The organism is Pseudomonas sp. zfem003 (assembly GCF_032621675.1).
In the GTDB taxonomy this organism is placed as follows: domain Bacteria; phylum Pseudomonadota; class Gammaproteobacteria; order Pseudomonadales; family Pseudomonadaceae; genus Metapseudomonas; species Metapseudomonas otitidis.
In genome coordinates, this window is the sequence record NZ_JAVYJG010000007.1 from 111,545 (window position 1) to 219,273 (window position 107,729).

At 66.9% G+C, this 107,729-nt stretch carries 119 protein-coding genes, 3 tRNA genes and 3 pseudogenes (2 of these 125 running past the window's edge); 71 read left to right on the forward strand and 54 right to left on the reverse strand.

Features of this window, described 5'->3' with window-relative positions:
* Positions 1-206, reverse strand: partial view of an amidohydrolase gene (locus tag RTK35_RS17350; protein ID WP_316908590.1) — the 5' portion only. 1,537 nt of this gene lie to the left of the window's left edge; only the first 206 of its 1,743 coding nucleotides appear in the window; its start codon is at positions 204-206; its stop codon lies off the left edge, out of view.
* Between the two features lie 106 nt (positions 207-312).
* Here RTK35_RS17350 and RTK35_RS17355 point away from each other — a divergent pair, with 106 nt between their 5' ends.
* On the forward strand, positions 313-1,227 hold the full coding sequence (locus RTK35_RS17355; RefSeq protein ID WP_142007902.1) for a LysR family transcriptional regulator: 915 nt from the start codon (positions 313-315) through the stop codon (positions 1,225-1,227).
* 113 nt (positions 1,228-1,340) lie between these two features.
* Positions 1,341-3,071: a bifunctional isocitrate dehydrogenase kinase/phosphatase gene (gene aceK / locus RTK35_RS17360; protein ID WP_044408484.1), complete on the forward strand. Its 1,731-nt coding sequence runs from the start codon at positions 1,341-1,343 to the stop codon at positions 3,069-3,071.
* Between the two features lie 98 nt (positions 3,072-3,169).
* Here aceK and sohB read toward each other — a convergent pair whose 3' ends face one another.
* Positions 3,170-4,195, reverse strand: coding sequence for a protease SohB (gene sohB / locus RTK35_RS17365; protein ID WP_282886091.1), 1,026 nt, complete (start codon positions 4,193-4,195; stop codon positions 3,170-3,172).
* Positions 4,196-4,405: 210 nt separating this feature from the next.
* Here sohB and RTK35_RS17370 point away from each other — a divergent pair, with 210 nt between their 5' ends.
* The 9 genes from RTK35_RS17370 to map all read left to right on the forward strand — a co-directional run bounded on the left by RTK35_RS17370 (position 4,406) and on the right by map (position 12,540).
* On the forward strand, positions 4,406-5,116 hold the full coding sequence (locus RTK35_RS17370) for a histidine phosphatase family protein (RefSeq protein ID WP_316908591.1): 711 nt from the start codon (positions 4,406-4,408) through the stop codon (positions 5,114-5,116).
* A 56-nt stretch (positions 5,117-5,172) separates the two neighbouring features.
* Positions 5,173-5,487, forward strand: a complete 315-nt coding sequence (locus RTK35_RS17375) for an SCP2 sterol-binding domain-containing protein (RefSeq protein ID WP_021221784.1) — start codon at positions 5,173-5,175, stop codon at positions 5,485-5,487.
* 209 nt (positions 5,488-5,696) lie between these two features.
* Positions 5,697-6,767 carry a phosphotransferase family protein gene (locus RTK35_RS17380; RefSeq protein WP_044408457.1) on the forward strand — a complete coding sequence of 357 codons (1,071 nt, stop codon included), beginning with the start codon at positions 5,697-5,699 and terminating at the stop codon, positions 6,765-6,767.
* 24 nt (positions 6,768-6,791) lie between these two features.
* Complete coding sequence (locus RTK35_RS17385) at positions 6,792-7,559, forward strand: SDR family oxidoreductase (protein WP_044408455.1); 768 nt, start codon at positions 6,792-6,794, stop codon at positions 7,557-7,559.
* Between the two features lie 153 nt (positions 7,560-7,712).
* Positions 7,713-8,732, forward strand: a complete 1,020-nt coding sequence (locus RTK35_RS17390; RefSeq protein WP_044408452.1) for an AraC family transcriptional regulator — start codon at positions 7,713-7,715, stop codon at positions 8,730-8,732.
* 436 nt (positions 8,733-9,168) lie between these two features.
* Positions 9,169-10,209 carry a histone deacetylase family protein gene (locus RTK35_RS17395; protein WP_279861991.1) on the forward strand — a complete coding sequence of 347 codons (1,041 nt, stop codon included), beginning with the start codon at positions 9,169-9,171 and terminating at the stop codon, positions 10,207-10,209.
* On the forward strand, positions 10,206-11,294 hold the full coding sequence (locus tag RTK35_RS17400) for an extracellular solute-binding protein (protein WP_316908592.1): 1,089 nt from the start codon (positions 10,206-10,208) through the stop codon (positions 11,292-11,294). The genes RTK35_RS17395 and RTK35_RS17400 overlap by 4 nt, the downstream gene beginning before the upstream one ends.
* Positions 11,295-11,521: 227 nt before the next feature.
* On the forward strand, positions 11,522-11,740 hold the full coding sequence (locus RTK35_RS17405) for a ParD-like family protein (RefSeq protein WP_284546814.1): 219 nt from the start codon (positions 11,522-11,524) through the stop codon (positions 11,738-11,740).
* Positions 11,737-12,540, forward strand: coding sequence for a type I methionyl aminopeptidase (gene map / locus RTK35_RS17410; protein ID WP_044408439.1), 804 nt, complete (start codon positions 11,737-11,739; stop codon positions 12,538-12,540). The genes RTK35_RS17405 and map overlap by 4 nt, the downstream gene beginning before the upstream one ends.
* Before the next feature lie 49 nt (positions 12,541-12,589).
* Here the strand turns inward: map and RTK35_RS17415 are convergent, their stop codons facing one another.
* On the reverse strand, positions 12,590-13,759 hold the full coding sequence (locus RTK35_RS17415) for a YbfB/YjiJ family MFS transporter (RefSeq protein WP_316908593.1): 1,170 nt from the start codon (positions 13,757-13,759) through the stop codon (positions 12,590-12,592).
* Positions 13,760-13,864: 105 nt separating this feature from the next.
* Here RTK35_RS17415 and ptrR point away from each other — a divergent pair, with 105 nt between their 5' ends.
* Positions 13,865-14,743 carry a putrescine utilization regulator PtrR gene (ptrR, locus tag RTK35_RS17420; protein ID WP_074968365.1) on the forward strand — a complete coding sequence of 293 codons (879 nt, stop codon included), beginning with the start codon at positions 13,865-13,867 and terminating at the stop codon, positions 14,741-14,743.
* A gap of 33 nt (positions 14,744-14,776) precedes the next feature.
* Here the strand turns inward: ptrR and RTK35_RS17425 are convergent, their stop codons facing one another.
* The gene (locus RTK35_RS17425; protein WP_074968363.1) at positions 14,777-15,733 is read right to left on the reverse strand and encodes a GlxA family transcriptional regulator; all 957 of its coding nucleotides are present in this window, start codon (positions 15,731-15,733) and stop codon (positions 14,777-14,779) included.
* A gap of 122 nt (positions 15,734-15,855) precedes the next feature.
* Here RTK35_RS17425 and RTK35_RS17430 point away from each other — a divergent pair, with 122 nt between their 5' ends.
* The 3 genes from RTK35_RS17430 to RTK35_RS17440 all read left to right on the forward strand — a co-directional run bounded on the left by RTK35_RS17430 (position 15,856) and on the right by RTK35_RS17440 (position 17,050).
* On the forward strand, positions 15,856-16,488 hold the full coding sequence (locus RTK35_RS17430; protein ID WP_316908771.1) for a cysteine hydrolase family protein: 633 nt from the start codon (positions 15,856-15,858) through the stop codon (positions 16,486-16,488).
* A gap of 120 nt (positions 16,489-16,608) precedes the next feature.
* Positions 16,609-16,767, forward strand: a complete 159-nt coding sequence (locus RTK35_RS17435; protein WP_160298844.1) for a hypothetical protein — start codon at positions 16,609-16,611, stop codon at positions 16,765-16,767.
* A 142-nt stretch (positions 16,768-16,909) separates the two neighbouring features.
* Complete coding sequence (locus RTK35_RS17440; RefSeq protein WP_164707369.1) at positions 16,910-17,050, forward strand: PA1414 family protein; 141 nt, start codon at positions 16,910-16,912, stop codon at positions 17,048-17,050.
* Between the two features lie 29 nt (positions 17,051-17,079).
* On the opposite strand, the gene RTK35_RS17445 is transcribed toward RTK35_RS17440, so the two are convergent.
* On the reverse strand, positions 17,080-17,334 hold the full coding sequence (locus tag RTK35_RS17445; RefSeq protein ID WP_139233570.1) for a hypothetical protein: 255 nt from the start codon (positions 17,332-17,334) through the stop codon (positions 17,080-17,082).
* On the opposite strand from RTK35_RS17445, the gene sfnG reads away from it, so the two are divergent.
* Positions 17,333-18,436, forward strand: coding sequence for a dimethylsulfone monooxygenase SfnG (gene sfnG / locus RTK35_RS17450; RefSeq protein WP_316908594.1), 1,104 nt, complete (start codon positions 17,333-17,335; stop codon positions 18,434-18,436). The two genes, RTK35_RS17445 and sfnG, sit on opposite strands and share 2 nt — an antisense overlap.
* A gap of 103 nt (positions 18,437-18,539) precedes the next feature.
* Complete coding sequence (locus RTK35_RS17455) at positions 18,540-19,070, forward strand: chalcone isomerase family protein (RefSeq protein WP_142007912.1); 531 nt, start codon at positions 18,540-18,542, stop codon at positions 19,068-19,070.
* Positions 19,071-19,100: 30 nt separating this feature from the next.
* Here RTK35_RS17455 and RTK35_RS17460 read toward each other — a convergent pair.
* From RTK35_RS17460 to speB, 11 genes and pseudogenes are all read right to left on the reverse strand, one after another.
* Positions 19,101-19,948: pseudogene (locus RTK35_RS17460) on the reverse strand (amidohydrolase family protein).
* A complete protein-coding gene (gene ssuD / locus RTK35_RS17465; RefSeq protein ID WP_044408412.1) occupies positions 19,945-21,075 on the reverse strand; it encodes an FMNH2-dependent alkanesulfonate monooxygenase in 1,131 nt (376 codons plus the stop codon). Before ssuD ends, RTK35_RS17460 begins: the two are co-directional and overlap by 4 nt.
* Before the next feature lie 74 nt (positions 21,076-21,149).
* Complete coding sequence (locus RTK35_RS17470) at positions 21,150-22,250, reverse strand: sigma-54 dependent transcriptional regulator (protein WP_316908595.1); 1,101 nt, start codon at positions 22,248-22,250, stop codon at positions 21,150-21,152.
* Between the two features lie 9 nt (positions 22,251-22,259).
* Positions 22,260-23,447, reverse strand: a complete 1,188-nt coding sequence (locus RTK35_RS17475) for an acyl-CoA dehydrogenase family protein (RefSeq protein WP_044408406.1) — start codon at positions 23,445-23,447, stop codon at positions 22,260-22,262.
* A gap of 17 nt (positions 23,448-23,464) precedes the next feature.
* On the reverse strand, positions 23,465-24,037 hold the full coding sequence (gene msuE, locus RTK35_RS17480) for an FMN reductase (RefSeq protein WP_142007915.1): 573 nt from the start codon (positions 24,035-24,037) through the stop codon (positions 23,465-23,467).
* 327 nt (positions 24,038-24,364) lie between these two features.
* Entirely contained in the window at positions 24,365-25,090 is a 726-nt protein-coding gene (locus tag RTK35_RS17485; RefSeq protein ID WP_044408401.1) for an MBL fold metallo-hydrolase, read from the reverse strand.
* A 179-nt stretch (positions 25,091-25,269) separates the two neighbouring features.
* Entirely contained in the window at positions 25,270-26,871 is a 1,602-nt protein-coding gene (locus RTK35_RS17490; protein ID WP_316908596.1) for a 5-guanidino-2-oxopentanoate decarboxylase, read from the reverse strand.
* Positions 26,872-26,969: 98 nt separating this feature from the next.
* Positions 26,970-28,358, reverse strand: coding sequence for a sodium:solute symporter (locus tag RTK35_RS17495; RefSeq protein ID WP_074968344.1), 1,389 nt, complete (start codon positions 28,356-28,358; stop codon positions 26,970-26,972).
* A gap of 134 nt (positions 28,359-28,492) precedes the next feature.
* Positions 28,493-30,004 (reverse strand): purine-cytosine permease family protein, encoded by a 1,512-nt coding sequence (locus tag RTK35_RS17500; protein ID WP_044408393.1) that lies wholly within the window; start codon positions 30,002-30,004, stop codon positions 28,493-28,495.
* A gap of 21 nt (positions 30,005-30,025) precedes the next feature.
* A complete protein-coding gene (locus RTK35_RS17505; RefSeq protein WP_044408390.1) occupies positions 30,026-30,433 on the reverse strand; it encodes a nuclear transport factor 2 family protein in 408 nt (135 codons plus the stop codon).
* A 1-nt stretch (position 30,434) separates the two neighbouring features.
* Positions 30,435-31,394: an agmatinase gene (gene speB, locus RTK35_RS17510; RefSeq protein ID WP_044408387.1), complete on the reverse strand. Its 960-nt coding sequence runs from the start codon at positions 31,392-31,394 to the stop codon at positions 30,435-30,437.
* A gap of 288 nt (positions 31,395-31,682) precedes the next feature.
* On the opposite strand from speB, the gene RTK35_RS17515 reads away from it, so the two are divergent.
* From RTK35_RS17515 to RTK35_RS17525, 4 genes and pseudogenes are all read left to right on the forward strand, one after another.
* The gene (locus RTK35_RS17515; protein WP_044408384.1) at positions 31,683-32,576 is read left to right on the forward strand and encodes a LysR family transcriptional regulator; all 894 of its coding nucleotides are present in this window, start codon (positions 31,683-31,685) and stop codon (positions 32,574-32,576) included.
* Positions 32,577-32,724: 148 nt separating this feature from the next.
* Positions 32,725-33,006 (forward strand): annotated as a pseudogene (locus RTK35_RS30610) (PAS domain-containing protein); the annotation flags it as partial.
* 252 nt (positions 33,007-33,258) lie between these two features.
* On the forward strand, positions 33,259-34,290 hold the full coding sequence (locus RTK35_RS17520) for a methyl-accepting chemotaxis protein (RefSeq protein WP_371320900.1): 1,032 nt from the start codon (positions 33,259-33,261) through the stop codon (positions 34,288-34,290).
* A gap of 76 nt (positions 34,291-34,366) precedes the next feature.
* A complete protein-coding gene (locus tag RTK35_RS17525) occupies positions 34,367-34,987 on the forward strand; it encodes a tRNA-uridine aminocarboxypropyltransferase (protein WP_316908597.1) in 621 nt (206 codons plus the stop codon).
* Here the strand turns inward: RTK35_RS17525 and RTK35_RS17530 are convergent.
* On the reverse strand, positions 34,951-35,307 hold the full coding sequence (locus RTK35_RS17530) for an antibiotic biosynthesis monooxygenase (protein WP_316908598.1): 357 nt from the start codon (positions 35,305-35,307) through the stop codon (positions 34,951-34,953). The genes RTK35_RS17525 and RTK35_RS17530 overlap by 37 nt on opposite strands.
* Entirely contained in the window at positions 35,304-36,002 is a 699-nt protein-coding gene (locus RTK35_RS17535; RefSeq protein ID WP_316908599.1) for a glutamine amidotransferase-related protein, read from the reverse strand. The genes RTK35_RS17530 and RTK35_RS17535 overlap by 4 nt, the downstream gene beginning before the upstream one ends.
* A gap of 45 nt (positions 36,003-36,047) precedes the next feature.
* On the opposite strand from RTK35_RS17535, the pseudogene RTK35_RS17540 reads away from it, so the two are divergent.
* A pseudogene (locus RTK35_RS17540) lies at positions 36,048-36,989 on the forward strand (LysR family transcriptional regulator).
* On the opposite strand, the gene RTK35_RS17545 reads toward RTK35_RS17540, so the two are convergent.
* The gene (locus tag RTK35_RS17545) at positions 36,922-37,104 is read right to left on the reverse strand and encodes a PSPA7_2676 family Cys-rich small protein (RefSeq protein WP_082078258.1); all 183 of its coding nucleotides are present in this window, start codon (positions 37,102-37,104) and stop codon (positions 36,922-36,924) included. The pseudogene RTK35_RS17540 and the gene RTK35_RS17545 overlap by 68 nt on opposite strands.
* A 107-nt stretch (positions 37,105-37,211) precedes the next feature.
* The gene (locus RTK35_RS17550) at positions 37,212-38,132 is read right to left on the reverse strand and encodes a LysR family transcriptional regulator (protein WP_316908600.1); all 921 of its coding nucleotides are present in this window, start codon (positions 38,130-38,132) and stop codon (positions 37,212-37,214) included.
* A 112-nt stretch (positions 38,133-38,244) separates the two neighbouring features.
* Between RTK35_RS17550 and RTK35_RS17555 the strand changes: the two genes are divergently transcribed.
* A complete protein-coding gene (locus RTK35_RS17555; RefSeq protein WP_107331443.1) occupies positions 38,245-39,003 on the forward strand; it encodes an SDR family NAD(P)-dependent oxidoreductase in 759 nt (252 codons plus the stop codon).
* A 55-nt stretch (positions 39,004-39,058) separates the two neighbouring features.
* On the opposite strand, the gene RTK35_RS17560 is transcribed toward RTK35_RS17555, so the two are convergent.
* Entirely contained in the window at positions 39,059-39,874 is an 816-nt protein-coding gene (locus tag RTK35_RS17560) for a DUF4344 domain-containing metallopeptidase (RefSeq protein ID WP_305832586.1), read from the reverse strand.
* Positions 39,875-40,126: 252 nt separating this feature from the next.
* On the opposite strand from RTK35_RS17560, the gene RTK35_RS17565 reads away from it, so the two are divergent.
* Together RTK35_RS17565 and bchE are read left to right on the forward strand one after the other, a co-directional pair.
* Positions 40,127-40,471, forward strand: a complete 345-nt coding sequence (locus tag RTK35_RS17565; protein WP_044408357.1) for a cupin domain-containing protein — start codon at positions 40,127-40,129, stop codon at positions 40,469-40,471.
* 130 nt (positions 40,472-40,601) lie between these two features.
* Positions 40,602-42,128: a magnesium-protoporphyrin IX monomethyl ester anaerobic oxidative cyclase gene (gene bchE, locus RTK35_RS17570; protein ID WP_316908601.1), complete on the forward strand. Its 1,527-nt coding sequence runs from the start codon at positions 40,602-40,604 to the stop codon at positions 42,126-42,128.
* Positions 42,129-42,218: 90 nt separating this feature from the next.
* Here the strand turns inward: bchE and RTK35_RS17575 are convergent, their stop codons facing one another.
* From RTK35_RS17575 to folD, 4 genes are all read right to left on the reverse strand, one after another.
* Positions 42,219-42,767 carry a molybdopterin-dependent oxidoreductase gene (locus RTK35_RS17575; protein ID WP_316908602.1) on the reverse strand — a complete coding sequence of 183 codons (549 nt, stop codon included), beginning with the start codon at positions 42,765-42,767 and terminating at the stop codon, positions 42,219-42,221.
* A gap of 2 nt (positions 42,768-42,769) precedes the next feature.
* Positions 42,770-44,746 carry a TonB-dependent receptor gene (locus RTK35_RS17580; protein WP_316908603.1) on the reverse strand — a complete coding sequence of 659 codons (1,977 nt, stop codon included), beginning with the start codon at positions 44,744-44,746 and terminating at the stop codon, positions 42,770-42,772.
* 151 nt (positions 44,747-44,897) lie between these two features.
* Complete coding sequence (locus RTK35_RS17585; protein WP_044408349.1) at positions 44,898-45,554, reverse strand: gamma-glutamylcyclotransferase; 657 nt, start codon at positions 45,552-45,554, stop codon at positions 44,898-44,900.
* Positions 45,555-45,703: 149 nt separating this feature from the next.
* On the reverse strand, positions 45,704-46,558 hold the full coding sequence (gene folD / locus RTK35_RS17590; RefSeq protein ID WP_316908604.1) for a bifunctional methylenetetrahydrofolate dehydrogenase/methenyltetrahydrofolate cyclohydrolase FolD: 855 nt from the start codon (positions 46,556-46,558) through the stop codon (positions 45,704-45,706).
* A 273-nt stretch (positions 46,559-46,831) separates the two neighbouring features.
* On the opposite strand from folD, the gene RTK35_RS17595 reads away from it, so the two are divergent.
* From RTK35_RS17595 to RTK35_RS17610, 4 genes are all read left to right on the forward strand, one after another.
* Positions 46,832-46,908: transfer RNA gene (locus tag RTK35_RS17595), tRNA-Arg, on the forward strand.
* 34 nt (positions 46,909-46,942) lie between these two features.
* Positions 46,943-47,018 (forward strand) — tRNA-His (locus RTK35_RS17600).
* Between the two features lie 55 nt (positions 47,019-47,073).
* A tRNA-Leu gene (locus RTK35_RS17605) sits at positions 47,074-47,158 on the forward strand.
* A 163-nt stretch (positions 47,159-47,321) separates the two neighbouring features.
* On the forward strand, positions 47,322-48,587 hold the full coding sequence (locus tag RTK35_RS17610) for a tyrosine-type recombinase/integrase (RefSeq protein ID WP_316908605.1): 1,266 nt from the start codon (positions 47,322-47,324) through the stop codon (positions 48,585-48,587).
* Here the strand turns inward: RTK35_RS17610 and RTK35_RS17615 are convergent.
* The 18 genes from RTK35_RS17615 to RTK35_RS17700 all read right to left on the reverse strand — a co-directional run bounded on the left by RTK35_RS17615 (position 48,481) and on the right by RTK35_RS17700 (position 58,408).
* A complete protein-coding gene (locus RTK35_RS17615) occupies positions 48,481-48,744 on the reverse strand; it encodes a helix-turn-helix transcriptional regulator (RefSeq protein WP_316908606.1) in 264 nt (87 codons plus the stop codon). The two genes, RTK35_RS17610 and RTK35_RS17615, sit on opposite strands and share 107 nt — an antisense overlap.
* A gap of 53 nt (positions 48,745-48,797) precedes the next feature.
* Positions 48,798-49,256: a hypothetical protein gene (locus RTK35_RS17620; protein WP_316908607.1), complete on the reverse strand. Its 459-nt coding sequence runs from the start codon at positions 49,254-49,256 to the stop codon at positions 48,798-48,800.
* 1 nt (position 49,257) lies between these two features.
* The gene (locus RTK35_RS17625; protein ID WP_316908608.1) at positions 49,258-49,785 is read right to left on the reverse strand and encodes a hypothetical protein; all 528 of its coding nucleotides are present in this window, start codon (positions 49,783-49,785) and stop codon (positions 49,258-49,260) included.
* On the reverse strand, positions 49,778-50,209 hold the full coding sequence (locus tag RTK35_RS17630; protein WP_316908609.1) for a hypothetical protein: 432 nt from the start codon (positions 50,207-50,209) through the stop codon (positions 49,778-49,780). Before RTK35_RS17630 ends, RTK35_RS17625 begins: the two co-directional genes overlap by 8 nt.
* Entirely contained in the window at positions 50,206-52,047 is a 1,842-nt protein-coding gene (locus RTK35_RS17635) for a DNA cytosine methyltransferase (RefSeq protein WP_316908610.1), read from the reverse strand. The genes RTK35_RS17630 and RTK35_RS17635 overlap by 4 nt, the downstream gene beginning before the upstream one ends.
* 175 nt (positions 52,048-52,222) lie before the next feature.
* Complete coding sequence (locus RTK35_RS17640; RefSeq protein WP_316908611.1) at positions 52,223-52,957, reverse strand: hypothetical protein; 735 nt, start codon at positions 52,955-52,957, stop codon at positions 52,223-52,225.
* Positions 52,954-53,652, reverse strand: coding sequence for a phosphohydrolase (locus RTK35_RS17645; RefSeq protein WP_316908612.1), 699 nt, complete (start codon positions 53,650-53,652; stop codon positions 52,954-52,956). Before RTK35_RS17645 ends, RTK35_RS17640 begins: the two co-directional genes overlap by 4 nt.
* Positions 53,652-53,963 (reverse strand): hypothetical protein, encoded by a 312-nt coding sequence (locus tag RTK35_RS17650; protein WP_236215318.1) that lies wholly within the window; start codon positions 53,961-53,963, stop codon positions 53,652-53,654. Before RTK35_RS17650 ends, RTK35_RS17645 begins: the two co-directional genes overlap by 1 nt.
* Positions 53,960-54,502 (reverse strand): hypothetical protein, encoded by a 543-nt coding sequence (locus RTK35_RS17655; protein ID WP_316908613.1) that lies wholly within the window; start codon positions 54,500-54,502, stop codon positions 53,960-53,962. The genes RTK35_RS17650 and RTK35_RS17655 overlap by 4 nt, the downstream gene beginning before the upstream one ends.
* Before the next feature lie 72 nt (positions 54,503-54,574).
* Positions 54,575-55,405, reverse strand: a complete 831-nt coding sequence (locus tag RTK35_RS17660) for a DUF2303 family protein (protein ID WP_282886058.1) — start codon at positions 55,403-55,405, stop codon at positions 54,575-54,577.
* Between the two features lie 39 nt (positions 55,406-55,444).
* A complete protein-coding gene (locus tag RTK35_RS17665) occupies positions 55,445-55,789 on the reverse strand; it encodes a hypothetical protein (RefSeq protein ID WP_236215315.1) in 345 nt (114 codons plus the stop codon).
* 56 nt (positions 55,790-55,845) lie between these two features.
* Positions 55,846-56,085, reverse strand: coding sequence for a pyocin activator PrtN family protein (locus tag RTK35_RS17670; protein WP_074968296.1), 240 nt, complete (start codon positions 56,083-56,085; stop codon positions 55,846-55,848).
* Positions 56,085-56,336 carry a hypothetical protein gene (locus RTK35_RS17675; protein ID WP_282886055.1) on the reverse strand — a complete coding sequence of 84 codons (252 nt, stop codon included), beginning with the start codon at positions 56,334-56,336 and terminating at the stop codon, positions 56,085-56,087. Before RTK35_RS17675 ends, RTK35_RS17670 begins: the two co-directional genes overlap by 1 nt.
* Positions 56,333-56,551 carry a hypothetical protein gene (locus RTK35_RS17680; RefSeq protein ID WP_316908614.1) on the reverse strand — a complete coding sequence of 73 codons (219 nt, stop codon included), beginning with the start codon at positions 56,549-56,551 and terminating at the stop codon, positions 56,333-56,335. The genes RTK35_RS17675 and RTK35_RS17680 overlap by 4 nt, the downstream gene beginning before the upstream one ends.
* Positions 56,548-56,826 carry a hypothetical protein gene (locus RTK35_RS17685; protein ID WP_074968290.1) on the reverse strand — a complete coding sequence of 93 codons (279 nt, stop codon included), beginning with the start codon at positions 56,824-56,826 and terminating at the stop codon, positions 56,548-56,550. Before RTK35_RS17685 ends, RTK35_RS17680 begins: the two co-directional genes overlap by 4 nt.
* Positions 56,827-56,837: 11 nt before the next feature.
* Entirely contained in the window at positions 56,838-57,404 is a 567-nt protein-coding gene (locus tag RTK35_RS17690) for a deoxynucleotide monophosphate kinase (RefSeq protein ID WP_316908615.1), read from the reverse strand.
* The gene (locus tag RTK35_RS17695) at positions 57,401-57,661 is read right to left on the reverse strand and encodes a hypothetical protein (protein WP_165669735.1); all 261 of its coding nucleotides are present in this window, start codon (positions 57,659-57,661) and stop codon (positions 57,401-57,403) included. Before RTK35_RS17695 ends, RTK35_RS17690 begins: the two co-directional genes overlap by 4 nt.
* Positions 57,662-57,727: 66 nt before the next feature.
* Positions 57,728-58,408, reverse strand: coding sequence for a LexA family protein (locus RTK35_RS17700; protein WP_316908616.1), 681 nt, complete (start codon positions 58,406-58,408; stop codon positions 57,728-57,730).
* 109 nt (positions 58,409-58,517) lie between these two features.
* Here RTK35_RS17700 and RTK35_RS17705 point away from each other — a divergent pair, with 109 nt between their 5' ends.
* From RTK35_RS17705 to RTK35_RS17810, 22 genes are all read left to right on the forward strand, one after another.
* Positions 58,518-58,739 (forward strand): hypothetical protein, encoded by a 222-nt coding sequence (locus RTK35_RS17705; protein WP_316908617.1) that lies wholly within the window; start codon positions 58,518-58,520, stop codon positions 58,737-58,739.
* 165 nt (positions 58,740-58,904) lie between these two features.
* On the forward strand, positions 58,905-59,396 hold the full coding sequence (locus RTK35_RS17710) for a phage regulatory CII family protein (protein WP_165669766.1): 492 nt from the start codon (positions 58,905-58,907) through the stop codon (positions 59,394-59,396).
* Positions 59,380-59,598, forward strand: coding sequence for a TraR/DksA C4-type zinc finger protein (locus tag RTK35_RS17715; protein WP_410478686.1), 219 nt, complete (start codon positions 59,380-59,382; stop codon positions 59,596-59,598). The genes RTK35_RS17710 and RTK35_RS17715 overlap by 17 nt, the downstream gene beginning before the upstream one ends.
* Positions 59,589-62,342 (forward strand): bifunctional DNA primase/polymerase, encoded by a 2,754-nt coding sequence (locus tag RTK35_RS17720; RefSeq protein ID WP_316908618.1) that lies wholly within the window; start codon positions 59,589-59,591, stop codon positions 62,340-62,342. The genes RTK35_RS17715 and RTK35_RS17720 overlap by 10 nt, the downstream gene beginning before the upstream one ends.
* Positions 62,343-62,682: 340 nt before the next feature.
* Positions 62,683-63,210 (forward strand): hypothetical protein, encoded by a 528-nt coding sequence (locus tag RTK35_RS17725; RefSeq protein WP_279801266.1) that lies wholly within the window; start codon positions 62,683-62,685, stop codon positions 63,208-63,210.
* A gap of 254 nt (positions 63,211-63,464) precedes the next feature.
* Positions 63,465-63,833 carry a putative holin gene (locus RTK35_RS17730; RefSeq protein ID WP_165669770.1) on the forward strand — a complete coding sequence of 123 codons (369 nt, stop codon included), beginning with the start codon at positions 63,465-63,467 and terminating at the stop codon, positions 63,831-63,833.
* The gene (locus tag RTK35_RS17735; RefSeq protein ID WP_279801265.1) at positions 63,826-64,173 is read left to right on the forward strand and encodes a phage holin family protein; all 348 of its coding nucleotides are present in this window, start codon (positions 63,826-63,828) and stop codon (positions 64,171-64,173) included. The genes RTK35_RS17730 and RTK35_RS17735 overlap by 8 nt, the downstream gene beginning before the upstream one ends.
* Positions 64,174-64,298: 125 nt before the next feature.
* Entirely contained in the window at positions 64,299-64,808 is a 510-nt protein-coding gene (locus tag RTK35_RS17740; protein WP_182850377.1) for a hypothetical protein, read from the forward strand.
* Positions 64,732-66,771: a terminase gpA endonuclease subunit gene (locus tag RTK35_RS17745; protein ID WP_316908619.1), complete on the forward strand. Its 2,040-nt coding sequence runs from the start codon at positions 64,732-64,734 to the stop codon at positions 66,769-66,771. Before RTK35_RS17740 ends, RTK35_RS17745 begins: the two co-directional genes overlap by 77 nt.
* Entirely contained in the window at positions 66,771-66,980 is a 210-nt protein-coding gene (gene gpW / locus RTK35_RS17750; RefSeq protein ID WP_165668864.1) for a gpW family head-tail joining protein, read from the forward strand. Before RTK35_RS17745 ends, gpW begins: the two co-directional genes overlap by 1 nt.
* Complete coding sequence (locus RTK35_RS17755; RefSeq protein WP_316908620.1) at positions 66,977-68,560, forward strand: phage portal protein; 1,584 nt, start codon at positions 66,977-66,979, stop codon at positions 68,558-68,560. The genes gpW and RTK35_RS17755 overlap by 4 nt, the downstream gene beginning before the upstream one ends.
* Before the next feature lie 38 nt (positions 68,561-68,598).
* Complete coding sequence (locus tag RTK35_RS17760) at positions 68,599-69,903, forward strand: S49 family peptidase (protein ID WP_316908621.1); 1,305 nt, start codon at positions 68,599-68,601, stop codon at positions 69,901-69,903.
* Positions 69,900-70,250 carry a head decoration protein gene (locus RTK35_RS17765; RefSeq protein ID WP_279862775.1) on the forward strand — a complete coding sequence of 117 codons (351 nt, stop codon included), beginning with the start codon at positions 69,900-69,902 and terminating at the stop codon, positions 70,248-70,250. The genes RTK35_RS17760 and RTK35_RS17765 overlap by 4 nt, the downstream gene beginning before the upstream one ends.
* A gap of 58 nt (positions 70,251-70,308) precedes the next feature.
* Positions 70,309-71,334 carry a major capsid protein gene (locus RTK35_RS17770; RefSeq protein WP_316908622.1) on the forward strand — a complete coding sequence of 342 codons (1,026 nt, stop codon included), beginning with the start codon at positions 70,309-70,311 and terminating at the stop codon, positions 71,332-71,334.
* A 37-nt stretch (positions 71,335-71,371) separates the two neighbouring features.
* A complete protein-coding gene (locus RTK35_RS17775; protein ID WP_316908623.1) occupies positions 71,372-71,563 on the forward strand; it encodes a hypothetical protein in 192 nt (63 codons plus the stop codon).
* Between the two features lie 2 nt (positions 71,564-71,565).
* Entirely contained in the window at positions 71,566-71,904 is a 339-nt protein-coding gene (locus tag RTK35_RS17780; protein ID WP_165669779.1) for a hypothetical protein, read from the forward strand.
* A gap of 3 nt (positions 71,905-71,907) precedes the next feature.
* Positions 71,908-72,477: a phage tail protein gene (locus RTK35_RS17785; RefSeq protein WP_316908624.1), complete on the forward strand. Its 570-nt coding sequence runs from the start codon at positions 71,908-71,910 to the stop codon at positions 72,475-72,477.
* A complete protein-coding gene (locus RTK35_RS17790; protein ID WP_279801257.1) occupies positions 72,474-72,935 on the forward strand; it encodes a hypothetical protein in 462 nt (153 codons plus the stop codon). The genes RTK35_RS17785 and RTK35_RS17790 overlap by 4 nt, the downstream gene beginning before the upstream one ends.
* Before the next feature lies 1 nt (position 72,936).
* The gene (locus tag RTK35_RS17795) at positions 72,937-73,116 is read left to right on the forward strand and encodes a hypothetical protein (RefSeq protein ID WP_165669782.1); all 180 of its coding nucleotides are present in this window, start codon (positions 72,937-72,939) and stop codon (positions 73,114-73,116) included.
* Positions 73,109-73,849, forward strand: coding sequence for a hypothetical protein (locus RTK35_RS17800; protein WP_316908625.1), 741 nt, complete (start codon positions 73,109-73,111; stop codon positions 73,847-73,849). Before RTK35_RS17795 ends, RTK35_RS17800 begins: the two co-directional genes overlap by 8 nt.
* 40 nt (positions 73,850-73,889) lie before the next feature.
* On the forward strand, positions 73,890-74,207 hold the full coding sequence (locus tag RTK35_RS17805) for a hypothetical protein (protein WP_279801254.1): 318 nt from the start codon (positions 73,890-73,892) through the stop codon (positions 74,205-74,207).
* A 52-nt stretch (positions 74,208-74,259) separates the two neighbouring features.
* Positions 74,260-74,577 carry a hypothetical protein gene (locus tag RTK35_RS17810; protein ID WP_279801253.1) on the forward strand — a complete coding sequence of 106 codons (318 nt, stop codon included), beginning with the start codon at positions 74,260-74,262 and terminating at the stop codon, positions 74,575-74,577.
* 122 nt (positions 74,578-74,699) lie between these two features.
* On the opposite strand, the gene RTK35_RS17815 is transcribed toward RTK35_RS17810, so the two are convergent.
* Positions 74,700-74,861, reverse strand: coding sequence for a hypothetical protein (locus RTK35_RS17815; protein ID WP_279801252.1), 162 nt, complete (start codon positions 74,859-74,861; stop codon positions 74,700-74,702).
* Between RTK35_RS17815 and RTK35_RS17820 the strand changes: the two genes are divergently transcribed.
* Genes RTK35_RS17820 through RTK35_RS17875 form a run of 12 tightly spaced genes read left to right on the forward strand, consistent with a single transcriptional unit; the run spans position 74,860 to position 87,404 of the window.
* The gene (locus RTK35_RS17820) at positions 74,860-78,417 is read left to right on the forward strand and encodes a phage tail tape measure protein (RefSeq protein WP_316908626.1); all 3,558 of its coding nucleotides are present in this window, start codon (positions 74,860-74,862) and stop codon (positions 78,415-78,417) included. The two genes, RTK35_RS17815 and RTK35_RS17820, sit on opposite strands and share 2 nt — an antisense overlap.
* Before the next feature lie 12 nt (positions 78,418-78,429).
* On the forward strand, positions 78,430-78,951 hold the full coding sequence (locus RTK35_RS17825; protein WP_316908627.1) for a hypothetical protein: 522 nt from the start codon (positions 78,430-78,432) through the stop codon (positions 78,949-78,951).
* Position 78,952: 1 nt separating this feature from the next.
* The gene (locus RTK35_RS17830; protein ID WP_316908628.1) at positions 78,953-80,710 is read left to right on the forward strand and encodes a hypothetical protein; all 1,758 of its coding nucleotides are present in this window, start codon (positions 78,953-78,955) and stop codon (positions 80,708-80,710) included.
* Position 80,711: 1 nt separating this feature from the next.
* Positions 80,712-81,089, forward strand: coding sequence for a hypothetical protein (locus RTK35_RS17835; RefSeq protein WP_316908629.1), 378 nt, complete (start codon positions 80,712-80,714; stop codon positions 81,087-81,089).
* Positions 81,086-82,807 (forward strand): hypothetical protein, encoded by a 1,722-nt coding sequence (locus RTK35_RS17840; RefSeq protein WP_316908630.1) that lies wholly within the window; start codon positions 81,086-81,088, stop codon positions 82,805-82,807. Before RTK35_RS17835 ends, RTK35_RS17840 begins: the two co-directional genes overlap by 4 nt.
* 11 nt (positions 82,808-82,818) lie before the next feature.
* Positions 82,819-84,327, forward strand: a complete 1,509-nt coding sequence (locus tag RTK35_RS17845) for a hypothetical protein (RefSeq protein ID WP_279817016.1) — start codon at positions 82,819-82,821, stop codon at positions 84,325-84,327.
* Positions 84,328-84,366: 39 nt separating this feature from the next.
* Complete coding sequence (locus RTK35_RS17850) at positions 84,367-84,957, forward strand: hypothetical protein (RefSeq protein ID WP_279817014.1); 591 nt, start codon at positions 84,367-84,369, stop codon at positions 84,955-84,957.
* Positions 84,947-85,192, forward strand: a complete 246-nt coding sequence (locus tag RTK35_RS17855; protein ID WP_316908631.1) for a hypothetical protein — start codon at positions 84,947-84,949, stop codon at positions 85,190-85,192. Before RTK35_RS17850 ends, RTK35_RS17855 begins: the two co-directional genes overlap by 11 nt.
* Positions 85,193-85,198: 6 nt before the next feature.
* Entirely contained in the window at positions 85,199-85,693 is a 495-nt protein-coding gene (locus tag RTK35_RS17860) for a hypothetical protein (protein WP_279817010.1), read from the forward strand.
* A gap of 2 nt (positions 85,694-85,695) precedes the next feature.
* The gene (locus RTK35_RS17865; RefSeq protein ID WP_279817008.1) at positions 85,696-86,301 is read left to right on the forward strand and encodes a phage tail protein; all 606 of its coding nucleotides are present in this window, start codon (positions 85,696-85,698) and stop codon (positions 86,299-86,301) included.
* A 2-nt stretch (positions 86,302-86,303) separates the two neighbouring features.
* Complete coding sequence (locus RTK35_RS17870; protein WP_279817007.1) at positions 86,304-86,855, forward strand: glycoside hydrolase family 19 protein; 552 nt, start codon at positions 86,304-86,306, stop codon at positions 86,853-86,855.
* A gap of 9 nt (positions 86,856-86,864) precedes the next feature.
* On the forward strand, positions 86,865-87,404 hold the full coding sequence (locus tag RTK35_RS17875) for a lysis system i-spanin subunit Rz (protein ID WP_316908632.1): 540 nt from the start codon (positions 86,865-86,867) through the stop codon (positions 87,402-87,404).
* A 1-nt stretch (position 87,405) separates the two neighbouring features.
* Here RTK35_RS17875 and RTK35_RS17880 read toward each other — a convergent pair whose 3' ends face one another.
* Both RTK35_RS17880 and RTK35_RS17885 read right to left on the reverse strand, forming a co-directional pair.
* A complete protein-coding gene (locus tag RTK35_RS17880) occupies positions 87,406-87,624 on the reverse strand; it encodes a hypothetical protein (protein WP_282886027.1) in 219 nt (72 codons plus the stop codon).
* Positions 87,611-87,769, reverse strand: coding sequence for a hypothetical protein (locus RTK35_RS17885; protein ID WP_165676582.1), 159 nt, complete (start codon positions 87,767-87,769; stop codon positions 87,611-87,613). Before RTK35_RS17885 ends, RTK35_RS17880 begins: the two co-directional genes overlap by 14 nt.
* Before the next feature lie 275 nt (positions 87,770-88,044).
* On the opposite strand from RTK35_RS17885, the gene RTK35_RS17890 reads away from it, so the two are divergent.
* Positions 88,045-88,848, forward strand: a complete 804-nt coding sequence (locus RTK35_RS17890) for a DNA adenine methylase (protein WP_316908633.1) — start codon at positions 88,045-88,047, stop codon at positions 88,846-88,848.
* Positions 88,849-88,941: 93 nt separating this feature from the next.
* On the forward strand, positions 88,942-89,151 hold the full coding sequence (locus RTK35_RS17895; RefSeq protein ID WP_279801234.1) for a hypothetical protein: 210 nt from the start codon (positions 88,942-88,944) through the stop codon (positions 89,149-89,151).
* On the opposite strand, the gene RTK35_RS17900 is transcribed toward RTK35_RS17895, so the two are convergent.
* Together RTK35_RS17900 and RTK35_RS17905 are read right to left on the reverse strand one after the other, a co-directional pair.
* Entirely contained in the window at positions 89,142-89,837 is a 696-nt protein-coding gene (locus tag RTK35_RS17900) for a hypothetical protein (protein ID WP_316908634.1), read from the reverse strand. The two genes, RTK35_RS17895 and RTK35_RS17900, sit on opposite strands and share 10 nt — an antisense overlap.
* A gap of 66 nt (positions 89,838-89,903) precedes the next feature.
* The gene (locus tag RTK35_RS17905) at positions 89,904-90,572 is read right to left on the reverse strand and encodes an SOS response-associated peptidase (RefSeq protein WP_316908635.1); all 669 of its coding nucleotides are present in this window, start codon (positions 90,570-90,572) and stop codon (positions 89,904-89,906) included.
* A 586-nt stretch (positions 90,573-91,158) separates the two neighbouring features.
* Between RTK35_RS17905 and tig the strand changes: the two genes are divergently transcribed.
* From tig to RTK35_RS17935, 6 genes are all read left to right on the forward strand, one after another.
* Complete coding sequence (gene tig / locus RTK35_RS17910) at positions 91,159-92,469, forward strand: trigger factor (protein ID WP_316908636.1); 1,311 nt, start codon at positions 91,159-91,161, stop codon at positions 92,467-92,469.
* Positions 92,470-92,563: 94 nt separating this feature from the next.
* On the forward strand, positions 92,564-93,208 hold the full coding sequence (gene clpP / locus RTK35_RS17915; protein ID WP_182852244.1) for an ATP-dependent Clp endopeptidase proteolytic subunit ClpP: 645 nt from the start codon (positions 92,564-92,566) through the stop codon (positions 93,206-93,208).
* A 109-nt stretch (positions 93,209-93,317) separates the two neighbouring features.
* On the forward strand, positions 93,318-94,598 hold the full coding sequence (gene clpX / locus RTK35_RS17920; RefSeq protein WP_044408338.1) for an ATP-dependent Clp protease ATP-binding subunit ClpX: 1,281 nt from the start codon (positions 93,318-93,320) through the stop codon (positions 94,596-94,598).
* A gap of 132 nt (positions 94,599-94,730) precedes the next feature.
* Positions 94,731-97,127 carry an endopeptidase La gene (gene lon / locus RTK35_RS17925; RefSeq protein ID WP_316908637.1) on the forward strand — a complete coding sequence of 799 codons (2,397 nt, stop codon included), beginning with the start codon at positions 94,731-94,733 and terminating at the stop codon, positions 97,125-97,127.
* 136 nt (positions 97,128-97,263) lie between these two features.
* A complete protein-coding gene (locus RTK35_RS17930) occupies positions 97,264-97,536 on the forward strand; it encodes an HU family DNA-binding protein (RefSeq protein WP_004422505.1) in 273 nt (90 codons plus the stop codon).
* A gap of 210 nt (positions 97,537-97,746) precedes the next feature.
* On the forward strand, positions 97,747-99,621 hold the full coding sequence (locus RTK35_RS17935) for a SurA N-terminal domain-containing protein (RefSeq protein WP_074968211.1): 1,875 nt from the start codon (positions 97,747-97,749) through the stop codon (positions 99,619-99,621).
* Positions 99,622-99,720: 99 nt separating this feature from the next.
* Here RTK35_RS17935 and fabI read toward each other — a convergent pair whose 3' ends face one another.
* The 6 genes in view from fabI to RTK35_RS17965 are tightly spaced (at most 18 nt apart) and all read right to left on the reverse strand, a layout consistent with a single transcriptional unit that may run on beyond the window.
* Positions 99,721-100,515, reverse strand: a complete 795-nt coding sequence (gene fabI, locus RTK35_RS17940) for an enoyl-ACP reductase FabI (RefSeq protein WP_236211715.1) — start codon at positions 100,513-100,515, stop codon at positions 99,721-99,723.
* A gap of 18 nt (positions 100,516-100,533) precedes the next feature.
* A complete protein-coding gene (locus RTK35_RS17945; protein WP_316908638.1) occupies positions 100,534-102,141 on the reverse strand; it encodes an ABC transporter ATP-binding protein in 1,608 nt (535 codons plus the stop codon).
* A gap of 1 nt (position 102,142) precedes the next feature.
* Positions 102,143-103,162, reverse strand: coding sequence for an ABC transporter permease (locus RTK35_RS17950; protein WP_044408315.1), 1,020 nt, complete (start codon positions 103,160-103,162; stop codon positions 102,143-102,145).
* A 1-nt stretch (position 103,163) separates the two neighbouring features.
* Complete coding sequence (locus RTK35_RS17955; RefSeq protein ID WP_044408312.1) at positions 103,164-104,249, reverse strand: microcin C ABC transporter permease YejB; 1,086 nt, start codon at positions 104,247-104,249, stop codon at positions 103,164-103,166.
* Positions 104,249-106,117 (reverse strand): extracellular solute-binding protein, encoded by a 1,869-nt coding sequence (locus RTK35_RS17960; RefSeq protein WP_316908639.1) that lies wholly within the window; start codon positions 106,115-106,117, stop codon positions 104,249-104,251. The genes RTK35_RS17955 and RTK35_RS17960 overlap by 1 nt, the downstream gene beginning before the upstream one ends.
* Positions 106,114-107,729: the 3' portion of an extracellular solute-binding protein gene (locus tag RTK35_RS17965; RefSeq protein ID WP_316908640.1), read on the reverse strand. 214 nt of this gene lie beyond the right edge of the window; 1,616 of the gene's 1,830 nt are visible here — the last part of the coding sequence; its start codon lies off the right edge, out of view; its stop codon occupies positions 106,114-106,116. The genes RTK35_RS17960 and RTK35_RS17965 overlap by 4 nt, the downstream gene beginning before the upstream one ends.

Sequence of the window (107,729 nt, forward strand, 5' to 3'; positions counted from 1 at the left end):
CCGGCGTCCGCCAGGGCGCTGATTTCCGCATCGCTGCCCACCGCCAGCACCTTGCCGTTCTCCACGGCGATGGCCTGCACCATCGGTCGGGCCTTGTCGGCGGTGAAGACCTTGCCGTTGAGCAGCACCATGTCGGCGCCGGCCATGGCTTCCCACGAGGCAAAAGCCAGTGCCGTGGCCAGGAGTCGAGGAACGAAGATTTTCACGGGAGCCCCCTTGTTTTTGTAGGTGTGGCGGCGAGACTAGCGGCTCGTTCCGCCGTGGATAACGGCGAGGTCACGCAAAACGCTTTTGCCCCGTTGGAAAAGTCCCATGGATAAGCTCGGTGCCATCACGATGTTCGTCGCCACCGCCGACCACGGCAGTTTCAGCCGGGCGGCCGAGCACCTGGGCAAGACCCCCTCGGCCCTGACCAAGGCCGTCAGCCACCTGGAAGCGGAACTGAGCGCGCGCCTGTTCGAGCGCAGCACCCGGCGCATCGTGCTCACCGAGGCCGGGCGGCTCTACCTGGAAACGGCGCGGCAGCTGCTGCAGCGCCTGCACGATGTCGGCGAAGAGATCGGCCAGCTGCAACACGGGCTCAAGGGCAGCCTGCGGATGACCGCGCCGCTGGCCTTCAGCCGCGCCTTCCTCGACGAAGTGTGCGCCGGCTTCCTCGCCAGCTACCCGCAGATCACCCTGCGGGTGGACCTGACCGACACCTTCGTCGACCTGGTAGAGGCCGGTTACGATCTGGCCCTGCGCGAAGGCCCCTGCGACCTGCCGGGGCTCATCGCCCGCCCGGTCGGGCGCAACCGCATCGCCCTCTGCGCCAGCCCCGACTACGTGGCGCGGCGCGGCCCCTTCAGCCTGGACGCCATCGACGCCCACGACTGGCTCAGCTACCGCCACCCGGCCCTTAGCCGGCAGTTCTGGTGGGTCGAGCGTGATGGCCAGCGCACCCGCCTGCTGCACCCGAGCGTGTCGCGGCTGGAGAGCGACAACTACGACCTGCTGCTGGCCAACGCCCTGGCAGGCATGGGGGTGATCCACGCGCCGCTGTGGAGCGCCGCTCCCTACCTGGCCGACGGGCGCCTGGTGAACCTGCTGCCGGATCATGAGATCGACCCGGATGCCTTCGGCGACCGCATCCTCGCCGTCTACCCCAGTCACCGCCGGGCCACCGGCAAGGTGCTGGCCTTCATCGACTACCTGGCGGCCTACCTGCGCGACCGCGGGCTGGCCTGAGCCCCCTTCGCCGGGCTGCAACGCGACCCGCGAGTCAGTCCGGGGCGGCGCTTTTTTTCGGCCCGGCCTGTGGCTAAGCTCGCTGTTCCGACACCACAGCCGAGTGTGAGTCCATGACGCAGCAATGGCCGGCCGCCGACATCGCGCGCCTGATCCTCGAAGGGTTCGACGACTACCGGGAGCATTTCCGCCAGATCACCGACGGCGCGCGCAGCCGCTTCGAGCAGGCCCAGTGGCAGGAGATCCAGGGCGCCGCCGCGGCACGCATCGCCCTCTACGAAGACAAGGTCAGCGAAGTCAGCGAACGCCTGCGCGGCACCTTCGACGACGAGGTGCTGCTGGACGTGCAGCTCTGGCCGCTGGTCAAGAGCGCCTACATCAAGCAGATCGACCTGCGCCTGGACGACGAACTGGCCGAGACCTGGTTCAACTCCATCTTCTGCAGCCTCTTCAGCCACGACCTGATCAGCGACGGCTGCATGTTCATCCACACCACGCGGCCCTCCCTGCGCAGCCAGGAGCGTGCCCCGCAGACCCGCAGCTATCACCCGCGCGGTGATCTGCGCGAAGTGCTGCGCGAGGTCTTTGCCGACTACTGCTTCGACGTGCCCTTCGAGGACATGGAGCGCGACCTCGACCGCCTGGTGGAGCAGTTGCGCGAGAGTCTGCCCGACTGGGTCATCAAGGACCCGGAGCTGTGCATCGAGCTGTTCTCCTCCACCCTCTACCGCAACAAGGGCGCCTACCTGGTGGGCCGCATCTACAACCGTGACGAGCAGTGGCCGCTGGTGGTGGCGCTGCTGCACCGCGAGGGCAGGGGCATCCAGGCCGACGCGCTGATCACCGACGAGGCGGAGGTGTCGATCATCTTCTCCTTCACCCGCTCCTACTTCATGGTGGACGTGGCCGTGCCGGCGGAGTTCGTCGGCTTCCTCAAGCGCATCCTGCCGGGCAAGCACATCGCCGAGCTGTACACCTCCATCGGCTTCTACAAGCACGGCAAGTCGGAGTTCTACCGGGCGCTGATCAACCACCTGGCCAACACCGACGACCGCTTCGTGATGGCGCCGGGTGTGCGCGGCATGGTCATGAGCGTGTTCACGCTGCCGGGCTTCAACACGGTGTTCAAGATCATCAAGGACCGTTTCGCCCACGCCAAGACGGTGGACCGCAACACCGTGATCGAGAAGTACCGGCTGGTGAAGAACGTCGACCGCGTCGGGCGCATGGCCGACACCCAGGAGTTCGCCGACTTCCGCTTCCCCCGCGCCAAGTTCGACCCGGACTGCCTTGCTGAGCTGCTGGAGGTGGCGCCCTCCACCGTGGCGCTGGAAGGTGACACCGTGCTCATCCGCCACTGCTGGACCGAGCGCCGCATGACCCCGCTGAACATCTACCTGGAGAACGCCAGCGAACCCCAGGTGCTGGAAGCGCTGGACGACTACGGGCTGGCCATCAAGCAACTGGCTGCGGCCAACATCTTCCCCGGCGACATGCTGCTGAAGAACTTCGGCGTCACCCGCCACGGGCGGGTGGTGTTCTACGACTACGACGAGATCGGCTACCTGACGGAGATGAACTTCCGCGTCATCCCGCCGCCGCGCTACCCCGAGGACGAGATGGCCGCCGAGCCCTGGTACTCGGTGGCGCCGAACGACGTCTTCCCCGAGGAGTTCCCGCGCTTCCTGTTCGCCGACATCGGCCAGCGGCGGCTGTTCAACAAGCTGCATGGTGAGCTGTACGACGCGGCGTACTGGAAGTCCCTGCAGGAGGCCATCCGGGCGGGCAAGGTGATCGACGTGTTCCCGTACCGGCGCAAGGGGCGGGATGACACGATCCAGTGAGCGAGCCCGCAGGCAGCTGGCAGCACGCTACCCAGTTAATGCCATAAAAAACGCCGCGATCAACGCGGCGTTCTTCATTCAGGCGGGGAGGGTAGGGCTCACTGCCAGAAGCGCTGCTGCTGCAGGCGGCCCCACCAGTTCATCAGCAGGCGATCCACGCTGGCGCTGGCGGCGATGCCGAAACGCTCCGGCAGGCTCTTCTTCTCCACGTAGCTGAGCAGGAACAGCTCCGACTCGCGGGCGCGCTCGGCCAGGTACTCGTCGCTGGTGCGCAGGTCGTCCACCAGCGCCTTCTCGCGGGCGGCGGTGCCCAGCCAGACCTCGCCGGTCGCCACGTCCTCGATGGCCAGCTGCGGGCGGTACTGGGCCACGTAGTCCTTGAAGCGGTCGTGGATGTTTTCCAGGTCTTCCTGGAACTTCTCCCGGCCCTTCTCGGTGTTCTCGCCGAACACGGTGAGGGTGCGCTTGTACTCGCCGGCGGTGAGCACTTCGTAGTCCACGTCGTGCTTCTTCAGCAGGCGGTGCACGTTGGGCAGCTGGGCCACCACGCCGATGGAGCCGATCATCGCGAAGGGCGCCGCCAGGATGCGGTCCCCCACGCAGGCCATCATGTAGCCGCCGCTGGCCGCCACCTTGTCCACGCACACCGTCAGCGGCACGCCGGCCTGGCGGATGCGCGCCAGTTGCGAGGCGGCCAGGCCGTAGCTGTGCACCATGCCGCCGCCGCTTTCCAGGCGCAGCACCACCTCATCCTTGGGCGTGGCCAGGGTCAGCAGGGCGGTGATCTCGTGGCGCAGCTGGTCGGCGGCGGAGGCCTTGATGTCGCCGTCGAAGTCCAGCACGAACACCCGGGGCTTGGCCTGGGGATTCTTGCGCGCGGCCTTCTCCGCCTTGGCTTCGGCCTTGCGTTGGGCCTTGAGCGCGTCCTTGTCCAGCAGGCTCTGCTCCAGGCGCTCGCGCAGGCCTTTATAGAAGTCGTTGAGCTTGGTCACTTCCAGGTGGCCACCGCCACCACGACGGCCCCGGCCACGCAGTGCGGCAAGCATCACCAGAACGATCAGGATGGCCACCACCACGGTGACCGTCTTGGCGAGAAAGCCCGCGTAATCGGCTAGGAACTCCACATAACCCCCTTCAGGAATCGACACGCGCCCCGTCTGCGGGCGCGAAAACCGGCCAAGCATACCCGCCCCGCGCAGGGCTCCACCAGCAACTGAAAAACGGCGTCATAAACAGCGGGAATGCATTCAAACAAGCGTATGTTTTTTCGTTGACAGCCCCTGTGCTTCCCCATAACCTCGCGAAACTTTCAACGTCCCGGGACGGCAGCGTACGTGGGCAGCATCTACCTGATCCGACATGGCCAGGCCTCTTTCGGCGCCGATAACTACGACGTGCTTTCCAGCGTCGGAGTTCGCCAGGCCGAAGTCCTCGGCGAGCACTTCGCCCGCCTCGGCGTGCGCCTGGATCGATGCGTCGCCGGCAGCCTCCAGCGCCAGCGCCACACCGCCGAATCCGCCCTGGAGCGCCTGCGGGCCGCCGGCCTGGCCGCACCCGAGGTGGACGTCGACCCCGCCTTCAATGAATTCGATGCCGATGCGTTGATCCGCGCCCTGCTGCCCAGCGTGCTGGAGCAGGAGCCCGAGGCGCTGCACATCATGCGCAACGCCGCGCAGAACCGCGCCGAGTTCCAGCGGCTATTCTCCAGCCTGGTATTGCGCTGGGTGGCCGGCGACTACGACGCCCCGCAGCTGCAGAGCTGGGTCGATTTCGTCGACCAGGTGCGCGGCGGTCTGGAGCGGGTGCTGGAGCGGGCGGACAGCAAGCAGAACATCGCCGTGTTCACCTCCGGCGGCACCATCACCGCGTTGCTCCACCTGGTGGCCGGCGTGCCGGCCGACCGGGCGTTCGAGCTCAACTGGCAGATCGTCAATACTTCCCTCTCGCGCCTGAAGTTCCGGGGGCGGGATGTGGCGCTGGCTTCCTTCAACAGTCATGTGCATCTGGAGCTGTTGAGGGCGCCGGAACTCATCACCTACCGATGAGCCCGGCCCACCGGCCGCAAGGCCGTTATAAAACCTGAAAAACAAAGGATCGAACCATGACCACCGTTGCTGACATCGTCAAAAACATGCAGTCCAAGTTCAACGCCGGTGCTGCCGCTGGCCTGGACCTGGTATTCCAGTTCAACATCGAAGACGGCGACAACCACTACCTGGTCGTCAAGGACGGCACCTGCGACGTACAGCAGGGCGATGCCCCGAACCCCAACGTCACCCTGATCATGAGCACCGAGACCCTGGTCGGCATCATGACCGGTGAAACCGACGGCATGCAGGCCTTCATGGGCGGCAAGCTGCGCGCCGAAGGCGACATGATGCTCGCCATGAAGCTCGGCGAGCTGTTCCCGGTCTGATCGGCGAGGCCGAACCGGAAACACCCGAAACCGGAGTCCCTGGGCTCCGGTTTTTTTTCGCCCGGAAGGCTCTGCACCGGGCCAATCAGGCAGCCTGATCGAGTGGCAACACGCCTGCCTATAACGGTTGTTCGTGCTTGAGGCGCCCCTTCGGCGGCATTAGGCTTGCGAATAATCATGGGTCCTAATCATAAGTAGAAGGGATAAGCATGACGCTTACAGATCAGTCCACCCGCATCCGCGACGGCGAAGAGCTCGATGCCGCGGCTATCGACCCGTATCTCAAGGCGCACATCCCCGGGCTCAGCGGCACCCCGCGCATCAGCCAGTTCCCCGGCGGCGCCTCGAACCTGACCTACCTGCTGGAATACCCCGAACAGGAGTTCGTCCTGCGTCGCCCGCCGTTCGGGCACAAGGCCAAGTCCGCCCATGACATGGGCCGCGAGTTCCGCATCCTCAACCAGCTCAATGCCGGCTTCCCGTACTGCCCGAAGGCCTACGTGCACTGCACCGACGATTCGGTGATCGGCGCTGAGTTCTACGTCATGGAGCGGGTCAAGGGCGTGATCCTGCGGGCTGATGCGCCGGCCGAGCTGGGCCTGGACGAAACCCGTGCCCGCGCCCTGTGCAAGACCTTCATCGACCGCTTCGTCGAACTGCACAACGTCGACTACAACGCCTGCGGCCTGGGTGACCTCGGCAAGCCCGACGGTTACGTGCGCCGCCAGATCGAAGGCTGGAGCGACCGTTACGAGAAGGCCATGACGCCCGACGCCCCGACCTGGGAAGCGGTTCGCGCCTGGCTCAAGGACAAGATGCCCGCCGACCATGGCAAGCCCGGCATCGTCCACAACGACTACCGCTTCGACAACGTCATCCTCGACCCCAGCGACCCGCTGAAGATCATCGGCGTGCTGGACTGGGAGCTGACCACCATCGGCGACCCGCTGATGGACCTGGGCAACACCCTGGCCTACTGGATCGAAGCCAAGGACCCGGCCCCGGTGCAACTCATGCGCCGCCAGCCCAGCCACCTGCCGGGCATGCTCACTCGCCGCGAATTCGCCGACTACTACGCCGAGCGCGCCGGCCTGCCGCCCATCGACAACCTGGACTTCTACTACACCTACGGCCTGTTCCGCCTGGCCGGCATCGTCCAGCAGATCTACTACCGCTTCTTCCACGGCCAGACCCAGGACAAGCGCTTCGCCCAGTTCATCCACATGAACAAGCTGCTGGAGCAGATGAGCCTCCAGGTGATCGGCCAATCCCGGCTGTAACCGGACCACTACAAGGGGAACCCCATGTCCAAGACCCAACTGTTCGACCTCGACGGCAAGATCGCCTTCGTTTCCGGCGCCAGCCGCGGCATCGGCGAAGCCATCGCCAAGCTGCTGGCCCAGCAGGGCGCCCACGTGATCGTCTCCAGCCGCAAGATCGACGGCTGCCAGGCCGTGGCCGATGCCATCGTCGCCGAAGGTGGCAAGGCCACCGCCATCGCCTGCCACATCGGCGAAATGGAGCAGATCCAGAACGTCTTCGCGCAGATCCGCGAGCAGTTCGGTCGCCTGGACATCCTCGTCAACAACGCCGCCACCAACCCGCAGTTCTGCAACGTCCTGGACACCGACCTCTCGGCCTTCCAGAAGACCGTCGACGTCAACATCCGCGGCTACTACTTCATGTCCATCGAAGGCGGCAAGCTGATGAAGCAGAACGGCGGCGGCAGCATCATCAACGTCGCCTCCATCAACGGCGTGTCCCCCGGCGAGTTCCAGGGCATCTACTCCGTCACCAAGGCCGCTGTCATCAGCATGACCAAGGTGTTCGCCAAGGAATGCGCCCAGTACGGCATCCGCTGCAACGCCCTGCTGCCGGGCCTGACCGACACCAAGTTCGCCTCGGCGCTGACCAAGAACGACGCCATCCTCAACGTCGCCCTGCAGCGCATCCCGCTCAAGCGCGTGGCCGACCCGAGCGAAATGGCCGGCGCCGTGCTCTACCTCGCCAGCGCAGCCTCCAGCTACACCACCGGCGTGGCCCTGAACGTGGACGGCGGCTTCCTGTCCTGATCCCCGCCCGGTCCGCCAGAAGAGGGAGCCGCCAGGCTCCCTTTTTCGTGGCCGGCCCTTTGACTTGCCCGGCGAAAACGCATACAGAACAGCGCCAGCCCACCTGGAATGCCTGCATGCCGTACGCCCACCCGCCCCGCGAAACCTGATGCCATGGCCGAGACCCTCTTCTCCCGCGCCAGCTGGCTCAACTCCCTGCACATGTCCACCCTCACCGTCGCCTGCATGGCCGAGCGCGGCGTGGCGGCCGATGCCGTGCTGGAGGGCAGCGGCATCACCGTCGACGACCTGCGCGACCTGCGTCGGCTGATCAATCCCGGGCAGGAGCAGCAGGTGTTCGCCAATGCCGTGCGCCTGGCCGGCTCGCCCGCCCTCGGACTGGAGCTGGGGCAGCGCACCCGCATCTCCGCCTATGGCCTGCTGGGCTACGCACTGCTCTCCGCCCCGACCCTCGGCGACGCGCTGCGCATCGGCCTCGGCTACCCCGTGCTGCTCGGCACCTACTTCCACCTGCGCCTGGAGCGCGAAGGCGAGCTGGCCTGGCTGTTGGCCAGCGGCTACGGCGAGGACGAAGCCCTGCGCCCGTTCAACACCGAGCTGTGCCTGGGCTCGTTGCGGGTCATCTGCGCCGACCTGCTCGGTCAGCCGCTGCCCGTGTCCGCCCTGGAGCTGGACTACCCCGAACCGGCTGGAGCCGCGCCCTATTACCGCCGCGTATTCGAGCGCGCCCCGCGCTTTGCCCGTGGCCGCAGCGGGTTTGGCTTCCCCGCCGCCTGGCTCGACCGGCCGCTGCCCCTGGCCGACCCGGTCACCCACAGCGAAATGCTCGAACAGTGCCGCCGGCAGAACGCCGAATTCGCCGCCCGCCGCGCTTGGCTGGAGCGGGTGCGCGACCTCCTGGCCCAGCGCCTCGCCACCCCGCCCGGGCTCGACGAACTCGCCCGCGCCATGAACACCTCCACCCGCAGCCTGCGCCGCCACCTCGCCCAGCAGCAGACCAGCTACCAGCAACTGCTCGACGAGTTGCGCTTCGAACGGGCCAAGGCCCTGTTGCGCGAAGGCGACCTGCCCATCTACCGCATCGCCGAAATCCTCGGCTTCAGCGAAACCGCCAGCCTCCGCCATGCCTTCCAGCGCTGGAGCGGCCAGCCCCCCAGCCACTTCCGAGGCTGACGACTCACGACCCGGCCGGCGGTGGAGGCTAAGGCGACAACCGTAGGATGGGCTGAGCTGTACGAAGCCCATCATTGGCCGGGCGACTTGGGTTCGATGCGGTTCGCCGAGCTCACCGCATCCTACGGACGGAACCCTTGGGCGCTGTGGTGATGGCGGCTTACAGCCTCCTAGCCCCGATATGGGTATTACGGCGGCAACCGTAGGATGGGCTGAGCTGTGCGAAGCCCATCATTGGCCGGGCGACGCAGGCTTGATGCGGTTCGCCGAGCTCACCGCATCCTACGGGCGGTAGCCGCGGGGTATAAGACCTGACGTGGCCAGCCATGTTGGCCATTTCGATCCCCTATTGGCCGTTACCCCCACTGCTCAAAGCGGGGGCGGCGGCCGAGAATCGGGCTCACCAACAACAAGAACCCCGATGAGGTACGCCCCCATGCTGACCGTGTACAGCGACGATCATCGCCTTCACTTCGGCCAGTCCGAACTGGTCGACGGCAAGCTCCAGCCCTGTTTCGAAATGCCCAGCCGCGCCGACACCGTGCTCGCCCGCGTGCGCCAGCAGACGCTGGGCGAGGTGATCGAGCCGCGCGACTTCGGCCTCGAGCCCATCCTCCGTGTGCATGACGCCGGCTACGTGAAGTTCCTCCAGGGCGCCTGGGCCCGCTGGGAGGCCGAAGGCCACAGCGGCGACCTGGTCTCCACCACCTTCCCGGCCCGTCGCCTGCGTCGCGACGGCCCCATCCCCACCGCGTTGATGGGCGAACTGGGCCACTACAGCTTCGACACCGAAGCGCCCATCACCCCCGGCACCTGGCAGGCCGTGTACAGCTCCGCCCAGGTGGCGCTGACCGCCCAGGACCACATGCGCCAGGGCGCCCGCACCGCCTTCGCCCTGTGCCGTCCGCCTGGCCACCACGCCGGCAGCGACTTCATGGGGGGCTACTGCTTCTTCAACAACGCCGCCATCGTCACCCAGGCCTTCCTCGACCAGGGCGCCAAGCGGGTCGCCATCCTCGACGTGGACTACCACCACGGCAACGGCACCCAGGAGCTGTTCTACACCCGCAACGACGTGCTGTTCGCCTCCATCCACGGCGACCCGCTGGTGGAGTATCCCTACTTCCTCGGCCATGCCGACGAGCGCGGCGAGGGCGCGGGGGAGGGCTTCAACGTCAACTACCCGCTGCCCCATGGCACCGCCTGGGACGGGTGGTCCGCCGCGCTGGAGGATGCCTGCCAGCGCATCGCCGCCTACGCCCCGGACGCACTGGTGATCTCCCTCGGCGTGGACACCTACAAGGACGACCCCATCTCCCAGTTCAAGCTGGATTCGCCGGACTACCTGCGCATGGGCCAGCGCATCGCAGCCCTCGGCCTGCCGACGCTGTTCATCATGGAAGGCGGCTACGCCGTCGAGGCCATCGGCGTCAACGCGGTGAACGTGCTGCAGGGCTACGAAGGGGCTGCCCGATGAGTGCCCGCCTGCTGCTCGCCGGCGCCCTCCTGGGCGCCTCGCTGAATGCCGTGGCTGCCGAGCCGGTGGTGCGCATCTACAACTGGTTCGACTACATCGCCCCCGACACCCTGGAGAACTTCCACAAGGCCAGTGGCATCCAGCCCAAGTACGACGTCTACGACAGCAACGAGGTGCTGGAGGCCAAGCTGTTGTCCGGCCACTCCGGCTATGACCTGGTGGTACCCAGCGACGGCTTCCTGCCCAACTACATGAAGGCCGGCGTGTTCCAGCCGCTGGACAAGAGCAAGCTACCCAACTGGAAGAACCTCAACCCGGCGCTGCTCAAGGTGCTGGCCGCCAAGGACCCGGGCAACCAGTACGTGATGCCCTACATGTGGGGCACCAACGGCATCGCCTACAACGTCGACAAGGTGAAGGCGGTGCTCGGCGACAACGCCCCGGTGGACTCCTGGGACCTGATCTTCAACCCCGACAAACTGGCCAAGCTCAAGCAGTGCGGCGTGGCCTTCCTCGACTCGCCCACCGAGGTGATTCCCGAGGTGCTGCACTACCTGGGCCTGCCGCCCAACAGCCGCAACCCGGAGGACTACAAGAAGGCCGAAGCGCTGCTGGAGAAGCTGCGCCCGAGCGTGCGCTACTTCAGCTCCTCCAAGTTCGTCAGCGACCTGGCCAACGGCGAGGTGTGTGTGGCCCTGGCCTGGTCCGGCGGCGCCATGCAGGCCGCCGCCCGCGCCCGCGAGGCCGGCAACGGGGTGAAGGTGGAGTACCGCATTCCCAAGGAAGGCACTGCCGCCTGGTTCGACGTGCTGGCCATCCCCAAGGACGCGCAGAACGTCGAGCAGGCCCACGCCTTCCTCAACTACCTGCTGCAGCCGGAGGTGGTGGCGCCGATCTCCGACCACGTGGCCTACGCCAACCCCAACCAGGCCGCCGACGCGCTCACATCGGCCGAGCTGCGGGACAACCCCAACGTGTACCCGCCGGCCGAGGTGCAGGCCAAGCTGTTCTCCGTGGAGATGCTGCCGCCGAAGATGGAGCGCATCCGCACGCGGACTTGGACCAAGATCAAGACCGGGACCTGAGCAGGGCAGTGCTGTGCAAAAGGGCCGCTATGCGGCCCTTTCATTCCGTGAGTGGTTGATTCGCGGGTTCAGCCGAGGCTGCCTGGTTCGCTTGGCCGGGCGAGTTTCGGAGCCAGAAGGCGGCGGGTCTGGCTGCGCCAGACTGCCCTCGCTTCATCGTTGCATGTACCCCATGAGCCAATCCGAAATGCTATGTTATGTAGCATTTCGTATATGGAGTGTTTGCCATGGGCATCGTCAAGATCTCGGATTCCCTGCACGAGGAGGCCCGCGTCGCCTGCCGGGCCATGTCCCGTTCCATCAACGCCCAGGCCGAGCACTGGATGCGCATCGGCATGCTCGCCGAGGCGCATCCCGAGTTGACCTACGCCGACATCATCCGCCGGCTGATGAGCGAGGCCCGCGAGATGGAAAGCGCCGGTGCAGCGGAAGAGGCGGTGCAATGAGCAAGGTGACGATCAAGACCGCCGACGAGATCGCGCGCATGGCCGTGGCCGGGCGGCTCGCCGCGCGGGTGCTGGAGGCGCTGGAGGCGTTCATCGTGCCCGGCATCACCACGATGGACATCGACGCCTTCTGCGAGCGCTACATCGTCGAGACCCTCGACGCCATCCCCGGCAGCAAGGGCCAGTACGGCTACCCGTACACGGTCAACACCTCGGTGAACCATGTGGTCTGCCACGGCTGGCCGTCGGCCAGCGAGGTGCTGAAGGAGGGCGACATCGTCAACGTGGACGTCACCGTCATCAAGAACGGCTACTACGGCGACACCAGCCGGATGTACGCCGTCGGCCGCATCAGCGAGGACGCCAAGCGGCTGGTGCGGGTGACCCGCGAATGCCTGTACGACGCCATCCGCGTGGTGCGCCCGGGCGCGACCCTGGGGGACGTCGGCCATGCCATCCAGACCCACGCCGAGCGCATGGGCTACTCGGTGGTGCTGGAGTTCTGCGGCCATGGCATCGGCCGGCAGATGCACGAAAGCCCCCAGGTGCTGCATGTTGGCCGGCCCGGCCAGGGACTGCGCCTGGAACCGGGCATGACCTTCACCATCGAACCGATGATCAACCAGGGCCGCCGCCAGGTGCGCACCCTGGCCGACGGCTGGACGGTGATCACCCGCGACGGCAGCCTCTCCGCCCAGTTCGAGCACACCGTGCTGGTCACCGAGACCGGCTTCCGCGTGCTGACCCTGCGTGAGGAAGAGCGCGAGGCCTTCCCGGCTGATCCTGTACTACCCGCGTAGCCTGGGCTTCAGCCCCCGGGACCGTCAGGCGGCACCCGGGCCCTGCGGCTCAACCCCGGCACGTCACAACGCTGTTCACCTTCACGGCTTCCCGCGCCTTCAGCATCAACCCGCCCGCCAGCAGCAGGGCGCCGGCGGCCAGCAGCAGGGCGGGGCGCAGGCCGCCGCTGAAGTGGCTGCTCAGGGCCGCCAGCAGCGGGCCACTGAGCTGGCCGAGGGCGAAGCCGGCAGTCAGCAGGCCGACGTTGCGGGCGTGGCCCTGGGGGTCGATTTCCCGCGCTCGCTGCATCACCAGCAACATGCTGGCGAGGAAGGGCGCACCGCACAGCACCACGCCCAGGGCCAGCCCGGTCATGCCCGGGAACAGGCAGGCCAGCACGCCAAGCGCCTGCAGCCACAGCGCCCCCACCAGCCAGCGACCGGTGCTGCCCATGCCGGGGCGGCGCAGGCTCACCAGCAGCACCCCCAGGGTCGCCACCAGGCCGAAGGCCGGCCAGAACAGGTCCGCCTGCCAGTGCCCGTGGAACTGGCTGGCGGCCATCTGCGAAAGGAAGGTGGCCGGCAGGATGTAGCCCATCCCCACCAGGCTGTAGGCCACCAGCAGCGGGTAGAAGGCCGCCGGACGCGGCCCGGCCTGCATCGCGCCGGTCGCCGAGGCGGTACGCGGACGCGGCAGCAACGGGTGGGCGATGGCCGCCAGCACCAGGGCCACGCTGCCGAAGGCCAGCCAGGCCTGGGCCGAACCCGCTCCTTGCAGGTTCAGGCCGAGGGCGATGAGGCCGGTGAGGATCACCCCCAGGCTGGGCCCGGTGAAGATCAGCCCGCCCAGGCGCGGCCGGCCGGCGTCTGCCGCCACCTGGGCGGCCAGGCCGGTCACCACCACCAGCACCCAGGCGCTGGTTACGCCGGCGGCGAAGCGCAACAGGGCGTGGGCCCAGAAGCCTTCGGCCCAGGCCGAGGCCAGGGTGATCGCCACGCCCACCCAGAGCCCGCCGAACAGGCGCCGGCGGGCACGCTGGGCGGTGGTGGCGCGCAGGGCGTCCAGCGCACCCACCAGGTAGCCGAGGTAGTTGGCGGCGGCTATCAGGCCGGCGGCGGTGAGGTCCACCTGGCCTTCGGCGATCAGGTGCGGCAGCTGCGGGGTCAGGGCGAAGCGGCCGATCCCCATGGCGGCGATGAGGGCCAGGAGGCTGGCGAGGATGCGGATCGAGGGGGCCATGGCAGGGCTCCATGCAGGACATCGGAAGACCATGCTAGGGCGTTGCAGTGTTCATAAAAAACGAATAATAAAGAACAACTCATTCAGCAAAAGAGAATGCATGCCATGGAATTCAGCCAGTTGCGCATCTTCCAGGCGGTGGCCGAGTCCGGCTCCATCGCCCGCGCGGCGGAGCGCCTCAACCGGGTGCCGTCGAACCTGTCCACGCGGCTGCGCCAACTGGAGGAGCAGTTGGGCGTGGACCTGTTCCTGCGGGAGCGCCAGCGCCTGCAGCTGTCGGCCTCGGGCAAGGTGCTGCTGGGCTATGCCGAGCGGCTGTTCGCCCTGCAGGCCGAGGCGGAGGCGGCGATCAAGGTCGGCGAGCCGGCGGGGGACTTCCTCATCGGCTCGATGTACAGCACGGCGGCCATCCACCTGCCGCCGATGCTGGCGCGCTACCACCGGGCTTGGCCGGCAGTGAACCTGCAGGTGCAGACGCAGCCCAGCGGCGAGCTGGTGGAGGGGCTGGTGGCCGGGCGACTGGACGCGGCGCTAGTGGACGGCCCGTTGGAATACGCCGACCTGGATGGCATCCCGCTGTTCGACGAGGCGCTGGTGCTGATCACCGCCCTCGGCCATGGGCCGGTGGCCAGCGCGGCGGACGTGGCAGGGGCGGCGGTCTACACCTTTCGCTCGCGCTGCTCCTACCGCAAGCGCCTGGAGCGCTGGTTCGCCGAGTCGCGGGTGGCCATGGGCCGGGTGATGGAGATCGAGTCCTACCACAGCATGCTGGCCTGTGTGGTGGCTGGCGGCGGGGTGGCGCTGATGCCGCGCTCCATGCTGCAGAGCATGCCGGGGCGCGAGGCGGTGACGATTCACCCGCTGGCCGAACCCTTCGCTACCGCCACCACCTGGCTGATGTGGCGCAAGGGCATGCTGGGGGCGAACCTGAAGGCCTGGATCGAGCTGATGGACCTGCAGCCCAAACCCCAGGCGCGACCGTAGCCCGGGTTTCAGCCCTGGATGCCGGCCGCGCTGCTACGAAGCGCTCCCCTGGAAGCTCTGTCGCCAGGCCGACGGCGAGACGCCGAAGTGACGACCGAAGTGGTGCCGCAGGGAGGCGGGCGAGCCGAAACCGGCGAGGGTGGCGATCTGCTCCACGCTCTGGTCGGTGTTCTCCAGCAGGCGCTGGGTCAGGGCCAGGCGCTCGGCCTGCAGCCAGTCACCCAGGGTGGTGCCGGTGAGCTGGCGGAAGTGCCGGGTGAAGCTGCGCCGGCTCATCAGCGCGCGCTCGGCCAGGCTGTCCAGGCTGTGGGGTTCGCGCAGGTTGGTGCGCACCCAGTCGAGCAGCCCGGCGAGGCGGTCATCGCGGGCGCTGGCGGGCAGCGGCTGTTCGATGAACTGCGCCTGGCCACCCTGGCGGTGGGGCGCCACCACCAGCAACCGGGCCACGCGGTTGGCCCGTTCGGCGCCGCAGTGCTGACGCAGCAGGTGCAGGCAGCAGTCGAGCCCGGCGGCGGTGCCGGCGGAGGTGAGCAGGTTGCCTGCTTCCAGGTAGAGCACGTCCGGGTCCACGTCGACGGCCGGGTAGCGGGCGCTGAAGTCCCGCGCCCAGGCCCAGTGGGTGGTGGCGCGCTGGCCGTCGAGCAGCCCGGTTTCGGCCAGCACGTAGGCCCCCAGGCACAGCCCCACCAGGCGGGCGCCGCGCTGGTGGGCGGCGAGCAGCGCGTCCAGCAGGGGCTGCGGCGGGCGTTCGTCGGGGTCGCGCCAACTGGGGACGATCACCGTGTGGGCGTCCTCCAGGGCCTCCAGGCCGTGGCTGACGCTGATCTGGAAACCGGCGCTGGTGCGCAGCGGGCCGTCTTCCGCCGCGCAGACGCGCAGCTCGAAGGGCGGCGCATCGGGCTGCATCTCGCCGAATACCAGGCAGGGCACGGACAGGTGGAAGGGGCTGATGTGGTCGAAGGCGACCACGGCGATCACGGGGGCTGGCATGGAGGGGCTCCGGTTGGCTTGGCCCGATCTTAGCGGAACTTGGCAACTGGGCCACTCGTGCGTCGCAGGGGGGCTGGCCAACAATCCTCGCCACCTTCACTGCCTGAGCTTGCGAGGAGCCCCTGATGTCCCAGTCCCCGAAACGCGCCCTGATCGTCATCGACGTGCAGAACGAGTACTTCAACGGCAACCTGCTGATCGAGTACCCGCCGGTGAGCCAGTCGCTGCCCAACATCACCCGCGCCATGGATGCGGCCCACGCTGCCGGCATCCCGGTGGTGGTGGTGCGGCACCTGACCCCGGAAGGCACGCCGATCTTCGCCCGTGGCAGCGCCACCGCCGAACTGCACCCGGAGATCGCCCGTCGCCCCCATGACCTGCTGGTGGACAAGGAGGAGGCCAGCGCCCTGTACGGCACCGGCCTGGGTGACTGGCTGCGTGCCCGTGGCGTGGACACCCTCACGGTGGTCGGCTACATGACCCACCACTGCGACGACTCCACGGTGCGCCAGGCTGCCCACGAGGGCTGGACGGTGGAGCTGCTGAACGACGCCACCGGCTCGCTGCCCTACGCCAACGCCGCCGGTTCGGTCACCGCCGAGGAGATCCATCGGGTGGTCACCGTGGTGCTGCATGCCGGCTTCGGCGCCGTGGCCAGCACTCAGGACTGGCTGGCGGCGGTGGAGGCGGGCCGGGCGCTGGAGCCGGACAACATCCTGGCGTCCAACCAGCGCGCGGTGGCGGCGCGCGGCTGACCCTGCGGTGGCGACCGTCCGTCAGGTCGGTGGCCGTTCAGCGTCGGTGAAAAATGCTTGAACCCTTGCCCGTGGTGCCGGTCGATCCTGTGTTGCTCCCTGACCTCGAAGGACTGACCCATGGGCGAGCCCAACCCCCTCAATGTGCTGTTCAGCGCGGTGGCCGTGCTGTTCCTGGCCATCATCATGGCCGGCTATGCGCGCGGCGAACCGTTCCCTGGCCCGTTTCCCGCCGCGTGCTGTGGCGCCGAGGCGGTTCCGTCCGGCGGGCTCCGTTAGTCGGCTTCCTACGCTGGCCGCTCCTGGCGTCTGACCGGCTCCTGTAAATTTTGATTCAGCGCAGTTCGCCCTTTCCGGGGCAGGTCTACGCTGTAATTGGCAGCGGAATCCTTCCGCCGCCTGTCCTGATGAGGAGGGGACCATGAAAGCTTGGCTGAGCCGTTTCGCCTGGCAGTTGTCCGTGACCCTTGGGCTGATCGAGCGCCCGCGCCTGCAACCCATCCCTGTCCGCAGTGACGAGCAGCGTCGCCTGGCCGAGGCCCGGCGCCAGCGCCGTCCGTGAACCTGGCGCGGGGCGTTCTGCCCGCGCCGTCATGACCTGACCCAGCCACCCCCGGCGCCTTCGCGCCGGGCGGCTGCCTGCGCGTGGCTGATGGTCGAAAGGCTGTTGGTCGGGCAACAGTGCATCAGCAGGTTGTCCTCGTCCGGGCAGCCGCCCGTTGTCTGCTGATTGATGCAAATCATTGTTCGTAAAGGCTTTTTTATCCTGGCATGGTTGCTGCTGAAGACCTTGTGCAACTGGCCGCCGGTGCGGCCATCCGTCCGTTCGCACAGGAGAGAAGCCATGAGCCAGCAACCGATCAAGTTCGCCTACTGGGTCCCCAACGTCAGCGGCGGCCTCGTCGTCAGCACCATCGAGCAGCGCACCCGCTGGGACATCGACTACAACCGCACCCTGGCCCGCACGGCCGAGGCGGCCGGCTTCGAATACGCGCTGTCGCAGATCCGCTTCACCGCCGGCTACGGCGCCGAGTACCAGCACGAGTCGGTGGCCATCAGCCATGCGCTGCTGGCGGCGACCGACAAGCTCAAGGTGATCGCGGCCATCCTGCCGGGGCCCTGGAACCCGACCCTGGCGGCCAAGCAGTTGGCGACCATCGACCAGCTCACCGGCGGGCGCATCGCCATCAACGTGGTGTCCGGCTGGTTCCGGGGCGAATTCCACGCCATCGGCGAGCCCTGGCTGGACCACGACGAACGCTACCGCCGCTCCGAGGAGTTCATCCGCGCGCTGAAGGGAATCTGGACCGAGGACAGCTTCACCTTCAACGGTGATTTCTATCGCTTCCGTGACTACAGCCTGAAGCCCAAGCCGCTGCAGCAACCGCACCCGGAGATCTTTCAGGGCGGCAGTTCGCGAGCCGCGCGGGACATGGCGGCGCGGGTGTCGGACTGGTACTTCACCAACGGCAACACGGTGGAGGGGATCAAGGCCCAGGTGGACGACATCCGCGCCAAGGCCGCCGCCAACGGGCACAGCGTGAAGATCGGGGTGAACGCCTTCATCATCGCCCGCGACACCGAGGAGGAGGCCCGAGCGGTGCTGCAGGAGATCATCGACAAGGCCAACCCCGAGGCAGTCAACGCCTTCGGTGCCGAGGTGAAGCACGCCGGCGCGGCCAGCCCGGAGCGCGAAGGCAACTGGGCGAAGTCCACCTTCGAGGACCTGGTGCAGTACAACGACGGCTTCAAGACCAACCTGATCGGGACGCCCCGGCAGATCGCCGAGCGCATCCTCGCCCTCAAGGCCGTGGGGGTGGACCTGATCCTCTCCGGCTTCCTGCACTTCCAGGAGGAGGTGGAGTACTTCGGCCAGCATGTGCTGCCGCTGGTTCGCGAGTTGGAGGCCGAGGCCGCCGCCGAGCGCGAGTCCAAGGCAGTGGCCTGATCACGGGGCGGGGGSGSCGGGAGGCGCCGCCGCGTCGATCGGTTGTTCTTGTACAAATAGTCAGTTTGTACAATATTGGCCGTCACCTAACCGGAGTGACGCCATGCATCCTTTCTTTCGCCGGGCCGTGCTGGCCTGCTGCCTGTTGACTGCCACCGGCCTGGCCCAGGCCGACTGGCGCCAAGCCCTGCCCGAAGCGCGCCTGGTGGGCAGTGCGGATTACAGCTTCTTCGGCTTCCGCCTCTACAGCGCCCGCCTGTGGTCGCCAACGGCGCCGCTGGCGGCGGACGCGCCGTTCGCCCTGGAGCTCACCTACCACCGCACTATCGAGCGCGATGACCTGGTGGCCGCCAGCCTCAAGGAAATCCGCCGGACGGCGGGGGATCGGGTCAGCGAGGCACAGTTGCAGGCCTGGGCCGAGCAGATGCGCCAGGCCTTCGTCGACGTGGAGCCGGGGCAGCGCATCACCGGGGTGTTCCTGCCGGGGCAGGGCGCGCGCTTCTACTTCGGCGACCGGCTCACCCACGCCGTCGACGACCGCGCCTTCGCCCGGGCATTCTTCGACATCTGGCTCTCGCCCCGCACCCGCGAGCCGGAGCGCCGCGAAGAACTGCTGGGGCTGGCCAGCAACTAGGTATGGGCCGCCAACGGCGGCCCGGGGTCATCAGAGCTTGAACAGGCGCGCGGCGTTGCCGTGGAAGAACTTCTCCAGCACCTCGTCCCGCAGGCCCAGGCGCTGGGCATCCTCGATGCTCTGGCGGATCGGCCGGAAGGTGTAGGAGGAGCCGAACAGCAGCTGGTCGGCGAGGAAGCCGTTGGCCGCCTGCACGTAGCCTTCGCTGCCGGGCAGGAACAGGTACATGTCCGGCACCAGGTGGATGTTCGGGTAGCGGAAGGCCACGCCCAGGGCCTGCTGCACGTTGGGCCAGTAGCCGTGGTAGACCACGATGGGCAACTGCGGGAAGGCCCGGGCCACGGCCGCCAGCCGGCCGGGGTCGTTGTAGGCCGGGTCCGGCGTGGTCGGCCCGCTCATCAGGAACAGCGGGATGCCGCGCGCCTGCAGGTGCTCGTAGAGCGGCCAGTACAGCGGATCGTCCGGGTGCCGGGCGGGGTCGCCGAACCCCGGCTCCAGGTCGATGCCCGCCAGGCCCAGCTGGTCCACCGCGCGGTCCACCTCCGCCAGCGCCGCGTCGATGCCCTGCAGGGCCGGCTCCACCGAACCGATGCCGATCAGTGCCTCGTGCCCCTGGACGATGGCCTGGATGCGTTCGTTGGGCAGATGCTGGGAGAGGGGGTATGCCGGCCCACCACCACGGCGCGGTACAGCCCGGCGTCGTGCACCTCGGCGAGGAAGCCCTCGGGCGTGAGCGAGCGCTCGAAGTGGTTGTCCGCGCCCCGCGTGCCCACGCGGCGGTTCAGCCAGCGGGCCGTGTCATGTTCCGGCGTGCCCGGCGCCCCGCCGAAGAAGGGGTGCAGGTAGGCCGGGCGGCAGCGCATGTCGATGATCTTCACGCGACTTTCTCCTTGCCGGCGCGAATGTCGAAGGCGCCGCCGGTGAAGGCACCGTCCACCGTGACCTTGCCCTTGCCGGGCAGCAGCGGGAACACCAGCTCGGCGAAGCGGTAGGCCTCTTCCAGGTGCGGGTAGCCGGACAGCACGAAGCTGTCCACGCCCAGCTGCGCATACTCCAGCAGGCGCGCGGCCACTGTCTCGGGGTCGCCCACCAGAGCGGTGCCGGCGCCGCCGCGTACCAGGCCGACGCCGGCCCAGAGGTTGGGCGCCACTTCCAGCTTGTTGCGGTCGCCGCCGTGCAGCGCGGCCATACGTCGCTGGCCTTCGGAGTCCATCCGCGCGTAGTTGGCCTGGGCGGCCGCGATGGTGGCGTCGTCCAGGTGGCTGATCAGCTCGTCGGCGGCGGCCCAGGCGGCGGCGTTGGTCTCCCGCACGATCACGTGCAGGCGCACGCCGAAGCGCACGCTGCGGCCATGGCGAGCGGCGCGGGCGCGCACGTCGGCGATCTTCTCGGCGACGGCCGCCGGCGGCTCGCCCCAGGTCAGGTAGGCGTCCACATGCTTGGCCGCCAGCTCGTGGGCGGCGGGGGAGGAGCCGCCGAAGTACAGCGGCGGGTAGGGCTGCTGCACCGGCGGGAAGAAGTTCTGGGCGCCCTTGACCTTGAGGTGCTGGCCGTCGAAGTCCACCGTTTCGCCCTGCAGCAGGCGTCGCCAGATGCTGAGGAACTCGTCGGAGGCGGCGTAGCGCTCGTCGTGGGCGAGGAACACGCCGTCGGCTTCCAGCTCGGTGGCGTCGCCGCCGGGCACCACGTTGAGCAGCAGGCGCCCGCCGCTGGCCTGGTCCAGGGTGGCGGCCTGGCGGGCCGAGGCGGTGGGGTTGCCGAGGGAGGTGCGCAGGGCCACCAGCAGCTTGATGCGCTGGGTCACCGGCACCAGGCTGGCGGCGGTCACCCAGGGGTCCAGGCAGCTGGCGCCTGTGGGGATCAGCAGGCCGTCGTAGCCCAGCTGGTCCGCCGCCACGGCGATCTGCCGCATGTAGGCGTTGGTGGCCGGGCGGCCGCTGGCGGAGTGGCCCAGGTAGCGGGTGTCGCCGGAAGTCGGCAGGAACCAGAAGATATCCAGACTCATGGTGTTGTCCTCGTTGCCATCGTCGTTGCCCGTCAGGGCGTTGGGTGCACGCGTGGCGTCGTTGTCGTTGGAATTCAGATCGACAGGTTGATGACCCGTCCGCCCTGGGCGCTCTGGGCCGGTCGGCGCTTGTTCACCACCAGCTCGCCGATGCGGATGAGGTGCGCGCGGGTGATGTTGCGCGACAGCCCCAGCAGGCTGGCGGTGTGCACCTGGTTGTGGTGGCAGAAGCGGTAGGCGGCGCGCAGCAGGGCGTCCTCGACCTTCTCGTGGAGGGCGCCGCTCTGCTCCTCGAACAGGCGCTCGAAGGCCCGCAGCAGCAGGTCGTCGGCGCTCTCCTCGCGGGGCCGGCTGTCGTCCTGGCGCTCGATGCGCAGGTTGGACAGGTGCAGGTCCTCGGCGCGGATCAGCTTGTCGCGGCAGATCAGCAGGGTGTGGTGGATGACGTTTTCCAGCTCGCGGATGTTGCCCGGCCAGTCGTAGCTGGCCAGCCGGCGGGCGGCGTCCTCGCTGAGGGTGACGTCGCTGTAGCCCAGGCGCCGGCTGTACTCGGCGACGAAGTGACGGGCCAGCGGCAGGATGTCGCCGGGCCGCTCGCGCAGCGGGTGCAGCTGCAGGCTGACCACGTTCAGCCGGTAGTAGAGGTCCTCGCGGAAGTGCCCGGCGTTGATGGCCTTCTCCAGGTGCACGTTGGTGGCCGCCAGCACCCGCACGTTGATGGGGATGCTCTTGCGCGAGCCGAGGCGGACCACTTCGCGCTCCTGCAGCACGCGCAGCAGTTTGACCTGGATGGGCATCGGCAGGTCGCCGATCTCGTCGAGGAACAGGGTGCCGCCGTTGGCCTCCTCGAACCACCCGGCCTTGGCGGCCAGGGCGCCGGTGAAGGCACCTTTCTCGTGGCCGAACAGCTCGGCCTCCACCAGGGATTCGGAGAAGGCGCCGCAGTTCACCGCGACGAAGGGGCCGTTGCGCCGGCTGCTGAGGTTGTGCACGTGGCGCGCGACCAGCTCCTTGCCCGTTCCGGTCTCGCCGATGATCAGCACGCTCGCCTCGCTGGGGGCGACCTGTTGCAGGTGGGCGAGCAGGGCCTGGGAGCGCGGGTCTTCGAAGACCTGTGCGGTCGCCCGGATCGAGGTGGCCAGTGTCGGGGACGGGGGGAGGGTCAGCAGGTGCATGGGCTTGCCTTACGAGTAGAAGGACGGAGTGGGGCGCGTGCCGTTGAGCGCCCAGTCGCCCAGCTCGTGGATGCGGTAGTCCACGGGGTCATGCAGCGTCTGGGTGCGCAGGTTGCGCCAGTGCCGGTCGAAGCGCAGGGAGGCGTGGGTGGCCCGGGCGCCGGTGACTTCGAACAGGCGGTTGCAGATGTCGAGGCCGTTGCGGGTCGCCGCGACCTTGGCGGTGCCGATGGCCAGGGCCAGGCGCGCGCGCTCCTCGGCGCTCAGGGCGTGTTCCTTGGCCCAGGCCGCGTCCAGCTGCTCGGCGGCGCGCTCCACCAGCAGGCGGGTGCTCTCCAGGCCGACCCAGAATTCGCCGTAGTGGCGCAGGACGTACGGGTCCTCGCCGCTGTGGCGGGCGCTGGAACGGAACCAGGGGCGGCTCTCGTGCAGGGTGTACTGGCGGGCCTCGTCGAAGGCGCCTTCGGCAATGCCAAGGAACAGGTTGGCGAAGTGCAGCTGGGCGATCAGCGGGCGCAGGCAGGCGAACGGCGTGCTCAGCGGGCCCGGGTCGAGCAGCAGTTCGTGCTGCTCCACGCGCACCCGCTCGAAGGTGGCGCTGCCGCTGTCGGTCTGGCGCTGGCCGATGTTGTCCCAGTCGCCGTGCAGGGTGATGCCGGTGCGCCCGCTGGGGATGGCGGCGATCAGCAGCTTGCCGCCGTTGCCTTCGTCGACAGCGGAGGCGATCAGCATCTCGGAGTCGCTGGCGCCGGAGCAGAAGCTCTTCTTGCCGGAGAACTCGCACCAGCCGTCGAAGCGCTTGACCAGGGTGCGGGTGTCCAGGGGGTTGAGGGCATTGCCCCAGAACCAGTTCTTGCGGGCGGTCTGTTCGAACCAGGGTTGCCATTGCTCGGGCCGCGAGAACAGCCGCACGGTGGCGAGCATCAGGTGCTGGAAGCCGAACACGTGGGCGATGGAGCTGTCGACCCGGGCGAATTCGCGGGTGACGGCCAGGGTTTCGCTCCAGCTGGCGCCGAGGCCGCCGTACTGGCGGGGAATGGCCAGGCCCAGCAGGCCGCTGGCACGCAGCGCGTCGCGCTCGGCCTTGGGCGTGCCGCCTTGGGCGTCGCGCTCGACGGCGCTTTCGGCGAACTGCGCGGCGAGCTGGCGGGCGCTCAGCAGCGGGTCGAGGACGGTGGTTTGCGGATGGGCGCTCATGGTGTCGTCCCGCCGACTCAGGCGATCTTGCGCAGCGGGCGGCTGCCGGCGGCGGTGCTGTGCAGCAGGTCGGCGGCACGTTCGGCGGCCAGCTCGATGCGGGCCTGCAGCGGGGCGCTGGTGATGCGGTAGTCCTGGAAGTCGGCCTCGCTGGCGTAGACGCCGATGGGCAGGGTCAGGGCCTGGAAGAAGCTGAACAGCGGGCGCAGCTGGTGATCCAGCACCAGGGCGTGGCGTTCGCTGCCGCCGGTGGCGGCCAGCAGCACCGGGGTGTCGATCAGGGCGTTCAGGTCGATGAGGTCGAACAGGTGCTTGAACTGGCCGGGGTAGGAGCCGCGGTACACCGGTGCGGCCACCACCAGCAGGTCGGCCTGCTCGATGGCGCGCAGTTGCGCTTCCACGTCGTCCGGCAGTTCCTTGCGGGACAGGGCGCCGCCGACGGGGCGGGCGATGTCGCCCAGTTCGATGATGCGGGCGTTGAACTCCAGGCGTTCGCCCAGGGCGGCGACCAGGGCTTCGGTGAGCACCAGGGTGCGGGACGGGCGGTAGGCTCCACCGGAGACGGCGACGACGTTGAGGGCAGTGCTCATGGTTGGTGTTCCTTTGGCGTGCTGTGGGAGCCAGGGGTTCAGCAAGTCCCGTTCCAGTTCGGTAAAGCGTTGTTTATCAATGAGTTGGCAGGCCATGGCGCTGGGCGGTGCTGCTGCCAGGCCAGCGAACTGTTGATGCGCTGTTGCCTGGCGGGCAGTGGAACGGCTGTTGCCCGGCGGACAGTGGCGGCCTGCTGGAGCCGTTTTAGGTGCTGCGTCTTATTCTGTGAAGGAATTTGAATAAATATTCTTATTCAAATAAGGGATAAGTCAGGCGTGGCGGGCCGCCGAGGGCGGGTCGGGCGCCAGGACGGCGCCCGGGCAGGATCAATCGTGTTGCGCGAACCAGTCGTCGATCAGCGTATTCAGGCGCTCGCCCGAGAAGCTGGGGAAGTGGCCACCGTGCACGGTACGCACCGGCAGCTCGCGCAGACGCGCCAGGCTGCGGGCGTAGTCGTCGAGGTTGGAGTGGTAGGCGTCCTCGATCAGCGGGCCGTCGTAGATGATGTCGCCGCTGAACAGGGTGCCGGTGCGGGCCTCCCAGAGGCTGATGCCGCCGGGGGAATGACCGGGGGTGTGCAGCACCTCCAGCACGCGGTCGCCCAGGTCGAGGACGTCGCCTTCCTCGATCAGCCGGGTGGCCGGGGCGGCCTTGACCCGGTACTCGGCGTAGCACAGCGGGCAGTCGGGGTGGGCCTCGAACATGGCGTCGTCGACGAAGGCGCGGGCCAGGGTGTTGTCGCCGTCGGGGCGGGCGAGGATGTCGGCCTCGGCGGGGTGCACCAGGCGTTCGTCGAACTCGTGGTGGCCGGCGATGTGGTCGAAATGGGTGTGGCTGGCCACGGCCAGCAGCGGGCGCTGGGTGAGCCAGGGCAGCTGTTCGCGCAGGCTGACCAGGCCGGAGCCGGAGTCCACCAGCACGTCGCGGTCGCGCCCCTGGATGTGCCAGAGGTTGCAGCGGTAGAAGGGCCGCACGTAGGGCTCGCTGATGAGGCTGACGCCGTCGTAGAGGTGCTCCACCTCGAACCAGCGGTCTCGGCTGACGATTTTCATCGGAGGCTCCTTTGTTGTGGTTGTGGGCGCAGCATACCTGGCGGCGCCCCGCCGCACCTGCAGGGGCGACTTCAGACCAGTAGCCCGGGCTTCAGCCCGGGGGTTGCGGGTTGAAGCGCCCCGGACTGAAGTCCGGGCTACGGTCTGGCAGGGTGCTGGCCCGGGCTATGGGGCTGGGTTCACGGGGCGAAGGGCGGGGCTTCGGCCACTTCGATGATCAGCGGGCGGTCCCCCGGGGCGTTGCGCAGCAGCTCCTGCAGGTGGGCGTGGTCGCGGGCCTTCTCGGCCTGGCAGCCGAAGCCGCGGGCGATGGCGATGAAGTCCGGGGTGTGGATGTCCACGCCGAGCGGGGTGATGTCGCGGCGCTCCATGTAGCGCTTGATCTCGCCGTAGCCCTGGTTGTTCCACAGCAGGACGATGACCCCGACCCGCGCTTCGACGGCGCTGGCCAGTTCCGGCAGGGTGAACTGGATGCCGCCGTCGCCCATCAGGCTGATCACCGGGCGCCCCGGTTCGGCCAGCTTGGCGCCGATGGCCGCCGGCAGGCCGTAGCCGAGGGTGCCGTAGCCGGTGGAGGCGTTGAACCAGCGGCGGGCGCCGTCCAGCTCCACCAGGTGGTTGCCGCTGTAGACGGTCTGGGTCGAGTCACCGACGAAGCGCGCGTCGGGCAGCACCTCGAGGATGCAGTCGAACAACCGACGGTAGTGCTCCCAGCCGGCGAAGCCTTCGGCCAGTTGTGCGCGGGCTTCGGCGGCGCGACGGGCGCCGGGGCTGTTGGCGTCGGCCTGGCGTGGCGGCAGCTCGGCCAGCAGCACGCGCATGGCCTGGCGGGCATCGCAGTGGATGGCCATGGCCGGGGCGTGGTTGCGCACCAGTTGCTGGGCGTCGATGTCGATGCGGATCAGCTCGCCGCCGATGCGGAAGCCGCCGTCGAACACCACGTCGTAGTCGGTCTCGCCCAGCTCGGTGCCGATGGCCAGCACCAGGTCGGCGTCGGCGGCCAGCTGACGCACCGGCACCAGGGACTGGTTGCTGCCCAGCAGCAGCGGATGGTCGCCGGGGAGCAGGCCCTTGGCGTTGATGGTCTGCGCGGTGGGGGCGTCGAGGGCGGTGGCCAGGGCGCGGGCCTCCACTTGGGCTTCGACGCAACCGCCGCCCAGCAGCAGGAGCGGGCGTTGGGCGGCGCGCAGGCGCTGGGCGGCCTCGCGCAGCTGCGCCAGGGGCGCGGCGGGACGCGGCAGGCGCACGCGGGTGCGCAGCTCCAGGTGGTCGGCGGGGGCGGTGATGATGTCCAGCGGCAGCTCGATGTGCACCGGGCGCGGACGCTGGCCGTCGAACACGGCGAAGGCGCGGGCCAGCACGGCGGGCAGTTCGTCGACGCTCATGAGGGTGTGGCTGAAGGCGGCGACGCCGGCCACCAGGCCGCGCTGGTCCGGCAGTTCGTGCAGGTAGCCGTTGCCGAGGCCGAGGCGATGGCGCTCGTTGACGCTGGAGATCACCAGCATGGGGATGGAGTCGGCGTAGGCCTGGCCCATGGCGGTGAGGATGTTGGTCATGCCCGGGCCGGTGATGATGAAGCACACGCCGGGCTTGCCGGTGACGCGGGCATAGCCGTCGGCCATGAAGCCGGCGCCCTGTTCGTGGCGCGGGGTGACGTGGCGGATGCGACTGCCGGGCAGGCCACGGTAGAGCTCGACGGTGTGCACGCCGGGGATGCCGAACACGGTGTCGACGCCCCAGGCTTCCAGTTGCTTGACGAGGAATTCACCGCAGGTGGTCATGGCAGGTTCCTTGTTGGGCTGGGTGTAAAACGAGCCCGGCAGGGTTGCCTGCCGGGCTCAGAAGGGTCACGGGAGTGGGCCGCGACCAGTCGGGAAGATCAGGCCAGGCTGGCGTGGCTGGCCGGGCGACGGGTCACCAGGCTGATGACCACGAAGCTCACGAGGCCGACCGCCAGGCTGTAGTAGATCGGGGTGTTGGCGTCCAGGCCGTCCTTGAACATGAAGCCCAGCACGGTGAGGAAGCCCAGGGTCATGCTGGCGATGGCGCCGGCGGTGGTGGCGCGCTTCCAGTAGATGGCGCCGATCAGCGGAACCAGCATGCCGCCCACCAGCAGGTTGTAGGCGACGGTCAGGGCACTGATCACGTCGCTCACCACCAGGGCGATGCCGAGCATGACCACGCCCAGCAGCAGGGTGGCGATGCGGTTTTCATGCACGTCGCCGTTGCCGCTGGTGCGGCCACCGCGCAGCAGCGGCAGCAGGTCCTGGGTGATGGTGGTGGAGGCGGCCAGCAGGCCGGCGCTGGCGGTGGACATCAGCGCGGCCAGGGCAGCGGCGATCACCAGGCCACGGATGCCGTTGGGCAGGCTGTGCTCGACGACGCTGGCGAAGGCGTTGTTGACGTTCTCCAGGTCCGGCAGCAGCACCTTGGCGGCCATGCCGATGAGGGCACCGGCCAGGCCGTAGAGCACGCAGTAGAGGCCGGCGGCGGTGCCGGCCACCTTGGCCACGCCTTCGCTGCGGGCAGTGAACACGCGCTGCCAGATGTCCTGGCCGATGAAGATGCCGAAGAAGTAGATCAGGAAGTAGGTGACGATGGTGTCCCAGCCGATGGCGGTGAAATCGAAGTAGCGCGCCGGCAGCTTCTCCACCAGGGCGTTCCAGCCGCCGGCGTCGGCGATGGACATGGGCATCAGCAGGAACACCAGGCCGACGGTCATGATCAGGAACTGCACGATGTCGGTGAGGGTCAGCGACCACATGCCGCCAATGGTGGAGTAGAGCACCACCACACCGCCGCCGACGAGGATGGCGACCCAGAACGGCAGGCCGAACAGCACCTGCATGACGGTGCCGATGGCGATGGTGGAGGTGGCGCCGATCATCAGCGCGTACACCAGCATGATCACCGCGCTGGACTGGCGGGCGGCCGGGTTGTAGCGGCGCTCCAGTACCTGGGTGACGGTGTAGATCTTCAGCTTCAGCAGCGGTTTGGCGAGGAACAGGCTGAGCCCGACGATGCCCAGGCCGATGGCGCCGCAGAGCCAGAAGCCGGAGATGCCGTGGACATAGCCCAGGCGCACGGTGCCGATGGTGGAGGCGCCACCGAGCACGGTGGCAGCCATGGTGCCGAGGTAGAAACCCGGGCCGAGGTTGCGCCCGGCGACCAGGTAGTCGTCACGGGTCTTGGCGCGACGCATGCCATACCAGCCGAGGGCCAGCATGCCGGCGGCGTAGAGCAGTACGACGAAGATATCCAGGGCCATAAGATCAGCTCTCTCTTTCTCATTGTTGTAGTCCGGATGGGCATCCGGGGACGTGCGTAGCCGCGCGGCGCTGCCGCGTTGCCGGTCCATTCATCGCAAGGATCGGGGCCGTCCGGGCCCCGGTGGGTTCAGGGTCAGGCGGCCTCGGCCCGCAGGGGCGCAACGCTACGTTTCAGGCGCACCCAGCGCGGGCCGCGCGGACCGTACACCTCGGCCGGCTCGGGGAACAGGTTGAGCAGCGCCAGGTAGAGCAGGGCGGCCATGCCGAGGGTGACCGGCAGGCTGACGTCGATGCCGCCGGCCAGTTCGCCCAGCGGGCCGACGAACTGCCCCGGCAGGTTGACGAAGCACAGGCCCACCAGCGCGCTGGGGATCCAGGCGCCCATGCCGCGCCAGTTCCAGCCGTTGTGGAACCAGTAGCGGCCGCCGGTCTCGCCACGGGTGAAGACCTGCAGGTCGTCCGGGCAGTAGAAGCCGCGGCGGATCACCAGGCCGAGGATCATGATCACCATCCAGGGGCTGGTGCAGGTGATGATCAGCACGGCGAAGGTGGACACGCTCTGCACCAGGTTGAAGGCGAAGCGGCCGATGAAGATGAAGGCGATGGACATCAGCCCGATCATCACCGTGGCCTGCACGCGGTTGAGCAGGCGCGGGAACACCGAGGACATGTCCAGGCCGGTGCCGTACAGCGAGGTGGTGCCGGTGGACATGCCGCCGATCACCGCGATCAGGCACACCGGCAGGAAGAACCAGGTCGGCGAGACGGCCAGCAGGCCGCCGACGTAGTTGTTCTGGGCGATGTAGTCCGGCGCCTGGACGGCGACGATGGTGGCGGTGACCAGGCCGAAGAAGAACGGGATCAGCGTGGCCAGCTGGGCACCGATCACCGCCGCCATGATGCGGCCCTTGCTCGCCTCGCGGGGGATGTAGCGCGCCCAGTCGCCGAGGAAGGCGCCGAAGGACACCGGGTTGCTCATGGCCAGCAGGGCGGCGCCGATGAAGGCGGCCCAGAAGCCCGGGCTGCCCAGTTGCACGGAGCCGGCGTAGCTGGCGTCGAAGGGCCCGGCGAAGGCGAAGATGCCCAGCAGGAACAGCGCGCTGGCGCTCCACACCGCGACCTTGTTGACCCACAGCAGGAAGCGGAAGCCGTAGATGCACACCGTCAGCACCAGCACGGCGAACAGGCCGTAGGCCAGGCCCAGGGTCAGGTCGGTTTCCGGCAGGCCCATCAGGCGCTTGGCGCCGCCGATGAGGGCATCGCCGGAACTCCACACCGAAAGGGAGAAGAAGGCGATGGCGGTGAGCAGCGACAGGAACGAGCCGACTATCCGCCCGTGGACGCCGAAGTGGGCGCCGGAGGAGACCGCGTTGTTGGTGCCGTTGAGCGGGCCGAACAGGCCCATCGGCGCGAGGATCAGCGAGCCGACCACGACGCCCAGCAGGATGGCCCACACGCCGGCCTGGAAGGACAGGCCGAAGAGTACGGGGAAGCTGCCGAGCACGGCGGTGGCGAAGGTGTTGGCGCCGCCGAAGATCATGCGGAACAGATCGATCGGTCCGGCGTTGCGCTCGTGGTCCGGGATCTGTTCGACCCCGAATGTCTCGATGCGCGTCAGGCTGTGTTCATTGTTGTTGTTATGCATGTTCATCTCCCGGGGAACGCGTCAGGTTGGGGGCAGATGGTCCGGCATGGCCGACAGGTGTTCATGGCAGGCGAGCCATGGGGCGTTTTCTTGTTCTTGGCGGAAGACGATGGTCTCCCGTTCCAGGCTGTCCACGGTCTCGCCGCCCAGCAGCAGGCGGGTGGCGACGTCGTGGGTGAAGATGGCCACCGGGCCCAGCAGGCTCAGGTGGCGGTTGCTGGAGCGGCATTCGAGCACCCGCAGCCCGTCGCGCTGCCAGCCGTCCCAGACCGCGCGGTAGGCCGCGCGGCTCTCCAGCACACCGGGGGTGGTGTGGAAGATGAATGTGGCGTCTTCGCTGAAGGCGGCGAAGTAGGCCTCGGTGTCGTTGCGGGCGAAGGCCGCCACCAGGGCATCGGCGGCCTCCAGGACCTGGCGGCGGGCGTCCATGTCAGCGACGCTCCACGCCGGGCAGGATGCAGAGCATCTCGTACAGCAGGTTGGCCGCCAGCAGCGAGGTGTTGCCGGTGGTGTCGTAGGGCGGGGAGACCTCCACCAGGTCGCAGCCGATGATGTCCAGGCCCTGGCAGCCACGGATGATCTCCATCGCCTGGATGGTGGTCAGGCCGCCGATCTCCGGGGTGCCGGTGCCGGGCGCCCAGGCCGGGTCGATGCCGTCGATGTCGAAGGACAGGTACACCGGGCCGCCGCCGACCTTCTCGCGCACCTCGGCCATCAGCGGTTCGAGGGACTTGTGCCAGCACTCTTCGGCCTGCACCACGCGGAAGCCCTGCTTGCGGCTCCAGTTGAAGTCCTCGGCGGTGTAGCCCTGGGCGCGCAGGCCGATCTGCACCACGCGGTCGCAATCGAGCAGGTCCTCTTCCACCGCGCGGCGGAAGGTGGTGCCGTGGGCGATCTTCTCGCCGAACATGTGGTCGTTGACGTCGGCGTGGGCGTCGATGTGCACCAGGCCCACCTTGCCGTGCTTCTTCTTGATGGCCCGCAGGATCGGCAGGGTGATGGTGTGGTCGCCGCCCAGGGTCAGCGGCAGGATGCCGTGGCCGAGGATGCGGTCGTATTCCTGCTCGATGATGCGCACGGCGTCCAGCAGGTTGAAGGTGTTGATGGCGACGTCGCCGATGTCGGCCACGTTCAGCGAGTCGAACGGGGCGGCGCCGGTGGCCATGTTGTAGGGGCGGATCATCACCGACTCGGCGCGGATCTCGCGGGGGCCGAAGCGGGTGCCGGAGCGCAGCGAGGTGCCGATGTCCAGGGGCACGCCGACGAAGGCGGCGTCGAGGGCGTCGAGCTCGGCGGGGGTCTGGATGTGGGGAAGGCGAAGCATGGTGGCGATGCCGCCGAAACGGGGCATTTCATTGCCGCCCAGGGGCTGGTGGAGTTTTTTGTCCACGGGGTGGCCTCACGGTTGTTGTGGTTGTCGTGGGGCGATTCTGGTGAGTGGGCAGCGGGGGAAGAATCCCCACGGGCAAATAATCACTTCAAGGATTTCTAAACTATCCGCAACGGGTAGACTGCGCCGATCTGTCGCATCTGGCGGGCTCCTGTAGGGGCGAATTCATTCGCTAAGGGGCGCGAAGCGCCCCCAACCGGGGCTTGCAGAGGGCAGGCCGTTGGCCTGCATGGCGAATGAATTCGCCCCTACAGATTTGTGCAGCCTTTCGAAACCCATGGAGTTTCCATGTCCAACACCCTTCCCGACCTCAAGCTGCTGCGCGTGTTCGCTGCCGTGGTGCGCCACCAGGGCTTCGCCGCCGCGCAGCAGGAGCTGAACCTGTCCACTTCGGCCATCAGCACCTACATGAGCCAGTTGGAAGCGCACCTGGGCATCACCCTGTGCCACCGGGGGCGGGGCGGTTTCAGCCTGACCAGCAAGGGCGAGCTGTTCCACCAGGAGGCGTTGCGCCTGCTGGGCGAGCTGGAGAGCTTCGAGCGCTACTCGGCCTCGCTGAAGGGGGAGCTGCGGGGGACGCTCAACCTGGGGGTGCTGGACTCCACCGTCAGCGACCCGGCGTTGCCCCTGGCGGAGGTGATCGGCGCCTACAGCCGCGAACACCCCGGCGTGCACCTGCACCTGTCGGTGATGAGCCCCTACGACCTGCAGCTGGGGGTGCTGGACAACCGCCTGGACCTGGCCATCGGCGCGTTTTCCACGCGCATGAACGGCCTGGCCTACCAGCCGCTTTACCGCGAGCAGCACTGGCTCTACTGCAGCGACCGGCATTCGCTGTTCAGCGACCGGCGCATCCCGGCGGAGGTCATCACCCAGCAGCGCATGGTCGGCCGTGGCTACTGGAGCCAGGCGGAGCTGGCGCGGCATGGCTTCAAGCACAGCGCGGCGACGGTGGAGTCGATGGAGGCGCAGCTGATCCTGGTGCTCTCCGGCGCCTACATCGGCTACCTGCCGGAGCACTACGCCCAGCCCTGGGTGGACCAGCAGCGTCTGCGTGCGCTTTCGCCGGCGACCTTCGGCTACCAGGCGCCGTTCTCGATGATCCTGCGCCGGGGGCGGGCGCGGGAGCCCCTGATCGTCACCTTCCGCGACCTGCTGCGGGCCCAGCTGAACCTGCGCTGACCGTTCGTTCGTCTTTCGCCTGGAGGGTGTTGAGCCACGTCAAAAGATTCGTACGTTGGTTCTGGCGGCACGCCATCACTGTGCTAGACCGTTATTCATGGGTGGCTCGATCTGCCCGCCGCGTTCCAACCACCAGAGACGTCAACCGATGCGCCAGAACCTCCCCGTGACGCAACGAGAACGCACTTTTTCTCCTAGCGAGCGCCTGATTTCCACCACTGATCTCAGCAGCAAGATCACCTATTGCAACGACGCCTTCGTGGAAATCAGTGGATTTTCCCGCGAGGAGCTGGTCGGCCAACCCCACAACCTTGTGCGCCATCCGGACATGCCGCCGGCGGTGTTCGCGCACATGTGGGACACCCTCAAGCAGGGCAAGCCGTGGATGGGGCTGGTGAAGAACCGCTCCAAGAACGGCGATTTCTACTGGGTCAGCGCCTACGTCACCCCGGTCTACGAGGCGGGCAAGGTGGTGGGCTACGAGTCGGTGCGCTCGGTGCCCACCCGTGACCAGGTTCGCCGCGCCGATGCTCTCTATGCGCGGCTGCGGGCGGGCAAGTCGCCGGTGCCCTGGTACGACTACTGGGCTTACGACACGCTGCATTCCTGGCCGCTGATCCTGGCCACGGCCATCGTCCTGGGTGGGCACTACATCGTCACCGGCCCGTGGCTGCTGGTGTTGATGGCCGTGACCATGTTTGCCCTTGCCGCTTACCAGCGCTACGACAAGCGCCAGACCATCCGCCGCACCCTGGCGGAACACCCGAGGGCCTTCACCAGTGGCCTGGTGGCGTTGACCTACTCCACCAACAAGGGTGAGCAGGCGCTGCTGGACATGGCGATGATCAGCGAGGAGGCGCGCCTGCAGACGGCGCTCACCCGGCTGGAGGATGCCGCCAGCGGCGTGCGCACGCGGGCGATGGATTCGTCGCGCCTGGCCAGCTCCAGTGCCGACCTGCTGGAGCAGCAGCGCAGCGAGACGGACCAGTCCGCCACGGCCATCAACGAGATGGCGGCCACCATCCAGGAGGTCTCCACCAACGTGCAGAACACCGCCCACGCCGCCGAAGAGGCCGACCGTCTGGCTCAGCAGGGCCGCAGCCTGGCCGGCGAGAGTTTGGAGGCGATGGAGCACATGGCCAACGCGGTCAGCGAGATCGGCAAGGCGGTGAACGAGCTGGCGGAGTCGACCCAGTCCATCGGCAGCGTGGCCGACGTGATCACCTCCATCGCCGAGCAGACCAACCTGCTGGCGCTGAACGCCGCCATCGAGGCGGCCCGGGCCGGCGAGCAGGGCCGGGGCTTCGCGGTGGTGGCGGACGAGGTGCGTTCGCTGGCCTCGCGCACCCGCCAGTCCACCGAGCAGATCCACCAGATCATCGCCTCCCTGCGTTCCGGTGCGGACCGTGCGGTGGTCACCGCCAGCCGTGGCCAGGAAATCTCCCGGGACAGCGTCGGCAGCGTCGAGGCCGTGCGCGAGGCGCTGGAGGGGATCAGCAGTGCGGTGACGCGTATCACCGGCATGAGCCAGCAGATGGCCGCCGCTGCCGAGGAGCAGACCCAGGTGGCGGACGACATCAGCCGGCAGATCACCCGCATCGCCCAGCTCTCCGACAACAGCACCAACCAGGCCCTGGAAGGGGCCCAGATCAGCCAGGACCTGGAGCACATGGCCGAGTACCTGCACAGCCTGGCCGAACGCTTCAACCGCTGATTCCACACGCAGGGTGCCAGCGGACGGCACTCACCGGGCTCGGAGCCCGCCTGCGGCTGTGGCAGAATCCGCGCCCATGTCACGCCCCCAATGCCCCCGTTGCCAACGCCCCGAACGCCTGTGCCTGTGCCCGCTGATCCCCCGGCTGGACAGCCGCACCCGTGTGCTCGTGTTGCAGCACCCGAGCGAGGCCGGGCATGCCCTGAATACCGCGCGCTTCGCTGCCCTCGGGCTGCAGCAGGCGGAGCTGTGGGTGGGCGAGGTGTTCGCGGAGCTGCCGGCGCGGCTGGCCGACCCCGAGGTGGACGCGCGGCTGCTGTTTCCCGGCGAGGAAGCCCAGGTGCTGCCGGCCGGGCTGGTGGACGCGCCCCGCACGCTGCTGCTGGTGGTGCCTGACGGCACCTGGCGCAAGGCGCGCAAGCTGCTGCACCTCAACCCGGCGCTGGCCACGTTGCCCCGGGTGACGCTGCCCGAGGGCGAGCCCTCCCGCTATCGCCTGCGCAAGGCGCCGGGCCCCGGTGCGTTGTCCACCCTGGAGGCCATCACCCGCGCGCTGGAGCTGCTGGAGCCCGCCACCTGCTTCGAGGCGCTGCTGCGCCCGTTCGAGGCGCTGATCGAGGGGCAGATCTCCGCCATGGGGGCAGAGACCTACCAGCGCAATCACGCCGGGGCCGGGCCTTCCGCCGCGAAGCCGTAGCTGCGCTCCACCCGCGCGACGCGCACCTCGAACCGGCTGTACCACTGCGTGCGCCCCTTGGCCTGGGCGTCGCGGTGAGGCGCGTCCTGCTTCCAGGCGAGGATGTCCGCCTCGCTGCGCCAATAGGACAGGGTGATGCCCAGGCCCTGGGCATCCCGCACCGACTCCACCCCGAGGAAACCCGGCTGCCGACGCGCGCGTTCCACCATGTGATCGGCCATGGCCGCGTAGCCGTCGTCGCCCTCGGTGCGTTGCGAGATGAACATCACCACGTAGTAGGGCGGTTCCGGCAGCTGTGCCCGTGGCGTGGCGGCGCTCATGCCGCGCAGCTCCGCAGGAAGGCCTGCACCAGGGGCGCCGGCCGCTCGGCCAGGGCGGCGCGCTCGGGCTGGAAGAGGGTGGCGACGAAGAACGGGTGGTCGTCCCGTTCCACCGCGCGCAGGGCGCCGTCACTGCCGTGTGCGGAGGCGCTGAGCCCGGCGTTCAGCAAGGCCGGTTGAAGGTCCGGGTTGACGCCATAGCGGCAGTGGTAGCCCTCGAAGGCCATGGCGCTGCCGTAGGCACGGGCGAGCCGCGAGCCGGGTGTCAGGTGGATGGCCTCGATGCATTCCAACAGGGCGCAACTGAGCGGCGAGACTACCGCGAGGCCGGCCTCTGGGTCGGTCTCGGCATGGGCCGCTTCCACCCAGCCGAGCACGTTGCGGGCGTGTTCCAGCACCGCGTGCTGGAAGCCGCCGCAGGTGCCGAGGAATGGCAGCCCGCTGATCCGCGCATGGCGGATGCCGCGCAGGGCGCCCTCGGTGTCAGCGTAGGGGCTGCCGGGCACGCACCAGAGCCCGTGATGGCCGGCGAGGTGGCGGGGCTCCAGGCCCTGGGTGCCGATCCACTCGGCGCGCACGCGGATGCCGAGGCGCTCCGCGGCGTCCTCCAGGGCCAGGGGGATGGCACGGTGGGCGGTGATGGCGGGGTCGTGTTCGCCCAGCAGGGCGATGTGCAGGGGGGCGGTGCCGATCATGTCCGATCCTTGTCGAGAGGCCTTGTGTCAGGCAGGACGGACTATATGCTTGCGTTTCAGCACGCAGAATGGGCGTTCGTACCGATGAAGATTGCACCGATGCAATACAAGCTGGCCCAGGACGACCTTGCACTGGTGCTGGCGCTGGTGCGCGGCGGCAGCCTGGCGCGGGCCGCCGAACTGCTGCGGGTGGACGTCTCCACGGTGTTCCGCTCCATCCGCCGGCTGGAGCAGGCCCTGGGCAGCGAACTGTTCCAGAAGGGGCGTGGCGGCTACGTGCCCGGCGCGGCGGCGCGGCTGCTGGCGGAATAGGCCGAGCAGGCGGAACAGGCCCTGGAGGCGGCACAGCTGGCCCTGGAGCAGGGACGCGAGGTGCTCAGCGGGACGGTGCGGCTGACCTGCACGGACACGGTGCTGCAGGGCCTGGTGCTGCCGGTGCTGGCGCGCTTCATGCCGGCCTACCCGGCGCTGCGCCTGGAGCTGGCTACCTCCAACGACTTCGCCAACCTCAGCCGGCGCGACGCCGACATCGCCGTGCGCCTGACCCGCTCGCCGCCGCAGCACCTGGTGGGCCGCTGCCTGGGTGAGGTGCCCTACGTGGTCTGTGCCAGCCCGGCCTACCTGGCGAGCCAGACCGGCAGCGACCCGGCGCAGATGGCCTGGATCGCCCCGGACGATTTCCTGCCCGACCACGCCAGCGTGGCCTGGCGCCGCCAGCGCTTCCCGGCGCTGGTGCCGGCCTACCGCTGCAACAGCATGCTCTCTGTGGCGGAGCTGGCTCGCGCCGGGCTGGGGGTGGCGGTGCTGCCGCGCTTCCTGCTGGATGCGCGCCTGCAACCGCTGGACTTGCCGGCCGAGGGCTGCGGCAGTGCCCTGTGGCTGCTGACACGGCCCGACTGCCGCGGGCTGCGGGCGGTGGTTACGTTGTTCGACGAGCTGGCTCGGCACCTGCGGCTGTCGCCAGATGAGGCGGATCGGCCCGTTTGACGTAGCGGTGGCTGCCGCAGCGTTGGCAACGCTGGCAGAGCATTGGCTCGGCGCCGACTTCGGTTTCGTAGCCGTCCGTCCAGACGCAGCCGAGCAGGAAACAGTGCAGTCGCATGGAACCTCCCGGGGCAGGGCCCCCGTCGATGATCAGGCGTGACGCGGCGTTGTTGGGGTTGTGTGCCGTGCCCAGGAGACTCACGGAGGCGCTCTAGAATCGACAACCTAAACCGGTGAACGGTGCGCGCGGCCGTCGATGTGGGGAGCCAGCAGGTCGTCCAGCCAGTCCATGAAGGCGCGCACCCGCCGGGGTTGCAGGCGGTGGGCGTAGAGCAGGTTCAGGGGCAGTGGCGGGGCGCTCAGCTGGGGCAGCACCTCCACCAGTTCGCCGCTGGCCAGCAGCTCGGCCAGGCCCAGGCGCGGGGCCTGGATGATGCCGAGGCCGCCCAGGCAGGCGCCTTCGTAGGCGTCGGTGCTGTTCACCGTGAGACAGCCGCCCATGGGCAGGCGCACCAGGCGTCCATCCTGCTGGTATTCGAAGCCGACCGGCCGCGCGCCCAGTACCGGCTGGTAGTGCACCAGGTGGTGCCGGGCCAGGTCTTCCGCTGTCTGCGGTGTGCCGTGGCGGGCGAGGTAGGCGGGGCTGGCGCAGTTCACCAGGGGCAACTGGCCGAGGGTGCGGGCGATCAGGCTCGGGTCCATCAGCTCGCCGACCCGCAGCACGCAGTCGAAGCCTTCCCGCACCAGGTCGACGCGGCGATCGGTGCAGCTCAGCTCCAGTTCGAGGGCCGGGTGGCCGTGGAGGAACTCGGCCAGGCGCGGCATCACCCACTGGCGGGCGATGCGGTTGGGCAGGTCCACCCGCAGGCGGCCGGCCAGGGCGCCGTGGCCTTCACGGAACATGCCTTCGAGGTCGTCCACCTGGGCCAGCAGGGTCTGGCTGCGTTCATAGAGGGCGAGGCCGTCCTGGGTGGCGCGGACCTGGCGGGTGGTGCGCTGCAGCAGGCGCACGCCCAGTCGCTGCTCCAGTGCTTGTACCTGTTCGGAGACGCTGGAGCGGGGCAGGCCGAGGCTGGCGCTGGCCTGGGTGAAGCTCGACAGTTCGGTGACGCGCATGAAGGTGCGCAGCAGGTCGAGGGTGTCCATGGCGGTGCTCTCTGTTCGTAGATGGCGATCAGTATGTGCGGTTTTCCGGTGTTTATCGGATCAATCACGAACAATAGCCTGGAGTCCTTTCCATCCAACCGAGGACTTCGCCATGACCCGCAAGATCGTACTCATCACCGGTGCCAGCCGCGGCCTGGGCCGCAACGCCGCCCTGCAGCTGGCCGCCCGGGGCTTCGACCTGATCGGCACCTACCATTCGCGCCAGGACGAGGCCCGGGCCGTGGCGGATGAAGTGGCGCGCCTGGGCGGGCGGGCCGAGATGCTGCAGCTGGATGTGGGGGCCGTGTCCGGCTTCCCCGCCTTCGCCCGCCAGGTGGCCGAATGCCTGGAACAGCGCTTCGGCGGGGCGCGCCTCTATGCCCTGGTGAACAACGCCGGCATCGGTATCCATGCCCCCTGTGCGGAGACCACCGAGGCGCAGTTCGATCAGTTGCTGGGCATCCAGCTGAAGGGGCCGTTCTTCCTCACCCAGCACCTGCTGCCGCTGCTTGCCGACGGTGGGCGCATCCTCAACCTGTCCACCGGCCTGGCCCGCTTCAGCCTGCCCGGGTATGGCGCCTACGCGGCGATGAAGGGTGGGGTGGAGGTCTGGACCCGCTACCTGGCCCGGGAGCTGGGGCCGCGCGGCATCCGGGTGAACGTGCTGGCGCCGGGCGCCATCGAGACGGATTTCGGCGGCGGAGTGGTGCGGGACAACGCCGAGGTGAATGCCTTCGTGGCTGCCAACACCGCACTGGGGCGGGTCGGCCTGCCGGACGACATCGGCCAGGCGGTCGCCTTGCTGCTGGCGGAAGAGGCGGGCTGGATCACCGGCCAGCGGATCGAGGCCTCGGGCGGCATGTTCCTCTGACGGCGGAGCCAGGGCCGGTTGCGGTGACCGGCCCCTGTGCCACGCGGTGTGGGCGCTATTTCACCTTGCCTTCGAGCAGGGCATCCCAGGCGTCCACCATCTGGTGGTACTCGCCCTCGCAGCCGGCGGCGCGGTCTTCGTGCAGCAGTTCGTCGTCGACGAAGTACTGGAACTTGGCCGGATTGGAACCGTAGATGTAGCAGAGGAAGTTGACGGCTCGCTGGGCGTCCAGCGAGTGGGCGTCGTAGAAGGGCAGGTCGTCCAGGGAGCTGGCCTGCTCGGCGGACAGGCTGTAGGCGTAGGAGACGGTCATCAGGTAGTCCTCGCCCACCTCGTCGTTGGTCAGCATGTAGGCCACGAGCTGGTCGGCGACGTCTTCTTCCTTGCCGGTGATCTTCAGCTCCAGGACGTCGATGAAGGCATGGCCGGCTTCGTGGAACAGGGTGCCCATGAGGCTCTTGTAGAGCTCGTCGTTGACTTCGTCGGCGTCGTTGTCGGCCTGGGTGAACATCTCGCGTTCGCTGACGCCAAGTTCGTAGCACAGGGAAATGACGTTGGCTTGGTAGAAGGCGTTCGGCTCGTCGCACTCTTCGGCGACCACCTGGATGTCGTCGGGAATCCGGATGTAGTCGTTCATGGCCTCGCTGAAGTCTTCGAGGATCTTCCATTCGCGCCACTGCCGCGCTTCCGCCTTGTTGTCGTCCTGCTTGGCGGCCTTGTAGACCGGGATGAAGCGGCCGGCGGAGGCGCTGTCCGGCTGGGCGGCGCGAGCCGGTTCCCGGGTGCTTGCAGCCGAATGGCCATCGGGGCCCGGGAGCCCCGCGAGACTGAGCATGAGGACGGCGAGGGCGTTTCTACACAGGGCGCGCATTGCGTGGTGGCTCCGCAGGCGATGAGGTTCGGAAGGGGCGCCAGCCGGGGGCTCCCGGGGGCGTGGCGAATTCTAGTGGGAGGAGGTGGTGGGCTGTCTATCGCAGGCTGCGCCTGGCCGGAAGGCCGTCACGGTTGATGTGAGGGGGGGCGGCGGCTGCGCTTCTGGGCAGGCGGGGGGCGGTATCAGACAAGCCGGCAGGGAGCGGGGGCTCTAGGGTGGGCGTTCGATTCCCTACTGCCTGGAGTGCTCATGTCCGATTTCATCACTGTCCTGCGTGAAACCTGCCCGACGCCCGTGCTCGACGCCACCAAGTGGAAGCGCATCGGCGGCGACCCGCACACCGTGAACCTGAACGCCTACACCTCGGCCGATGGCAGCAAGATCATGGGCACCTGGATCTGCACCCCCGGCAAGTTCGAGGTGAACTACGAGAAGTGGGAGTACTGCCACTTCCTCGATGGCTACTGCATCATCACGCCGGAAGGCGAGGCGCCGGTGCACCTGCGGGCCGGTGATGTGTTCGTCATCGAGCCCGGCCTGAAGGGCACCTGGGAGGTGGTGGAGACAGTGCGCAAGTACTTCGTCTTCGCCTGATCCACCGGGCCGGACGCGTCCTGCGTCCGGCCTGCCACACAATCGCCACGCAATGCCCACACCCTCTCCCTGCGCCGTTCACAGGCGCGCGCGATAACACCCGCATCTTCTTCCGACGCTGGGTGTTCCCATGGATGTACTGCTGCTCAACCCGCCCCATACCGCCATCGGCAGCCGCATGCCCCGCGAGCACCTGCCGCCCCTCGGCCTGCTCAGCGTGGGCGGCCCGTTGCTGGACGCGGGCTTTGCCGTGCGCTTGCTGGATGCCGACCGGGAGGGTTTGGCGCTGCCGGCCATCGTGGCGCGGGTGGTGGACCTGGCGCCGGCGGTGGTGATGCTGGGGCACTCCGGTTCCAGTTCGGCCCATGTGACGGTGGTGGAAATCTGCCAAGCGCTGAAGGCGCTGCTGCCGGGGCTGCGCATCGTCTATGGCGGGGTGCACCCGACCTATCACTGGGACGAGATCCTCCGGGAGGTGGAGGCGATCGACCTGATCGTGCGCGGCGAGGGCGAGCAGACGGCGCTGTCGCTGATGCAGGCCCTGGCGGCTGGGCTGCCTCTGGAGGCGGTGCCGGGCATCGCCCTGCGGGTGGCCGGGGTGCCACAGGCCACGGCGGATGCGCCGATGCTGCGCAACCTGGACGACTACCGGGTGGGCTGGGAGCTGATCGACCACGCGGACTACAGCTACTGGGGTGGCAAGCGGGCGGTGGTGGTGCAGTTCTCCCGTGGGTGTCCGCACCTGTGCAATTACTGCGGGCAGCGGGGCTTCTGGACGCGCTGGCGCCATCGCGATCCGGTGCGGCTGGCACGCGAGCTGGCCTGGCTGCACCGGGAGAAGGGGGTGGAGTTGGTGAACTTCGCCGACGAGCTGCCCACCGGTTCACGCAAGGCCTGGCGGGCCTTTCTCGAAGCGCTGATCGCCGAGCAAGTGCCGCTGCTGCTGGTGGGGTCCACCCGTGCCGGGGACATCGTGCGCGATGCGGACATCCTCCACCTGTATCGCCAGGCGGGGGTGATCCGCTTTCTGCTGGGGATCGAGAGCTACGACGAGGCGACCCTGAAGGCCATCCGCAAGGGGGCGACGCCCAGGGAGGACCAGCAGGCGATCCGCCTGTTGCGCCAGCACGGCATCGTGTCGATGGCCACCTATGTGGTGGGGTTCCAGGAGGAGCGGGATGGCGACTACTGGCGCTCGTTCCGCCATCTGCTGCGCTACGACCCGGACCAGATCCAGCTGCTGTACGTCACGCCGCACCGCTGGACGCCGTTCTATGCGCTGGCCGAATCGCGGGAGGTGATCCAGACCGACACCCGCCGCTGGGACTACAAGCACCAGGTGCTGGCGGTGCGGCAGGTGCCGGCGTGGCGGGTGTTCCTCTGGTTCAAGCTGATCGAGCTGGGGATGCAGGCGCGGCCCAAGGCGCTGTGGCGGGTGCTGTTCCACCGGGATGCCGAGGTGCGCCACGCGATGCGCTGGTACACGCGCATCGGCCGGCGGGTGTGGTTCCACGAGGTGGTGGAATTCTTACTGGGGCCGCGCGTGCTGCGGCGCGGGCCGACGCTCAAGGCGTTTCTCGGGGCGTCGTTGGCCGAGCGGGAGTACGTGCTGGATGTGCGCAAGCGTGCGCGGGCGGAGCCGGTGGAGGTGCGCTGACGGGGGAGGCAAAAAGAGGCCGTCACGAGGACGGCCTGAAAAGGGATGGAGGCGTGGCTGTGGGGCGGCCTCCACCGAGCCCTTCGGGGATCAGAGCGGGACGGTCCTCAGTTCGATGGCCTTGAGCCATTTGACGTGGCGTGGGCCGGGGTGGCGGTCACAGCCGGAGACCAGGGCGATGTGGCCGACCTCGGGTGGCAGGGGCTGGCCGTGCTGGGCGTACACCACCAGGACGCCGTCGCCGACTGAGGTGTTGAGCAGCTCGTTCCAGCTGAACAGGGCGATGTAGGCGTCGCTGGCGTGGGCGACGAGGTAGGCGCGTTTCCAGGCCTTGGGGTCATCGCCGGCGAGGGCGGCCCGTTGCACCACGTCGCGCAGCAGGGCGCCTCGGTAGCCTTTGTATTCGGCGTTGGCGACATCACCGCCACAGGCCTTGGCGACGTCGACGTCGACGTAGTCGTGGGCGGGGAGCGTGCGCAGGGCGTCGACGTCGAGGGTGAGGGCGTGCTGCACCTCGCCGATGACCTGCAGGGTGTCAGTGACGTAGGTGGATGGGTCGTCCGGGACGAACGCGGCAGCGTGCAGGGCTGGGCTGAGCAGCAGGCCGAGGGCGAGGGGCAGGAGCGGTCGGTGGGTCATGGTCAGAACTCGTAGCGCAGGTTGGTGAAGTACTGCCGGCCGGGCTCGGGGTAGCCGTCGGACACTTCGTAGTCCTCGTCGCTGAGGTTGTTGACGCCCGCTTCGACGCTGACGCCGTGGGTGAGGTCGAAGCTGGCCTTGAGGTCGATGCGGGTGAAGGGCGAGACCTGGGCGGTGTCGGAGGACCAGCGCTGGTCGGCGTGCTCGATGAAGGCGATGAGGTGCAGGCGTTCGATGGGGGCGTAGTCGACCCAGGTGTTGAGCTTGTTGCGCGGGGTGTCGGTGAGGCGGGTGCGGGAGCTGAGGTTGCGCCGTTCGAGGTAGGTGTAGGCGAAGCCGGTCTCCAGGCTTTCGCCGATGCGCTGCTTGAGGCTCAGTTCGGCGCCGCGGTGGCGGGCTTCGTTGATGTTCTGCATCTGGTCGCGGCCGGGCTGGACGTTGCGGACGCGCTGGATGAGGTCGTCGATGTCGCTGCGGAAGACGGCGGCCTCCAGGTGCGCGCCGGACCAGGGCTGGCCCTGGTAGCCGAGCTCGTAGTGGGTGGCGTGCTCGGGGGCGAGGCCGGGATTTTCGATGAAGGTGCCGAAGCGCAGGGAGTAGCGGTCCTTGAGGGTGGGCAGGCGGCTCTTGCGGGCGATGCTGGCGTAGAGGCGGTGGTCCGGCGTGGGATCGAAGTACAGGGCGGTCTGCCAGTTGTTGGCGTGTTGGGTGTCGGGCCGGGCGTAGGTGTCGGCATCCACCGGGGTGAGGGTGTCGCGGCTGGCGCCGAGGGCCAGGTGCCAGCGTTCTTCGAGGCGGATGTAGTCCTCGACTGCGATGGAGGTGAGCCGGTCTTCCAGGCGCTTGGTGGTGCGCTGGCCGTCGTCCTCTTCGTGGCGGTCCTGCTTGTAGGCGTACTGCAGCTTGATCTGGTGGGCGTCGAGGCGGTCGGTCTGCAGTTGCAGGGAGCCGCCCATGACGTGGTCGTCGTAGTTGCTGCTGCCGGTGCTGGAGAGTGACTGGGGGTTGTTGCCGCTGGTGGCGAGGCGGCTGTAGGTGGCGTTGGTGTAACCGTCGAGGCCGTTGGTGTAGTGGTCGGCGTAGGCGCGCAGGCGCAGGGTCTCGTAGTCGCTGAGGGCGTGGTTGCCGATGAAGTAGTAGCTCTCCTTGTCCCAGTAGGGCCAGCGCCAGTAACGCTGGGTGGCGCTGGGGTCGGTGCTGGGGGGCTGGCCTTTCTGGCCGTCCTGGCGGACGTAGCCGAGTGCGTATTCGTCGGTTTCGTTGGGGGTGAGGCCGATCTTTAGGGACTGCTTGCGGTCGTCGTAGTCGCTGTTCTCGCGGTGGTGGCCGTTCTCCCGGACGGTGCTGCGGAAGTCGTCGGAGAGCCGGTAGTAGTCGGCTTCGTGCTGGGAGGCGGAGGCCTGGAGGTACCAGCTGCCCTGGTTGGTGCCGAGGTTGACGCTCTTGCGCTGCAGGCCGCCGGTGCCGGCACCGAGGCTGACGTCACCTTCGAAGGCGCTGTCGGGGCGGCGGGTGATGAGGTTGATGGCGCCGCCGAGGGTGTTCGGGCCGTAGAGGGTGGAGCTCATGCCCTTGGCGACCTGGATGGCGGCGAGGTCGCTGGTGGTGAAGCGGTCGAGGTCGACGTAGCCGTCGTAGGGGACGTACACGGGGATTCCGTCGACGAAGATCGGCACCTGGCGGGCGTCGAAGCCGCGCAGGCTGATGGTGCCTTCGTTGCGGGCGTTGGTGCTGGTGCTGATGCCGCTCAGCAGGTTGAGGGCGTCGGTGACGGTGTGGCGCTCGAAGCGCTGCATGTCGCGGGCGTCGACCGAGGAGGCGACCTGGTCGCCGAAGTCGCTGGCCTGGCTGGAGGGGGCGCTGATCAGCAGTTCGCCCAGGCTGAAGACCTGGCTGGCGGCGTTGGCCGGCTGCGGAGGGAGGACGGCGCCAAGGGCACCCAGGGCCAGGAGGGGGAGGCGTGTGGTGAGAAGGTTCATGGTTGCTCGCTGTGTATTTTTTTATATAGCGATGGGCGTGACGGGACGCATCGGGCATTCGCCTGGGCGTCTCTTGCCGGCGTTGGCGTCCGGCTGGCGCAGGTTATCCGAGCGCTTCGCCAATCGCTATATATTTTTTTGTATAGCGATGTCAGTCGAGATCGAGATGGGGTTGCTTGCTGCAGCGCAGGAGGGCGGACTCCAGGCGGCGGTCGGGCATGGCGTGGGCGCGCAGGCTGTTGACGGTCTGCTCGACGTAGTCGCGCGTGGTGCCGTAATGGCCGCAGGCACGGGCGAAGACGTGGGTGAGGACGTGATCCGGCAGGGCGCCGGCGTAGCAGGCGAAGTTGCGCCGCAGGACGAAGCCGAGGGCCTGGACGCGCCGGCCGTCTTCGAGGCGGCAGTCCAGCCAGCGCGGCTGGTAGGCGGCGTCGGGCATCTCCCGCTGCCAGAGTGCGAGCAGGTGGCGCTCGAGGTGTTCGTCGGGCAGGCGGTAGGCGAAGCCGGAGCAGGAACCGCCACGGTCGAGTCCGAGCACGAGGCCGGGGGCATCGGGGGTGCCCCGGTGGATCTGCGACCACAGGTAGAGGCCGCGGTGGTAGCCGTGGATGCGGGCGCGGCTGCGTTCGACGGCAGGGCATTCCGGGCGCCAGATGAGCGAGCCGTAGGCGAACAGCCAGACAGGGCCGCCCTTGTGCTGGGCCATGGTGGCGTCGAGGGAGGCCTGGAGTTCGCCGGCGGTGAGGTGAACCGGCTGTTCGAGCTGGGGCGGGTAGGGGGCTGGCGGGGCGTCGGGGCGGCCGGGCATGGCGTGGATGGCCTCGGTGGTGCGGTGGAGCGGTACGGGTTCCGTTTTAGCAGGCCGGGAGGGGGTTGGGGAATGACGTTCGTCAGCTTTCTGCATGGCCAAACGAAGAACGGCACCCCTGGGGTGCCGTTCGGTGCCTTGCGCTCGTGTCAGTCGTGCAGGTGCTCGGCGGCGTGCAGGGTGTTCTCCAGCAGGCAGGCTCGGGTCATGGGGCCGACGCCGCCGGGAACCGGGGTGATCCAGCTGGCGCGCTGCAGGGCGGGCTCGTACTCGACGTCGCCGACCAGCTTGCCGTCTTCCTGGCGGTTGATGCCGACGTCGATGACGATGGCGCCTTCCTTGATCCATTCACCTTTCACCAGGCCGGGCTTGCCGGCGGCGACCACCACCAGGTCGGCACGGCCAACGTGGCCGGCGAGGTCCTTGGTGAAGCGGTGGGTGACGGTGACGGTGCAGCCGGCGAGCAGCAGTTCGAGGGCCATGGGGCGGCCGACGATGTTGGAGGCGCCGACGACCACCGCGTCCATGCCATAGAGGTTTGCGCCGGTGCTTTCCAGGAGGGTCATGATGCCCTTCGGGGTACAGGGGCGCAGCAGCGGGATGCGCTGGGCGAGGCGGCCGATGTTGTAGGGGTGGAAGCCGTCCACGTCCTTGTCCGGGCTGATGCGCTCCAGCAGCAGGGAGGCGTCGAGGTGCGCGGGCAGGGGCAGCTGGACCAGGATGCCGTCGATGGCCGGGTCCTGATTCAGGCGGTCGATCAGGGCGAGCAGTTCGTCCTGGCGGGTGCTGGCGGGCAGGTCATGGGCCTGGGAAATGAAACCGACTTCCTCGCAGTCCTTGCGCTTGTGCGCGACATAGACTTGCGAGGCGGGATCGCTGCCCACCAGGATCACGGCCAGGCCGGGAATGCGCAGTCCTTGCTGGCGGCGTTCAGCTACTCGCTGGGCTATCTGCTGGCGGAGGCGGGCGGCGATCGTTTTGCCGTCGATCAGTTGTGCGGTCATGACGCGTGATTAACCATTAGGAAGGAGCGAAAAAGGGCGCGTATTCTCGCATGGCGTGCCTGCGGGGCAAAGGCGGCTGCCGGGCATTTTCCCGTAACCCCTTTATCTTTCTAAATTTTTTTCATTTTTTTGTTGACGGGTAGTGGGGGCAGCTATAACATGCGCCCCGCTTGTCGAGCACAGCCACTAGCTGGGTAAGACGGCAAACGTAGAAGTCTCAAGGCTTCTGCTGAAGCCGAAAGCTTCGAAGAGTCTGCTCCGGTAGATGATCGAGCGCCCGTAGCTCAGCTGGATAGAGCATCCGCCTTCTAAGCGGATGGTCGCAGGTTCGAGTCCTGCCGGGCGTGCCATTTGGCAGTCTTGGCACAAGCAAAGTGAAATATGGTGGGCGTAGCTCAGTTGGTAGAGCACAGGATTGTGGCTCCTGGTGTCGTGGGTTCGATTCCCATCGTCCACCCCATATTCTGCGAAGACGCCAGGCCAAGTGCCTGGCGTTTTTGTTTCCAGCGTCGAAAGCGGACGTGGTGAAATTGGTAGACACACCAGATTTAGGTTCTGGCGCCGCAAGGTGTGAGAGTTCGAGTCTCTCCGTCCGCACCATCTTCTAATCCGGTAGCCTCCGCTACCGTCCTCAAAGCCCCGCAGTTCTAGGGGCTTCCAGCGAATTAGGTTTCGCACTCTTCCGCGTGTTTTCGTTAGCAGCCGTGATTTTTTAGTACAGTATCCGGTACAGCCGAATTCGGCATTTGGGATTCTGTACTAGATGGCGCTCACGGACACAGCGGTACGTCAGGCCAAGCCGGCCGAGAAAGAATTCACCCTATCTGACGGCCAGGGGCTCGCCCTGGTCGTGCCTCCGCGCGCCAGTAAATACTGGGCGTTTCGTTTTTCCTGGCTGGGGAAACAGGCGCGGATCAGCCTCGGCACCTATCCCGAGGTGTCTCTGCGCGATGCGCGAGAGAAGCGGGACGAGTTCCGGGCCCTGGTCGCCCGGGGTGTGGACCCCCGGCAGCATCGCCGCGAGCAGCGCCACGCCCAGGCCGGTGCGGCGGCCAACACGTTTGAGGCCGTCGCCAATCGCTGGTGGGATTTTCGCGCGCCTCGGTTGACCGATGGGCGCAAAGGCAGCCGGGCCCAGTCTCGGCGCTACTTGGATAAGGATCTGATCCCGGTGCTCGGGCGTATGCAGATGACGGAAATCACCCGTGCCGACGTGCTGAGTGCAGTCCGGCGCGTGGAGGCGCGTGGCGCGTTGAACGTGGCTGAGAAGTGCCGGACCTGGCTGAACCAGATTTTCCGCTTCGCCATGGCTGAGGGGATCGTCGATCAGAACCCTGCCAGCGACCTGGACATCGTCGCGGTACCGCAGCCGCCGGTACGGCATAACCCGATCCTTCGGGAGGATGGGCTGCCCGAGCTGCTGCGCGCCTTGAGGCAGTACCAGGGGTCAATCGTGACGCGGGTGGGGATTCGCCTGCTGCTGCTGACGGGCGTGCGGACCATCGAATTACGGCAGGCGAGCTGGGATCAGTTCGACCTGGAGGAAGGTATCTGGCGGGTACCGGCGGAGGGGGTCAAGCAACTGCGGAGCCGTGTGCGGACCGAGGGGGACGACATCCCCCCGTACCTGGTACCGCTTTCGAGGCAGGCCATCGAGGCGCTGCGGGAGATCCGGCCCGTATCCGCCAAGTTCCCATACGTGCTGCCGGGGAGGAACGACCCCCGGCAGATGATCAGCGAGAACACCCTGAACGGCGCCATCAAGCGCATGGGCTTCAAGGGGCGGCTGACGGGGCACGGCCTGCGCGGGACGATCTCAACGGCCCTGAACGAGCAGGGCTTCAACCGCGACCACATCGAGGCCCAGCTCTCGCACGCCGATCCGAACAAGAGCCGGGACTCGTACAACCATGCGCAGTACATCACGCAGCGGCGCGAGATGATGCAGTGGTGGGCTGACCATCTTGATCGGCTGGAGGCTGATTCCGCTGACGGGCAGCCTGCAGGCGCTGGCGGCACCACTCGGTGATGTCGCTCTCGACCCAGGCCACAGCTCGGGCGCCGAGCTGGACCTGGGCCGGGAAGTCGCCGGCCTTGATCATCTCGTAGATCTTGGTGGTGCCCAGGGCCACGCGGCGGCGTACTTCGGGCAGGCGGATGTAGCGGATCTCGTCGTTGTCGTTCATCGTGTACTTCTCTCGGCCGGCGTTCCCGGCCTCTCCAATTCTGTGGATACCGGTCACGCGGCCTGGCGAACGGGCCAGGCGCCCATCGCGTCGTAGATGCGGTCGGCCAGGGACTCGTCCAGGGATACATCGTCAGGGATGGCGATCCAGCCCGAGGCCACCAGGTGCCTCGGGTTGCAGCCGGCCAGGTGGGCGCGGTAGTGCGCCTCGATCACCTCGGTGAGCTGCTCGGCACGGTAGATCCCCTGCGGGGCGACCTCAGTGTTTTTGACGTAGCGGTTGCCAGCCTGGTCGACGCACAGCGCGCTGATGTAGATGCACCAGGGGTGCGCCACATCGCACACCGCGTCGACCATCGGGCGGGAGCGGATCAACTTGGCCGTCTTCCAGTTCACCAGGTGCTGGCTGCCGGCCGGGTCGATGTTGACCACGGCGGCGTGGTTGGCTCGAACCAGGGCGCGGCAGTTGCGCTCCAGGCGCTGGCGACGGTTGTGAGGTTTGCGAGTGCTCATCTCAGGCGCTTCCCGGTGTTGAACTTGGCAGCCTTTTCGCTACAGCGGTGGGCTTGATTGCAGCTGCCATCTCAAGCATGCGGAGGTCATCGTCGGTTAGGTTGGGGCTTTCATCGGTGTCAGCGCTTGGCCCAAACAGCCGGTTGGCTTGCACGAAAGCCTCAAACGCTACTTGCAAATGCTCCCCGAGCGCTTTTCGCATCGTGTCGAAGTAGATTTCGAACTCAATTGCTTCCGCAGGCGTGAGCTTGAAGCCGATCTGATTGCGCCTTGACTTGTTGATCAAGTAGTTGATCTTGTTCACTTGGCACACTTTGCCTGCGACTTGAAGCGCGAGGCTTCGCTCCATTCGGCTCTTCACTTTGAACCAGTATGTTGAGCGTCGCTCTTCTTCGAGGCTATCGAGGGTCAGCCCGTGTCGTTCGAGCATCTTCTCCAGCATGCGTCGAGCATTGGTCTTCTCACCGCCGACGCCACGCTCCGCCAGTGCCTGGAGCTTCCGGAGCTTTGCTTGCAGTCTGTCATCCATGGCTCTTGTCCTCGGCCTTGGCCAGCTGCAGTTGCGGCACAGCCTCGAACAACGCGTCGAGCAGGGCCTCCACATTGCGTGGGTCGCACCAGTCCAGGCCCTGCGGATCGTTTTCGTACAGCCATGAACTCGCGGCTTTGCCCATGGCTTCGCGGAAGCCCTCCGGCATCACCGCCGCCCTCTGCTGTTCGGATGCAGGCGGGGTGGGGGCGGCGGTTGAGGTGCCGTCCAGCTTTATGGCGCCTTCCTCCGGGTACTCGTCCAGCCAGCAATAGAGTCCAGGCCCTGAATGACATTCGGCCCCACCAGTGGAGATGATGACTTCCTGGTCCAACTGCTCCTCGGTGTTGTCTGGCGCCAGGAACGACAAGGCTTCGCGGAGTTGATGGCCGTTGATGAGGATGCTGCAGTCTTTGTTGGTCATGCTGCGAGTCTCCGGTATTGATCGATCATGTCGCGGGCATTGGCAGAGATGAGGGCGTCGGCCTCGTCGGGGCAGACGCTGTTGCCGATGCCGCGCACCTGGTCGCGCTTGCTGAGGGGGCGCCATTCCAGTTCCCCGGTGAGGGGGTTCTCGAACAGGCCACGGTCGATGATGTAGTCGGGGCCGAAGCCCTGGGCGCTGGCCAGCTCGCGCGGGGTCAGCATGCGCAGGGTGATGTCCACCAGGACGTACCCGCCGATGAGGATCAGGTCCGCCTGGGTGGGGAACTGCTCCGGCAGGTAGCGGTGCATGAAAAGCGCGCAGCGGCGGGCCTTCTCCATCAGGTCCGGGGCGAGCAGATCGGCCGGAACCTGGGTGGTGGTGACCAGCCCGAGGCGGTCCCGCGTGGGGGCGGTGTGCATGGGCTCGTCGGCGGCCTGCCACTGCCCGCCGGTGCTGTAGTACTTCACCAGGAAGGCATTGACCATGCGCTGGTTGCACCCCGCCTGGGTGATGGTGGAGACGGGTTCGGCCATGCCGCGCCCAGCGCCGGTGTAGAACCCGCCATTGGCCTGGTCCATGAACGCCGACACCACCGCGTGGTGCCCGCCGCTGGTGGAGACGACCCCAAGCGGCGCCTGCAGCTCGCTGCCGACGCTGCCCTTGCGCAGGGTGACGATGTGGGCGGCGACCAGGGCGTGCTTGGTACCACCCGCCACCACCGTGCCCAGGGGCTTGTCGATGCCCGGGGCGCGTGGCGCTTGCCCCTCGCGCTCCCCGTACCCCACTTGGATCAGCGTAGGGGCTGCCATGGCGAAGTGTCCGCCCTTCACCTGGGCCACCTGAGTGCGCAGCGGCTCTGCCGCACTGAAGGTGCGCTGCCGGGAGGCGTTGGCGAACTCGGTGAGGAAGGGCGCGCCGGTTGCGGTACCGCCTTCAATGCCTGGCATCGCCTGGGCGGGTACCAGGAAGGGGCGGTCGGTGGCCATGACGTGTCGCCAGATGCCCTTCGCTACTCGTTTGCAGGTGTTCACCACCGGCTCCTTGTCGATGATGCTCGAGCCCAGGTCGGTGAAGTCCAGCACCTCGGCGACGACCTTCCACGGCTTCTGCTTGCCGGTGGGCGTCTTGTGGCAGGTCGGCGCCGGCCAGACGATGGGGCGGCCGTCGGTGCGCCCGATCATGTACAGGCGCTTGCGAGTGGTGCCGGCACCGGCGTTGGCAGCGATGCGCACCTGGTGCTCGACCTGGCAGCCCATGCCGCGCACCAGGGCAGCCTTTGGTACCCACTGACCGATGGCGTCGAGGATCTCGGGCATGTCCGGGTGATCCTCGGGCACGCCCGTGGTGAGCGCGGCCAGGAACGCCTCGAAGGTGCGCCCTTCCTCGGCCTTGATCGGGTAGCCCTCGGCGTCCAGCGGGCCCCATTTGCGGAACTCCTCGACGTTCTCCAGCAGGAACAGGCGCGGGCGGGTGGCATAGACCCAGCGCACCACCACCCACGCCAGGCTGCGGATATTGAGGTTGCGCGGCTTGCCGCCCTTGGCCTTGGAGAAATGCCGGCAGTCGGGCGAGGCCCACAGGATGCCCACCGGCTGGCCGCCGGTGGCGGCTACCGGGTCCACCTCGAACACGTCGCTGATGAAGTGACGGGTGTTCGGGTGGTTGGCGCGGTGGACGGCGATGGCCACCGGGTTGTGGTTGATGGCGATGTCCGGGTCGCGGTACGCGCGGCGCCCGCCCTCGCTGGCACCGCCGTGGCCGGCGAACAGATCGACGAACAACTCATGCCCCAGCGGCAGCGGGCGTGTCTGCGGGATGCGTTGGAAGGCGGTCATGCGTCACCTTCCTTCCACTGGGGTGCGCCCAGCTTTTTCGCGCCGCAGGCGCAGCTGTATACGCCGCGCTTGGATATGTGGACTGAGTTGCCGCTGATGCTCTGGCAAACCCGGTTGTGTTTGAAGGTCCAGCGGTGCCGGGTGGCGAGCGTGCAGGGTTTTATGTTCTCGGCCATCATTCGCCTCCCAAGCTCGGCTCGGCTGGATGCTCAGACTGGATGCGTTTGATCTCCTCGGTCGCGACTTCCCACCATTTGGCTCCATGGGCCAGGTATAGGGTCAGCATCCAGTGAACCACCGCAGCCTGTTCGTGCTCGGCCTTCGGGTTGATCTCGGCACCGCCGAGCCGCAGAACCTGCGCGATATGACCGCACCGGAAGTTGGGGCGGCCCAGTATCTGGAGCAAGTGCTCATCCATGTCTGGGATGGCGAAGACAGCCCGCTGCTGTTCGGGTGCAGGCGGGGTAGGTGTGTTCCGCAGCATCGCCTTCCATTGCGAGTCCGGGCATTCGCCGTAACCTTCCTCGTAGCGCTCATAGCTCGCGTGGAATGCCTCGCGCATTTCTGGCGTAGGCTCCATCGGCACGAGCTTCCACCCCTCTGGCACCCCAGCAGGAAGCGGAGCGGCCTCTGCTACCGCGTCAACCTCAAAGAAACGCCGCGTAAGGGCCGGCTGCGGGCCGGTGTAGCTGTCAGAGGGGCGGCAGTGCGGGCGGCCGCAGTTGTGCGCATACGGATCTCCGCAGAAGTCGGCGGCTTCGTGGTTCGCCTCGGCGGTGGCGATTTCCCGGGCGTGCGAGTAAGCCGCGGTGACCAAGGAGCGGGCGTGCGCGATGGAGTTGGCGAGCTGGACCAGGTTCGTCGCGAGCAGCAGCCCGGGGGTGTGCATGCTCTGGATGTTGAGCTTCATGCGCACCTCCGGCGGTGAGCCAGCAGCTGCTGCTCCATCAGGTGGCTGTGGTAGTGCATGGCGGCCTCGGCCGGGCTCCACGGGGTGATGGTGGCCGGGTGGGGCTCGATGCCCTCCAGGCACTCCCAGGGCGTGGAGTCGTCCGGCAGCAGGTCGCGTTTCTCGGTGGCGAGGGCGACCAGATCGGCATGGCGGATCTCCTCGGCGCCGAATTCCGGGTCGATGCCGAAGCGTTCACAGATCACCACGTGCATGGCCTTCTCGGCCTGGTGGTAGACCGACTCGAAGTGCCGGAGGGCGATGGCGCCCGGGGCGCTGGAGGCGCAGAGCGTGAGCTGCTCCAGGGAGGTGGTGAGGTTGCTGCGTGCCACCTTGCTGCTCAGGCTGCTGGCCACCAGGTCCACGATGTCGCGGGTCTGCTGGGGGAACTCCTTCAGCAACAGCTTCAGGGGCTGGATCACGTCGCCCAGGTACGCCTCAGCGGCGTCGTGGAGCAGGCCGGCCAGCTTGAGTTCATCCGGCAGCAGGGTGGCCACCAGCACCGAGTGCTGCGCCACGCTGTAGAAGCTGCGGGTGTGGCCGCCGAACCGGCACAGGTTGCCGAGGGCGTGGCTGATGTCGCTGGTATGGACGGCGTGCGCAGCGGGCGCGGCCAGGTCCATCTTCCGGCCGGAGTGGGTGAGCATCCAGTTCATCACTGGCCTCCTTCTACGAGGTCAATGCGGTTCATGTCGTCCTCGGTCAGGTTTTCACCGAGGCGGATGTTTTCGTCGATGCTGAGGGCGGTGGTTATCACGGACAGGGTGTCGAGCAGGTCGTGCTTGTCCCAGTGGCCGTGCTCGTCCACCGCGTCGTTCTTCCAGCAGTGGCAGAAGCGGTCTTGAGGCACGACGCGGGTAACGGGGCGGTTGTAGCCCACGCAGATGAATGAGCCGCCGTCTGTGGCGATGACGTTCTGCAGCGGTGCGCAATCAAGGTTGCGCGGGCAGGTTTCCGACTGGCTCATGCTGCACGCTCCTGCTCGACCGCCTCGACCGCCTCGACCGCCTCGGCGGCATCAAGGGCCTCGTTCACGCGCTGGGCCAGGCGTTTGCACTGGTCGTGGGCGGTGCGGGCCTGGGCGGCGACGTTCTCCGCGTCGATGCGAAATGCCATGTCTTCCAGCAGGCTCAGTTGGCCGGCCACCTTCATCAGCCAGCTGGCGTCCTCGCGGGTGAGCGGGTTGGAGCGGCGGGCGTAGTGGGCGATTCGTTGGTCGGCGTCCTGCATCACCGCCTCCAGGCGCTCGCGTGAGGCCTTGGCGGCTTCGGCCAGTTGCTGCTCGGTGGCTTTGCGGTCGGCGGCGTGCTTGGCACGCAGGCTGGCCATGTCTTCGTGCAGGGCCTCGAAGCGCAGGCTGGCCTGCTGCTGGGCGTCTTGGTAGCCGGCTTCGTAGCCTTTGGATTCGGCCTTGCGGTGGAGGCAGACGGCGCTCCAGAACATCGAGGCGGCGATGATCAGGCCGATGATGGCCAGCAGGATGAGGTCGAGGTCGGTCGGTTGCATGTGCTGTGTCTCCGGGTAGGTGCCCGGCGCCGGGAATGGTTGTCAGAGTCCGGCGGCCGGGGCTTGAACGGGTTACTTGATCAGCTGGAACTCGCCGAGGGTCAGCGGGATGCCATCACCCAGCTGCTCGTGCAGGACGCGCTTGAAGTCCTGCGCGATGGCCTCGCGCTGCGACTCCTCGCCCACCCAGCGCAGCTTGAGGATGGGGGCATTGCTGCCGGTGAGGACCGACAGGCGCAGCACGATGGTGACCGGGGGCAGGCCGTCGTAGGGCACGGCCTCGAAGGTGAAGCCGGTGGGGAGCACCTCCAGGCTGCGGGCCTCGATGGCGTCCATCTGGCTGCGGGAGGCGGAGAAGTCGCCCACCTCACTGGTGCTCGACTTCTTCGAGTCGATGGTCATGCGGCGGATGCCGTTGATTGCCTGGAGCAGCGGCAGCTCCTCCTCACCCATGAGGGCAGTGAGGTGCTGCTGCCAATCCTCCAGCCACTCGGCCAGGTCCTGCTGGCTCAGGGGGTTGCCCACCGTTTTGGTCAGGGAGCGGAAGGCGGCGGTTGCCTTGAGCGCCAGGGTGGCGGTGTCGTCACCGTGGCCTGGCTCGTCGATGGTGCCCAGGTTGAAGATGATGATGCTGCTCATGTTGTCCTGGTCGACGAAGCCGGCCGGGGCGTTTTCCTCGGCGGCAGCGGCGTGGCGCTTCACGTACTCGGCGAAGTCCGCGATGGAGTGGGTCGCCATGCGGCCCCGGAAGCGGTAGCGGTGCAGTTCGTGCGGCTCCAGGTTGTGCAGGCGCACCGCCTCCGGCAGCACGGCCAGGCTCGCGCCGTGGGGGAAGTCGATTTTGGCCTGGGCGGCGGTCAGAGCGTTGCCCAGGATGAGGTCGAGGGTGTCTTTGGTGAGCATGTGCATTTCCTTGTGGCGTCAGAGTGGTGGTGCGGTTGATCAGGTGCGCGGGGTGACCGGCGTGTCTTCGCGCTGGAACAGCTGGTCCGTAGGGTTGGTCATGAACAGCTGCAGGCCGTCCGGGGTGACGTACAGCGGCGTATCGAGGGTGGTGTCCTCGCGGCGCTTGCCCCGCTTGGTGGGCTCGACGAAGTCCAGGGTGTGGGTGACGTTGACCTGGTGGCTCTGAGCGATCTGCTTGAGCTTGAAGGTGACCACGACCTGGCCTTGCTTGCCGTACTCCACGCAGCCGGCGGCAACGTTGGAGAGGGCCTGCCCGAGCTGCTGGGCGAACACCCCGGCGTTGAGGGACTGGAGGAATTCGGATGCGTCGGTGGGTTTCATGTGCTGTGCCTCTTGGTTGTACGTCGTCAGAGTTGCCCGGATCGGCCGGGCGCCGGTCAGGCCACCTGGCTCGATTGCGCGTCGAGCCAGTTGGCCAGGTCCTGCAGCCGCACCCAGGGCTTGGCCAGCCGTGAGGGGCTGTGCTTGTAGGTGGGCAGGTTCACCTTCCCGCCGGCGATCAGCTTGCGCAGGTGCTTGTCCGTCTTGATGTGCGGGAAGTAGTGCTCCCTGACCGTGGTCAGGGGCAGGCTGGTGGCCTTCCACTGGACCAACAGCTGGTCGAGGGTGGTTTTCATCAGGCGCAGACCCTCTTGAGGTGATCCTTGCGGGCGGCCTCGATCAGCTCCTTGCCGCGATGCTCGAAGGCGTTCTCGGCCAGCGCGAGGAAACGGTCCGATTCTTCCCAGCTCACCAGGCCCAGCGCCCTGGCTAAGGCTGCCGCGCCATAGCAGCGAGACACCGAGTAATTGAGCATGAAGTCGTTCGTCGCGGAGCGGACGGCCTGCGCCTGTTCGAGCAGCGCGTTGTGGGTGGGGGAAGTGATCACGCCTGCCCCCTTGCCAGTTGGCTCTGCAGGAGGGTCACGGTGGTGCTGACGGTGGGGCCGTTGACCATCGCGAGCAGCTGGCGGTTGGGGCCGATGATCAGGGCGCCGTAGGGGCGCTCCGGGTCGGTGGTCAGGGTCACGTAGGGCACGTAGCCGATGGGGGTGGCCTCGACCAGGCGGGTGAATAGCTCGACGAGTTCGGTGGTGCGGTTCATGCGGCGTCGTCCGTGTGCTGTGTGATGGTGATGCCGAGCTGGGTGGCGAGCCAGGCGATGCCCTGCTCGGTGACCATCAGCACGGCGTAGTGCCGGTAGCTGCGGGTGGCTTCGACCCAGCGCGAGCGCGGGTCCATGAACAGGCGGCCGCCACCGATGTGACGGGCAGCCAGGCTGCCGTCACGGTTGAGTGCGCGGGTTTCGCGCAGGTGGTTGCGCAGGGTGCTCTCGCGGATGCCCAGCACCTGGGCAGCCTCGCGGATCGTCCGGTTCATGACGGCTGCCCTCAGGCTGCGCGGCGGTGGCGCATCAGGCGCGAGATGGCGCTGTCGACCTGGTCGTACAGCGCTTCCAGGGTGCCGTTGTTCTCGATCACGTAGTCACTGGAGTACCGGCGCACGCCGGCCTCGGTGGGGTGATCGCTGACTGGGCTGACCCCGGGCCGGCTGATGTGGAAGATGACGCCGCCGTTACTGCGCACCCAGTCGGCTTCCATCTCCAGGCGAACATCGCTGATCACCACGCCCTTCATGGCCTGGTCGTGCTCGGCGAGTAGTTGCAGGTTCTGCTCAGCCAGCAGCAGCCAGACGTGCGGATGAACCATCTCCCGGCCCCACTCGGTGCCGAGCAGCTGCATCAGCTCGCGCGGGGATTTGCCCAGCCAGGGCAGCGGCAGCTCCTTCTCGGCGCCGTCCAACTGGGCGGCGGTGAGGTGGAACATCGAGGCGATGGCCTGCTTGAACGGGTCGGCGAAGGCGTAGGTGATGAGGGTGAGGTGTGCTGCCAGGTAGCGGGCGACGGTGTCTTTGCCCGCGCGGGCGTGGCCAGCAAGGCCGATCAGGATCTGGCTCATGCTGCGTCACCCCCGAACGGGCCGCTGTTGCCTTGGTCGGTGACGACGAAGCGGCGGCCTTCAGTGTGGGCGGGCAGGTAGTTCACTGCGCCGGTGGCGAAGTGGAAGTGGGCGTGAGGGTTCTGCAGTTGAGCCTTGCCGCCATGGATCACCACCAGTTGGCCGGTGGCCTGCTGGATGGTACGAACGGCATCAGGGTTGGTGGTGCAAGCCGGGTGCAGGAGCACCGGGCAGCGGGTGTGCTGTGTCGATTGCATGTCGCGTACTCCAGGGGGTAGTCAGAGTGGGTACGCGACAGACAATACATTTGTGAATATTGCAGGTCAATTCATTTGTGAATTGATCTTGGTCCTACGTCGTCGATTCATCCATGAGCCTGTGACGACGCCGCAAATCTCCGTCCCTTCCGGTACGTGAATGATGCGATTGGGGAAGTCCGGGTTGAGCGCAAGGAGGAAGGTGCCCTCCTCAGTAACTTGCAGCCGCTTGAACGTTGCCTGGCCGTCCGGTGTGCGGGCGACGATGTCATCGTCGTGCATAGGTTCAATGCTGGGCTCAACAAGAATCAGCTCGCCTGGGCGGTAGTCGGGGGACATGCTTGTCCCCCGAACTTCAAGGCAGAACGCGCCTTTACTATGGGGGAATGGGCAGTCAAGCCATTCCTCCGCGTAGCCTGGTTCGAACAAATCAATCGCCTCACTTAGGGCGCCTGCCTGCACCCAAGAAATCCGAGGGACGCGGCCTTTGATATCTGGGCCGGTAACTACGTTCTCGTCGAACTCGTTGGCTAGTTTGCCAGCCAGCAGCGCGGCCGAGTCCACGCCTAGGGCCTTCGCCAGCTTGTTGACGTTGTCGATTCGTGGGCTCTTCGCATCGCCCGCCAGGATGCGATGGGTGGTCGGCTGGGGCACGCCTGAACGGCGTGCGAGTTCTCCCTCGGACCATCCATGTTCCTTGAGCTTTTCAGTGAGCAGGCGGCCAATGAGCTGCCCTGAGACTGCCATGCGATAGAGGCTCCGTATTCCTAAATGAATAATTCAGGATTGTATTGTCTGGCCCTACTCATCTGCGTATTATGGCTGTCGATTCATTTGTGAATTGAAAGGGTCTGCCATGACCATCCGAGAAATGCTTTCCGCACTCCGAGACGCTGGGCTTTCCCAGCAACAGATTGGCGACTTGGCCGGAGTCAGCCAGCCGACGATTTGCCGGGCTGTTCGGGGTTCTGACCTCAAATATGAGATCGGCAAGAAGATCGAACAGCTCTACCTCCGCAGCGTTCCGCAGGGGCGTGCTGAGGAAAACTCCAAAGCCTTGCCAACGAGTAGGGCTTGAAGGGAGCCGGCGCGGGACTCTGACCTCCCGCGCCGGCTGGGTGCCAGTCAAGGGCTCTGACCCCCTTGGTCTGGCTTACGACGACACAGCACATGCATCGGTCGTGGTCATAGAGTAGGGCGCGCCTTGCTCGATGGCTACACCGTAACGGAGCCATTTACGGTTATGAGCCGCATTGACCTCTTGCCGGACGCCGGTCCGGTGTTCTCCCTCCGCCAGGCGCTGTACCGCGCCGGGCGCGACTACAAGGGCGGGTTGACCGCCCTTGCCCATGAACTGGCGATGGACCAGGACACCCTCCAGAAGAAGCTGAAATTCACCGAGGAACGCCGCTGGCTGACCCCGGACGAGATGGAGGAAGTCATCGCTGCCACCCGCGACCCTCGATTGCTGGACGCCCTGATGCGGCCGGCCGGCGCGGTGTGGTACCGGCCCGAGCCGGTGACGGCGACCCACGAAGCCCTCAAGGCCGTGGGCGCGCTGCTGCAGAAAGAGGGTGAGTTTGTCGGCAGCCTGCACGCGGGCGCGGCAGACAACCGCTGGCAGCGCCATGAAGTGGCCGAACTGGAGTACCACGGCCACCAAGTGATCCGCGCGGTGCTGGGCATCATGGCCGGTGCTCGGGCGGCGATGGAGGGGGATGACCTCGATGAATGAGCGCTTCCTCGAAATCGTGCAGGCCGCCCAGGAAGAGGCCCTGCAACACCGCATCGACAACCGCGTGCGCTACCAGGGCGAGAGTGCCGAGGAGTGCGACGACTGCGGACAGGAGATCCCCAAAGCGCGCCGTGAGGCGGTACCGGGGTGCCGACTGTGCGTCCAGTGCCAGGGCTTCGCGGAGCGCAAGGCATGCCGGTGACTCTCCCTGCCTCTGACGCTCCTCTTTCCGAATGGGCCGAGGCCTACATCAATCACTACGGGCTGGCACTGGTGCCGATCCCTCCGGGCGAGAAGGCCCCGAAGGGGGAGGGCTGGAACCAGCCCGGCGGCTATTTCACCGACGCCGAGCAGGCGCGGGCCTTCTGGCAGAAAAGGCCGAAGTTCAACATGGGCGCGGTGCTGGGCCCGGGGCGGGTGTGCTCGCTGGACGTGGATGACGTGCAGTGGACCCGGCACGTGCTGTTCGACCAGCTGGGCCTCGATCTGGATGCGATGGCGCTGGTGTTCCCGACTGTGGTGGGGAACCCGGCGCGCTTCCGCATCCTGTTCCGGGTACCGGATGGCGTCGAGCTCACCCGCCACTCGCTGAGCTGGCCGAATGAGAAGGACCCGGACGGCAAGCAACTCCGCCGGGCGATGGCGTTGGCGAAGGCTGCGAAGGCCGAGGGCAACAAGGAAGCCGAGGCAGCCGCGCGCACGTTGGCGGATGGCTTCAAGCCCTTCACGGTGTTCGAGCTGCGGGCGGGCCTGGTCCAGGACGTGCTGCCGCCCTCGATCCACCCGGGTACCGGCAAGCCCTACACCTGGCGCACGCCTCCAGGCGAGGTGCTGCCTGAGCTGACCCCGGAACTGCTGGCCATCTGGAACAACTGGGATGCGTTCAAGCGCGACGCGGAGGCTGCCTGCCCGTGGCGCCCGGTGCCGAAGGCGAAGCCGAAGAAGGAGGCCAAGCGGCCGGCGGCGAAGCCCGGCAGCGGCGCCTCGGTGATCGAGGCCTTCAACCAGGCCCACGATGTGGAAAGCCTGCTGGAGTCCCACGGGTACGAGCGGCGTGGCAGGAAGTACCTGTGCCCGCAGAGCAGCACCGGCCTGCCGGGCATTACCATCAGCGAGGGCAAGATGTTCTCGCACCACGGCTCCGATCCGCTGGCCAATGGGCACCAGAACGATGCGTTCGATGTGTTCTGCATCCTCGAGCACAACGGGGATCAGGGCGCGGCGGTGAAGGCTGCAGCGCGCATCCTGGGCATCGACCACAAGGCGACCCCTCGGGCACCTGAACCGCCGCCCCTGGGCGATCTGCCGCCGGTGAGCGAGTACGCGGAGCAGCTCGGCCCCGAGGGTGAACTTCCCCCAGCCCCATCCGATGAGGATGGCGACGATGCGCCAGGCGGCTCCGACGACGACGGGGGGGAGGGGGAGACCCTGACGCTGGCCAAGCTGCTGCGGCGCTATGCCCTGGTGGAGGGCACGACCCATGTGTGGGACGTGGACAAGGCGCGCAAGCTCAAGCGCGCGGCGTTCGAGGCTCACGTGGGCAAAGACCTGTTCAAGGAGTGGGCCGCCGTCATCGATCCGAAGCGGAAGAAGCGCATCAGCGAGGACCAGGTCAAAGAGATCGAAGACGCTCGCAAGATGGCGGGCAAGAAGGTCGACGCCCTCGGCATGGCGCCCCTGATCCGCTACGTGTACATCGACGGCACGAAGGACGTGTGGGACTACGCGAAGAAGAGGCGCATCCCCGAGGGTGCCGTGAAGATGGCCCTGGGCGACGCCTATGGGCTTTGGCTGAACAGCGCGGAGCGGCGGGTGGTGGACGTGGAGCACATCACGTTCGACCCGACCATGACGGTGGACCCGAAGGTCTATATCAACACGTTCGAGGGCCTGCCCCTGGAGCCGGTACGCGATGACGCGGCCTGCGAGAACCTGCGCTGGCTGGTGAGCTTCCTCTGTAACCATGCTGCCGAGGCGACTACCTGGCTGACCCGCTGGCTGGCCTACCCGCTGCAGCACACCGGGGCGAAGTTGGATACGGCGGTGCTGATGCACAGCATCACCGAGGGCTCGGGCAAGTCCCTGCTGTTCTCGGTGGTGATGGGCGCCATCTACGGGCGCTACGCGGCGACGGTGGGGCAGACCCAGCTGGAAGGGAACTTCAACGCCTGGCAGAGCGGGAAGCTGTGGGCGGTGTTCGAGGAAGTCGTCAGCCGGGACCAGCGCTACAACCAGGTCGGCAAGATCAAGCAACTGATCACCGGCCAGACGGTTCGCATCGAGTCGAAGTTCGTGAACGGCTGGGAGGAAGCCAGCCACATGAATGCGGTGTTCCTCTCGAACGAGATCATGCCGTGGCCGATTGCCGAGGGGGATCGACGTTTCCTGGTCATGTGGCCCGAGGCGAAGCTGCCGGCCGACCGCCAGGTGGCGATCAAGAAGGAGTTGGCGAACGGCGGTGTGGCGGCGTTCTACGCCTGGCTGCTTAACGTGGACCTCGGCGACTTCGATGAACAGACCAAGCCTCCGGTGACGCCGGCCCGGGAGCGCCTGGTGGCGCTGTCGCGGGCGACCTGGCAGACGTTCCTGCACCTGTGGCAGGTGGGCGACCTGGGGCAGGGCCTGTGGGCGCCATGCCTGTCCAGCGACCTCTATGCGCTGTTCCTGGAGTGGTGCCAGCGGAACAAAGAACACTCGATGAGCCACACGAAGTTCTCGCTGTTCATCAGCGCTGAGGTGGAGAAGACGCGGCCCATCCCCTGGACGGATGGCAACACGCGGCGCTTCGGCGCCTTCTTCTTCCCCACGGCCAAGGACGCCTCTTCCCCGCCCCCATCTGTCTCGTCGGCAGCGTTGGGTAAGCAGGTCGAGGAGTGGCGGCGTTTGGCCAAGCTCGCCGGCTGGTCGGTGGAGGCGTGGGACCACGTCAAGGCGGCTGCAGCATGAGTGCGCGTGCATGTGTGTTGGGTGTGTTGGGTTGGTGTCGGGTTGGTTCTGGTAACCCAACACAACCGGAACCCCCTAACGGCGGGCGTTCTGGCGGTCTGTGTCGGGTGTGTTGGGTTTTCACGCGCGCGGGCGCGTGCGCGCAGTTTTCCTGCGTTATCCAACCCACTCAGGGCGATGCGTTTTTTTCTACATGCGAGGACCGAAAAACCCAACAAACCCAACACACCCCACACAACTATATGCAATGCATTGTTTTTAAAGGGTTTTGTGTGTGTTGGGTGTGTGTTGGGTTGGCGGTTTTTGTGTTGGGTTGGGTTTTCGGCTGGGGGGCGGGCGCATGATTGAGGCAATTGAGGTGCTGTTGATGCACTGGGGCGAGGAGCTGCGCACCAACGGCTCGGCCGGTGGCCTGGGCAGCATGCTCGGGACGGTGATGGAGTACGGAGGCTGCGCGCCCCGTGGCGGCGTGAAGGGCAGCCGGGAGCTGCTGGCCGGCTCCGGGCCGGACTACGTGGCCGAGGAAGTGCAGGCGGGGCTGTGTGCGCTCGCGGGCTCTGACGATGCCGAGAAGCTGATGCGCCTGGCCGAGGTGCGTTACCGCGCAGAGCCGCGCCTGAGCATCAGTGAGCAGGCGGACGTGCTGGACCTGGGCCGAGGTGCCCGAGGCAGCAGCGCCTACTACCGGCTGCTGGATCGGCTGCACGAACGGCTGCAGGTGGAACTGCTGGCCCGCCAGCAGCGCCTCAAGGCGAGGCGGCGCGAGTCGGGGAGGGAGGGTGCCCGGCATCGGGCGATGGCTATCAAGCAGGCCAAGGCGGCGCACCAGGCACGCGGTAGCGACCTGTTCAAGGGTGGCAGCCGATGACCGCTCGTCGGGTCACTCGGCGCCGGTCGGCGCCCGTCAGGCTCCAGTCGGCGCCGTAGCGGTTCTACCGATAACGAGGGGTTTTCGGTTTGAAAATCGGCAGGTACAACGTAGGCACGATTTGAGATTTGCGCCTAGCGCAGACAGAGCGCACGTGCTGTGTGCGACACCCACCAGGCCCCCAGCCTGGACTGCGAGCCCCGCCATGTGCGGGGCTTTCTTTTTCCGGCCTTTGGCCAGCAGGGAGGTTAACGATGGGCGAGCCAGCGAGCACGGTGGGTGCTGTGGTGGCCGGTGCTGCCGGCGCTGGTGTGGCGGGCTTCATGACAAGCGTGAACGGTGAGGCGGCGGTCGGTGCCCTGATGGGCGCGCTGATCTACTTCACCACGACCCGTGAGCTGCCGGTGGTCAACCGGGTGATCTTCTTCATGGTCTCGTTCGTCATGGGCTACCTGTTCGCCCCGGCCATCGTCGGGGTCGAGATCATGAACACCCGCCCGTTCCAGTTTCCAGGGCCTGCCGCGTTCGCTGCCAGTTGCCTGGTGGTGGCAGTGTCCCTGGCAGCGATCAGGCGGCGAGGCCCGGCCATCAGCGCGGGCGGGGAGAAGGGGAACGATGGCTAGTGCTCTGCTGACCCAGGTGGTGTTCTGGACGTGCGTGGTGATCTTCGGTCGCCTGTTCACGTACCAGCGTGGTGATGCACGGTTTCGTCGTGGGGTGTCGATCCTCGCGACAGTGGTGATGGGATGCGCCGGTGTCACGGTCATCTACATCCTGAAAGGCGAGCTGCGATTGCCGGCCCAGGGCTGGCCGCTGGCAGTCCTGCTGCTGGTGTTCGCAGCCGCTGTGATCCGCTCGGGTGGCAACCTCGCGGGCGTCCTCCGCCCTGAGCCCGGCCCAGTCTGGACCGGCGCCGACCGGCGACGCCCGGCGTCCCCACCCCGGCCCCCCCAGGGGGGGTGAAAGACGGGTCCTTCCTGGGGTTTTTCACCGTACGGGCGCGTAGACCGCGTTCTGTTCACAGATTGGCGGGCCTATAGGGGGTTCCGCTTCCGGTGCTCTGCGCCGGGCCTTCCAGAGGTTTTCACATGCCCACCCAACGTGACATCGCGTTGCACCTCGACATGAGTGAGCGCAACTGCCGCGACGTGCTCAAGGGGCTGGACCTGGACTGGACAACCGCCTCGCTCGACGAGATCCGCATCGCCTACATCCGCGACCTGCGGGAGAAGGCGGCGGGGCGCGGGGGCAGCCAGGTCGAGGCCCTGAATAACGCGCGCATCGAAGAATCCACGGTCAAGGCCGCCAACGGGCGCCTGGCCTACCACGAGAAACTGGGAACGCTGGTTCCGGCGGCTGATGCCGCGCTTGCGTTGCGCGACTGGTGCGCCTTTGCCAACCGGGAATACCTGGGCGGCGTCGAGAAGGTGATCCACCAGCTGGAGGCGGCGCACAAGATCAGCGTCGACCGCGACGGAGTCAACCGCATTGTTGGAGCTACAGTCAGCCGAATTGGCGGCCATGCGGATCGTCTTGGCCAACGCATTGCTGGACGCGGCGCAGCAATTCAATCCCCCGAAACTGATCCCGACGACTGAGTACCTGGAGCGGGAGTACAACCTGCCCGAGGAGGCAGGCGTGCTGCACGGGCTCTACCAGTTCTACTACACGCCGTACTTCATCGGCGTCGCGCTGGCCCTGGACGACCCCGAGGTGAAAGAGGTCGACCTGATGAAGGCCGCGCAGATCGGGTGGACGTACTTCCTGATCGGCTACATGTTCAAGCTGATCACCGGGCGCCCGATGCCCATCATGGTGCTGTTCGCCAAGGAGGGCGACGGGAAGAGCTTCCACGACGAGAAGCTCGTCCCGGCCACCAAGGCCAACCCGCCGGTGGCGCAGCGGATGGACGTCACCACGGCGAAGAAGTCCGGCAACCGCTGGAACCACAAGAGCTTCCCCGGCGGCTTCCTCAAGCTGGTCGCCTCCAACTCCCCCGGCAACGTGAAGTCGACCTCCAGCGTCGGCCTGGCCGTGGTGGAAGAGCCCGACGACACCAGCGACGACGTGAAGGGGCAGGGGGACGCCATCGGCCTGCTGGAAGAGCGGGTCAAGCGCTACCCCGGCTCCAAGATCCTGGTGGGCGGCACGCCCTCGCTCAAGGGGATCTCGAAGACCGAGCAGCGCCTCGGACAGACCGACCAGCGCGTGCTGCCGGTGGTCTGCCATGACTGCGGCGAGTCCCACGTGCTCGACTTCGAGCACCTGCACTACTACAGCGCCGACCCGGCCGATGGCGCCCAGCCCCATGAGGTGTACGGCTTCGCCCTGCCGGAGACCGCCTACTACGCCTGCCCGCACTGCGGCAGCACCTGGGACGACTACCAGCGGCAGGAGAACATCCGCAACACCATCTACGGCGCCCTGGAGCGTGGTGACCGCATGGCCGGCTGGGTGCCCACGGCGCCGTTCTACGGTAAGGCCGGCTTCAAAGAGCTGAACGAGCTGTACGCCTGCCTGCCCGGCACCACCATGGCCGAACTGGTGCGCGAGCGCCTGGCCGCCGAGAAGCTGGCCGAGTCGGGCGACCTGAAACAGCTGATCAAGTTCGTCAACCAGAAGGAGGGCCGGCCCTACGCCTACAAGTCCGACATGCCCGACGCCGAGAAGCTGGCCACCCGCGCCGAGGAGTACGACGAGATGGTCGTGCCGGCCGGTGGCCTGGTGCTGCAGCTCACCGTCGACGTCCAGCACGACCGCCTCGCGCTGATCCTGCGTGCCTTCGGGCGGGGTGAAGAAAGCTGGCTGGTCCTCTGGACCGAGATCGCCGCCAAGGCCGGTACCGCCAGCATCGACGACCCGGTGTGGAAGGAGCTGGATCACTACCTGTTCCGCACCTACCGCCACGTGCGCGGCTGGCGCATGCGGGTCGCCGCCGCCAGCATCGACAGCTCCGACGGCCAGACCAACGACGCCGTCTACGAGTACGTGCGCACCCGCCGCAACCGGCTCAACAACCGGCTGCTGGCCATCAAGGGCAGCAACAACGTGGAGGCCGAGATCCTTACCGCCCCGCGCAAGGTCGACCTCGACGGCACCGGTACCAAGGCCTCCAAGTACGGCCTGCAGGTCTACATGGTCGGGGTCAACCGCGCCAAGGATCTGCTGTCCGAACGCCTCAAGCTGGAGGGCAGCGGCCCCGGTCGCATGCACACCTACAAGACGGTGCGCGCCGACTACTTCGAGCAGCTCAACGGCGAGGTCAAGGCGCCCAGCCGCAAGCACGCCGGCAAGAAGGTCTGGCAACGCAAGGCCGGCGCCGCCGTCGAGGCCTGGGACTGCGAGACGTACCAGATCCACCTCGCGCGGTACCAGCGGCTGCACCTGAAGAAGCCCAGCGACTGGGACGACATCGAGGCGCAGCTCATGCAGGCCGACCTGCTCGCCGAGGCCGAACCCGACGACGACGTGCTGCCCGGCACCCTGGCGCCCGCCGCCAGTGACGGGGGCGCACCGCCCAACCTGGCCGACCTGGCCCGGATGATGAACGGAGACCACTGATGACACCCGCAGACAGGCTCAGCGAGGCCCGCCTCGCCCTGCACCAACTGCTCACCGGAACCAGCGTCGTGCGGGTCCAGCGGGACGGCCGCCAGGTCGAGTTCACCCCCGGCAACCGCGCGGAGCTGGAACGCTACATCAACCAACTGGAGGTCGAGACCGGCACCGCACGACCTCTGCGTCGCGGGCCGGCCGGCGTGATCGCATGAGCCAGATTCAGATACTCCACCCCAACGGCCAGCCCGCCCGCCAGGTGCTCAGCGCCTGGCAGGGCGCCGGTGAAGGCTTCGGCGGCCAGCTGGGCAACTGGCAGCCCCCGCTGCGTACCCTGGATGCGGCGCTACTGCCGCAGCTGGACCTGGGCAACGCCCGGGCCGAAGACGTCACCCGCAACAACGCCTTCGCCGCCAACGGCGTGCAGATGCACATCGACAACATCGTCGGGCACCTGTTTCGCCTCAGCTACAAGCCCCGGTGGCAGCGGCTCGGCATCACCGACGCGGACGCCCGCGCCCTCGCGCAGGACGTCGAAGCCTGGTGGACCGAGTACGCCGAGGACCCCATCGGCTGCTGGCTCGACGTCGAGCGCAAGCGCACCGCCACCATGATGGTGCGCGAAGCCATCGCCACCCACACCCGCTTCGGCGAGGTGTGCGCCCAGGGCCTCTGGCTCGACCGCCCCGGCACCCGCATGCGCACCGCCGTCCGGCTCATCAGCCCCAAGCGGGTCAGCAACCCCCGGGGCCGGCGCGACACCGCCCGGCTGCGCGCCGGCATCGAGCTGGACGAGCACGGCGCCGTGCGCGGTGGCTGGGTGCGCTCCGGCGATGGCATCGGCTTTGGCCTCGGCAGCGGCATGGGGCAGGACTGGGTGTTCGTCGAGCGCGAGACGGCCCACGGCCGGCCCAAGTTCATCCACATCTTCGAGCCCATGGAGGACGGGCAGACGCGCGGCGCCAACCAGTTCCTCACCGTGCTGGAGCAGTCCCACATGCTGCCCAAGCTGCAGCACACCAAGCTGCAGAACGCCATCGTCAACGCCATGTACGCCGCGACCCTGGAGAGCGAACTGGGCACCGAGGCCGCCATGCACATCATCGGTGCCGGCGCCGAGGGCAGCGTGAAGAACCTGGCCGGCTACATGATGGCCGTCAACCAGTTCCACAGCGGCAGCCAGCTGCGCCTGAACGGCGTGAAGATCCCGCACCTGTGGCCCGGCGAGCGCCTCAACCTGCAGACCAGCGGCAACGTCGACAACGGGTTCACCGACCTGGAGTCGTCGATCCTGCGCTGGATGGCCGCCGGCCTGAACGTGCCCTACGAGCCCTTCGCCAAGGACTACCGGCAGAGCACCTACAGCAGCGCCCGTGCCTCGATGATGGAGGGCTGGCGCTACTACATGGGGCGGCGCAAGGTCATCGCCGCGCGGTTCGCCACCTACCTGTTCGTGCTGGCCTTCGAGGAGGCCGTGCAGCGCCGCGAGATCACCCTGCCGCGCAAGGCCACCCGCGACTTCTACGAAGGCCGGGCAGCCTGGACGAGCTGCGACTGGATCGGCGCCGGCCGGCTGGCCATCGACGGCCTCAAGGAAGTGAAGGAAGCGGTGCTGCGCATCGAGTCCGGCCTCAGCACCTACGAGAAGGAGCTGGCCCTGCTCGGCGAGGACTACCAGGAAACCTTCGCCCAGCAGGTGCGCGAGATGAACGAACGGCGCGAGGCCGGCCTGCCGCCGCCCAGCTGGTTCAAGGCCGAGCAACTGGCTCCCGAGCAGACCACCCCAACCGAATAAGGCCCGCCCCGCGCGGGCCTTCGTTATCAGGACAGCCCATGAACCTTTACCCGCAGATCGCCAGCCGGGTGCTCAACACGCCCCTGTTGCTGGAGCCCGGCTATGCCCGGGTGTTCTTCAGCGCCCTGTCCAGCCGGCTCGGCATCACCAGCCTGGCCGATTCCGAGGGCGCCATCGAGCCCGGCCACAAGCTGCGCGTGGACGCTCGCACCTACACCAAGACCCGCACCAACGCCTGGGGTATCGAGGAGCCGCTGTTCCAGGTGGTCGACAGCGTGGCCCTGCTCGACGTGAAGGGCACCCTGGTCCACAAGCACGGCTACCTCAAGCCGTACTCGGGCATGACCGGCTATGACGGCATCATCAACCGCGCCGCCATGATGCTGGCCGAGCCTGATGTCAAGGGCATCCTCATGGACCTGCACACCCCGGGCGGCGAGGTGGCCGGGTGCTTCGACACCGTCGACCGCCTGCGGCAGATGGCCGACCAGGCCGGCAAGCCGATCTGGGCCCTGTGCAACGACATGGCCTGCTCCGCCGGCATGGCCCTGGCCAGCGGCGCGCAGCGGCGACTGGTCACCCAGACCGGCGTCTCCGGCTCGGTGGGCGTGGTCATGGCCCATGCCAGCTACCAGGACGCCCTCGCCGAGGAAGGCATCAAGGTCACCCTGATCCACTCCGGCGCCCACAAGGTCGAGGGCAACCCCTACGAGGACCTGCCGGACGAGGTCCTGGCGCGCTTCCAGGCCGACACCCACGCCCTCCGACAACACTTCGCCGAACTGGTGGCCCGCCATACCGGGCTGTCGGTCGAGGCGGTACTGGCTACCGAGGCAGCGGTCTATCGCGGCCAGGCGGCCGTCGACATCGGCTTTGCCGACGCCCTGGTGAATGGGCACGAGGCCATCGCCGAATTTTCCGAACATCTGTCCACTCCGGGCAGGGTCATCACGACAGGAGCAACCATGGCACTTGAACAAACCGCCGCCGGTGCTGACGCCGTCCCGGCCGCACCCACCGCCGCCGCGCCGGCTGCCGGCGCAGACGCCGAGCGCACCCGCATCCGCAGCATCCTCGGCCACGCCGAAGCCGAAGGCCGCAAAGGCCTGGCCGAGCACCTGGCCTACGACACCAGCATGAGCGTGGACGAGGCCGCCAAGGTGCTCGCCACCGCCCCGCGCGAGTCGGCCCATGCCGACGCCGGCACCGCCCTGGACCGCGTCATGCAGTCCGAGCGCCAGGTCGACGTCGGGGCCAGCACGGGCGGTGGCGAGCCCGAAGACAACTGGGCCCAGACTGTCGCCAACAGCTGGGCCTCCCTGAAGGGAGTGAAAAGCGCATGACCACCGTCAACCAACCGACCGACAACTGGGTCACCGGGTCCGCCCCGTACCACACCACCCTCGGCACCATTGCCAGCGGGCAGAACCTCCCGGCCAAGACCCCGCTGGGCCAGGTCACCGCCACCGGCCTGCTGGTGAAGTGGAACCCCGCCGCCACCGATGGCTCGCAGAACGCCGTCTACCTCACCGCCTACGCGGTGGACGCAACGGCAGCGGCCAAGTCCGCTCAGGTCATCAGCGGTGGGCAGTTCAACCCCGAGCAGGTCGCCTGGCCGGTCGGCGCCACCGCCGCGCAGAAGGCCACGGCCTTCGTCGGCACCCCCATCGGCCTGCAGCTGCCGGTCTGACCCCACCCGCCCACTGCCAAGGCCGCTGACGCGGCCTTTTTCATTCAGGAGATCCGACATGGCCGAAGGCTACTCAACCACCAAACTGCTCGGGCTGAAGACGGTTCTGCCCAAGTTCACCCCGCTGTTCATGCAGATGTTTTTCCCCACCTTCGTCACCTTCCCCACCGAGGAGGTGGCGTTCGACAAGGTCAAGAAGGACCGCCGCCTGGCCCCCTTCGTCGCGCCCATGGTGTCCGGTCGCGCGCGGCGCGAGCGCGGCGGCAAGCTGACCACCCTCAAGCCCGCCTACGTCAAGGAAACCGACGTGCTGCGCCCCGGCCGCCTGCTGCAGCGCCGCCTGGGGGAAGACTTCAACTCCGACGCCAACGCCGCCAGCCGCCACGACCTGGCCCTGGCCGACCTTCTGGTGGAGCAAGAGGAGAACATCACCGCCCGTGAAGAGTGGATGGCCGTGCAGGCCGTGCTCACTGGCAAGGTGGTGATGGAAGGCGAGGACTACGAAGCGCAGGAGGTGGACTACGGGCGCAGCGCCGCCAACCAGCGCACCCTCGTCGGCGCCGCCAAATGGGACACCGTCGACCCGGAAACCTATGACCCCTCGGGGGACCTGGAGGACTGGGCCGTCGAGGCCAACGGCACCCTGGGCGCGATCATCATGGACCGCAAGGCCTGGCGCCTGTTCTCCCGCTTCAAGGCCGTGAAGGAGAAGCTGGAGACCCGGCGCGGCAGCACCTCCCAACTGGAGCTTGGCCCCCAGCTGGAGAAGGAAGTCATGCGCAAGGGCTTCTTCGGCGAGTACGAGATCCTCGTCTACGCCGGGCGCTACACCGACAAGGACGGCAACAAGGTCGGCTTCATGCCCGACAACACCCTGCTCATGGCGCCGGTGTCGGCGGACAACGTCATGGCCTACGGCGGCATCCAGGACGCGGAAGCCAACGCGGACGGCATCGCCGAGGCCGCGCGCTACCCCACCAACTGGTTCACCAAGAACCCCAGCGTCGAGTGGCTGCAGACCCAGTCCGCACCCGTCCCGGTGCTGTTCGACGCCGACGAGTTCGTGGTGGTGAAAGTCGCCTAACCCTTCGGGCCGCCACGCGGCCCCACTGGAGTCTTCTATGTCCAAGAAAACCTACATCGTCCTGCACACGATCCAGGGCCGTACCAAAGCCGGTGAGTCGTTCGTCTTCTACGCTGCACCCCAGCCGCAGGAGGTGCCGAGCGAGGTCGTCAAGGAATGCCTGGCCGCTGGCCTGATCGCCGACCCGGACGGGAAGGTCGATGAGCCCGAAAGCCCGGACGCCGGCTGATCATGGCCAGCGACTTCGACCGGCTCATGTGCCTGGGCGACCGTCGCTACTTCGCGGTGTTCGGCGAGCGCGGGGGTGAGCAACAGCAACCCCGCTACACCGCGCCGGGGCCGCAGGCGGTGCCTGTCGAGGTGCAGGTGGCCGTGCAGAACAACGCCCAGGTGGCGGGTGCGGATGGCCTGTTCCAGGTCATCCAGCACCTGGCGGAGATCCGCCTCAAGCCCGGCCTGCAACTGCGCCGCGACGGCCTGCTCGAACTGCCCGGCGGGCGCTACCGGCTGGAAAGGCTGGTGGACGCCGACGGCCTGGTCGAGCGCTGGTCGCTGATGCCGAGGGGGTGAACCATGGCCGGCTACGCCAGCTTCCGCCTCGACGTGCGCGGCGACGACGCCCTGCTGCAACGCATCGGCGTCGCCCCGGAGAAGCTCCGGCGCGCCATCCAGCTCGCCCTGAATACCGTCGGCCGTAACGCCTCGACCCTCAGCTGGCGGCTCATCCTGGAGGAGATCAACCTGCGGCCCAGCTACATCCGCAACGAGGTCAACTTCATCCCCGCCACGCCCGAGGAACTGCGGGTGGTCATCTACGCCCGCAAGCGCGGTGTCAGCCTCAGCCAGTTCCCGCACACCCGGATCTACAAGCCGGGCAAGCGCGGCAAGCCGGTCATGGCGGGGGTGCGGGTCAACGTCGGGCACGACTGGACGGAGCTGGTCGAGGGCGCCTTCATCGCCCGCATGGGTCCGGCCGGCGGCCTCATCGCCCAGCGGCGCGGGCAGGAGCGTCTGCCCCTGGACGTGCTGCACGGGCCTTCACCCTCACAGGTCCTGGGCAACAAGCTGGACGACCTGCGCGAGCGCACGCGGCCTGAACTGGAGCGCGAACTCGAACGGCAACTGGAGCGCATCGCCCTATGAACCCCATTGAAGACGCCCACCAGGCACTGCTGCAGCGGCTCATGGGCATCCGCCCGGATGGCGGCTACCTCACCGACGCTGGCCTGCGGGTGAAGGAGGGCTGGCTGGCAGAGCTGCTGGCCGAGCCCGACGTGGCGTTCCCCTTCATCGCCGTGCAGCCGGACGACTATCCGGTCCCGGAGCAGGGGCCGGGCGCAATCATCGCGCGCATCGGCCGGCGGGTGGTGGGGGCGGTGCGTACCGACCACCCCGACACCTGGCGGCAAGAGCTGGATGCCCTGTACGTCGACCTGGCGCGTGCGCTCCAGGTTGCGCCCGGGGCGCCCAACCCCTGGGGCAAGCCCGGCCCCTTCAAGGTGGTGCTCGGCACGGCCAAGCCCTTCCCGCCGGGGGAGGGCATCCAGGCCGGCACCGTCCTGTTCCCGCTGCAGCTGCACGTACTCATCAAAGGAGCCTGAGATGGCCAAAGCACCACCGGACGCGCCCAAGGCGCCGCCCGGCGAGGTCGTTCGCCTCGCCAAACCCCACACCCACGCCGGCCGCCGCTTGGAGCCGGGCGACACCCTCACCGTAACCGCCGACCAGAAACGCTGGCTCGAAAAGCTGGGCGTCATCGGCCAGGAGAACCACGATGCTTGATACCCGAGGCGAATACATCGGCGCCGGCATGCAGTACCTCGAAGACCTCGCCAACCCCGCCGGCCTGCTGGAGATCGGCAACTGCAGCGAGCTGTCCTACGAGGCCGCCACCAACGACATCAAGATCCAGGACTTCACCCGCCCGGGTGGCGGCAACGCCAAGACCGTCAAACGCATGGAGGGCGTCACGGTCAAATACAAGGCCCACGCCTATAACATCGCCAACATCAGCCGGGCGCTCTATGGCGACTCCACGCGGGTGGACAGCGGCACCGTGACCGGGGAGGCGCACAAGGCCTTCCCCGGCGGGCTGATCCTGCTGAAGAACCCCGGCGCTTCCAACGTGGTGATCAAGGCCGGCGCCGTCACCTGGGAGGAAGGCGTCGACTACGACCTCACCGACGCCGGGCTGCCCAAGATCAAGGCGGCCGGCGGCAAGGCGCTCGCCGCCGGTACCGACATCACCGTCGACTACAGCCACGGTGCCCACGTCGTCATCCAGGGCCTGGTCAATTCCGGCCGCCGCTACCGCCACGTGTTCGTCGGGCTCAACGAGGCCGACACCGGGCGCCCGGTGGTGATCGAGCTGTACCGCGTGGTGCATTCGCCATCCGGCCTGCAGATGATCTCCAACGAGTTCGGCGGCATGGATTTCACCGCCGACCTGGAGAAGGACGTCACCAAGACGGAGGAGGGCGTCTCGCAGTACATGGTGGTGAAGTACGTCGACTGAGGTACATTCCCTCCCTGACTTCAACAGGGAGGGATTCCTCATGGCTTCAGAACCGGCCCAGGCCGCACCCGCACCCGCACCCACCCCCGCAGCGCCCCCGGCGGACGTCGTCCAGAAGGCACGCGAGATCAACAGTCGCCGCCAGGCGCCGGCCACCTCGGCCTACCTCAAGGCCGCGACCAAGGGCCTGGAGAGCGTGCAGCCCGTTGTGGTCGTGGACGTCCACATGCGCTTCGGCTCCATGGTGATGTTCATGATCAAGTGGGCTGTCGCGTCCATTCCGGCCTTGCTGATCCTGGGCCTCATGGGCTGGATCGCGGCGCGCATCTTCGGTGGTGTGCTCATCGCGCTCAGTTGAGCGCCACGCAACAACAGAACCCGCTTCGGCGGGTTTTTTTATGGGAGTCGAAATGGCACAGGTAACCAACAGCCGGGAGATCCAGCTCGGCGAGCGCAGTGTGATCGTCCGGGAAATGACCGTGGGCGACGTGCGCAACTGGCTGGCCGATGTCAGCGCAGACGGGGCCTTGATGAACTGGGTAGACGATGGACTGATGGGCGACATCAGCCTGCGCGACCTGGCTCGCATGACCAGCCTCAAGGTCGAAGAGATGGACAGCTGGCGGCCGAGCGAGCTGCAGCAGGTCATCGACGAGGCGCGGGAGCTGAACCCGCATTTTTTCGTTCTGCGGGGGCGGATGCTGAAGGCGGTCGGAACGGACCTGTAAAGAAAAAGGCAGCCCGTGATTTCAAGCGGGACCTGGCCAGCCTTGAAGAGTCGGCCGTCGCCCTGATTGGGCTCGGCCACCACGGCGTGTGGGGCTATGGGTGGTCCCTGTACCTGCGGACCCTAGCGATGTTGACGCGGAGGGAAAAGCAGCGCCCACCACGCTAGGCCGATCAGCGCCACGCCCACGCACGCACCCACCCCCAACAGAGCCGGCAGGAACACCTGCGGCGCCAATGTCACGGCCGCTGCGGCGGCCAGCCAGTAGAAGGTCTTTGCGCTCATGTCCGACGTTCAGTTCACGCTGGGAGTGGACGATGCCGGTGGTATACGCCAGCTCGACCAGTTCCGCAAGGCGGCTCAAGCCACGTTCGAGGCGCTCAAGAAGCCCGGCGAGCGCATCACCGTGTTCAACGACCTGCAGCAGCAGGTAGACGCCACGGGCAAGGCCCTGGCCGTGGCCAAGACCCGCGTGCGGGATCTGGGCAGCGAACTGGTGCGTGTGGACTCCGCCAACAGCCGCACGGCAGCCAGCCTGCGCGAGGTCACCGCCAACGTCCGCACCCTGGAGAGCAACGCCAAGGCGCTGGACCGTCTGCAGTTCGGCCAGGCCAGCCTGGTGACGGCGCGCGACCGCGTGCGCGACCTGGGCAACGAACTGGCCCGTGCCGCCGAGCCCTCCCGCGATCTGCAGCTGCAGTACCAGAAGGCAGTCGACGCCTACCGCACCCTGCAGCGCAGCGTCCAGCGTGACGAGGTGAAGCTCCAGGGTGTGCAGGCTGACCCCCAGGCCCTGCAGGCGGCTCGCGCGCAGATGCAGCAGCTCACCGCTGAGCAGCAGCGCAGCCAGGTGGTCCTGCGGCAGTTGCAGGGCGACTACCGCAACGCCACCCGCGAGCTGGATACGCTCACCACGCGGGCGTCCACCCAGAGCGCCCAGTTGGGTCAACTGCGCACCCAGCTCCGGGCCGCCGGAGTGGATACCACCCAACTGGCGGCCGAGCAGGCGCGCCTGCGTGCGGAGCTTGCCAAGGCCGCGCCCAACATCGCCCTGCAGGCTGCCGTAGGTAGTGCCCGCGAGTCCCTCGGGGTGCGCCCGTTCGCGGAGATCAACAGCGAGGTCACCCGCCTGCAGCGCAACTTCCAGTTGCTCAAGGCCAGCGGCCAGCTCAGCGCCGCCGAGCTGACCCAGGCCCACGTCCGCATGCTGGAGCGCACCCGCGAGCTGACCGAACAGACCAACGGCTGGCGGACCAGCCTGGCGGGGGTGCGCAACGAAGTTGTGGCTGGGGCTGCTGCATTTGGTGGAATCGCCTTGGCTGGCCAGCGCTCATTTCAGAAGTTCGCTGGTTTTGAGCAGCAGATGGCCGGTATCCAGTCCATCACTGAACTGACTGGAAAGCAGGTCAAGGGTATGGGCGAGGAAGTCCGACGGCTTAGCTTGGAGATGGGGCAGCCTGCTGCAGAGAGTGCGGCAGCACTCAGGGAAATTCTGGGTAGCGGGATTGAGTCGTCCCGAGGAATGGACGTGCTCCGGGAGTCGAGCCGTGCAGCCATCGCGGGGATGACAAACACCAAGACGGCTGCGGACGTCGGCGTATCCGTGCTTAACGCATACGGCGACGGTGTTGACAAGCTGGGCGAGCGCTATGACCAGCTTTTCCTTGCCATCCAGGATGGTCGTGTCGAGTTCGATGAGCTTGCAGCCGGACTTGGTCAGGTTTTGCCTAGTGCGGCAGCTGCAAAGGTTGGCTTCGATGAAATCGGTGCGGCCATCGCGAGGATGACCGTGCAGGGTATCAAGGCCCCTATCGCCATTACAGGGCTACGCAGCGCCATTACTCAGCTGTCTTCGCCTTCCCCGGAGGCGGCAAAGGCCATGAAAGAGCTTGGTATCCGCTGGGATGGTCTGGCAGGCACGCTTCGTCAGGTTGCGGCCCTAAAGCTGACCCCGGAACAGATGCGCAGCATCGTGCCGGATATCGAAGGGCGCACTGCTGTGCTCGCGCTTACCAACCAGATGGACGCCTTCAACCAGCAGCTCAAGCGCATGGATAGTGCGGCCGGCTCGACCGAGCGTGCCTATAACATCATGAAGGATACCCCTGAGCAGCAGGTCAAGCGCTTCGTTAGCGCCGTGGGCGACCTGCAGATCGAGTTCGGCAAGGTCATCGCGGCGGGTCTGCCCTTGGTCATTGGTCTGACGGATATGCTCAAGGCCTTCAGTGGTCTGGATCAGCAAACCAAGAGCACCATCATCAGCCTGGTGGCGCTGGGCGTCACCGGCAAGGCGCTTGCTGTAGTTATCAAGGCTATTCGTGGGCCCTTCGCACTGCTGCTGACCCACATTTCTTCAGTACCAGGCGCGGCGGGTGCCGCAGGTGGTGCGGTAACCGGGCTTGGGGGAAGGCTGACTCAGCTGGGCGAGATCGCCGGGCGACTCAACATCGGCAAGGCTCTTCGCATCACCGGTTACGGGATCATCCTGGAGCAGCTCAGCGAGCTGTACTCGCTCTACGGGCGCATGCAGGAGCTGGACAAGGCGCAAGCCGACTACAACGCCAGCCTGCAGGCGGGGATCAACGCCGCCGAACCCTACCGCAACACCCTGGTGCTGCAGGGGGAGGAGGTGAAGAAACTCACCGTGGCCGAGCGCAATGCGTACGTGGACCGGCTCCGGCGGGCCGAGGACTACTACCGGCAACTGTCTGAGCAGATCAGCCGGCAGGACATGGAGAAGCTGGGCCCGACGGCGGCCGTCTCCAAAGAAGCCCTGGAAGCTGCGCGCAAGGCCAGCGAGTACCGCAAGGCGTACGGCGACATCAACGCGGTGCAGGAAGACCGCCTGACCAAGGAGAAGTCGTTCCAGCAGCGGCAGGACAAGCTCAAGGGTGAGGAACTCACCAAGATCAAGGCCCAGCTCGCTGCCGTGACCAAGGAGCATGAGGAGGCCAACAAGAACCTGGAGGAGGCCCGCAAGAAGCGCCTCGAAATCCAGAAGCGCTTCCAGGAACTGGTCACCAGCTTCACCACCCAGAAGGGGCCGGAAGCCAGCTTCGGCAGCCTCAACCAGGCCAAGATCAGCGCGCGGAATGCTCTGCGGGCCGGCGATACGGACAAGGCCCTGGCCGAGGCAGAACGCGCCGCCAAGATCATGGAGGACCTGCGCGAGGCCGGTACCAACACCTACGGCTTCGCCGGCATCGCCAAGGAGCTGCAACAGATCGCCAATGCCGCCGCGCAGATGGACGAGCGCACCGCGGAGTCCGGGGTCAAGGCTCGCGAGGCGGTCATCGAGCAGCTGCTGCAGAAGGCTGAAGCGCTCAAGCGGATCTCGGTGGGGTTCGTCAGCGATGGCGAGTCGGAGGAGGCCACCCGGCAGCGGATGCTGACCCTGGCCGGCGAATGGCAGAAGTACATGCAGGTCAAGGTGGTCCTGATCCCGCCGGACACCTCCGGCATCAAGGACGCCGGCAAGATGATCGACGCCAGCGGCACCATCCCCGGCCACGCCAACGGCACCGCCAGCGCGCTGCCGGGTTGGGCCTGGGTCGGTGAGAACGGCCCCGAGCTGCTGCGCATGCGCGGTGGCGAGCAGGTGCTGCCTTCGGGGCTGTCCCTGGCGCTCGATAGTCAGGCGCGTAGCGGCGGCCTGGCCCGCAATCTACCCGAGATCCCGCAGGTGAACAGCCAGGCCATGCAGCCTGCCAACCCGCTGCCGCATTGGGGCGCTGTCGACCTGGGCCTGCCCGGAGGCGGCTCGGCCCAGGTGCTGGTCCATCAGAAATCCATGCCTGATCTGCTGCGCCTGCAGGCGCGCATGCGGGGCAGCAAACGATAGGAAGAAACGCACATGGCAGAGGTAGATGCCGAGGTGATCCTGGGCGGCGTGCCCATTCGCCTGCACAGCGGCCCACCGGCGCAGGAATACAGCCCGCTCGGCGGGTCGGCCACCCGTCGGCGCTCCGGCGGCGCAGCGGTGAAGATGCAGCACTGGAGCAAGACGGCCATCAGCATTCGCGGGAGCGGGTGGCTGGGGTTGGGCTTTGCCCAGCTGGACTTCACCCAGCCCCTTGAGCTGCGTTGCACCCAGCCCCTCGCGCTCACCACCCAGAGCCTGACCGGGGCCCTGGAGGGGCGCGTCCGCGACGACGTGGCCCCCTGGGCCCTGGCGTACGTGGGGGAGGAATGGGTATCGACGGCGGTCGCCCTGGGCGCTGACGGCCGCAGCTTCACGCTGCAGCCGGTGGTGGGTGCCCTGGGCTACCAGGTGTTGTGGATGCCGGTCTTCACGGTGTTCTGCGAGCCCCCCAGCCAGGCCCTCGACCCGGGCGGGGGAATCTACGAGTGGACCCTTACCGCCGAGGAGGTCTGACATGCAGCTGAATGGATCGCCGCTGAACAGCCGCACGCTCAACGGCGCCTCGGCCCGTGGCGCGGTGGCGGAGCCGCAGACCATCGCCCCGGTGGTGAGCATGGTCTGGTCGGCGCGGCTGCTGCTCAACGGCGTGGACGCCAGCCACCTGCTGGCCGGGCGCATCACCACCCGGCGGGAGGAGGGCGCCCGGGCCATCGCTGACTTCGACCTGCAGTTCCTCGGCGAAGCGGTCAACCCCGCCACCTACCAGGGCCAGGCCGCCGAGCTGTGGTTTCGCCATTGGGTGGGCGGGGCCTGGGTCGATCACCTGGTGTTCCGGGGCAAGATCACCGGCCCGCAGTTCAGCCTGCAGACGCGGGTGCTGTCCTGCGAGTGCGCGGACCAGTTGAACGAGCAGGTGGAGCTGCTGGACCTCGCCACCATCGACGCCATCACCGGCGGGCTGTGGTCGGCGGACGTGTTCGAGGCGGTGGAAGGGCGCTCGCGCTGGGACTATGCCAGCGAGCGCATGAGCACCCGCCCGGCCAGCCTGCAGCTCAGCCTGGAGGGAGCCCTGCAGGTGACGCCCTGGGCGACCACCGCGCCGGCCTGGCGGGTGCCGCCGGGGGCGGTGCTGTTCGAGTCCCTGGAATGGGCGCCGGTGGAGCTGAGCGACCGCATCAACGTGGTTGAGATCGAGGCCGACTACCGCTTCAGCCGCCTGCGCGAGCGTCACCAGCCGTTCGCGTGGGAGCACCCGGACTGGGCCGGGCTCAGCATCATCGACGGCTTCTGCCTGGCGTGGCGCCACGACGGCACCGAGATGCCGGACATCGCCATGATCACCGAGGCCAGCCAGAGCGCGGGCTATCAGGCGGTGATCAACGCCGGTTGGGATCGCCTGCCGCCGTCGGGCTCCGGCGCGCTCTGTACGCCGCCCTCCAGCTGGCTGAACCAATACCCGGACCTGCTGGTACGGGCGGGTTGGACCAGCGCCATGCGCTGGGTGCAGCCGGTGACCGAGCAGTACACGCTGCGGGTGGAAGCGCCGGCCAGCATCGCCCAGGCCGGCGAGGTGGTGGAGCGCGAGCGACTGGCCTTCGAGACCGAGAACGACCGCGCCTCGGCGTTCGAGGATGCCGAGTTCACAGGCCCCGAGGCAGACGCCGTGCAGGACGCCCTCGGCGACTGGGTGGTGGATCTGCGCGAGAACGGCCGCCTGGCTGAGGGCGTGGTCTGCCTGCTGCACGTCGGCAGCACCCGCATCCTGGGCACGCACCGGGGCAACCGCTTCGTGTTCCAGCTGCCGGCGGCCGACGCCATCGGCTTCCGCCTGGAGCACACGCTGCGGTTCGAGGACGAGGTGCTGGGCCGCGCCATCGTCTGTCAGGCCAAGGTGTTCAGCATCGCCCACGAATGGGACCTGGACAGCGGCTCGGCCCTCACCACCGTGGAACTGGCCGTCAGTCAGGGCGGTGGGGAGGTGAGCGACCCGCTGACGCTGCCGCCGGCCCCACCGAGCACGCCGGCCGGCGCGGTGCCCGTGCTGATCCGCCTGCCCAGCCAGTTCTCCGGGCATGTGGACAGCCCGCCCTACAACGAGGCCCAGCTCGGCTTCGCCGGCAACTACACCAACTACAACTCGACCCAGGAACGGTTCGAGCGGCGCTTCGACATCGAGGCGCCGGAGATCCCTGCCGACCACCGCGACGAATACCTCGCGCCCCGGGCGCAGACGTACCGGGTGGCGGTACCCACTGACCTGCTGGAGCTATGACATGTCCCTCGCAGACGAACGCGCCGCCACCCGCAGCGGCGTGGCGGCCTCGCGCGCCTCCACGTTCAAGCGCGACCTCAACAGCCTGGAGACCGCCCGCCGGCAGACCCAGGTGCTCAACACCCTGGAGCGCAAGGGCCAGCGAGTGGCCACCCGGGGCCGGGGCGTGTGGAAGGAGCCGGCCAAGACCGGTACCGGCGGCGGCATCGCCGGCCCGCTGGTGGAGCCCGACGCCCAGCAGCGCGCCTGGTGGCCCAACGGGTACGCCAGCACCGATGGCCTGCTCGTCCTGCCCGCCATCAAGACCCTCAAGCTGCAGGATGCCAACGGCGAGCCGGTCGAGGTCCAACTGGCGGACGTGTCGGCGGTGGTCCCATGACCGCGCCCGTCTGGGGCTGCCCTTACCACGGCTTGGTAAGGGGTTGGCAACTGACCTTGCCGAACGGCCGGACCATCACGAACCGGTTCTTCGCCGATGACGCCATTGGCAGCGTACTGGTCCGAGTGCCCGGCGTGCCTGAAGTGGTCCGCACCCCTGAAGAGGTCGCCTCGGATACGGCCCTGGGCTACCAGTGGCGCAACGCAGGGGCGCTGGTCCTGGGTGCCGAGGGCGGCAGTTTGCTGAGGGTCTGGGGTTGGCTGCCGGCCCGTGGGCGGCTGCTGTACACCCAAGGCGTCGGGCGCACCTGGCTGGCCACCCTGGGGGATACCGGCAGTGATGACGGGCAGGCCCTGAACACGCCCCTCAACCTGGCCCCGTTCGGGCGCTTCGGCGAGGACGACGAGCCCACCCACGACGTGCCGGTGACCCTGGAGGGCTACACCACCGACAGCCCCTTCGCCGGCATGACGGTGTGGGACATCACCGGAGACGGCTCGCGCGCCGTGCTGGGCTGGTCGCAGGGCTCCGAGCGATTTCGCCTCATGCAGCCCAGGGGCCCGTTTGCCGAACTGCTCATCGAGGGCGATGGCAAGGCCCAGCCCTTCCGCGCCAGCCTGCGCCGGCTCAGTGGCTACGAGCAGGCCGCGCAGACTGAAACCATCGACAACATGACGGTGTTCTCGGGGGTGTGGAGCTGGCGTTTCCCGCGCCGTGACGACTGGGTGCCGTCGAACGATCCATGCAACTGGCTGCACCAGACGGTCGAGGGCGGCGACATGTTCCTCGACGCCAACGGCATCCCATCGCTCAACACTCCGGCCGTCACCATCAGGCAAGGCAGCCGCAGCGCCACGGTCCACGGGTACGCCCTGGGCTATTGGTACGAGAACGGCGCCCTCCAGCCCGTGACCCTCGACCTGGAGTATCGCCAGGTGGCGGACTTCGACATGAACGGCACCGCCACGGCGCTGACGCCCCATGTGTTCGAGCAGCAGTTCACCGGGGACGGGGTGGTCTGCGCGCCGAACGGCGGCGCGTACACCATCCAGCACGGCAACTTCAGATTCCAGGGCCGGGTCGCGTCGAGCGTCACCGAGACGCTGGTCTACGTCTTGCGGGTCGGCGGCATCGAGCGCGACCGCCGGACGTTACGTTTCACCTACGACAACGAGCTGACGATGGACGCCACCGGAGCAGTGGGCTTCCTGGTCGGCGGCATCTACGGCCGCCCCGGCCCCCAGGTGGCCGAGTTGCGGCAGCGCTGGGCGCTGAGTATCGACGGGGAGACCATCGACCAGGCCGAGGACGTTGTCGGCGGGCTGGGTCTGGAGCTGGGCGGCTACTACGGCCCGAGCGGCGACAACCTGTCCATCGACGAACAGGGCCGCTTCGGAGAGCCCGAGGCGTGGCTGGTGAGTGCCGCCCGCCGGGTGTTCACCCTGCCCATGCGCGCGCCCTCCAGAACCTACAGCTGGCAGTGTTGGGCGCACTGGTGGAGCAACCACCTGGTGTGCCTGCTGGAAGCCTTCCGCCTCATCAGCGACCAGCGGCAGCGCGACCGCTACGGCTTCACCGCCTACCCCGGCGGCGTCGACCTGGTACGGCGGGATCGGCCGTATCCCGCAGAGGGCCGCCCCCGGCCCCTGTACGGCGCACACGACCCCTTCACCGGGCACTACGTCCTGGGCGAGGAATCGCCCGTCGTCTACATCTAGGAGTTCATCCCGTGGCACGACCCCTGCTCATCAACAACTGGGCGGCCCGCCTGCAGGCGCCCCTCGGCCCGGCCGGCCTGACCCTGACTGTCGAAGCCGACAAGGCCGCCGCCCTGGGCAACCTGGCGGGCGGCGATTACTACGTCCTCACCCTGACCGCCGACGATGCCGGCGACGACGACAGCGGCGAGATCGTCCGGGTCGACGCCATCGCCGGGGGCGTGCTCACCGTGCAGCGCGCCCAGGAAGGCACCGCCGCGCAGGCCTGGCCCGCCGGCACCCGCCTATCCGCCCGCTGGACCGCTGGCGTCGCCAACGCCCTGGCCGCTGCCGCCGGGGCGTCCAGCGCCTACACCGTCACCGCCCTGTGGGGCAGCCCCGACACCACCGAAGGTGGCGAACTGGTGGGGCTGTACCCGGTCGGCGGCGACACCAACACCCCCGGCCAGACCGACCGCTATGCCTACCTTCTGGAGGAAGACATCGGCAGCGGCCTGGGCCTGTTGCCCGGCTACCTGGTCGGGCGCGTGCTCACCGCTGGCGCGGCGGAAGGCACTCCCGTGCAGGTGCTGGTGGGCGGCACCTGCAGCCTGGCGGACCTCAAGGCCAACACCGCCGCACTGCCGGCCGGGGCGCTGGACGATTGGGTCGGCGCCCCGGTCTGCCTGCTGGGCGGTGGGCCCGGACCGTCGTTCGGCGTCACCGTGGGCAGCGCGTACCTCAACGGGCGCGGCCCGGCCGGGGAAGCCCCCGCCACCGCCGAGGACCTGCAGGTCGCCACCATCCTGGTGGTGGGCTACCTGACATCGGGGCAAGGGCAGGGGACCGTCACCCTCCACCCGCAGCCGATCCTGATCGACCTGGCCGGCGGCGGGGAGAGTGGCAGCGGTAGCACCATCAGCGCCGGCGACTTGCTGCGACCGGGTGGTGTGGAGCTGCAACTGATGGGCGGCCTCGCCGCCCCCTTTGCCCTGCGTGCGCTCACCGCCTCGCCGGCCCCGCCATCCGGCCGTGGCCGCTACGTGCTGGAGCGAACCGCCACCGGCTACGCCTGGCAGCTAGCAGTCGACCCGCTGGACACGGCCTGGGTGGACGCCATGAAAACCCCCAGCCGAACCGTGGTGCCGAACGTATGGGGCACCTGGGGAGCGGCCTGGCATGAGATGGAGTGCGGCTACGCGAACGGCGGCTTTGCCATCAGCGAGCGGGTGATTCAGCAGCACCACTACCTGAACGACACCACGGCGGACACCCTGGTCGTCCAGCTGCCGGCCGGCTTCAACGACGCCGTCCGCACGGCTTACAGCGACAACGGCATCGACCAGTTGGGCGGCGACCCCGACCTGTTCGTCGAGGTGACCGTCACGGCTGGCAACGCCAGGATCTGGCGTTTCGAGCCCGCTGCCGGCGCCTCGCTGTACCCCGCCGGCCCCATCGAACTGAGCGCCCCCGGCCATCACGCCCGCTTCCGCTGCGACCCCCGCACCGGCGTCTGGTACGCGAGCGGCCACTGGGGCTGATCGCCCCGCTTCACCATCTGCATTCGAGGAGTAGCCAGCATGACGCCGGCCCGCCTAGACCTGTCCGTCATCCCGGGCGCCACGCTCAATCAGCCCCTGCTGCTGATGCAGCCCGTCTACCAGTACCGCCCTATCACCGGCCTGGCCGGCACCGCCCCGGTGCGCCTGCAGGTGCCCGCCCACGGCCTGCCCGGGGGCTGGCTGGTGTGGTGCGAGGGCGTGCCCAACTGGCCCGACCTCAACCAGGACAAGGCCCGAAGCCCCGGCCGCCTGGCCCGCGTGGTGGACGCCGACACCCTGGAGTTCAACGACCTGGCCGGCCAGGGGCGCACCGCCGCCAGCGGCCTGCTGGTCTACCGCCTCCCGGTGGACCTGACTGGCTGCGAGATCCGCGCCGAGATCCGGGGTGAGGGCGCCGCCCCCGTCCTGCTGACCCAGGGCAACGGCGGCGTGCAGCTCCAGGGCCTCGGCCGGGTGCTGCTGATCCTCACCGCCGAGCAGACCGCCGCCATCACCTGGGCGCGCGGTGAATGGGACCTGACCATCACCCACCCCGACGGCACCGTGAACCGCTGGGTGGCCGGCCAAGTGCTGGTGAACAGCGGAGGAGGGTGCGCCCATGGCTGCTGATACCCCGGCCGTCGTCGCCCTGGCCCAGCCCGTGGCTGTGGTGGTGGAGCCGACCCGCGTCGCCGGGGTGGCCATCGCCGCCGGTGGCCAGGGCCCGCCGGGCCGCAATGGCGTCGACGGCGCCCAGATCAGCAAGGCCCCCGACAACCGCCTCGTATTGAGACCCGACGGGCTCTACGTCAGCGACGACCTGACGCCGGACCCGCTCGCCTATTACATCCTCGCAAAGGGCTAGACCAACATGACCATGGAAACCCGCCTCATCGCCCTGGCTCAGGCCATCGGCGCCGACGTCAAGAGCTTGCGCGCCGCGCAGGGCGACCTGACCAGCCTGTCCACTACCGCCAAGGGCAACTTGGTGGCCGCCATCAACGAGGTCGTTGCCCTGGTCGGGGCCGGCGGCGTGCAGATCGACGACGGCGCCGGTAACGGCGATACCGGCGTCACCTGGTCGGCGGACAAGATTTTCGATTCCATCGAGCAGGCCAAGCAGGCCGTGAAGGACAGCATCCTGGGTGGTGCCGGCGCGGCGCTCGATACGCTGAAAGAGCTGGCGGACGCCCTGAACAACGACCCGAACTTCGCGGCCACCATCGCCACGCAGATCTCCAACCGAGTCCGCTACGACGCCGCACAGACGCTGACCACGGCCCAGCGCCTGCAGGTCTGCCAGAACATCGGCATCGGTGACCCCGAGTCCGATTTCGTTGCCGCCTACAACACCGCGAAGGCCTGACCATGACGATGTCCAGCGGAATCCTCCAACTGGCGGCAGCCATCGGCGCCGATATCAAGCAGCTGCTGACAGCGATGCCCAACGTCGGCGAGATCCGGGGCTTTGCCGGTGCCACCGCGCCGGCCGGCTGGCTGCTGTGTCAGGGCCAGGTGCTGAGCATCGCCGAGCACCAGCAGCTGTTCGAGGTGATCGGCAACGCCTACGGGGGCGACGGCATCAACACGTTCGCCCTGCCGACCAGCTCCGGCCGCGTGATGCGTGGCGCGGGGCCTGGCAATGCCCTCGGTAGCACGGGTGGTGCAGACAGCGTCACGCTGTCCGCCAGCCAGATGCCCGCGCATACCCATGGGCTGGCAGGCGAAGGGGCCGGTCTGCGGGTTTCCACGCTGACGCCTGGCGCCGCTGCGCCTATTGATGGCGGCTGTATCGGCGCGGCGGCGGGTGGTTCGGCTGCCGCTGCCAATATCTGGCATGCCGCTGCCGACCTCAACGCTGCCGCGCTGCAGACCGGGCTGAGCGGCAACACCATCAGCGCCGGTACGGGCGATGCGGTGGACATCCGCCCCGCCTTCTTCGCCGTCAACTTCATCATCTACGCCGGGAACTGAGCATGCCAATCATCACCGAGCAGCAGCTGCTGCAGATCCTCCCGAACGCCCGCACTGTTGCGGGCGTTTTCGTTCCGCACCTCAACGCCGCCGCCGAGCGCTGGCAGTTCGACCGGCCTAAGCGGTTCGCCGCGTTCATTGCCCAGGTGGGCCATGAGTCCATGCACCTGCGCCGAACCCGCGAGATCTGGGGGCCGACACCGGCCCAGGACCGCTACGACGTGCGCGAAGACCTGGGCAACACCCCCGAGCGAGACGGCGACGGCCGGCGCTACATGGGGCGCGGCCTGATCCAGATCACCGGGCGGGCCAACTACATGAAATGCAGCCTCGCCCTATACCGCGACGACCGCCTGGTGCAGACGCCCGAGCTGCTGGAGGAGCCCGAAGCGGCCACCGCCTCGGCCGGCTGGTTCTGGTGGTCCAAGGGGCTGAACGCCTTGGCCGATGCCGGCCAGTTCATCGACATCACCCGGCGCATAAACGGCGGCCTCAACGGCCAGCAGGAACGCCTGCAGATCTGGCAGCGCGCCCGCGCTGTGCTGGCCGGGTAGGGGGTGGCCATGACGATGCTCAATGTGGTGCCAGGCGACCTGGCCCGCCGGCTGATTCTTCTCGGTGCCGTGCTGGCCCTCGGTGCGGTGGCGGGGTGGTGGGTCAATGGGTTGCGCTGGGAAGCCCGACTGGCCGAGGCGGGCAAGGCATACGCCTCAACCCTGGGCGAGATCAGCCGCGCCGCTGCCGACCAGCTGCAGGCCGCCCAACAACAACAGGCCGAGCTGCAGCAGCGGCTCGCCCTGCTCGATCAACAGCGTTACCAGGAACTCACCCATGCTCAGGAACAACAGAACCGCCTGCGTGCTGATCTGGCTGCCAATGCTCGCCGCATGTACGTCCCCGTCACTGCAGACAGTTGCCAGCAGCTGCCCACCACCCCCGGCGCCGCCGGCCTGGATGATGGAGCCTACCGCGCCGAGCTTCAGCCAGCGGCTGCAGCAGATCTTGCCAATCTCGCCGGAGACGCCGACACCTGCGCCCGCCGACTGAGCGGGCTGCAGGAGTGGGTCAGCGAAGTGCGCAGACAGTTGAAGGAAGGGGGGTAACTCACGCGCGGGAGGCGGCCAGGCACTCCAAGGCGAACTGTACAGGGTAGGGGGCTACGCGGTAGCTCTCGCTGGTTTCGTCGCTCAAGTAATAGCGCATGGCGCGGTCGGTGATGCCGATCAGTTCGGCCGCTTTGCGCTGTGTAATGCCTGCGCTGTCCAAGAGCCCGCGCAGGTAGCGCGGGTCTGGGTTGTGGTTGGAGGCGTCAGGCTTCTTCACCGAAGGCCTCGACCTGCAGCTTCACCTTCTCCTCGGTGCTGAGCGCCTCGAACTCTTCTTCGGTCATGGCGGCGTCAGTGTCCACGTACTCCACCCAGAGGCGGTAGTCGTTTGCGATCTCTTCGTAAGTGTGCTGCTGGCTCATGATGTTGCTCCCTGATGTCGCCTCGCCGTTGTGGCTGGCATGGATTTAATATAGGAACATTGTTCCTATTTGGCAATACCCCATTCACCAATTCTTCCACACCACCAGAGGTCAAGCGGCCTCATCGAGAAGGGCGACCGCTGCCAGTGTTCCAGCACTGGCAGCGGTCACCGAACTGCAGAGCACGCCTGCAAGCCCAGCCTAGGCCCTCCGCCTCGTCGACGAAGCGGAGGCAGGCTAACACCTGTTTATTTATACAGTAAAGGCTTGCATATATGACTAACCCAATCGTTCCCTGGATGGGCGGCAAGCGCCGTCTTGCTGACCGTCTGATCCCGCTGTTCCCTCCGCATGAGTGCTACGTCGAGGTCTTCGCTGGCGGAGCTGCGCTGTTCTTCTTGCGCCCCCAGCCCGCCCCCGTGGAGGTGCTAAACGACATCAACGGCGACCTGGTATGCCTGTACCGGGTGGTGCAGAACCATATCGAGGAGTTCGTGCGCCAGTTCAAATGGGCGCTGTCCAGCCGCCAGATCTTCGAATGGCAGAAGATGACCAGGCCGGAGACGCTGACCGATATCCAGCGGGCCGCTCGGTTCTTCTACCTGCAGCACCATGCATTCGGGGGGAAGGTGGCCGGGCAGACCTTCGGCACCGCCACCACGGGCCCGGCCATCAATCTCATGCGTATCGAGGAGAACCTGTCGGCCGCCTGGCAGCGCCTGTCTGGCGTCTACGTAGAAAACCTGGCCTGGCTCGATTGCGCCGAGCGCTACGACAGGCCGCACACCTTCCTTTATATGGACCCTCCCTACTGGCAGACCGAGGGTTACGGTTTCGATTTCCCGTTCGCCAACTATGAGCGGATGGCCGAGTTCATGCGGCGCTGTAAGGGACGGGTGATGGTGAGCATCAACGACCACCCGGACATCCGGCGTGTGTTCCAGGGCTTCCACATGGAGCGGCTCGACATCCGATACTCGAACACTAACCAACGGCAGGGCCCGGCCGAGGTTACCGGCGAGCTGGTGATCATGAACTGGGCACCCGACGCCCTGGGCGGCCTGTTCGCAGGGATGTGACGTAGAATGGCCGCCTTCTTCCGCTCCGTGAGGTGGGCAATGGCTACGATGCGACTACGGTTCCCGACGCGGTCGATTCTCCTGGATCGACTGGTGACCGAACGAGACAAGGCGGGTATCTGGGAGTTTCACCGCTCAGCCAGCACCTACTACGACGGCAAGCAGCTGCTGCGCCACATTGCCGTTATCCCGGCCGAGCCGAAGCACGGCACTACCGCTCAGGCCTACGTCTGCAACCCGCGAGGCGAGCGAGATAGCTGGATTGACCTGGGCACGGCCGAGGTGAGTATCCTTCAGGACTGAGGCTGGCCCCGGACGAGGCCCAGGCCTTCGCATCTACTGCAGTCGTCTCGATGGGCGAACCGACTGCGACAGGTCGGGCAGCACCTGAACTCGGACCAGCGCAGGCGTTTCCGGTACAGCTCCGCCAGGGCGTGGTCGCCCGCTTCTGTTGCCGCCTGCAACAGCGCTGCCAGGATCTGGTGGTGGTCTGGGTCGGTGATGATCGGAACGATGCGGCCGAGATGGAAAAAGCCGAGCGGCTGGAACCGGTAACGGCTGCCGTTCTGGTGGTGGAACTCCAGGCCGTACACCGGGCCGACCGGGTCGCGGCGGTCGCGCATCATCTGCAGCTGACCATTCGCATCGTGCATCGCAGTGAGGCGGTCCAGTTCGGGTCGGGTACCGGCGCTGAGGTACCGCCGTTCCAGGCGGCCGACTGGGCCGCCATTGGATGCATCCAGAACGGCGTAAACCCCGGTGATTTCCAGCGCATCCCCGGCAGTGCGCTCGAGCGCGTAGGCGTGAACCGCCAGCACCTCGTCGCGCATGTCCAGGTACTCGGCCGCCTCGATCACGCGAGCGCGTAGCAGTTCGTCCGCCGCCTGCAACTGCTCGCGCCGCCAGCGCTCCGGGTCGCCGTAGATGTGGGCGGGGTAATGGAAGGCGGCCTGGTAGAGGCGCAACCGCTGGTCGATCTGGAGGTGCATGGTGCTGGCGATAAATGTGGATGGATATCCAGTATGCCGCCAGGGCCACGGGGCTCGCCAGAGGCCTCAGATAAGAGGCGAGGGCAGAGGCACGATCAGTTGCGGCCCCTGGTTGCGCACATTGCCCACGGCTCGGTCGACGCGGTACCACTCGAACGCCTCCGGCCCCTCGCCCTGGCGCAGCATCTCCTCGGCGCGCTCCCGTGGCGTGGCTGGGTCCAGCCACTCCCGGGCCAGCTCCGGGGCGAACGCTACCGGCCGGCGGTCGTGGACGTCGACCATGCCGCCCAGAGCATCGGCGGTGATGATCACGAAGCCGTCGCCCTCGTGTGGCTCGTCGCGCACCTGGCCGATGGAGGCGCAGAAGGTAGGAGCCCCGTCGCGCCTGCGGATGTAGTAAGGCTGTTTCTTCGGGCCTCCCTCGTCCACCCACTCATACCAGCCGGAGATGGGGCATAGCATGCGATGGGGCCAGATCGTGCGAAAGTAACGTCCGCTGGCCACCGTCTCGGCGCGGGCGTTGATAGGAGCTGCGCGATCCTGCGCCCAGTGCGGCCGCCACCCCCAGCGCACCGGCGCCAACCGGCCACTCGCCTTGAGGGGCAGCACCATCTGCACCTGGGTGGTAGGCGCCACGTTGTAGCGCGGCTCCGCCTGCTCTGGCGGCTCGCTGTGGATATTCAGCAGGTGATGGATCTCGGCCCAGCTCATGGCCTGGACTACTCGGCCGCACATGACGCGCTTCCTCTGGCAGGTTCTGGAAGGGTAGACCAGCGGATGCGGTGAACGTCCTGCCGAGGCCGAGCAGGATTCGCCGGGGTGCTCTGCGTAGCCGCCGAATCCAGCGCAGATGAGTTAGTACAGTGGTTAGTACAGATATTTAAATGTTTTAAGGATAAACACTTTAAATTCAATTAGTTGTGCTTCTGTATTGGTTCCCTCCGTCCGCACCATTATTCGATGACCCTTGCCCCTGGGTTTGCTTGCAAGAACCGGGTAGGGGATGAAAAGGCAGCCTTCGGGCTGCCTTTCGTCGTTCCGGGGTCTGCATTTGCGGCATCCGGCCGCAGTGTCGTCCGGCCTTGGGCGTGCTGTACTGCCGGAGCGCTGCCCGCCCGGCCGTAGGCATCGGGCAGGGATGTTGGCCGGGTAGGGCGGTCCTTCCTTATAAAGGTGCGAATCCATTGGTGTCGGCGCTTGTAGGCAGAGGCGCGAAGAGCGATGGGTTGGCGGGGTGACTTCTGCATTTTCCTCTAATAGAATGCCGACCCTTGATTATGGGGCCGGTCCGGCCGGCAAATGTCTGCAACGAGGAATATCCATGCAAGTTTCTGTTGAAAGCACCTCCGCTCTCGAGCGCCGTATGACCGTTGGTGTGCCGGCCGAGCGGATCGAGACTGAAGTCAACAAGCGTCTTCAGCAGACTGCTCGCCGCGCCAAGGTCGCTGGCTTCCGTCCGGGCAAGGTGCCCATGAGCGTGATCCGTCAGCGTTACGAAGACGCTGCTCGCCAGGAAGTCCTGGGCGATCTGATCCAGTCTTCCTTCTATGAGGCTGTGGTTGAGCAGAAGCTGAACCCGGCCGGCCAGCCTTCCGTCGAGCCGAAAGTGTTCGAGAAGGGCAAGGACCTCGAGTTCATCGCCACCTTCGAAGTGTTCCCGGAGTTCCAGGTCGCTGGTCTCGAGTCCATTGCGGTCGAGCGCCTGCAGGCTGAAGTCGGCGACGCTGACGTGGACAACATGCTGGAAATCCTGCGCAAGCAGAACACTCGCTTCGAAGCAGTGGATCGTGCTGCCGAGAATGGCGATCAGCTGAACATCGATTTCGTCGGCAAGATCGACGGCGAAGCCTTCGCGGGCGGTTCTGCCAAGGGCACCAGCCTGGTGCTGGGCTCCGGTCGCATGATCCCGGGCTTCGAAGATGCCCTGGTTGGCGTCAAGGCGGGCGAAGAGCGCGTCATCAACCCGACTTTCCCCGAGGACTACCAGAACCTGGATCTGGCCGGTAAGACTGCCGAGTTCACCGTGACCGTGAACAGCGTCTCCGCCCCCATCCTGCCGGAGCTGAACGACGAGTTCTTCGCGCTGTTCGGCATCAAGGAAGGCGGTCTGGAAGGCTTCCGCGCCGAAGTTCGCAAGAACATGGAGCGTGAGCTGCGCCAGGCCATCAAGTCCAAGGTCAAGAACCAGGTAATGGACGGCCTGCTGGCTGCCAACCCGATCGAGGTACCGAAGGCACTGATCGGCAACGAGGTGAACCGTCTGCGCGTTCAGGCTGTTCAGCAGTTCGGCGGCAACATCAACCCTGATCAACTGCCGGCCGAGCTGTTCGAAGAGCAAGCCAAGCGTCGCGTGGTTCTGGGGCTGATCGTGGCTGAAGTGGTCAAGCAGTTCGAGCTGAAGCCGGACGACGCCCGCGTTCGCGAGCTGATCGAGGAAATGGCCTCCGCTTACCAGGAGCCTGAGCAGGTCGTGGCCTGGTACTACAAGAACGACCAGCAGCTGAACGAAGTCCGTTCTGTTGTGCTGGAAGAACAAGTTGTAGATACTGTCCTGCAGAAGGCCAACGTGACTGACAAAGCGGTCTCCTACGAAGATGCAGTCAAGCCGGTAGAAGCTTCGCAAGCCGCCTGATCGTTTCGCCTCGTTCGAGCACACCATAAGCCAGCCTCCGAGCTGGCTTATGCGTCTTTGAGACATGACATTAGTTAGGGAGCGATCGCTGGACATGTCCCGCAATTCTTTTATGCAGCAACAAGTCCCTGATATCCAGGCTGCTGGCGGCCTCGTGCCGATGGTGGTGGAGCAGTCTGCCCGTGGCGAGCGCGCCTACGACATCTATTCCCGCCTGCTGAAGGAGCGGGTTATCTTCCTGGTGGGTCAGGTCGAGGACTACATGGCCAACCTGGTGGTTGCCCAGTTGCTCTTCCTCGAAGCCGAGAACCCCGACAAGGACATTCACCTCTACATCAACTCTCCGGGTGGTTCGGTGACTGCCGGGATGTCGATCTACGACACCATGCAGTTCATCAAGCCTGACGTATCCACCATCTGCATCGGCCAAGCCTGCAGCATGGGTGCGTTGCTCCTGGCGGGTGGTGCAGCTGGTAAGCGTTACTGCCTGCCACACTCGCGCATGATGATCCACCAGCCTCTGGGTGGTTTCCAGGGGCAGGCTTCGGACATCGAGATTCACGCGCGTGAGATCCTTACGATCCGTGAGCGCCTGAACAAGATCCTGGCCGATCACACCGGACAGCCGATCGATGTGATCGCCCGTGATACTGATCGCGACAACTTCATGAGTGGTGATGAGGCTGTCAAATACGGACTGATCGATCAGGTCCTCAGCAAGCGTCAGATCGCCAGCTAACACCATCCGCAGCACCGTGGCCGGCTTCCGCCGGCCACTCCGCGGGCTTGAAAATGCCCGCATTTGCCTTCATCTTGTGTTTCATGCCTATCCCGACTGGATTGATCGAATGACTGACACCCGCAATGGCGAGGACAACGGCAAACTGCTTTATTGCTCCTTCTGCGGCAAAAGCCAGCACGAAGTGCGCAAGTTGATTGCTGGCCCTTCCGTCTTTATCTGCGACGAGTGCGTCGACCTGTGCAACGACATCATCCGTGAGGAGGTGCAGGAAGCCCAGGCCGAGAGCAATGCGCACAAGCTGCCGGCGCCCAAGGAAATCCGCACCATCCTGGATCAGTATGTGATTGGTCAGGAGCGCGCGAAGAAGGTCCTCGCGGTCGCCGTCTATAACCACTACAAGCGTCTCAATCAGCGCGACAAGAAGGATGACATCGAGCTCGGCAAGAGCAACATCCTCCTGATCGGCCCTACGGGTTCCGGCAAGACGCTGCTGGCCGAAACGCTCGCTCGCCTGCTGAATGTTCCCTTCACCATCGCCGACGCAACCACGCTCACCGAGGCGGGTTATGTGGGGGAGGATGTCGAGAACATCATTCAGAAGCTGCTGCAGAAGTGCGATTACGACGTGGAAAAGGCCCAGATGGGCATCGTCTACATCGATGAGATCGACAAGATTTCCCGTAAGTCCGATAACCCCTCCATCACCCGTGATGTGTCGGGTGAGGGCGTCCAGCAAGCATTGCTGAAGCTGATCGAGGGCACCGTTGCGTCCGTGCCGCCGCAAGGTGGTCGCAAGCATCCCCAGCAGGAATTCCTGCAGGTAGATACCCGCAACATCCTCTTCATTTGCGGCGGTGCGTTCGCCGGGCTGGAGAAAGTCATCCAGAACCGCTCTGCTCGTGGCGGTATTGGCTTCAATGCCGAGGTCCGCAGTGTTGATTTGGGCAAGAAGGTGGGTGAAACCCTGCGCGATGCGGAGCCGGAGGACCTGGTCAAGTTCGGCCTGATCCCCGAGTTCGTAGGTCGTCTGCCGGTGATCGCCACCCTGGACGAACTCGACGAGGCTGCATTGATCCAGATCCTCACCGAGCCGAAGAACGCTCTGACCAAGCAGTACGGCAAGCTCTTCGAAATGGAAGGGGTGGATCTGGAGTTCCGTCCGGACGCACTCAAGGCTGTTGCTCGCCGTGCGCTCGAGCGCAAAACCGGTGCCCGGGGACTGCGCTCGATCCTCGAAGGCGTGCTGCTCGACACGATGTACGAAATCCCCTCGCAGAACGAGGTCAGCAAGGTGGTCATCGATGAAAGTGTCATCGAAGGAGCCTCCAAGCCGCTGCTGATCTACGAGAACAGCGAACAGCCGGCGAAAGCTGCGCCCGACGCGTGATCACCAAAGGGGCCCTCGGGCCCCTTTGTCTTTCCCACTACAGCGCTTGTTTTTTCCCAGACGTGCCCCCATCTTAGTCCCTCAGGGTCACCCTATCTGTTAACGGCCCATGGCCGCTGTAGAGCTGAAATCATGAAGACAACCGTAGAATTGCCTCTCCTGCCATTGCGTGATGTCGTGGTCTATCCGCACATGGTCATCCCGCTGTTTGTGGGGCGTGAGAAATCCATCGAGGCCCTGGAGGCCGCGATGACCGGGGACAAGCAAATTCTTCTGTTGGCGCAGAGGAACCCGGCGGACGACGATCCGGGCGAAGACGCCCTGTACCGTGTCGGTACGGTCGCAACCGTCCTCCAATTGCTCAAGCTGCCTGACGGCACCGTGAAGGTGTTGGTCGAAGGCGAGCAGCGTGGCGCCATCGAGCGCTTCTTCGAAGTAGAAGGTCATTGCCGGGCCGAGGTTGCCCTGATCGATGAGGCTGACGCGGGTGAGCGTGAGTCCGAAGTGTTCGTTCGCAGCCTGCTTAGCCAGTTCGAACAGTACGTTCAACTGGGCAAGAAGGTGCCTGCCGAGGTGCTCTCCTCGCTGAACAGCATCGATGAGCCGGGTCGCTTGGTGGATACCATGGCGGCGCACATGGCTCTCAAGATCGAGCAGAAGCAGGAGATCCTCGAGATCACCGATCTGTCCGAGCGCGTTGAGCACGTACTGGCTCTCCTGGATGCCGAGATTGACCTGTTGCAGGTCGAGAAGCGTATCCGTGGGCGCGTCAAGAAGCAGATGGAGCGCAGCCAGCGCGAGTACTACCTGAATGAGCAGATGAAGGCCATTCAGAAGGAGCTCGGTGACATTGATGAAGGCCACAACGAGATCGAGGAGCTGAAGAAACGCATCGACAATGCGGGGCTCACCAAGGAAGCTCTCACCAAGGCCAATGCCGAGCTGAACAAGCTCAAGCAGATGTCGCCCATGTCGGCGGAAGCTACGGTCGTCCGCTCCTACATCGACTGGCTGGTGAACGTGCCGTGGAAGGCCGAGAGCAAGGTCCGTCTGGACCTGGCGAAGGCAGAAGACATCCTGGATGCCGATCACTATGGCCTCGAAGAGGTCAAGGAGCGGATCCTCGAATACCTTGCTGTGCAAAAGCGCGTCAAGAAGGTGAAAGGCCCTGTCCTTTGCCTGGTCGGGCCGCCCGGCGTGGGCAAGACCTCGCTGGCCGAATCAATCGCCCGTGCCACCAACCGCAAGTTCATCCGCATGGCCTTGGGTGGCGTGCGTGACGAAGCCGAAATCCGTGGCCACCGCCGTACCTACATCGGTTCCATGCCGGGCCGTCTCATCCAGAAGATGACCAAAGTCGGGGTTCGCAACCCGCTCTTCCTGCTCGACGAGATCGACAAGATGGGCAGCGACATGCGCGGCGACCCGGCTTCTGCGCTGCTTGAGGTCCTTGACCCGGAGCAGAACCACAATTTCAACGACCATTACCTTGAGGTCGACTACGATCTCTCGGATGTGATGTTCCTCTGCACCGCGAACTCCATGAACATTCCGGCGCCCCTGCTGGATCGTATGGAGGTGATTCGCCTGCCTGGCTACACCGAGGACGAGAAGGTCAATATCGCGACCAAGTACCTGGCTCCGAAGCAGACCCAGGCCAATGGCCTAAAGAAAGGGGAGCTGGCGTTCGAAGAAGCAGCGATCCGCGACATCATCCGCTACTACACCCGGGAAGCCGGCGTGCGCAGCCTGGAGCGCCAGATCGCCAAGGTGTGCCGCAAGGCCGTCAAGGAACACGCCCGCGAGAAGCGTTTCAGTGTGGTTGTGACGGCTGATTCGCTGGAGCACTTCCTGGGCGTGCGCAAGTTCCGTTACGGGTTGGCTGAACTGCAGGACCAGATTGGCCAGGTAACAGGCCTGGCATGGACCCAGGTTGGTGGTGAGCTACTGACCATCGAGGCGGCTGTCGTGGCGGGCAAGGGGCAACTGACCAAGACCGGCTCGCTCGGTGATGTGATGGTGGAATCCATCACGGCTGCACTCACCGTGGTGCGCAGTCGCGCCAAGAGTCTCGGCATTCCGGCCGATTTCCACGAGAAGCGCGACATCCATATCCACATGCCCGAAGGGGCTACGCCGAAGGATGGGCCCAGCGCGGGCATCGGCATGTGCACAGCCCTCGTGTCGGCCATGACGCAAATCCCTGTGCGCGCTGATGTCGCCATGACCGGGGAAATCACCTTGCGTGGCCAAGTGCTCGCAATCGGTGGTTTGAAAGAGAAATTGCTGGCGGCTCATCGGGGCGGTATCAAAACTGTGATCATTCCCGAAGAAAACGTCCGTGATTTGAAAGAAATCCCTGAAAACATCAAGCAGGATCTGAATATTAAACCCGTTAAATGGATTGACGAGGTCCTGCAAATTGCGCTGCAATACGCGCCGGAGCCCTTGCCCGATGCGGCTCCCGAGATGGTTGCAAAGGATGAAAAGCGCGAGCCTGATTCCAAGGAGCGAATCAGCACGCATTAGCCGGGGGGCTTTCTTGACACATTTTTCGAGCCCTTGTTATAAAGCGGCTCCTATGTGTCAGCAGGCCATCCAGCACCCGCTTTGCTTACACCGAAGAACTAAGAAGCAAACTCAACAGATATAAGGGGACTTAAGAGTGAACAAGTCGGAACTGATTGATGCCATCGCCGCATCCGCTGATATCCCGAAAGCTGTCGCTGGCCGTGCGCTGGACGCAGTGATCGAATCCGTCACTGGCGCTCTGAAGGCTGGTGATTCCGTGGTGCTGGTAGGTTTCGGTACCTTCGCTGTCAAAGAGCGCGCTGCTCGCACTGGCCGCAACCCGCAGACTGGCAAGCCGATCAAGATCGACGCTGCCAAGATCCCCGGTTTCAAGGCTGGTAAAGCTCTGAAAGACGCCGTCAACTAAGCGTCCCTCTGGCTTTGCCCATCCGCCTCCGGACTAGCTCGGAGGCGGCTCGGGGAAGCAAGGCAGTCAGCCTGCCGAGGGGTAACCCTCCGGCTACCCCGACAGTTAAGAGAAGGCGCATCCTCGGATGCGCCTTTCTTTTATCCGGACCCAATCTTCTACCCGCTCTGCACGGCTGTTTGAGTCAGTACAGTCGTTTCTGGGGGACCCATGCTGCAGAACATCAGGGACAATTCACAGGGGTGGATTGCCAAGACCATCATCGGCGTCATCATCGCTCTGCTGGCGCTGACCGGTTTCGATGCCATTTTCAATGCCACCAGCCATCGTCAGACGGCGGCCGAGGTGAATGGTGAGGAAATCTCCCAGAACCAGCTGTCGCAAGCCGTGGACATGCAGCGTCGCCAGTTGATGCAGCAGCTCGGCAAGGATTTCGATGCCTCCATGCTGGATGACAAGCTGCTGCGTGAAGCTGCGCTCAAGGGCCTGATCGACCGCAGCCTGCTGCTGCAGGGCACCAAGAGCGCGCATTTTGCGTTCTCCCAGCAGGCCATCGACCAACTGATCGTCCAGACGCCCGAGTTCCAGGACAACGGCAAGTTCAGTGCCGACCGCTTCGACATGGTCCTGCGCCAGATGGGCTACACCCGCCTGCAGTATCGCCAGGAGCTGGAGCGCGAGATGCTCATCGGTCAACTGCGTGCCGGTCTTGCCGGTAGCGGCTTCGTGACCGATGACGAGGTTCGTGCCTTTGCCCGCCTGGAGAAGCAGACCCGCGATTTCGCCACCCTGACCTTCAAGGCCGATCCCAAGGCCACCCAGGTCAGCGACGACGAGGTCAAGGCCTACTACGACGAGCACAAGGCCCAGTTCATGAGCCCCGAGCAGGTCGTGCTGGAGTACGTCGAGCTGAAGAAGGATGCGTTCTTCAGCCAGGTCTCCGTGAGCGACGACGAGCTCAAGGCCCAGTACGAGAAGGAAATCTCCAACCTGTCCGAGCAGCGTGATGCCGCTCATATCCTGGTGGAGGTCAACGACAAGCAGACCGAGGAACAGGCCAAGGCGAAGATCGACGAGATCAAGCAGCGCCTGGACAAGGGTGAAGACTTCGCCGCCCTGGCCAAGGAGTTCTCCCAGGACCCCGGTTCGGCCACCAACGGCGGTGATCTCGGCTTTGCCGGCCGTGGTGTCTACGAGCCCGCCTTCGAGGACGCCCTCTACGCCCTCAAGCAAGGTGAAGTCTCCGCTCCGGTGCGCACGCCCTACGGCCTCCACCTGATCAAGCTGCTGGCCGTGCAGGCGCCCGAGGTGCCCAGCTTCGCCAGCCTGAAGGACAAGATGGAGCGCGATCTCAAGGCGCAACGCGTCGAGCAGCGTTTCGTCGAGGCGACCAAGCAGTTGGAAGACTCCGCCTTCGAAGCGTCCGACCTGAGCCAGCCGGCCCAGGAACTGGGGCTCGAGGTGAAGACCAGCGCCCCGTTCGGTCGTGAAGGTGGCGAAGGCCTCGCGGCCAACCGTCAGGTGCTTCAGGCTGCTTTCAGCACCGAAGTGCTGGAAGACGGCGCCAACAGCTCGGCCATCGAGCTGGACCCGGAAACCGTCGTCGCCCTACGCGTGAAGGAGCACAAGAAGCCCGAGCAGCTTGAGCTGGCTTCCGTGCAGGACAGCATTCGCCAGCACCTGCAGCAGGAGAAAGCCACCGAGGCCGTCAAGGCCAAGGGTGATGCCCTGCTGGCCAGCCTGCGTGAAGGCAAGACCCCGGTCGACCAGGCTCAGGACGGCCAGACCTGGAACGTGGTGGAAGCCGCGACCCGTGGCCAGGAGGGTGTCGATCCTTCCCTGCTGCAGGCCGTGTTCCGCATGCCCAAGCCGGCTGCCGCCGACAAGCCCAGCTTCACCTCCGTGGCGCTGAAGAACGGTGACTACGTGCTGGTACGCCTGAATGGTGTCAGCCAGCCCGACGAGACCCTGTCCGAGCAGGACAAGGCCATGTACAGCCGCTTCCTGGCGTCCCGCAGTGGCCAGCAGGACTTCGCGGCATACCGTCGCCAGCTGGAAGCCGACGCGAAGATCGAGCGTTACTGATCCGCGTGGGCTGATGAAGAAACCGCCTTCGGGCGGTTTTTTCTTGCCCGCAGGAAATGAAAAGCCCGCACAAGGCGGGCTCGTTCGGGCAGTGAGGAGTCAGTCCTCCAGCGGCCCCATGGCGGTGGTGTTGAAGCCGCCGTCCACGTAGAGGGTCTCGCCGCTGATGCCTGAGGCCAGGTCCGAACAGAGGAAGGCCGCTGCATTGCCCACTTCCTCGATGGTCACGTTGCGTCGCAGGGGCGTCTGGCGCTCGCTTTCTGCCAGCATCTTGCGGAAATGCTTGATCCCCGAAGCCGCCAGGGTGCGGATCGGGCCGGCGGAGATGGCGTTCACCCGGGTGCCTTCAGGGCCCAGGCTGCCGGCCAGGTAGCGTACGCCGGCCTCAAGGCTCGCCTTGGCCATGCCCATCACGTTGTAGTTGGGCAGGGTGCGCTCGGCGCCGAGGTAGGAGAGGGTGAGCAGGCTGCCGTGGCGGCCTTTCATCAGCGTGCGGCCAGCCTTGGCCAGGGCAATGAAGCTGTAGGCGCTGATGTCGTGGGCGATGCGGAAGCCGTCGCGGGTGGTGACCTCGGTGAAGTCGCCATCCAGTTGGTCGCCGGGGGCGAAGCCCACGGAGTGAACGATCACATCGAGCCCATCCCAGCGTTGGCCCAGTGCCTCGAACACGGCGGCGATCTCCTCGTCGCGGGCGACGTCGCACGGGAAGCACAGATCCGGGCCGGAGCCCCACTCCTGGGCGAATTCCTCGACCCGGCTGCGCAGCTTGTCGTTCTGGTAGGTGAAGGCCAGCTCGGCGCCTTCTCGGTGCATGGCGGCGGCGATACCCGAGGCGATGGACAGCTTGCTGGCCACCCCGACGATGAGGACGCGCTTGCCGGTGAGGAATCCCATGTGGCGGTTCTCCTGGGGTCAGTGAGCGGTAGACGGCGCCAGGAAGGCGGCTTCCAGCAGTTGCTGGGTGTAGCTGTGCTGGGGGGCGGAGAAGATGGCCTCTGCCGGCCCTTGCTCCACCACCTGGCCGTGCTTGACCACCATCAGGTGGTGGCTGAGGGCGCGCACCACGGCCAGGTCGTGGCTGATGAACAGGTAGGTCAGGTTGTACTTGGCCTGCAGGTTGCGCAGCAGGTCGACCACCTGGCGCTGCACGGTGCGGTCCAGCGCCGAGGTGGGTTCGTCCAGCAGGATCAGTGCGGGCTTGAGCACCAGGGCGCGGGCGATGGCGATGCGCTGGCGCTGGCCGCCGGAGAATTCATGGGGGTAGCGGTGCCGGGTCTCGGGGTCGAGGCCCACCTCGCGCAGGGCTTCGATGATCGCTGCTTCCTGCTCCGCCTCGCTGCCGATGCCGTGGATACGCAGCCCCTCACCGACGATCTGGCCCACGCACATGCGCGGGCTGAGGCTGCCGAAGGGGTCCTGGAACACCACCTGCATCTGCCGGCGCAGTGGCCGCACCTCCTTCTGCGAGAGCCCTTCGAGCGCCTGCCCCTGGAAGCGGATCGCGCCCTGGCTGCCCAGCAGGCGGAGGATGGCCAGGCCCAGGGTCGACTTGCCGGAGCCGCTCTCGCCGACGATGCCCAGGGTCTGCCCCTGGCGCAGGGTGAAGCCGATGCCGTCCACTGCCTTCACATGGTCCACGGTCCGGCGCAGCAGGCCCTTGCGGATCGGGAACCACACCTTGAGGTCGTTCACTTCCAGCATGGCCGGTCCTTCGCTGGCCGGAACGGGGCCGCCGCTGGGTTCGGCTGCCAGCAGCTCGCAGGTGTAGGGGTGCTGGGGGGCCTTGAACAGCGCCTGGCAGTCGGCCTGCTCGACGATGCGCCCGCGCTGCATCACGCACACCCGGTGGGCCACGCGGCGCACCAGGTTGAGGTCGTGACTGATGATCAGCATCGCCATGCCCAGGCGTGCCTGAAGGTCCTTGAGCAGGTCGAGGATCTTCAATTGCACGGTCACGTCGAGGGCGGTGGTGGGTTCGTCGGCGATCAGCAGTTCCGGCTCGTTGGCCAGGGCCATGGCGATCATCACCCGCTGGCGCTGTCCGCCTGACAGCTCGTGGGGTAGGGCACGCAGGCGCTTCGCCGGCTCGGGAATGCCGACCAGCTCCAGCAGCTCCAGGGTCCGTCGAGTGGCCGCCTTGCCGGTCAGGCCCTTGTGCAGGGCCAGCACCTCGTTGATCTGCTTCTCGATGCAGTGCAGCGGGTTCAGTGAGGTCATCGGCTCCTGAAACACCATGGCGATGCGGTTGCCACGGATGCCGCGCAGGCGCGCCTCCGGGAGCCGGAGCAGGTCGTTGCCGCCATAGCGGATATGCCCGCTCGGGTGGCTGGCCAGCGGGTAGGGGAGCAGGCGCAGGATGGAGTGCGCGGTCACCGACTTGCCGGAGCCACTCTCGCCCACCAGGGCCAGGGTTTCGCCCTTGCGGATGTCGAAGCTCACCCCTTCCACCACCGTCTGGGTCGCGTTGCCGGCACTGAAGGCGACGGAGAGGTCGCGGATTTCGATCAGGTTCTCGCTCATCTCACTTCCTCGGGTCGAAGGCATCGCGGGCGGCTTCGCCGATGAACACCAGCAGCGTCAGCATCAGGCCCAGCACGGCGAACGCGCTGATGCCCAGCCAGGGCGCCTGCAGGTTGGACTTGCCCTGGGACACCAGCTCACCCAGGGACGGTGCGCCGGGGGGCAGGCCGAAGCCGAGGAAGTCCAGTGCCGTCAGGGTGCCGATGGCGCCGGTGAGGATGAAGGGCAGGAAGGTCATGGTGGAGACCATGGCGTTGGGCAGTATGTGGCGGAACATGATCGCGCCGTTCTGCATGCCCAGCGCCCGCGCAGCGCGCACGTATTCCAGGTTGCGGCCGCGCAGGAACTCGGCACGCACCACGTCCACCAGGCTCATCCAGGAGAACAGCAGCATGATGCCCAGCAGCCACCAGAAGTTCGGTTGAACGAAGCTGGCCAGGATGATCAGCAGGTAGAGCACCGGCAGCCCGGACCAGATCTCCAGGAAGCGCTGCCCGGCCAGGTCCACCCAGCCGCCGTAGAAGCCCTGCAGGGCGCCTGCGGTGACACCTATCACCGCGCTCAGCAGGGTCAGGGTCAGGGCGAACAGCACCGAAACGCGGAAGCCGTAGATGACCCGGGCGAGCACGTCGCGTGCCTGGTCATCGGTGCCCAGCAGGTTGTCGGCGGAGGGCGGCGCGGGAGCGGGGACCTTCAGGTCGTAGTTGATGGTGTCGTAGCTGAAGGGGATCGGCGGCCAGTACATCTCGCCGTCGCGCGCGGCGATCAGTTCCTTCATGTACGGGCTGCGGTAGTTGGCCTCCAGCGGGAATTCGCCGCCGAAGGTGGTTTCCGGGTAGCGCTTGAAGGCGGGGAAGTACCACTCCCCGTCGTAGCGGATGGCCAGGGGCTTGTCGTTGGCGATCAGCTCCGCGCCCAGGCTGAGGACGAATAGCGTGAGGAACAGCCAGAGGGACCACCAGCCACGCTTGTTGGCCTTGAAGCGCTCGAAGCGACGGCGGTTGATGGGCGATAGGCGCATGTCAGCCCTCCCGGCTTTCGAAGTCGATGCGCGGATCGACCAGGGTGTAGGTGACGTCGCCGATGAGCTTCACCAGGAGGCCCAGCAACGTGAAGATGAACAGCGTGCCGAACACCACCGGGTAGTCGCGGTTGACCGCCGACTCGAAGCTCAGCAGGCCCAGGCCGTCGAGGGAGAAGATCACCTCGATCAGCAGCGAGCCGGTGAAGAACATGCCGATGAAGGCCGCCGGGAAGCCGGCGATGATCAGCAGCATGGCGTTGCGGAACACATGGCCGTACAGCACGCGGTTCTCCGAAAGGCCCTTGGCGCGCGCGGTGATCACGTACTGCTTGTTGATCTCGTCGAGGAAGCTGTTCTTGGTGAGGAAGGTGAGTGTGGCGAAGTTGCCGATCACCAGCGCCGTCACCGGCAGGGCCAGGTGCCAGAAGTAGTCGAGCACCTTGCCGCCCAGGCTCAGCTCGTCGAAGTGGTTGGAGGTCAGCCCGCGCAACGGGAACCAGTCGTAGTAGCTGCCGCCGGCGAACAGCACGATCAGCAGGATGGCGAACAGGAAGGCGGGAATCGCGTAGCCGACGATGATCGCGGTGCTGGTCCAGACATCGAACACGCTGCCGTGCCGCACAGCCTTGGCGATGCCCAGGGGCACCGAGACCAGGTACATGATCAGGGTGCTCCAGAGCCCGAGGGAGATGGACACCGGCATCTTCTCCAGGATCAGGTCGGTGACCTTGGCATCACGGAAGAAGCTGTTGCCGAAATCGAAATGCAGGTAGTTCTTCACCATCAGCCAGAAACGTTCCGGTGCCGGCTTGTCGAAGCCGTACATCTTCTCGATTTCCTTGATCAGCTCCGGGTCCAGGCCCTGGGCGCCGCGGTAGTTGGAGCCGGCCACCGAGACCTCTCCGCCGCCTCCGGAGATGCGCCCGGTGGCGCCACCGGAGGCCGCGTCGAAGCCTTCCAGCTTGGCGATCATCTGCTCCACCGGTCCGCCGGGGGCGGCCTGGATGATGATGAAGTTGATCAGCAGGATGCCGAACAGGGTGGGGATGATCAGCAGCAGGCGCCGCAGGATGTAGGCGAGCATCAGCGGGCGTCCTGTTGCGGTTCGGTGGCCTGGGCTTCGGGCGTGTCCGTTGCCTCAGCGGCAGGCGTGGCACCGGGCTTCTGCCACCAGGTGAACAGGCCGAGGTCGTACTGCGGCGTTGCGGCGGGGCGCTGGAGCTGGTCCCAGTAGGCGACGCGCCAGGTGTCGACGTAATAGTTGGGAATGGCGTAGTGCCCCCACAGCAGGACGCGGTCCAGCGCCCGCGCATGGTCGATCAGGCTCTGCCGGGAGTCGGCGCGGATCAGGCCTTCCACCAGGGTGTCCACGGCCGGATCGCGCAGGCCGATGAAGTTGCGACTGCCCGGGCTCTCGGCGCTGCGGGAGTGCCAGAACTCCATCTGTTCGTTGCCCGGCGAGTTCGACTGGCCCCAGGTGGCGGGAATCATGTCGTAGTCCCGCGAGCGCAGGCGGGTCATGTACTGGGAGACATCGACACGGCGGATCACCAGTTCGATGCCCAGCTCGGCCAGGTTGCGCTTGAACGGCAGGATCACCCGCTCCAGGTTGGCCTGGGCAATCATGATCTCGAAGCTCAGCGGCTTGCCGTCCGGCCCCACCATGCGGTCGTTCTCGATGCGGTAGCCGGCCTCGGTGAGCAGCTTGTAGGCGTGGCGCTTCTGGTCGCGGATGATGCCGCTGCCGTCGCTGACCGGTAGCTGGAAGGGCTGGGTGAAGACCTCGTCGGGGATCTTGCCGCGCAAGGGTTCGAGGATCTTCAGCTCGGCTTCGGTCGGCAGGCCGCTGGAGGCCATCTCGGAGTTCTCGAAGTAGCTGCGGGTGCGCTTGTAGGCGCCGAAGAACAGCTGGCGGTTGGTCCACTCGAAGTCGAACAGCGAGGCGATGGCCTCGCGCACGCGGCGATCCTGGAACACCGGCCGGCGGATGTTGAAGGCGAAGGCCTGCATGCCCACCGGGTTGTGGTTGGGGATGGCCGTCTGGGTGATGTGCCCCTTGCGCAAGGCCGGGCAGTCGTAGCCGGTGGCCCAGTCCTTGGCGGAGTACTCCAGGTTGAAGTCGAACTGCCCGGCCTTGAAGGCTTCCAGGGCGACGGACATGTCGCGGTAGTAGTCGACGCTGATGACGTCGAAGTTGTAATAGCCACGGACCACCGGCAGGTCCTTGCCCCACCAGTCCTTGACCCGCTCGAAACGGATCGAGCGCCCGGCTTCTACCTGGGCGATGCGGTAGGGGCCACTGCCCAGGGGCGGCTCCAGGGAGGCCTTGGCAAAGTCGCGGGTGCTCCACCAGTGCTTGGGCAGGACCTGGATCTGCCCGAGGATCAGCGGTAGCTCGCGGTTGCCCGGGTGCTTGAAGTCGAAGCGCACGCGCTGAGCGTCTTCGGCCACCACCTTGTCCACGTCGGAATAGTAGTGGCGGTACATCGGGTCGCCGTGCTGCAGCAGGGTCTGGAAGGTGAAGACCACGTCCTCACTGGTCACCGGAGTGCCGTCGTTGAAGCGGGCCTTGGGGTTGAGGTAGAAGCGCACGAAGCTGTTGTCCGGCGCTTTCTCGATCTTCTCCGCCAGCAGGCCGTACTCGGTGAATGGCTCGTCCGGGGAGTGGAAGGTCAGGGAGTCGTAGATCAGGCCCAACTGGCTGGCCGACGTGCCCTTGGGGATGAAGTCGTTGAGGCTGTCGAAGCCACCGTAGCTGGCCAGGCGCAGGGTGCCGCCCTTGGGGGCGTCCGGGTTGACCCACTCGAAGTGCTTGAAGCCCGCCGGGTATTTGGGGGCTTCGTCATACAGCGTGATGGCGTGCCGAGGTTCGCACTGGGCCAGGCCGGCGAGGCCGAGCAGCAGGGCGCCGCAGCCGGCCAGGCACCAGGTGCGCAGGGGGTTCGTGCTCATCGGGTGTTCTCCGTGGGCTTCTGCCACCACGCACGCAGACCCAGGGTGTAGGGCGGCGTGGTGACGAAGGCGAACCGGTTGCGGTACGCCAGGCGATGGTAGTTGAGGTACCAGTTGGGAATGCTGTAGTGCTGCCAAAGCAACGTGCGGTCCAGTGCGCGGCCGGCGGCCACCTGCTCGTCGCGGGTGCGGGCGCCCAGCAGGCGCTCCAGCAGGGCGTCCACCACCGGATCGGCGACGCCGGCGTAGTTCTTGCTGCCCTTCACGCCGACCTGGCTGGAATGGAAGTACAGCGACTGTTCCAGTCCGGGGCTGAGGCTCTGGGGCAGGGTCATGAGGATCATGTCGTAGTCGAAGTGGTCCAGGCGCTGCTTGTACTGGGCGCGGTCGACGGTTCGCAGGGTGACGTCGATGCCGATGCCCGCCAGGTTCTCGGCGTAGGGCTGGAGGATTCGCTCGAGGTTGGGGTTGACCAGCAGGATCTCGAAGCGCAGCGGCTCGCCGCGTGTGTTCAACAGGCGCTGGCCGGAAAGCTTCCAGCCGGCATCGCCCAGTAGACCCAGCGCCCGGCGCAGGGTTTCACGCGGGATGCCGCGCCCGTCGGTTGTCGGCACCTTGAAGGGCTCGGTGAACAATTGGGCCGGCAGCTGCCCCCGATACGGCGAGAGCAGCAGCCATTCCTGTCCCTCTGGCTTGCCGGTGGCGGTGAATTCGCTGTTGGGGTAGTAGCTGGCGGCCCGCAGGTAGGCGTTGTTGAACAGGGCGCGGTTGGTCCACTCGAAATCGAACATCAGCCCCATGGCCTCGCGCACGCGGCGGTCCTGGAACACCGTGTGGCGGGTGTTCATGAACAGGGCCTGGGTCTGGGTGGGGATCTGGTGCGGAATTTCGGCGCGGATCACATCGCCTCGGGCCACGGCCGGGAAGCGGTAGCTGTTGGCCCAGTTCTTCGCCTGGTGCTCGATGTAGAAGTCGAACTCGCCGGCCTTGAAGGCTTCGAAAGCGACGTTGGCGTCGCGGTAGAACTCCACTTCGACCCGGTCGAAGTTGTACTTGCCGCGGTTCACCGGCAGGTCCTTGCCCCACCAGTCCTTGACGCGCTCGAACACCAGCCCGCGTCCGGGGCGGACCTGGGTGATGCGGTAGGGGCCGCTGCCCAGCGGGGGCTCGAAGGTGGTGGCCTTGAAATCACGATCCTTCCAGTAGTGCTGCGGCAGTACCGGCAGCTCGCCGAGGCGCAGGATCAGCAGCGGGTTGCCAGCGCGCTTGAGGACGAAGCGGATGCGGTGACGGTTGAGGATGTCGACCCGCTCCACCTCTTGCAGGCTGGTGCGGTACTGGGGGTGGCCGCTGCCGACCAGCGTGCGGTAGGAGAAGGCCACGTCGTAGGCCGTGATCGGCTTGCCGTCGTGAAAGCGTGCTTCCGGGCGCAGGTTGAAGACCACCCAACTGCGGTCCTCGCTGTACTCGACGCTGGAGGCGATCAGGCCATAGCTGGAGGCGGGCTCGTCCCCCGAAGGGTCATAGATGCCGGTGCCGACCATCAGCGGCTCGTTCAGCTCGGAGATGCCGTACTGCAGGAAGTTCGGCGTGGCCACCGGGCTGGTGCCCT

What these genes read in the sequence shown, in the direction of transcription:
- RTK35_RS17355 (WP_142007902.1), top strand. Translation starts at nt 313, where the DNA reads ATGGATAAGCTCGGTGCCATCACGATGTTCGTCGCCACCGCCGACCAC.
- aceK (WP_044408484.1), top strand. Translation starts at nt 1,341, where the DNA reads ATGACGCAGCAATGGCCGGCCGCCGACATCGCGCGCCTGATCCTCGAA.
- RTK35_RS17375 (WP_021221784.1), top strand. Translation starts at nt 5,173, where the DNA reads ATGACCACCGTTGCTGACATCGTCAAAAACATGCAGTCCAAGTTCAAC.
- RTK35_RS17380 (WP_044408457.1), top strand. Translation starts at nt 5,697, where the DNA reads ATGACGCTTACAGATCAGTCCACCCGCATCCGCGACGGCGAAGAGCTC.
- RTK35_RS17385 (WP_044408455.1), top strand. Translation starts at nt 6,792, where the DNA reads ATGTCCAAGACCCAACTGTTCGACCTCGACGGCAAGATCGCCTTCGTT.
- RTK35_RS17390 (WP_044408452.1), top strand. Translation starts at nt 7,713, where the DNA reads ATGGCCGAGACCCTCTTCTCCCGCGCCAGCTGGCTCAACTCCCTGCAC.
- RTK35_RS17395 (WP_279861991.1), top strand. Translation starts at nt 9,169, where the DNA reads ATGCTGACCGTGTACAGCGACGATCATCGCCTTCACTTCGGCCAGTCC.
- RTK35_RS17400 (WP_316908592.1), top strand. Translation starts at nt 10,206, where the DNA reads ATGAGTGCCCGCCTGCTGCTCGCCGGCGCCCTCCTGGGCGCCTCGCTG.
- RTK35_RS17405 (WP_284546814.1), top strand. Translation starts at nt 11,522, where the DNA reads ATGGGCATCGTCAAGATCTCGGATTCCCTGCACGAGGAGGCCCGCGTC.
- map (WP_044408439.1), top strand. Translation starts at nt 11,737, where the DNA reads ATGAGCAAGGTGACGATCAAGACCGCCGACGAGATCGCGCGCATGGCC.
- RTK35_RS17415 (WP_316908593.1), bottom strand. Translation starts at nt 13,759, where the DNA reads ATGGCCCCCTCGATCCGCATCCTCGCCAGCCTCCTGGCCCTCATCGCC.
- ptrR (WP_074968365.1), top strand. Translation starts at nt 13,865, where the DNA reads ATGGAATTCAGCCAGTTGCGCATCTTCCAGGCGGTGGCCGAGTCCGGC.
- RTK35_RS17425 (WP_074968363.1), bottom strand. Translation starts at nt 15,733, where the DNA reads ATGCCAGCCCCCGTGATCGCCGTGGTCGCCTTCGACCACATCAGCCCC.
- RTK35_RS17435 (WP_160298844.1), top strand. Translation starts at nt 16,609, where the DNA reads ATGGGCGAGCCCAACCCCCTCAATGTGCTGTTCAGCGCGGTGGCCGTG.
- RTK35_RS17440 (WP_164707369.1), top strand. Translation starts at nt 16,910, where the DNA reads ATGAAAGCTTGGCTGAGCCGTTTCGCCTGGCAGTTGTCCGTGACCCTT.
- sfnG (WP_316908594.1), top strand. Translation starts at nt 17,333, where the DNA reads ATGAGCCAGCAACCGATCAAGTTCGCCTACTGGGTCCCCAACGTCAGC.
- RTK35_RS17445 (WP_139233570.1), bottom strand. Translation starts at nt 17,334, where the DNA reads ATGGCTTCTCTCCTGTGCGAACGGACGGATGGCCGCACCGGCGGCCAG.
- RTK35_RS17455 (WP_142007912.1), top strand. Translation starts at nt 18,540, where the DNA reads ATGCATCCTTTCTTTCGCCGGGCCGTGCTGGCCTGCTGCCTGTTGACT.
- ssuD (WP_044408412.1), bottom strand. Translation starts at nt 21,075, where the DNA reads ATGAGTCTGGATATCTTCTGGTTCCTGCCGACTTCCGGCGACACCCGC.
- RTK35_RS17470 (WP_316908595.1), bottom strand. Translation starts at nt 22,250, where the DNA reads ATGCACCTGCTGACCCTCCCCCCGTCCCCGACACTGGCCACCTCGATC.
- RTK35_RS17475 (WP_044408406.1), bottom strand. Translation starts at nt 23,447, where the DNA reads ATGAGCGCCCATCCGCAAACCACCGTCCTCGACCCGCTGCTGAGCGCC.
- msuE (WP_142007915.1), bottom strand. Translation starts at nt 24,037, where the DNA reads ATGAGCACTGCCCTCAACGTCGTCGCCGTCTCCGGTGGAGCCTACCGC.
- RTK35_RS17485 (WP_044408401.1), bottom strand. Translation starts at nt 25,090, where the DNA reads ATGAAAATCGTCAGCCGAGACCGCTGGTTCGAGGTGGAGCACCTCTAC.
- RTK35_RS17490 (WP_316908596.1), bottom strand. Translation starts at nt 26,871, where the DNA reads ATGACCACCTGCGGTGAATTCCTCGTCAAGCAACTGGAAGCCTGGGGC.
- RTK35_RS17495 (WP_074968344.1), bottom strand. Translation starts at nt 28,358, where the DNA reads ATGGCCCTGGATATCTTCGTCGTACTGCTCTACGCCGCCGGCATGCTG.
- RTK35_RS17500 (WP_044408393.1), bottom strand. Translation starts at nt 30,004, where the DNA reads ATGCATAACAACAACAATGAACACAGCCTGACGCGCATCGAGACATTC.
- RTK35_RS17505 (WP_044408390.1), bottom strand. Translation starts at nt 30,433, where the DNA reads ATGGACGCCCGCCGCCAGGTCCTGGAGGCCGCCGATGCCCTGGTGGCG.
- RTK35_RS17515 (WP_044408384.1), top strand. Translation starts at nt 31,683, where the DNA reads ATGTCCAACACCCTTCCCGACCTCAAGCTGCTGCGCGTGTTCGCTGCC.
- RTK35_RS17520 (WP_371320900.1), top strand. Translation starts at nt 33,259, where the DNA reads ATGGCCGTGACCATGTTTGCCCTTGCCGCTTACCAGCGCTACGACAAG.
- RTK35_RS17525 (WP_316908597.1), top strand. Translation starts at nt 34,367, where the DNA reads ATGTCACGCCCCCAATGCCCCCGTTGCCAACGCCCCGAACGCCTGTGC.
- RTK35_RS17530 (WP_316908598.1), bottom strand. Translation starts at nt 35,307, where the DNA reads ATGAGCGCCGCCACGCCACGGGCACAGCTGCCGGAACCGCCCTACTAC.
- RTK35_RS17535 (WP_316908599.1), bottom strand. Translation starts at nt 36,002, where the DNA reads ATGATCGGCACCGCCCCCCTGCACATCGCCCTGCTGGGCGAACACGAC.
- RTK35_RS17545 (WP_082078258.1), bottom strand. Translation starts at nt 37,104, where the DNA reads ATGCGACTGCACTGTTTCCTGCTCGGCTGCGTCTGGACGGACGGCTAC.
- RTK35_RS17550 (WP_316908600.1), bottom strand. Translation starts at nt 38,132, where the DNA reads ATGGACACCCTCGACCTGCTGCGCACCTTCATGCGCGTCACCGAACTG.
- RTK35_RS17555 (WP_107331443.1), top strand. Translation starts at nt 38,245, where the DNA reads ATGACCCGCAAGATCGTACTCATCACCGGTGCCAGCCGCGGCCTGGGC.
- RTK35_RS17560 (WP_305832586.1), bottom strand. Translation starts at nt 39,874, where the DNA reads ATGCGCGCCCTGTGTAGAAACGCCCTCGCCGTCCTCATGCTCAGTCTC.
- RTK35_RS17565 (WP_044408357.1), top strand. Translation starts at nt 40,127, where the DNA reads ATGTCCGATTTCATCACTGTCCTGCGTGAAACCTGCCCGACGCCCGTG.
- bchE (WP_316908601.1), top strand. Translation starts at nt 40,602, where the DNA reads ATGGATGTACTGCTGCTCAACCCGCCCCATACCGCCATCGGCAGCCGC.
- RTK35_RS17575 (WP_316908602.1), bottom strand. Translation starts at nt 42,767, where the DNA reads ATGACCCACCGACCGCTCCTGCCCCTCGCCCTCGGCCTGCTGCTCAGC.
- RTK35_RS17580 (WP_316908603.1), bottom strand. Translation starts at nt 44,746, where the DNA reads ATGAACCTTCTCACCACACGCCTCCCCCTCCTGGCCCTGGGTGCCCTT.
- RTK35_RS17585 (WP_044408349.1), bottom strand. Translation starts at nt 45,554, where the DNA reads ATGCCCGGCCGCCCCGACGCCCCGCCAGCCCCCTACCCGCCCCAGCTC.
- folD (WP_316908604.1), bottom strand. Translation starts at nt 46,558, where the DNA reads ATGACCGCACAACTGATCGACGGCAAAACGATCGCCGCCCGCCTCCGC.
- RTK35_RS17610 (WP_316908605.1), top strand. Translation starts at nt 47,322, where the DNA reads ATGGCGCTCACGGACACAGCGGTACGTCAGGCCAAGCCGGCCGAGAAA.
- RTK35_RS17615 (WP_316908606.1), bottom strand. Translation starts at nt 48,744, where the DNA reads ATGAACGACAACGACGAGATCCGCTACATCCGCCTGCCCGAAGTACGC.
- RTK35_RS17620 (WP_316908607.1), bottom strand. Translation starts at nt 49,256, where the DNA reads ATGAGCACTCGCAAACCTCACAACCGTCGCCAGCGCCTGGAGCGCAAC.
- RTK35_RS17625 (WP_316908608.1), bottom strand. Translation starts at nt 49,785, where the DNA reads ATGGATGACAGACTGCAAGCAAAGCTCCGGAAGCTCCAGGCACTGGCG.
- RTK35_RS17630 (WP_316908609.1), bottom strand. Translation starts at nt 50,209, where the DNA reads ATGACCAACAAAGACTGCAGCATCCTCATCAACGGCCATCAACTCCGC.
- RTK35_RS17635 (WP_316908610.1), bottom strand. Translation starts at nt 52,047, where the DNA reads ATGACCGCCTTCCAACGCATCCCGCAGACACGCCCGCTGCCGCTGGGG.
- RTK35_RS17640 (WP_316908611.1), bottom strand. Translation starts at nt 52,957, where the DNA reads ATGAAGCTCAACATCCAGAGCATGCACACCCCCGGGCTGCTGCTCGCG.
- RTK35_RS17645 (WP_316908612.1), bottom strand. Translation starts at nt 53,652, where the DNA reads ATGAACTGGATGCTCACCCACTCCGGCCGGAAGATGGACCTGGCCGCG.
- RTK35_RS17650 (WP_236215318.1), bottom strand. Translation starts at nt 53,963, where the DNA reads ATGAGCCAGTCGGAAACCTGCCCGCGCAACCTTGATTGCGCACCGCTG.
- RTK35_RS17655 (WP_316908613.1), bottom strand. Translation starts at nt 54,502, where the DNA reads ATGCAACCGACCGACCTCGACCTCATCCTGCTGGCCATCATCGGCCTG.
- RTK35_RS17660 (WP_282886058.1), bottom strand. Translation starts at nt 55,405, where the DNA reads ATGCTCACCAAAGACACCCTCGACCTCATCCTGGGCAACGCTCTGACC.
- RTK35_RS17665 (WP_236215315.1), bottom strand. Translation starts at nt 55,789, where the DNA reads ATGAAACCCACCGACGCATCCGAATTCCTCCAGTCCCTCAACGCCGGG.
- RTK35_RS17670 (WP_074968296.1), bottom strand. Translation starts at nt 56,085, where the DNA reads ATGAAAACCACCCTCGACCAGCTGTTGGTCCAGTGGAAGGCCACCAGC.
- RTK35_RS17680 (WP_316908614.1), bottom strand. Translation starts at nt 56,551, where the DNA reads ATGAACCGCACCACCGAACTCGTCGAGCTATTCACCCGCCTGGTCGAG.
- RTK35_RS17685 (WP_074968290.1), bottom strand. Translation starts at nt 56,826, where the DNA reads ATGAACCGGACGATCCGCGAGGCTGCCCAGGTGCTGGGCATCCGCGAG.
- RTK35_RS17690 (WP_316908615.1), bottom strand. Translation starts at nt 57,404, where the DNA reads ATGAGCCAGATCCTGATCGGCCTTGCTGGCCACGCCCGCGCGGGCAAA.
- RTK35_RS17695 (WP_165669735.1), bottom strand. Translation starts at nt 57,661, where the DNA reads ATGCAATCGACACAGCACACCCGCTGCCCGGTGCTCCTGCACCCGGCT.
- RTK35_RS17700 (WP_316908616.1), bottom strand. Translation starts at nt 58,408, where the DNA reads ATGGCAGTCTCAGGGCAGCTCATTGGCCGCCTGCTCACTGAAAAGCTC.
- RTK35_RS17705 (WP_316908617.1), top strand. Translation starts at nt 58,518, where the DNA reads ATGACCATCCGAGAAATGCTTTCCGCACTCCGAGACGCTGGGCTTTCC.
- RTK35_RS17710 (WP_165669766.1), top strand. Translation starts at nt 58,905, where the DNA reads ATGAGCCGCATTGACCTCTTGCCGGACGCCGGTCCGGTGTTCTCCCTC.
- RTK35_RS17715 (WP_410478686.1), top strand. Translation starts at nt 59,380, where the DNA reads ATGACCTCGATGAATGAGCGCTTCCTCGAAATCGTGCAGGCCGCCCAG.
- RTK35_RS17720 (WP_316908618.1), top strand. Translation starts at nt 59,589, where the DNA reads ATGCCGGTGACTCTCCCTGCCTCTGACGCTCCTCTTTCCGAATGGGCC.
- RTK35_RS17725 (WP_279801266.1), top strand. Translation starts at nt 62,683, where the DNA reads ATGATTGAGGCAATTGAGGTGCTGTTGATGCACTGGGGCGAGGAGCTG.
- RTK35_RS17730 (WP_165669770.1), top strand. Translation starts at nt 63,465, where the DNA reads ATGGGCGAGCCAGCGAGCACGGTGGGTGCTGTGGTGGCCGGTGCTGCC.
- RTK35_RS17735 (WP_279801265.1), top strand. Translation starts at nt 63,826, where the DNA reads ATGGCTAGTGCTCTGCTGACCCAGGTGGTGTTCTGGACGTGCGTGGTG.
- RTK35_RS17740 (WP_182850377.1), top strand. Translation starts at nt 64,299, where the DNA reads ATGCCCACCCAACGTGACATCGCGTTGCACCTCGACATGAGTGAGCGC.
- RTK35_RS17745 (WP_316908619.1), top strand. Translation starts at nt 64,732, where the DNA reads ATGCGGATCGTCTTGGCCAACGCATTGCTGGACGCGGCGCAGCAATTC.
- gpW (WP_165668864.1), top strand. Translation starts at nt 66,771, where the DNA reads ATGACACCCGCAGACAGGCTCAGCGAGGCCCGCCTCGCCCTGCACCAA.
- RTK35_RS17755 (WP_316908620.1), top strand. Translation starts at nt 66,977, where the DNA reads ATGAGCCAGATTCAGATACTCCACCCCAACGGCCAGCCCGCCCGCCAG.
- RTK35_RS17760 (WP_316908621.1), top strand. Translation starts at nt 68,599, where the DNA reads ATGAACCTTTACCCGCAGATCGCCAGCCGGGTGCTCAACACGCCCCTG.
- RTK35_RS17765 (WP_279862775.1), top strand. Translation starts at nt 69,900, where the DNA reads ATGACCACCGTCAACCAACCGACCGACAACTGGGTCACCGGGTCCGCC.
- RTK35_RS17770 (WP_316908622.1), top strand. Translation starts at nt 70,309, where the DNA reads ATGGCCGAAGGCTACTCAACCACCAAACTGCTCGGGCTGAAGACGGTT.
- RTK35_RS17775 (WP_316908623.1), top strand. Translation starts at nt 71,372, where the DNA reads ATGTCCAAGAAAACCTACATCGTCCTGCACACGATCCAGGGCCGTACC.
- RTK35_RS17780 (WP_165669779.1), top strand. Translation starts at nt 71,566, where the DNA reads ATGGCCAGCGACTTCGACCGGCTCATGTGCCTGGGCGACCGTCGCTAC.
- RTK35_RS17785 (WP_316908624.1), top strand. Translation starts at nt 71,908, where the DNA reads ATGGCCGGCTACGCCAGCTTCCGCCTCGACGTGCGCGGCGACGACGCC.
- RTK35_RS17790 (WP_279801257.1), top strand. Translation starts at nt 72,474, where the DNA reads ATGAACCCCATTGAAGACGCCCACCAGGCACTGCTGCAGCGGCTCATG.
- RTK35_RS17795 (WP_165669782.1), top strand. Translation starts at nt 72,937, where the DNA reads ATGGCCAAAGCACCACCGGACGCGCCCAAGGCGCCGCCCGGCGAGGTC.
- RTK35_RS17800 (WP_316908625.1), top strand. Translation starts at nt 73,109, where the DNA reads ATGCTTGATACCCGAGGCGAATACATCGGCGCCGGCATGCAGTACCTC.
- RTK35_RS17805 (WP_279801254.1), top strand. Translation starts at nt 73,890, where the DNA reads ATGGCTTCAGAACCGGCCCAGGCCGCACCCGCACCCGCACCCACCCCC.
- RTK35_RS17810 (WP_279801253.1), top strand. Translation starts at nt 74,260, where the DNA reads ATGGCACAGGTAACCAACAGCCGGGAGATCCAGCTCGGCGAGCGCAGT.
- RTK35_RS17820 (WP_316908626.1), top strand. Translation starts at nt 74,860, where the DNA reads ATGTCCGACGTTCAGTTCACGCTGGGAGTGGACGATGCCGGTGGTATA.
- RTK35_RS17815 (WP_279801252.1), bottom strand. Translation starts at nt 74,861, where the DNA reads ATGAGCGCAAAGACCTTCTACTGGCTGGCCGCCGCAGCGGCCGTGACA.
- RTK35_RS17825 (WP_316908627.1), top strand. Translation starts at nt 78,430, where the DNA reads ATGGCAGAGGTAGATGCCGAGGTGATCCTGGGCGGCGTGCCCATTCGC.
- RTK35_RS17830 (WP_316908628.1), top strand. Translation starts at nt 78,953, where the DNA reads ATGCAGCTGAATGGATCGCCGCTGAACAGCCGCACGCTCAACGGCGCC.
- RTK35_RS17835 (WP_316908629.1), top strand. Translation starts at nt 80,712, where the DNA reads ATGTCCCTCGCAGACGAACGCGCCGCCACCCGCAGCGGCGTGGCGGCC.
- RTK35_RS17840 (WP_316908630.1), top strand. Translation starts at nt 81,086, where the DNA reads ATGACCGCGCCCGTCTGGGGCTGCCCTTACCACGGCTTGGTAAGGGGT.
- RTK35_RS17850 (WP_279817014.1), top strand. Translation starts at nt 84,367, where the DNA reads ATGACGCCGGCCCGCCTAGACCTGTCCGTCATCCCGGGCGCCACGCTC.
- RTK35_RS17855 (WP_316908631.1), top strand. Translation starts at nt 84,947, where the DNA reads ATGGCTGCTGATACCCCGGCCGTCGTCGCCCTGGCCCAGCCCGTGGCT.
- RTK35_RS17860 (WP_279817010.1), top strand. Translation starts at nt 85,199, where the DNA reads ATGACCATGGAAACCCGCCTCATCGCCCTGGCTCAGGCCATCGGCGCC.
- RTK35_RS17865 (WP_279817008.1), top strand. Translation starts at nt 85,696, where the DNA reads ATGACGATGTCCAGCGGAATCCTCCAACTGGCGGCAGCCATCGGCGCC.
- RTK35_RS17870 (WP_279817007.1), top strand. Translation starts at nt 86,304, where the DNA reads ATGCCAATCATCACCGAGCAGCAGCTGCTGCAGATCCTCCCGAACGCC.
- RTK35_RS17875 (WP_316908632.1), top strand. Translation starts at nt 86,865, where the DNA reads ATGACGATGCTCAATGTGGTGCCAGGCGACCTGGCCCGCCGGCTGATT.
- RTK35_RS17885 (WP_165676582.1), bottom strand. Translation starts at nt 87,769, where the DNA reads ATGAGCCAGCAGCACACTTACGAAGAGATCGCAAACGACTACCGCCTC.
- RTK35_RS17890 (WP_316908633.1), top strand. Translation starts at nt 88,045, where the DNA reads ATGACTAACCCAATCGTTCCCTGGATGGGCGGCAAGCGCCGTCTTGCT.
- RTK35_RS17900 (WP_316908634.1), bottom strand. Translation starts at nt 89,837, where the DNA reads ATGCACCTCCAGATCGACCAGCGGTTGCGCCTCTACCAGGCCGCCTTC.
- RTK35_RS17905 (WP_316908635.1), bottom strand. Translation starts at nt 90,572, where the DNA reads ATGTGCGGCCGAGTAGTCCAGGCCATGAGCTGGGCCGAGATCCATCAC.
- tig (WP_316908636.1), top strand. Translation starts at nt 91,159, where the DNA reads ATGCAAGTTTCTGTTGAAAGCACCTCCGCTCTCGAGCGCCGTATGACC.
- clpP (WP_182852244.1), top strand. Translation starts at nt 92,564, where the DNA reads ATGTCCCGCAATTCTTTTATGCAGCAACAAGTCCCTGATATCCAGGCT.
- clpX (WP_044408338.1), top strand. Translation starts at nt 93,318, where the DNA reads ATGACTGACACCCGCAATGGCGAGGACAACGGCAAACTGCTTTATTGC.
- lon (WP_316908637.1), top strand. Translation starts at nt 94,731, where the DNA reads ATGAAGACAACCGTAGAATTGCCTCTCCTGCCATTGCGTGATGTCGTG.
- RTK35_RS17935 (WP_074968211.1), top strand. Translation starts at nt 97,747, where the DNA reads ATGCTGCAGAACATCAGGGACAATTCACAGGGGTGGATTGCCAAGACC.
- fabI (WP_236211715.1), bottom strand. Translation starts at nt 100,515, where the DNA reads ATGGGATTCCTCACCGGCAAGCGCGTCCTCATCGTCGGGGTGGCCAGC.
- RTK35_RS17945 (WP_316908638.1), bottom strand. Translation starts at nt 102,141, where the DNA reads ATGAGCGAGAACCTGATCGAAATCCGCGACCTCTCCGTCGCCTTCAGT.
- RTK35_RS17950 (WP_044408315.1), bottom strand. Translation starts at nt 103,162, where the DNA reads ATGCGCCTATCGCCCATCAACCGCCGTCGCTTCGAGCGCTTCAAGGCC.
- RTK35_RS17955 (WP_044408312.1), bottom strand. Translation starts at nt 104,249, where the DNA reads ATGCTCGCCTACATCCTGCGGCGCCTGCTGCTGATCATCCCCACCCTG.
- RTK35_RS17960 (WP_316908639.1), bottom strand. Translation starts at nt 106,117, where the DNA reads ATGAGCACGAACCCCCTGCGCACCTGGTGCCTGGCCGGCTGCGGCGCC.